Genomic DNA, 115,343 nt, shown 5'->3' on the forward strand with positions numbered 1-115,343 from the left:
TGTCGAGTCCAGGTCGCGGAGCCAAATTCAAGAACCCAGCTTAACCGCTGGGTTTTTTATTGCCTGCGGACTCTCACCAGGGACCATGTCCCAGGTTATTCGCTTCGCTCACCCCTCCGGGGCCGCGCTGAAGCGCGTTCAGCTGCGCTGTCGAGTCCAGGTCGCGGAGCCAAATTCAAGAACCCAGCCTAACCGCTGGTTTTTTTATTGCCTGCGCAACGCTTTTCGTAGGGTGCGCCATGCGCACCAACCTTTCCTCGCAACAATCATTGCCCCCTACAAACGCAAAAGGCCGGTCAAAAGACCGGCCCAGACAACGACACCGCCTGGCGTCAGTTAACACTCAACCTGTCACGGTTCTTCTCCAGCGTCGCCTCGCCGATACCTTTCACCTCCAACAACTCATCGACCGAGGCGAAATTACCGTGCTCCTCCCGATAAGCCACAATCGCCTGCGCCTTGGCCGCACCAATGCCCACCAACTCACTCTGCAGTGTTGCAGCATCGGCGGTATTGAGATTGACCATAGCAACCTGCGCCACCTGCATGGCAGCCGGTTTGGCGCGTTCGGTTTTTGGGGTTTCAGCTGCGGCAGCAGCCAGAGAGAAGGAAGCGAGAACTGCGAACAGAAGGGAAGATAGACTGACTTTCAGCATGGGAAACACTCCTTTGTTTATAAAAAACGAGGCAACCATGGCCTCGTTTTTTAAACTAGACGCTATCTCCCAGCTGTCAAATCAAAGCCTCAACGCTCCCGGTTTCGGAGATGAATCCAGTCCACGATCTCACCTTCCGGCACATAGCCATGCACCGTTTCGCGCAGCAGCATTCGCACGCGAGCGTAGTCATCCTCACTGACCGCCACCAACAACTCCTGCAAACGAGCCTTGAGCTCGTCCCAGGGCAGCATGTCCTCTTCTGCGCGCATGATCATCGGATGCTCGGTCGGCTTAACATCCTCGCCGATCAGCAACTCCTCGTAGAGCTTCTCACCCGGGCGCAAGCCGGTGAACTCGATACCGATATCGCCATGCGGACTATGCTCATCACGAACGGTCAGGCCCGACAGACGAATCATCTTTTCGGCCAGGTCGGCGATCTTGACCGGCTCGCCCATATCCAGCACGAACACATCACCCCCCTGCCCCAGCGAGCCCGCCTGAATGACGAGCTGCGCCGCCTCAGGGATCGTCATGAAATAGCGGGTGATGTTCGGATGCGTCACCGTCACCGGCCCACCCCGCTTGATCTGCTCCCTGAACAGCGGAATCACCGACCCGGAAGAGCCCAGCACATTGCCGAAACGCACCATGGTGAAACGGGTCTTGTTGACGTGATGAACGCCTGAATCATCAGCGAACAACACGGGCGCAGATTCACGACTCAGCGCCTGCAGCACCATCTCGGCCAGGCGTTTGGTGCTGCCCATGACATTGGTAGGCCGCACCGCCTTGTCGGTAGAAATCAAAACGAAATTGGCAACACCCGCCCTGATCGATGCCTGCGCCGCATTGAGCGTACCGACGAGGTTATTGAGCACGCCCTCGGCGACGTTATGCTCGACCATCGGCACATGCTTGTACGCAGCGGCGTGATAAACGGTATTCACCCGCCAGGTCTGCAGAATGTCGAACAACCGCTCGAAGTTACGGATAGACCCGAGAATCGGCACCAGCTTGATCGGCAGCGACTCCCTCGCGATTCGCTGCTGCAATTCGCCATGGATACTGTAGAGATTGAATTCGCTGTGCTCGAAAAGCAGCAAGGTCCGCGCGCCGCTCGCGAGAATCTGCCGACACAGCTCAGAGCCGATGGAACCACCAGCGCCGGTTACCAGGACCACCTGATTCTTGATGCAGCGTTCGAACAAATCTTGCCGAGGCGGTACGGCATCACGCCCGAGAAGGTCGGCGATATCGACTTCCTGAAGATCTTCGACCTTTACCCGCCCACTGGCAAGATCCATGAAGCCGGGAATGCTGCGTACATGGAGCGCGTAGGGCTCCAGCGCCTCGAGTATCTCTCGCCTGCGCGCGCGAGGAACCGAGGGCATTGCCAGCAAAACCTCTGTCACCCCCGTTTCATCGATCATCTGCTGAATATGCTTGGACGAGTAGACGCGCAGGCCCGCAATCGTGCGAGTGGCAATACCGGAATCATCATCAATGAATGCAGCCGGACGCATCGCCTTGCCCAAACGTAAAGCGGCTACCAGCTGATTACCCGCCGCCCCGGCTCCGTATATGGCAACCTTGGAAGTGCCGGATTCGATATCACGGCGGCGAGCAGTTGGCTCGAACCAATTCCCTACAAAGAACTGGCGCATGAACAAGCGCAAACCGCCCAACAGCAGCAGGCTCAGCCACCAATAATTAAAAACCATGGACCTTGGAACGAGGGCCGTCGGCCCGCGATACCAATACACCGCCAGAGACAGCACCAACGCAGACAGGGTCACCGCCTTGGCTATCGTTACAAGGGCATCATTACCCACGTAACGCATTACCGCACGATACATCCCCAGCCTGATGAAAATTGGAAGTGCAATAACAGGCGCCAGCAAAAACAGCCAGCCATGACCCGAAAAAGGTCTGGCAGCATCCCACTCCCCCATACGAACGGCAAATGACAGCCACAGCGCGAGCCAAATAAGCACTACGTCAACAGCCAGTTGAAGCGCCCGCTTTTGCCGACGAGACAAATGCAAAAGGCATTGGCGTAATAACTCTATTCGTCGACGAATCATCTCAACACCTCAATCCTTGGCAATCAGAGCCTGGCCAGGCTCGATAACTAAACCCGGCTCGATAACGACACCATATCCAGCACTGCAACCTGCCTGAAGCCAAGCAGCCGCGCCGACTGCGACTCCGCCGGCCAGACAGACACCTACACCAAGATGCGCATAGTCGCCCAAAGTCACATCATGGTCGGCCACCGCTCCCGCGTTAATGATCACCCCTTGTCCCAGCCGAGCCTCAGCGCCCACGACTGCCAGTGACATGATGGCTGAACCAGAGCCGATTGAAGCTGAAGCACTTACGCAAGCACGAGGGTGAACGACGCTGACCAACGGAAGGCCAGAGGCGGTAATCTTTTCTTGCCAGGCACGACGCAAGCCATTATTCCCAACTGCCGCAATAGCTCCGTCAGTCGCCCCTGCTTTTTCAGCCAAATGACTCAGGTCACCGACCACCGGCAGGCCACAAACAACCTTCAACTCAGGCCATCTGTCGTCGAGGAAAACTACTTGCTGCCACTCACCAGAAAGTAACGCAGCCTCCGCGACGGCCTTGCCGTGGCCACCCGCTCCAAGTACTAGCAATTTCCGTAACTGGCTCATCTACGCTCCAACTCGCCAGCACGAAACTTGATAGCCAGTGCTATCAGAGGCACATAAGCCAACAATAGTCCGAGCAAACCATCGCCGCCTTGCGCTACCCAAATAGCCACCGGCAACAGCCAGCAGAGATTGATCGCGGCGACCGCCAGAGTAACCGGCAAATGGCGACCGAACTGACGCGAAGCGTATTGATACGCATGGCTTCGATGAGCTTCATAAACCTTGTCTCCGCGCAGTAAACGCCGAAGTAGAGTAAAGGTCGCGTCCACCACGAAAACACCCAACAAGATCAGCCAACCCCAAAGCAAGGACTGATCGATCCACGCCGCCTGCAAGGAAAGAACGCCAAGCACGACACCTAGAAAGCCGCTACCCGCATCGCCCATGAAAATCCGCGCCGGTGGGAAATTCCAGTAAAGAAATCCCACCACAGCAAACGACAGCAGCAGCGGCAGCACTGCTGCCTCGGCATGCCCCTGGAGGGCATATAACAGAGCGCCTCCTACACAAACACAGATAGCTTCGATACTGGCAATGCCATCGATTCCATCCATGAAGTTGTAAAGGTTGAGTAACCAAACCAGATACAAAGAAGCCAGCACATAACCCAACCAACCAAAGTCGACTGAGTGGCCAAGTATTGCGACCGGCGGCAGCCCACCGAGCCAGAACAGTGCCCAAGCAGCAGCAGCGAAATGCCCGAGCAAGCGCCAGCGAGCGGCAATGTGCCCGTGGTCATCCAGGAATCCAAGCAATGCAATGGCCAAGCCGGAGCCCAGTAGCGAGTAGTAAATCTCAGTGGGGAGATCCAGACCTGCAGCGAATGCCACGCACAACCCCAGGAGGAAGGCCACAACAATGGCGACGCCTCCTCCACGAGGTGTTGGTTGACTATGCGAGCTACGCGCGTTGGGTATATCCATCAGGCTGCGGGCCAGCGCATAGCGTCGCAGCAACGCTGTCAGCCCCCAGGCCAAGACAGCAGTGACCACCATCAGAACCATAACTTTCATTTAGATATTTCTTTCAGATAATGCGCAGCAGTCTTGGCCAAAGCCTGATCAACGGTAAGTGGTGGAGTCCACCCCAGTCGTTCGCGCGTCTTGTCCATGCTGATCTGTAACGAACCACACAGACGCTGATTAAGCTGACGACGCCCCAGCAAGATCGCAGCCCGCTCAATCAACGCCTGCGGCACTGGCAAGAGCCACGCGGAGCGCCCAAGAGCGGCGCTCAGACGTCGCAGCAACTCGGTGGTAGAGAGATCCTCGCCGTCGCAGACCAGAAAACGCTGCCCGCTGGCCGCCGGATGGGTAAGGCACACCACCAGCAAGTCCACCAGGTTATCCAATGCAACCAGACTGCGGCGGTTGTCTATGGCACCGAACGGCAACGGCACACCCCGTTGCAGCCAGCGCATCATGCTCAAGAAGTTGGCCTTGACCCCAGGGCCATAGATCAAGGGCGGACGGACGATGACCACCTCCAGCCCTGTTTCATCAGCAAGAGCCAGCAACTCGTCCTCAGCCTCTCGTTTTGAGATGCCGTAAGGGTCCGTCGCATTCGAAACATCATCGGCCCTGTAAGCCTGCCCTGGGAGAGTCTGCTCACCGTTGACCTTGATCGAGCTGACGAAGACGAAACGCCGCACGCCCGCTGCCACAGCCTGATGCGCCAGGCGTAGCGTGCCCTCGACGTTGTCTCGACGAAACTCCGCCAGTGGATCGGCAGCCTGTTCATGCATCACGTGCACCCGCGCTGCACAGTGAATGACTGCATCGACGTCCGCGAGCGCCTGCGACCAGTCGGCCTCCGCCTCCAACGACGGAGCCAGGCAGTACTCCACCCCGACAAGTGGGGCAACCGGTGCATTGCGCTGGGCGCAGCGCAACCGATGCACGCCATCGGCCAGCAAGCGCGCCTGTACGCCACGGCCGACGAAGCCGCTGGCGCCAGTCAGCAGAACACGCATGTTCAGTCCTTGCGCCAGACGGTACGGTTCACGTAGTCGGTGTAACTGAGCACCACCCGCACCACTTGCAGCGACACTGGACCGCCGTCGTAGTCGGGTACCAGCGGAATCACCCGCTCGCCGGCACGGTGCTGGCTGGTGATGACCCTGACCGCAGCCAGCACCGAATCCTTCTTCAGCCCGCTCATGATCAGCGTGCCCTGGTCCATGCCCTCGGGCCGTTCATGGGCATTGCGCAGCGTTACCGCCGGCAGGTTGAGCAACGAGGCTTCCTCGGTGATGGTGCCGCTGTCGGAGAGCACGCAGAAGGCGTTCATCTGCAGCTTGATGTAATCGAGCAGACCGAATGGCTTGGAGAAGCGGATCAGTGGGTGATCCAGCGATTCGCCCAGCGCCTCCAGTCGCTTGCGAGTACGCGGATGGGTCGAGACAATCAGCGGGAAGCCATACTCGTCGGCCAGCGCTCGCAAGGTGGCAAGCAGATCGCGCAGGTTGTCCGGAGTGTCGACGTTCTCTTCACGGTGGGTGCTGACAATGAAGAACTTTCCGGCCTCGAGCCCCTCACGAGCCAGCACGTCGGAGGCCTCGATCTTCGGCCTGTAGTAATCCAGCACCTCATGCATGTGCGAGCCGGTCTTGATGATGGTCTCGGGGCGGATGCCCTCAGCGATCAAATAGCGACGGGCATGCTCGGTAAGCACCAGGTTGATGTCGGAGAGATGATCGAGCACCTTGCGGTTGAGCTCTTCCGGCACACGCTGATCAAAGCAGCGGTTGCCCGCCTCCATATGGAACACCGGAATCTTGCGGCGCTTCGCGGCGATCACCGCCAGGCACGTATTGGTGTCGCCATAGAGCAGCAACGCATCAGGCTTTTCCAGTTCGAACACGGCGTCCGCCTTGGCAATCACCTCGGCGATGGTCTGTGCGGCAGTCTCGCCGGCGGCACCGAGAAAGTGATCGGGCTTGCGGATCTCCAGATCGTCAAAGAACACCTGGTTGAGCTCGTAGTCGTAATTCTGCCCCGAGTGCACCAGCACGTGGTTGACCTGGCGGTCAATCTCGGCAATCACCCGGCTCATCTTGATCAGTTCCGGGCGGGTCCCGACCAGTGTCATGACCTTAAGCATCGAGCTGCTCCTTGATGTAATCGAGCTTGAGCAAGAGCTCCTTGATGCCGGGTACGTCCAGACGATGGGTATTGTGCGAGGTGTAGTCGTCCAGCTCGGAGATCCTCTCCTCACCCTCGACGAAGTACTTCTTGTAGTTCAGATCGCGGTTATCGGCCGGAATACGGTAGTAACGCCCCATATCCTCGGCCTTGGCCATTTCCTCGCGCGATACCAGCGACTCATAGAGCTTCTCGCCATGCCGAGTACCGATGACTCGCACCGGATTGTCATGACCGAAGAGTTCCTTGAGCGCCTGGGCCAAATCTCCGACGGTTGAGGCAGGTGCCTTTTGCACGAACAAATCGCCTTGTTCGCCATGCTCGAAGGCATGCAGCACCAGATCGACCGAATCCTCCAGCGACATCAGAAAACGGGTCATCTGCGGGTCGGTCACGGTCAGCGGCTCGCCGCTGCGCAGTTGGTCGATGAACAGAGGGATCACCGAGCCGCGCGAGGCCATCACGTTGCCGTAGCGCGTGGCACAGACCACGGTGCCGCCCTCGGGAATCATCCGCGACTTGGCGACCATCAGTTTCTCGGCCATGGCCTTTGAGATACCCATGGCGTTGATCGGGTACACCGCCTTGTCGGTCGAGAGCACCACGACGCGCTTTACGCCGCTGGCGATGGCGGCATTGAGCACATTCTCGGTACCGTTGACGTTGGTGCGCACTGCTTCCATCGGGTAGAACTCGCAGGAAGGCACCTGCTTGAGGGCCGCCGCGTGAAAGATGTAATCAACACCGACCATGGCCTGCTTCAGGCTGTCGTAGTCGCGAACATCACCGATGTAGAACTTGACCTTGTCATTGGCCAGGGCAATGCGCATGTCCTCCTGCTTCTTCTCGTCGCGGGAGAAGATGCGGATCTCACGCACATTGGTATCGAGGAAACGCCGCAACACCGTATGCCCAAAGGAACCGGTGCCACCGGTGATCATCAATACCTTGTCATCAAACATAAAACTTTCCAGGCCACGGGCGCAGGCTTGTGCATGCGCGACTATTTATAGTGTAGTAAGGCCCCACCCTACGGGAGCGGGGCTGATGCGAGGGAGACAATCGTCGCCCAACGCCCTTGTTACCGTTGCTCGTGCATCCGACGAATCAGCTCGGGCCAGGCCGGCGCTGCATAGCCGGTGGCATCTCGAAACCGTGCACCATCGAGCGAGCGGTCTATCACCAATGCATCATCTGGACGAATCTCGATCGCCTTGCCGTACTGCGCGGCCACCAAGCTGAGCAAACGGAACTTGTCGATCGGCTCCGCGGCGACATGATACAGACCATTGAGCTGCGGGTGCGCAATCACGAAATCCTTCATCACCCGCGCCAGCTCCACCGTTGGCAGGCCAGAAAAGATTGCCTTGGTGAAGCCCCTGACACTGTTCTGCTGTGAAAGAAACCAGTCCACCAACGCATGGTTCGAGCCCAGCTCATGGCCGATGATCGATGTGCGCAAGGTGATCGCATGCGCCTGCTCGTGTAGCTCGCCGATGTACTTGGACTTGCCGTAGAGGTCTTCCGCATCCGACAGGTCAGTCTCTCGGTACAACCCCTTGCGCCCGGAGAATACGCAGTCGGTACTGACATGGATCAGCCTCGCCCCACTCAGCTCGCATAGCCGCGCGAGGCGGTGCGGCAGCATGGCGTTAATCGGCAGTGCAGTGAGAGGGTCATTGGCATCGGCCAGCTGCTTGATCAGGCCGACGCAGTTGATCACCACGTCCGGCTTCACCCGGACCATGACGGAGGTCAACGCATCCTGGTCCAGCACATCAACGCCACAGAGCAAGCGCGCATGGCTGTTCTGCGGAAAGTGGCGCAGGGCCGCAGTACTGCGCAGCGTGCCCCAGGCCTGGTAAGCCGCATCGGCAGAAAAAACGCGAAAAACGGCATTGCCGAGCATACCGGTGACACCTAGGACCAGAACCTTCATATCATTCACAACCTTTTCTGGAAGGCGTTCCCGCCAAATACTTCACCAAGTTTTCGACCTGCAGCTCCATCTCAAAATTGGCATCAAAGTAAGCCTTGCCGGACTGGCCCATGGCAATACGCTCTGCGTCACCCATCTCTTTGATACGCTGAATGTTAGCTACCAGCGGCAACACCTGTTCGGCCGGCGAGGCGAGGCCTGCGCGCGCCTCGCAGACCACTCGAGCCCCCTCGCCATTCATGCAGGCGATGATCGGTCGGCCAGCGGCCAGGTAAGCCTGGATTTTACTGGGGATGGTCTGTGCAAAAGCCGGTTCGTTGTTCAGCGATACCAGCAGGGCCGAAGCACGCTCGAAGATCTGTGGCATCGCCTCCATTGGGAAACGTCCCGGCAGTAACAGATTATCCAGGCCGTGCGCCTGCTGCTGCGCCTTGAGCCAGGACAGGCGGCTACCGCTGCCCACCAGAACCAGACGAATATGCGGATCATCTCGCATATGAACCGCCGCCTGCACGATGGTTTCCAGCGCCTGTGCCGTCCCCAGGTTACCGGCGAAAACAACGCAGAAATATTTCTCGAGCAACTCAAGCAACTCGCTCGGCACGGGCACCACAGCCTTTGAACTGCTTATATCCATGGAGTTGGGGTAGTACTGAATCTTCGCACGGTCAGCGTAGTACGCCACCGGTTCGACGAAAGCCCGTGACTGCACGAGTAACGTGTCGCACTGATGGTAGATGCCGCGCACCATCCAGCCTACTGCGCGCAGCAGGTAAGGGTTTCGCACAAAGCCTGTGGCTGAGAGGCTCTCAGGCCAGAGGTCCTGCACCCACAGAGCCAGTTTCGCCCTCTTCAACCATTTGAGCAGAATCGCCGGGATCGCCTGGGTGATAGGTGATGGGGCGAACACCAGGATGGCGTCGAACTTGCGACCACGCAGCATCCAGGGCAGGCACAGCAGACCGCTGAATACAAAGGACAGGTAATTGAGGATCAGATTCTTCGCGCCCCCCTGACCACGCGGCCACAGCGGCACCCGCAGCACCTCGATACGCCCCAGGTAGCGTTCGCGCTGGGTACCCGCAGCACGGTAACCATCGAAGACCTTGCCGTCGGGATAGTTGGGTTTTCCGGTGGCCACTATCACCTCGTGGCCCTGCTCGTCGAGCGTACGCACGATGTCGTTGATGATGAAGCTTTCCGGCCAGAAGTACTGAGTAAGGACCAAGATTTTCATACATCAAACAAAGCCACTTTCTTCTCGTCCACTAAGCAGATTCTCAATAATTTCCAGGTAACTCTGCGCCCGTCCTTGGGCGCTAGAAAAGCCAGCAGCATGCTCCTGGGCCGCTAGCAGCCTCGCCGCACGGGTCTGTGAATCCAGCGCAAAATAGGCTGCAATAACACGAGCCATATCATTTACATCATGAGGATCAAAATAGCTGACAAGATCACCGCAAACATCCCGAATAAATTCTCGATCAGAAGCAAATACTGGCTTAGCCATCACCATGGCCTCAAGGGGGGTGGCGGAGAAGCACTCGACAAGACTTGGAAAAATAACCGCATCCACGTTCTGATAAAAAGATGGGCACTCCGAAACATCAAGCACTCCGACATTATTTATCTCAGATCTGAATAACTCAGAGCGGGCCTGCCACTCAGCATCACTAAAGGTTACGTAGAACTCGACATCCAATTGATAGCGCTCTCGAAGCGTTCGCCTGATATCAGGCAACCCTCCTAGATTTTTATGCATATAGTCTCGCCCTACATAACCTATGCGAAGTGCTGATGAGGCCGCTATCTCTCGCCGTAGCGGCGACCATTTAGTCGAGTCAAAATAAAGCGAGGAAATACAGTTCGACACCACATTGATCTTATGGCTAGCTGAAATTCCTTGCGAGACCAGTCCATTTTTAACATGTGTCGCCTCAACGATCAGTCGATCGGCGCGCCGAAAAAAAAGAGATTGCAGAAAATATTTAAAACGAAATTTGTAACGACTCAAGAAGGACGCGTTTAGGGCAGCCTCATTCTCTGGATAGATGATCCATGCCTGAGCAAAACCGACAACACTGCAAAACGGTTGAAATAAAAAGTAAGCTGGGCCAAATATTGTGAATACGAGATCATAACCGCTAAATTTCCCTTGCCACGAAGCCTTGATTGATGAAAGCCCGTAGGTATTAAAGACCTCATAGCTCGCAAAATAAGATGTATTGCAACCGACTCGGATGAGATTTCCATCAACCTCGTCCGAAACCAGTAGCGAAACATTCTGCGCTCGTTCCTCCATTCGAGAGAGTTCGTCAATAAAGGACGTCGCGACCTGAACTCCTCCGCCAACGTGAAGATTGCTAGCGTTCAATAGCCACTTCAAGCCCCCCCCAGACGACGTAAGACTTTCGGCACGTCGCAGAAAAGCTGAAAAATAGTCAGAGAATCGCTCTACCGTATGGGTATCACGTATCAACCTGCTCGCCTGTGTGCCATTGAATTGCTCAGCTTGCACGCGCGACAACGCGACCACCAACTGATTAGCAAGGGCCTCGGGATGTGCTGGGACGCGGTAGCCTATCTCGTCGGATACAATACGGTATGTTTCACCCACATCAGTTGCAATCACCAGCGCACCGCAAGATATAGCTTCCAGCAAAGATTGCGATGGATAATTTTCCTTCTCTTGCAAAGAAAGAAAAACTTTGGTTCTGGATAATATTTCAAATGGATTGGAAGCGTAACCAAACTCGAAATTCAATCCAGGAAGCGCCTGAATACGATCACGCACATAGCTGTGCATAGGCCCAGCCCCAAAGACACCGATCTTCGCAATAGCATCAGCACCATACCGCTTATGAAAAATTGCAAGAGCGTCAAAAAAAAGCTCAATCCCTTTACCAGAACACAAGCGGCTCATCAGAACGATATCAAAATCCTTGCGCACTGCGATTTGCGACTTCGAATAATCTGTAAAGGAACAGGGAGAAACCTCTATTGATGGCGCTCCATTAAAAAGCGCTCGGACATTGCTGGCTATCCCTTCCGACAGGCAGTCCAGCCTTGATGCAAAAAAAATACTACGTCTCCAAACAAACCAGCTGTATCGAGTAAAGCTCTCTCTCGTCGATCGTGTTGAATCCACAACAGATAACGAATACCCAACAGGTAACACCCTCCCTAGAAAGGAATGGACAAGAGAGAGATAGGATGGATCTACAGGATAATGCAAGTGCTTGCAGCCGCTGACTGAAACATACCACCAAAGCTGCATAACAAAGGCGATCTTGCTGAAGGCAGTCAACCGCCCCCAAAAACGAAAATCCTCAATGACCACGGTATTTTCATGATCAAAGAGAATGCCAACCTCCTCAAGCGCTCTCTTACCGTGCGCATTGATGATCAGCCGCTCCTGCCCTCCTTGATCCCGCATCCTCCTGACGGTTCTGACAAAACGCCGCTCAGCCCCACCCGGAGAACCATAAAAATTGATCACCAATGCCGACATACTACCTTCGCCTTTCTTCAGCATTTCTTGAAAACGGTGCGATAAACTTTCATGCAAAAATTCCAGAGGCCTATTTCGGAGCCAAAGGCAGCGTGGTGTTGTTCCCGACGAGACAAATAGTTTTCCAGCATAGATTCCGACCACCCCATCTTTTTTAGAAAATACTGGCGATCCTCAGTAAGCGCCCGCTCGGATGGATATGGAATATTTTCAAGATCCTGCAATGCTGCCTCTCGTGACATTTGTCCAGACATGATCAATGTTGAAAAGTGTACACGTCTTTTGTCCACCGAAAATTTTTCTGGCAAAATGTACCCTTGATAGAAGCGCGTAAAAATGGATTCATAATGCTTATAGGGATAAGGCTTATATCCGAAACCTACTTTTAATGCCTGCATTGCCACTGCTTTATCATAGGGCATCAGGTCCAGCATCGACTCCCATCGAATTCTCTTAAGATAGGTAAAATAGATGTATCCCAGCGTTCCAAGCAGCGGAAATGTCCTTATTCGTACGGACGCACGGCGCGCCAAACTTAAAATATTTTTACGATCATACTTAAACCAGTTCCAACCCGCAGGAATTGCCATCCCTTCGGAACTCTGATTACTACCAGACAGAATATGCCGCACATTGTATTTGGCCGCCATTCTATAATTGACAGCCAACATAGCGTTATCGTAAAGCAGCTCAACATCGATGACGTCACTATCAAAAAAGGCCTGCATCAGCGCCTTGTATTCATTCCATTCGATGACGTGAGTATAAAGATCGACATTGAGCTTTTTCACCAAATTGGCAATATTGTTCTGCGCCAACTCGGAGTTCCAGCCATTATCCATGTGCACGGCAAGTGGACGAAGGCCGAGTTCGACCGCTTTTACCAATACCCAGGAACTATCCACCCCCCCGGAAACACCAACAATGCAGTCGTACTTCTTGCCTGCACCATCCGATTTGACCTGCTCGACATATTTCGACAAGCGCTCAGCCCGCTCTGCATCATCAATATTTATGATATGACCTGAACGCTGCATAAACTCGGTGCAATAGTTGCATACACCCCTTGCGTCAAACGTAATGTCTGCAGCGCTGACATCCATTACACAACGGGTACAGACCTGATATTCCCTAGCCATAACTACCTCAAAGACCTCTCAATATCTGCATATTCCGGATATGTAATCAACACAGCCCGGTGCGTACCCTGCATAACGAAAAAACTACCGGCCGCAACCGCAGATGCTCCTGCTTCAATAGCCTGTGCAAAATCAGACAACTTGCCTGCGCCACCCAGTGCGATAAGTGGAACATCAACCGACTCGGCGGCCATATGTATGAGACGCAAGTCATACCCTGCTTGCACTCCATCACGATCCACCGCATTGAGCAGAACCTCCCCGGCCCCTGCAGCGACCAACCCGGTCAATGTTTCCAACCAATCGCGGGTTACTATTCGTCCTGTCGCCGATGACCATAGCCGATAACGACCCAACCAGTCGCGCTTTACGTCAATGGACACAACGACACTTTGACTCCCGAAACGCTCGGCAATATCTGTCACGAGCCTCGGATTGGTTAGTGCGGACGTCTGGAGAACAATTTTTTCAACCCCAGCTGAAAAGATTCGTCGCGCTTGATCTACCGATGCGATGCCGCCGCCATAGCCCAGCGGCATAAAGCATTCGCCAGCAACCCCTTCGATTAGCTCGTAGTCGGGCTCCCGCCCCTTCCGGGTAGCATCTATATCCAGAAGAACCAGTTCATCCACTTCTTTTTCATTGAAGATACGGATGGCATTGATCGGATCACCGATATATTTGTGCTTGCTGAACTTCTGGGTTTTTACAAGCCCCCCCTCACGCAACAACAGCGCGGGTATCACACGGTGCTTAAGCACATCACACCTCTAGAAAGTTTCGAAAGAGTTCCATACCAAATCTATGGCTCTTTTCCGGGTGGAACTGGAATCCCCAGATATTTTCACGACGGAAAGCTGCTACAAATGTCTCGCCGTAGTCGCATTCCAGAAGAACGTCCGCGGGGTCTGCGCACTCCACCCGATAGGAATGCACGAAGTAAAAACGACGCGGCGTATGGATGACCGGTAACAAGCCATCCTCACGCACCTGCCTCACCTCATTCCATCCCATATGCGGCACCTTGAGCTTGGGATCGTCAGGGCGGAATCGACGGACGCGCGCATCCACCCAACCCAACCCTGGCTCTTGACCCTCCTCACTGCCGCAAGCGAGCAATTGCATACCCAAGCAGATACCCATGATTGGCACCTTACGCCCAAACACTGCGCGCTCAAGTGGCGCAATCCACTCACCACAACGCAAACTGGACATACCATGATCGAATGCGCCAACGCCCGGCAAAATCAGCTTTCCTGCTGAGTCCAGTTCTTCCGGCGAGGTAATTATCTGCGCGTCGCCACCCTCGTGCCGAATCATATTGACAACCGAGGCAAGATTGCCGCAGCCGTAGTCGATCACGGAAACATTCTTTTGAGCCACATTTTGTACCGATCAGTTAGATCACATAGAACATAACCTGCCAATACCTCAGGGCTATCAGCAGGATAGCTAGGCGAAAACGCTCGCAAAGACCCGACAGCATACCGAACTTGCCGCACATCAAGAAACGACAGGAAGCTTTCTTAGCGTTGGTTACGCCAAGGCATGCTCAAGGTAATTTCGGTAGTTTTCACGCCACCCAGCAGCCCAGACGTCCTCCTCGACAACACTCGGACGGCCTATGGCCGGGTCTATAATCGCTTCTGCGAACTCTTGAGCATCATGGAAGCATGCAAATGGATGCACCGGGTAGCCGAAACGCGCCTTTGGCGTTTCCCACAGAAGTACCTTCGGTACCCATCCGATTGCCTCAAACAACCCGGTCGAAACCTCCCCCGCTACGGCATAGGCATCGCCGAAAGCCTCATATATATCGCGATTGCAGTCGATGACCACACCACCCACTCTGCCATCCGGGAATCGCTGCCGCACGAGCGCCCGCTCCAAAGGATGAGGCCTCAAGACAACCCTGTAGTGCTCCGGAAGCAACGAATCCAACTCCCGCGCCAAAGCAAGATAAAGCTGAAATTCGATGCCATCCCCTAGAATAAGAATGTCCTTTTTTTCTACAGATCCGTTGAAGGAATGCTTTTGCTCGCTGTAATGCGGGTGGCCAATGACCCATTTGCGGACCGGCGCATTAATCTGATCATTCCACCACCGGCCATAGCCGAGGAAATCATCTGGCAAATAGCTGCGGTAAAGCTCACTCTTACGCCACAAGGCCGCATAGCGATAAGCATCGTGGCCGCCAGACACCATACCGTGCTGCGGCTCGGCAACGCGGACTCCCATCTCATGAGCGATATGATTGAGCACGCCATGATCGCTATAGCAGCCCTCTTCAAGTAGAAGCAGACGAGGCTTGAATCTTTCCAGCATCTTACGATACGCAACTTGTGTCGCCGGCAAACGCGCAATCTTCCTGGCTGCTACCCCTACCAGCATTTGCATTTTCGATTCAGAAATATCCAACCCATGCAAATTTTTGGCTCTGCGACGAACATGCTCAAGAAGCTCGGACGCAAGCCTGAGATGCCTACCTCGCACTGATAGCCGGCCAGCGAGAAGCAGCGCCACTTGCCAAGGCGACCAATAAATTACGTTTTCATTCCAGCGGGGTTCGGGAAGATGCCAGCCCACCAACCCCTCAACTGTCATAGTGCCGCTAGGCGATGCGTCTGCCAGATAATCGGTAATTCGGTTGAACCAACGGCCTTGGCGCTGAAAATGGCCTCCACCGCTGGCAAATATCAAAACCTCGCCTCTCGTCCGGCCTCGGTGAATATTATGCAACAGCGTCTTGGGTAGCACTGTCAGTAACTGTCGATACGGTAACGATGGCAAGGGTGTTAATAATGAGGCGTGCTGATAGTAAAGATCAGAGATCAATTGCCGGAAGAACTGCGTTCGCACAAGCGGCCATAACAAATAACCGGTGCAAGCGCAGCGAAACTCCAGAAGAGCCGGATCATTCTCGATATCAAGTAAATCATCAAGACTTAGCAATTTCATCTCCAACAAAAAAGCACAAAGAACCCTAACAATTTATAATTTTTTTAAAGAAAAGAGAGAGAACCAAGGCAGCGGATAAACTCGGTAAGCGATATACCACGCCCCAACAAAGAAAAGAATCTGGACGAACAAATAGCTCCATGCAGCACCAAGCGTTCCCACCTCACCAACCAAAAAAACAGAAACTCCAACGTTCACAAAACCCACAATAATAGTTAGCCTGGACAGATACCCGGTCCGCTCAGAAAGAAAAATAAATCCAGCGACTACATAATACATACCTACAAATGCGTTACCAAATCCTATCAATCTAGCAACAGCCAGTGAGTCATCATACCCCTCCCCAACAAAAAACGGATAAATATATGGCAAAAGCACTACATAAATTACAGCTAAGCACAAAAATAAAACAAAAACCGCCACACACTGACGCGCAACCCTCAAACGAGAATATTCGTCCGCTGAGCGTAACTCTTCATACAGGTGTGGAACAAAAGCTTTTGAGAAAGCATCCGCCAAGACGCCGACAAGCATTCCTATTTGCGCCCCCACCGCATAAGCCCCAGTTGAAGCCGCCCCTAACATTGACATCAGAATAAACCTATCACTCATTGATAACATAATCCCCCCTAGAGAATGAGGGATCAACGGGATACCAAAGCGCAAGGAGGCCCTAACGTAATCAAGACTTAGTTTCCATGTAATCCTCTGCCCACGCTGCAGACTTATTAAAGCCAACACACCAAAAATAAAAACTGCCGTGGCGATACCTAAACCACGACCCTCCCACCCAAGACCTAACACTAGAATTAAATATAGTGAAAGACTCAAATTAAGCAGCGTTTGAGTTATCTGAAAAAAGCCATAGCGCAAAGCCTTCCCTTCCACCTGCCACATTACCAAGCGGATATTAATGATAGTCTGTGCAGCAGAACCCAGCACAGCCGCCAGCAGCCATGCCACGGGCAGGTTTACGCCGTTCGATAGTGGAGCGGAGAACAGCCACACAACAAGCAGAGCAAGAGATGTGCTTGCTGCCAGAACACTCAGACAAGTACCTACAAACCGTGGGTGATCAGTATCGATCGAAAAATAACGAACACTTACAGCGCCGTGCAAACTAAGGCCAGTAACCGCTGCCAAGGCGCTCATCAAGGTGGTAAACATCGCTACCACCCCATATTCAGCAGGGGAAAGAACCCGAGTCAAAACAGGCAGTAGAAAAAAAGGGATTGCGCTATTTATTACATTTGCCGAAGCATATGTAGCAACGGATCGAAATAATTTTTTGACTGCACTCATATTTTACCCAGCGTACTGGCAAAAACCAAAAGCAAAATTTTGACGAAGAAAAAGCCTCACTGGATAAAAAACACCACCTTAAGCCCTTGACATAACCCCTAAACAAGATAACTAGCACATCCAAAAATAAAAATCAGAAATTCCAAATTACATCACTGCATTTATCTTCATGTTGATTTATTAAGCTCAGCATCAATCCGCTCCAAATCTTCAATCACATCAATATCAATGGAACGACAGCGCGGCATACAATAAGCAACCGTGTCATTTGACATAAAACCACGAACCTGCGCGAACCACTGGACATCCGCAACATATATGGCCCCATTAAGGACATATACTGGCGGAAGTTCTTGTCGGCGTAAGTAGCCGTTATTTATAACAGGCACCATTGCCCCTTCCCCTTGCAAGGTATACATCCAGTATGGGCTTTCCTCAGCCTCACAAACACTGACACAGGCAGGTGCTTTTTTATCGATGCAGATTTTTATAGCAGAATCGATATCTTCGGCGCTACGCAACGGAGATGTCGGTTGCAGTAACACAATATAATCATAACCTGGGATACGCTGTAGGCAGTCTGCAACGACATCTGCACTACTCGCAGCATCACCAGAAAGCCGGGAATCTCGCTTGAATGGAACTTCGCATCCTAGCAAACGTGCAACTTGGCTAATCTCATCGTCATCGCTCGACAGCACAACTCTATCCAACAGCTTGGACTGTTTTGCGGCATCAATGGTCCAAGCAATAAGAGGCTTTCCGCCGACATCAATAATGTTCTTTCTTGGAATCCCTTTGGAACCGCCTCGGGCAGTTATAAGTCCCAGTATTTTTTTCCCCTGGTACATTCCTCAACCCCACTCTCGCTGAGCACGCTCGTACTCATCTATACGGCCAATATCCAGCCAATACTCACGCAGCGGATAAGCAGCAGCCTTATCACCTTCCTGCCTCAACAAATGGAACAAGCTTGGCATATCAAAGAAGGTATCAGCAGGAATACGGGGTAGCACCTCGCATGACAGCACGTAGATGCCGCCATTAACAAAAAATCGATGAACAGGTTTTTCCTGAATATCGGTAATTGTTACACCCTCGACGTTGACGACTCCGTAAGGCACCTGAAAGTCATATTCGCGCACAGCCATCGTAGCAGTAGCACGATGTTCTTCATGGAAATCAAGCATTGCAGAAAAATTGGCTTTGGTAATTAAGTCGCCATTCATTACAAATAGCGGAGCCGTTGGCTTTTCAGGCAAAAGGGACAACGCCCCCGCGGTTCCTAATCGCTCTCGCTCATGTAGATATTCAATCTGTGCTCCCCAGCGCTCACCGTTGCCAAAATACGCTTTGATCATTTCGGCCTTGTAATTGACCGAAATGAAAAAACGACGAAAACCCTGTTCTAAAAATCCCTCAAGAATGCTTTCAAGAATTGGCTTCCCACCCACCGTCAACAAGGGCTTGGGGCAATTATCTGTTAGAGGTCGCAAACGTTCCCCCAACCCCCCGGCCATCAGAACCACCCAGTTGTCACGAGGGACCACTCCTAAGAAGTCATCAATTGTTGCAAGACCGGCCAATCGTCCCTGTTCATCGATAAGAGGAAGATGGTGAAAGGCAAAACGTCGCATCATCGCTAATATTTCAGCACGCGGCGTTACCATCGATCCTGTTTTCGGCGTCGTATTCATGACCGGTGCAACAGGACCATCCAATTCCTTTCCATTGAGGATGGCGCGACGTACGTCTCCGTCAGTCAACAACCCAACGAGGCGCATATCCTCATCGGCTACCAAGGCCATTTGGGTGCCTGCGTTATCGATGCGCCGAATGGCTTCTCGCAGAGATACCTCAGGCGAAACCACTATGTCTTTCCAGTTCTTCATGATCTACTCACGCGGACGGCCGGGTTGCCCACCACGGTTACACCTGTTTCCACAGTGCGCACCACGACAGCTCCAGCCCCCACTACAGCATCCTTTTTCACCGTAACGCCCGGAAGCACAACGGCACCAGCACCTATAAACGCACCCGCTTCGATCCGGACATCGCCACATACGGTGGCGCCAGGCCCGATGAAGGCGTGCTCTCCAATCTCACAATCATGATCGATACGCGCGCCAGTGTTCACAATGACACCAGTAGCGAGACGGCAACCGGGCTGAATAATGACGCCGGCCATAACCTGTACCCCCTCGTCCATCGCAACCTGCGCAGCTATCACTGCCGACGGATGGATAAGCGAAATGAATCTGTATCCTCGCCCGACGAAATGGCGATGAACCCGTGCCCTTACCGATTGACCGGGAATCACACCGATACCATTGACTAGCAGAACCGTTTCACAGCCAAGGCGAAGAACATCCTCGTCGCCACCGAGCACCTCGACCCCCAGCCAACGACTACCTCGCACCAACTCAGGTGCAGATACGCCAGCTAGTGCATACACGCTCAACTCGATTACATCGAGCACTACGTGTGCATGCCCCCCCGCGCCGAGCAATACAACCGGGAGTGCGCTCACGCAGGATCACCAGCTTCGTGATCGCGCTCGGCCAACTTGCCGACTAGATCCCATGCGTGCATCGGCGAAACGCCGGAGCCGCAACGAGCGCTGGCCAGGTCCTGAGCCTGGATCTGCTGCCCTTTACCTACCGGGCGGGCGAACACTAGGTTCTGACGGGCAGCCTTGCGAGTATCCCATTCGCTGACTTGGGGCACTTTTGCCGCGAGGCCCATCATTTGTTCCACCAGTCGAATCTGATCGATCATTTCCTTGAGTTCATCCGGCGCCAACGATGCCGAATGATCTGGCCCTGGCAATGCACGATCCAAGGTAAAGTGCTTCTCCACGATGCAGGCATTGCGAGCCACTGCTGCGACGGAAGCCAAGGCGCCCTCTGTATGATCCGAATACCCCACCGGCAGCCCAAATGTGTTCTTCAGCACATCCATCGCTCGCAAATTGACCTCTACCGGCTGCGCTGGGTACTGCGAGGTGCAATGCAGCAAGGCTACTCGCTGCATCACCCGCTCTCGTGCCTCGGGGCGAACCCAATTGAGCCAAACCTCTTCGAGACTTTGGGGCGATGTATTGAATTCCAGGCCATGTGCCAGCACCGCTAGCGCCTGGTCAATTTCGCCAAGGGTCGCCATGCCGGTTGAGAGAATCATCGGACGCCCGCCCTGCGCGATATTCCACAACAGCGGGCCATTGGTTATTTCACCAGAAGGGATCTTGTAGACAGGAAGCTCGAGCTGATCAAGAAACGCGAGGCTTTCATGGTCGAAAGCGGTCGACAGGAAATCCAATCCCAACTCACGGGCGCGCGCCTGCAGCGGGTAATGCCAGGAGTGTGGCAACTCAAGTTTGAGCAGCATTTCCAGCTGGCTGTCCTCTTCACCCGTATTGCGCTTTTGATAAGCAGCCTTCGGGGCGCTGGAAGACGCTAATAGGCGAGCGTTGAAGGTTTGGAACTTGACGGCGTCGGCACCGGCCTGGGCTGCGGCATCGACCAACGCCATAGCCTTGTCATAGTCACCGTTATGGTTTACGCCTGCCTCGGCAATGATGTACACGCGGCCACGCTCGAAATAGTTCATTGCTCAAACCAGGTCATGAAAGGTTTTGGGAGTGGCGCCGCCAAACTGTTCCAGAACAGCCACGGTACGGGCAGATGCGCGCCCTTGCCCATAGGGGTTGGATACATGCCGGCAGCGTTCGGCGAAAACATCGTCAAGTGCGATCATTATTGCGTCACGGATCGAGTTGACTTGTGTCTTGCAATGCAATACGGATTCAGCCGCCAGACGCCCCTGCTGCCTGGCGCCAATGTTCACGCTCGGAATACCAAAAGCAGGAACCTCGATGATCCCGCTAGATGAGTTACCGACAACTACCGACGACAACGCCACGGCACTGAGGTAACGCTTGAAGCCCAGCGAAGGTATCGCCAGTACGCGCTTTGGATTAGCTACGGCATAGGATTCAAGGAGGGGAATGATCGCTCTGCCGCCATTGTCCGCGTTGGGATAAGTGAGAATGACCTGGTGTTGTGGAAATGAATCAAGCGCCGCCAGCAACTCCCGGAACTCAAGGGCAGAGTCGCTCTGCAAAGCAGTTTCCGGGTGATAGGTCACCACGAAGAATGGCTTGTCGAGGACGAAGTTGAGACTCTCGCCCAGCGCCTGGCGGCTCATACGGGGAGTACGCAGCATGTGATCCAGGCCAAATGCCCCAACATTGAACACCCTTTCGGGGGCCTCCCCCATCTGGATCACACGTTGGCGATAGGGCTCGGCAGCCACGAAGTGCAAATAGGACAGCTTGCTGATCGCGTGCCTGAAGGCATCGTCATAGGCGCCTTCGGTGATCTCTCCACCGTGCAGGTGCGCCACCGGAATGCGCATGACCGCCGCGACCTGCACGACGGCCAGCGCTTCAAAGCGGTCACCCAACACGACCAGCACATCCGGCGCCAGGCGCTCGAGCGCATCGGCGAAACCGAGCGTGCCAAGGCCCATGGACTTGGCCACTCCTACCGGTGTATCCGACGACAGCAGCATCTCGACCTTGGCATCGATATCGAAGCCATCGGCCACGATATCCTTCCAGGTTTCGCCAAACTCCGGCGACAAGTGCATACCGCTGACCAATACCTGCAGCTGCAAGGCAGCACTGGCCTGAATGTCCTTCATCAACCAGTACAACAGGCCATACTCGGCGCGAGTCGCCGTAAAGACCGCGACCTTTTGCGTCACGACAGATGCTCCGGCAGCACGCTACTCGGCAGGTTGACGATGCGATCGGCCAACCAGCGCGACTGCGCCAGCCCATCGTGTGGGCAATGGGCATACGCTGGCAGGTCGCACATCAGTTGCCAGATCGGCCGGGTCATCACATTGGCGGCGTTACTGGCCTGCAGCAGGCCATCACGCCGCTCACGGTCTGGGCAGATCACCGCATTGAGCCAGTAGTTCGAGCGACAGTGTTCAGGCTCCTGCACGAACATCAGCTCGCTGCCCTCCAGGTGCGCCGCGTAACGTGAGGCCAGCTCACGTTTAGAGACGATGAAGTGCTCCAATTGCTCGAGCTGGGCACACCCCAACGCGGCATTGAGGTTGGGCAGGCGATAGTTGAATCCAACTTCGTCATGCACATACTCGAACGGATGCGGACGCTTGGCCGTGGTCGTCAGGTGCTTGGCACGTGCACCCAGCGCTTCGTTGGTCAGGATCATGCCCCCGCCGCCGGTGGTGATGATCTTGTTGCCGTTGAAGCTCAGGGTACCCAACAGGCCGAACGAGCCGGTGTGCTTGCCGCGATAAAGGCTACCCAGGCTCTCTGCCGCATCTTCGACCAGTGGCAGATTCCATCGCTTGCATACGCGAACCAGACCGTCCAGATCAGCCGGGTGGCCAAAGGTGTGCATGGGCAGGCACGCGGCGATGCGGCGATCACCGTCCTTGCTTCGGCAGTTGCCATCCGCGTCGAGCCGGGCATGCGCTTGCAGCCAGGCCTCCAAAGCCGCTGGCGACATCCCCAGGGTGTGCCGATCGACATCGACGAACACCGGCTGTGCACCACAGTAGGCGATGGCATTGCAGGTGGCGACGAACGTCAGCGCCTGGGTGATGACCAGCTCATCGCGCTGTACGCCCGCCAGCAGCAGTGCCGCGTGCAAGGCCGCCGTCCCGTTGACAGTGGCCACCGCACGGGCAGCCCCCGTATACGCCGCAGCGTCCTTTTCAAAACGGTCGACGAAAGCACCCACACTGGAAACAAAGGTCGACGCGATGGTTTCCTGGACATAACCCGACTCCTGCCCCTTGAAAACCGGCGCATGCAGTGGGATGAAATCCTCGGTTCGGTACTGTTCGCGAACGAAGCGGACGAGGGCGTCAAACATGGTGATCACTCAGACGTTGTAGATATCGGCTTTGTATTTGCTCAGGTTGTCCGGGCGCACCATCCACTCGATGGTTTTCTCCAGACCTTCGCGAATACTGTAGGCCGGTTTAAAACCGGTCATGCCGTTGATCTTGCTGTTGTCACACCACAGGCGGAACACTTCCGACTTGCCCGGGCGCAAGCGCTGGTCGTCGATCAGGAATTCGACGTCGCTGCCCATGATGTCTTTGATCAGGTTCAGGGTGTCGCCAACCGATATCTCGAAGTTGGAGCCGATGTTGACGGTTTCGCCAATGGCTTGGTCGCATCGGGCCAGCTCGAGGAACCCACGGCAAGTATCGGCGACGTAGTTGAAGTCGCGGGTCGGGGACACATCGCCGAGCTTGATCTGCTTCGTGCCACTGGCGATCTGCGTGATGATGGTCGGAATCACCGCGCGCGCAGATTGCCGTGGGCCGTAGGTATTGAACGGCCGGGCAATGGTGACCGGCAGGTCGAAGGCATTGAAGAAGCTGATGGCCATCGCGTCAGCGCCGATTTTCGAGGCACTGTAGGGCGATTGCGCCTGCAGCGGGTGCTTCTCGTCGATCGGCACGTACTGAGCGGTGCCATACACCTCGCTGGTGGAGGTATGGATGACACGCTTGACCCCGTTTTCCTTGGCAGCCTGGCAGATGTTCAGGGTGCCCTTGACGTTGGTATCGACATAACTGTCGGGCGCAACGTAGGAATACGGAATGGCGATCAACGCGGCGAGGTGGAAGACCACATCGACATCGCGGGTGATGTGCTTGCAGAAGTGCGGATCGCGCACATCGCCGCTGACGACTTCGATCGCAGAACGACAGTCGACGTCTTCTAGCCAACCCCAGTTATTGAAGGAGTTGTATTGGGACAAGGCGCGGACCGAGTAGCCTTCACGCACCAGAAGTTCTGTGAGGTGGGAGCCGATAAAACCATCGGCGCCAGTAACTAATGCTTTCATGACGTTCCTATTTCGCTGATTCAGGCTTTCCAGATAGGCTTCTTGAGCGCCCAACCGCTGGAGGTCTGCTCCCACAGATGGGGTGTGCGGAATTCCTCGATCACTTCGAGGAAGCGATCCTGGGTGATCCCCATGTAATCCAGGCACTGCGGCTGGTAGATTTCCGGGAACTCGCCGTCGAAGCGCTTGATCAGGGCGATCGCCTCGTCGCGGGTAATGTCGCCGTTGCGGATTTCCTGGGCCGCGTCATACGTGGCACGACCGATACCGAACTTGGTATAGGTGGTGTAGTAATGCAGCCAGTCGATCATGTCGTCGAGGGAGCTGTATTTGCTGAAACTGCCCTCAGTGCGGAAGTCATTGGGCATGAAGTCCGTATTTTCCACCGAGAAATAATAGGTTTCCTGTGGGTGCCACTTGAGGTAGTAGCCCAGGTAGTGCACCTCGGTGCCAACCTTCTCGATCCGGTAGGGGTCGACCGGCAGATAGGCCTCGAGGTCTGCCAGGGTGAACTTGTACTCTTCCATCAGTTGCTGAGCGCTCACGCCGCCCAGGTACAGGTCCGCCATTTGGTTTTCTGCGGTGTAGTACTTCGGATCCCGGGTAGGCTTGTCATTATCCTGAATGGCATTGCCGTACTCGGCTTCGTTCTCACCGAAGATGACAAGCGGGATGTCCAGCAGTGCGGACATCTTAGGTGCCAGGTTCTTCTGACCGAGAATGAACGGCTGGAACGGGTGGCAGAGCTTCTCGAAGGCTAATCGCGTGAGGGTCCGATGGACCTTCTTGTTCTGATGGTAGGTGTAGTTGGCAAAGCCAGCGTTGATCCAAGCATCGAAATTGCGCCGACCGATATCAGTGTAGATGGCAGGCGGCCAGGTCACCAGGATAGGGTTCATGCCGTACTTATACTTGAGCACATGCGCGGCCATGACGCTGTCCTTGCCACCACTGCCCGGCACCACCACATCGTAGCGCCCGTCGGAACGACGGTGGCGATCGCACAGCGCCTTCAGTTCGCGCTCGCGATCCGACCAGTCGATACTTTTCTTTTTCTCCGCAAAATTGCAGGCATCACAAACACCATGCTCATCGAAGAAAATGGCTTTTTTGATTTCACCCGGCTTGTTCTTGAACTCGACCGTGGACGAAGGGCGCTGGTTGTTCATCGCGCACTTCTTGCAGAACTGGATATCCAATGGCAGGCCGTAGCGGCCGTAGAGTGCTTGATCAGTCATACCGGGCTCACAGCGACAGGTAATTTTGGAAAATCCGGATGCCGGCCTCGCGGCTCTTCTCCGGATGGAATTGCACACCGAACACATTATCGCGTTGTACTGCCGAGACGAATTGATGCCCGGCATATTCGGTCAGCGCAATGATATTGGTGTAGTTCTGTACTTCAAAGGTGTGCATGAAATACAAGGACTCGTCGCTGCCAAGGCCTTTGAGCAGAGGGGAATCACCTTGCACCGCGACGCGGTTGAACCCCATATGGGGCACGACGCCCTTGCATTGCATCGCGCGCACTTCACCTCGAATAAGGCCCAACCCCTGAGTTTCGCCATATTCGAAACCGACATCACAGAGGATCTGCATGCCCAGGCAGATGCCCAGCAGCGGACGACCGCCTGCAGCCCATTCACGTACCGCACCGGCCATGCCGGACGTGTTCAGCTCGGCCATACCGTCGGTAAAACTGCCCACGCCCGGCAAGACCAGCTTATCGACATTGACCAACTCATTCGGGGTCTTGATCACCCGTGGCTGCGCACCAGCCAACTCCAGAGCACGAACAATGCTGAAGGTATTACCTGCCGATCCGTAATCGACGACGCCTACACATTGGCTCACAGGGCCACCTCCACACCGTTTTCTTTCAGATGACGCTTGATCTGACCGATATCGGCCTGACCATAATGCAGCACCGATGCCACTGCGATCCCGCTGGGTCTGGCCTGTTTAGCGACATCCAGGATGTGGTCCAGGCTGCCTGCCCCGCTCGCCGCGACGACCGGGATACGCACGGCATCAACCACTGCACTGATCAACTCGACATCGAAGCCACGTCGACGACCATCGGTATCGACCGACTGGAGCAGAATCTCACCAACACCCCGCTCTTGCGCTTCCTTTACCCATTCCAGCAGGTCACGCCCCGAAGGGATGCGCCCGCAGTCGCTATAGCAAGTCCAGCCGCCCTGAGGTAACCGCTTGGCCTCCACGTTCAGCACGACCGACTGGCCACCGAACACACGTGCGGCGGCGTCGATGATCGCAGGCTCGCAGAGGGCACCGGTATTGATGACAACTTTGTCGGCGCCGTTATGGAACAGTCGGGTAAAGTCTTCGACCGTGCGCACACCGCCACCGACAGCAAAAGGCACCAGCAGGTTGCGAGCGGTTGCGGCAATTTGATCCAGCAGAATCTCGCGCCGGTAAAGGCTGGCCACGATATCCACGTAGAAGACTTCGTCAGCCCCTTGCTCGTAGTACGCGCGAGCCAATTCTTCGGGCAGACCGATCTTGCGCAATCCTTCGAAATGAACGGGTTTCACCACCTGAGGCGGCTTGACGTCCAGCTTTGCGATAACCCGCATACAGCACCTCAAACTTCCATAAATTATAAAAATCGAACCGTTCGCGCTGCATAGGCGGCGGCAATGGATCCGAACGATCGTTACCGACTGGCTGCCAGATGCGAAACGACCGTATTGACTTGGTCAGCGGTCAGATAAGGATGCATCGGCAAACTCATGACCCGGCTGGCGACAAGGTCACCAATGGGCAAGCGGGCCAGGTCATCGCTGACGGCCGGCTGGCGATTGAGCGGTATAGGGTAATGCACGGCGGTTGGCACACCCAAGGTTTTCAACGTTTCCTGCACCCGGTAGCGCTCTGCGACCTGGACAGTGTATTGCGCCCATGCACTGCTGTTATGCGCCTCGACGAAAGGGACAGCGATGCTAACCGCCTGCAACGCTTCGGCATACATGCCTGCCACACGCTGGCGCTGCGTCAACTCGGACTCGAACACCTCAAGTTTGGGCAACAGCACTGCCGCCTGCAGCGTATCCAGTCGGCTGTTCACTCCAACCCGCACATGGTGATAACGACGATCCTGGCCATGACGCGCGATCTGGCGCATTACTTTGGCCAACTCGTCATCGTTGGTGAAAATCGCTCCGCCATCGCCATAACAACCGAGAGGTTTGCTGGGGAAGAAACTGGTGCAGGCAATAGTGGTCAGGTTGCAGGAACGCTTGCCTTTGTAGGTAGCTCCGAAACTCTGCGCGGCATCCTCGATCACCGGGATACCGTATCTGGCAGCAATCGCATTGATCGCGTCGAAGTCCGCGCATTGACCATACAGCGAAACGGGAATGATCGCTTTGGTACGCGGCGTGATAGCGGCCTCGAGCAATTGCGGGTCGAGGTTGTAGGTGCGTGAATCGACGTCCACGTACACCGGCTTGGCCCCTAACAGGGCAACGGTCTCGGCAGTGGCGATGTAGGTGAAACCCGGGGTGATCACTTCATCGCCCGGACCGATGCCCAGCGCCATCTGCGCAATTTGCAACGCATCGGTGCCGTTGGCCACGCTGATGCAGTACTTGGCACCCACGAAGGCCGCCAGCCTCCCCTCCAACTCGGCCACTTCAGGGCCGAGAATGTACTGACCGTGGGCCAGCACCCTCTGGATGTTGGCATCGATCTTGTCTTTGATCAGAGCCTGCTGAGTCTTGAGGTCGATGAACTCGATCACTGGGCTTGCTCCTTGCTCAGGATATTGCCGCAGAGCACATAGCGCTCCCCGGAATGAATGCATGCTGCACTCCCCTCCCCGGTAAGCGGCAGATCCAGTTGCTCGCCATGCTCGCTCATCCAGCCTATATGACGGGCAGGAACACCTACCATCAGCGCATAGGCCGGAACGTCCCTGTTGACTACCGCACCTGCACCGATGAAGGCGAACTCGCCAATGGTGACGCCGCAGACGATGGTGCAGTTGGCCCCCAGTGTGGCGCCTTTCTTCACCAGTGTGTCACGGTATTCGCTCTTGCGTTCGATCAGCGATCGCGGGTTGTAGACGTTGGTGAATACCATGCTCGGGCCACAGAAGACGCCTTCCTCGAGCATGACGTTGTCATACACCGAGACGTTGTTCTGAATCTTGCAGTGATCGCCGATCAGCACCTTGTTGCCGACGAATACGTTCTGCCCCAGGGATACGCCTTTGCCGATCCGGGCGCCCGCGCATACGTGGACGAAATGCCAGACGCGCGAACCTTCGCCGATCTGTGCGCCCTCATCGACGATGGCGCTGGGATGCTGATAATGGCTCATAGGGTTCAACCCAGCAGGCGCGCAAGGAACGGGTGATCTTCACCGTTCTGAGCACGAGTAGCGGCCAGGGTGCGGATGGTCTCAACGGTTTCCACGCAGTGGCGAGCGTCCTCGATTCCATATCCATCGCCATTAAGAATGGCCTGGTAGCTGACAGTGTGCAGGTCAGTGAAGCCCTCGGAAAACTCGATCTCGACCCCATCACAGGTGATGGAGCGGTAAGTCGGTTTCTTGCCCTTTACCGCATCAGGCAGGTCGTTCGCATCGATGGAGAGGAACCAGCGAACGCGAGCATTCTCGTACTCCAGGTAGCCGGTAGCCTTGTAGTTATCGACGTAATGCACCACGTTGCGCTGCAGCGCGCCGAAGATGAAATGCAGCATGTCGAAGAAATGCACACCAATATTCGTGGCGACGCCAAAGGATTTGCGCGGATCGCCCTTCCAGCTCTCCATGTACCACTTGCCGCGACTGGTAATGTAGGTCAGCTCGACTTCGTGCTTGTGCGCTTTGTCGTCGGCGCTCACGCGCTTTTTCAGATCGATGATGGCTTGGTGATGCCTAAGCTGCAGAATGTTGTAGAGACGCTTGCCCGTTTCACGCTCTACCAGAGAAAGGTCATCGAGCAGTTCAGTGGTCGGCACCAGCGGCTTTTCACAGATGACGTCGCAACCTAGACGCAAGCCAGCCGTGATGTGCGGATGGTGCAGATAGTTCGGCGAGCAGATCGAGATGTAATCGAGGGTAGTCGACGGATCACGCTTTAGGCGCGAAGCATAATCATGGAACCGCTCGAACTCGGTGAAGAACTCGCTCTGCGGCGAGATGCTATCGATGATACCGACCGAGTCATTGATGTCATAAGCACAGACCAGCTGGTTACCGGTGTCCTTGATGGCGCGCATATGGCGTGGAGCGATATAGCCGGCAGCGCCGAGTAGAGCAAATCTTTTCATGTTTGTTTCTCGCGACGGAGGAGCAGGCCGGCATGCACAGCGCGCACGCCGACCTGCATACCAGAATCAGGCCTTGATGATGTTCGCGTGCGGAGTGCGATATTTGCCGCGAGTATCGACGATCAGCCGCGCCTGAGACCGGATTAGCTCGTAATCGAAGCGCTCATGATCGGTGGCCAAAACCACGGCGTCGAAGCTGGCGATGTTCTCGGCGGTCAGAGGCTCACTGCTCAGGTCGAAGTGATGCTCACGCATCTCCGGGAACGAAGGCACGTGCGGGTCGCTGTAGGCAACGATGCCGCCTTTGGCCTGAATGAGTTCCATGATTTCCACCGAGGGAGATTCACGCATATCGTCTACGTTCTTCTTGTAGGCAATACCCAACACCAGGACACGGCTGCCCTTGAGTGCCTGCCCACGATCATTCAATCCATCCATCAGCTTGCCGAGCACATACTCGGGCATGGCTTGGTTGACCTCGCCCGAAAGCTCGATAAAGCGGGTATGCAAGCCGTACTCACGCGCCTTCCAGGTCAGGTAGAACGGGTCGATCGGGATACAGTGCCCACCCAGGCCCGGTCCGGGATAGTACGGGGTGAATCCAAAGGGTTTGGTCGCAGCCGCATCGACCACCTCGAAGATATCGATACCCATGCGATCAGCGACCACTTTCATTTCATTGACCAAGCCGATATTCACCGCACGGTGAATGTTTTCCAGCAACTTGGTCATTTCTGCAGCTTTAGTTGAGCTAACCGGCACGACCTGGTCGATTGCCTGCTCATATAGGGCAATACCGACCTGCAGACAGGCAGGTGTATGACCACCAATTACCTTGGGGATGGTTCGGGTTTCGAAATCGGGGTTACCTGGGTCCTCGCGCTCTGGCGAATAAACCAGAAAAATACTCTCGCCGACCTTCAGGCCTGTCGACTCGACACGCGGCAGCAATTCTTCTTCAGTTGTGCCGGGATAAGTGGTGCTTTCCAACGAGACCACCTGCCCAGCACGGAGGTACGGTGTGATCGCGTCCGTCGTATTGATCACGAAACTCATGTCAGGCTCGCGATACTTGTTGAGTGGAGTCGGCACACAAAGAATCAATGCATCGCACTCACTGGCTCGGGCAAAGTCGCAGGTGGCCTCAAAACCGCTCGCACACGCCTTCGATATATGCTCACCGGCGATATGCTCGATGTAGCTCTGACCAGCATTGAGTTTGTCAACCTTGACAGTATTGATATCAATTCCAAGCACGCGAAAACCGATGGCGTTATAACGCAGCATCAACGGCAAGCCGACATAGCCGAGACCGACAATGCCTACCAATGCTTCCCGGCTTCTGAATTTATCGATATACGCCTGCAGCGAATCAGCCTTCACTATTACACTCCATCACAAACTTCACGAAATTACGATTTTTAGAGTCTTGTCAGCCGCGTCATAGCGCTGATGCAGAATCGATGCAAGCTGGTGCTTGGCTTCAAGCTCGCCATGCACGATACGAACCTCTGACGGCCAGTGCGTCACTCTGGTAACAAAGCTAGCCAGTCCTTTCTGATCTGCATGGGCAGAATAGCCGCCTATGGTATGCACCTGAGCCCGAATGTCATAGCGCTGCCCGTCAAATTCCACATAGCCACTACGTGGACCAAAGCGCTGCATCCGTCTCCCGGTGGCGCCATCCGCCTGATGGTCGATGAGCAGCACGTCCTGCTGCTCATCACCCAGCATGGCCTTGGGATAGTTGACGATGCGCCAACTGGGACACAGTCCGCTGCCGACGATAGCGATAGCCGGCTGAGCGGTTTGCGTTAAGGCGGTGATACACCGCTCGAGATACCACGCGACTTGTTTCTGGCCGCGACTAAAGCCGAGCCTGAAAGTATTATCGAGGACGATGAGCAGCGCCCTGACCGACGGCTCACTACTGAGAATTGGGCGTTTGCAACCGGCTGCGAGGAAGCAGGGTATGGGGCCAGCATGGTCGACATGAGCAGTGACTGCGACCAGCGCCTTTATACCGCCCAGAGAGAATTCGAGCGCAAGGCTGCCAGCGCCTGCCCGACCTGCAGGAGAGGTTCCCGCCCTTTGAAAAAGACCACGACCAATCGGCAGCGCATGCTCATCATCCATACGTAACGGATGGCATGAACCTGCCACGCCTGTTACGGCGTCGTGATGAGCAATGGAGGGGTACCGCACGAGTCAATCCCTTAACGCTGGCAAAAAATTAAAGGGACTCGGCCCAGTAGTGCGGAATACGATCGAGAACAGCGAAGTGCAAATACGTTCAACAAGCCATTAAAAGGCCACTAGCTTGAAAGCCCGCACATTTTGACGGTTTTTTTCTGTTTGGCAAGCACAACGAAATACTGGCGCCGTCAGGTCGACTCCTACCGCAAGAAAATCACTCGTCCTCATTGACCCGATCACGCAGCTCCTTGCCCGGTTTGAAATGCGGCACGAACTTGCCATCCAGGCGAACAGATTGGCCGGTTTTCGGGTTGCGCCCTACGCGCGGCGCGCGATAGTGCAGCGAGAAGCTGCCAAAGCCGCGAATCTCGATGCGATCCCCCGTGGCCAGTGCCTGGGACATTTGCTCCAGCATGGTCTTGATGGCCAACTCGACATCCTTGGAGGACAGCTGACCCTGATGAGTGACAATTCTTTCGATCAACTCCGACTTGGTCATGGTTTTCCCTTCTTTTTCAAGCGGCTAGAAGACTCGACGGTTCGGTTGTAGCACGCGGGTCAGCTTTTGAACAGCCTAAAAAACAAGGTGTTAGCGCAATCTGAGGACAGAACCGCGCCACACGACACGCAAGTGGCTTGCATCGGGACATAAAACGGCTTGCCGCCCCAGGATTGGCAAGCCCCCCCCTGGACAGCCGAACCAAAGCGCATCCGCGCACCCGGCGATCAACGACAGGCAAAAAGCTTCGCGAGCAGAGCTTTCTTCAACCAGCAGCGCACCGTGACGACCGAGCGTGCCGACTGCCGTGGGGATGCACTGCGTACCAGAGCCACACATCGCTTGGTGCGCGCGGCGCACCCTACGGAACACAGAAACGAAAAAGGGCGGCCCGAGGGCCGCCCTTTTTTGATGAATTACCCGAACTTAGTTCTGGTTTTCCATCTGGGCACGGATCAGATCACCAATGGTGGTCGGGCCGGTGCTTTCAACGTCTTGCTTGTTACGCAGTTCCTTCATCGCGTCCTTCTCGTCTTCAACGTCTTTCGACTTGACGGACAGGCTGATGACGCGGGACTTGCGGTCGACGCTGATGATCTTGGCTTCTACTTCGTCGCCTTCTTTCAGGACGTTGCGCGCGTCTTCAACGCGGTCACGGCTGATTTCGGAGGCTTTCAGGGTAGCTTCGATCTCGTTGCCCAGGTCGATGATGGCGCCCTTGGCGTCTACTTCTTTCACAACGCCACGGACGATGGTGCCCTTGTCGTTGATGGAGACGTAGTTGCTGAACGGATCGTCTTCCAGCTGCTTGATGCCCAGGGAGATGCGCTCGCGCTCCGGGTCAACCGACAGGATGACGGTTTCCAGCTCGTCGCCCTTCTTGAAGCGACGCACGGCTTCTTCGCCGGCTTCGTTCCAGGAGATGTCGGACAGGTGAACCAGGCCGTCGATGCCGCCGTCCAGACCAATGAAGATACCGAAATCGGTGATCGACTTGATGGTGCCGGAGATCTTGTCACCCTTGTTGAACTGGCCGGAGAAGTCTTCCCACGGATTGGTCTTGCACTGCTTGATACCCAGGGAGATACGACGACGCTCTTCGTCGATGTCCAGAACCATGACTTCCACTTCGTCGCCGACGTTGACGACTTTCGACGGGTGGATGTTCTTGTTGGTCCAGTCCATTTCGGAAACGTGTACCAGGCCTTCCACACCCTCTTCCAGCTCGGCGAAGCAGCCGTAGTCGGTGAGGTTGGTGACGCGGGCAACAACGCGGGTGTTTTCCGGGTAACGAGCCTTGATGGCAACCCATGGGTCTTCGCCCAGCTGCTTCAGGCCCAGGGATACGCGGTTACGCTCGCGATCGTACTTCAGAACCTTGACGTCGATCTCGTCGCCAACGTTGACGATCTCGGACGGGTGCTTGATGCGCTTCCAGGCCATGTCGGTGATGTGCAGCAGGCCGTCTACGCCGCCCAGGTCAACGAACGCACCGTAGTCGGTGAGGTTCTTGACGATACCTTTGACCTGCTGGCCTTCCTGCAGGGATTCCAGCAGAGCTTCGCGCTCGGCGCTGTTCTCGGCTTCCAGGACGCTGCGACGGGAAACGACAACGTTGTTGCGCTTCTGGTCCAGTTTGATGACCTTGAACTCGAGCTCTTTGCCTTCCAGGTGAGTGGTGTCACGCACCGGACGGACGTCAACCAGGGAACCCGGCAGGAACGCGCGGATGCCGTTGACGTCAACGGTGAAGCCGCCTTTGACCTTACCGTTGATAACGCCCTTGACCACTTCTTCAGCGTTGAACGCAGCTTCCAGAACCAGCCAGGACTCAGCGCGCTTGGCTTTCTCGCGGGACAGCTTGGTTTCACCGAAGCCATCTTCAACCGCGTCCAGCGCGACGTGGACTTCGTCACCGACCTTGATGGTCAGCTCGCCTTGTTCGTTGAAGAACTGGTCGAGCGGGATGACGCCCTCGGACTTCAGACCGGCGTGGACGGTAACCCAGTCACCGTCGATGTCGACCACGATACCGGTGATGATGGCGCCCGGTTGCATGTCGAGGGTTTTCAGGCTTTCTTCAAATAGTTCTGCAAAGCTTTCGCTCATGTTGATTCCTGTTGATCAAGGGCGGGGATTCGCCCAAACCACATTCCAGACCATGTGGGTTCGTTCATGTAAAAAGAGGCCTACGGGACAAGGACTGGTCTCCCGTATGCCTCCTTGCGAGTCCGTCAGCTTATAGCAGCTGCGACTCTCTACCCGGCAAGATCGCGATCAGCGACCTCGCTCAGAATTCGTTCAAGTACCTGCTCGATGGAAAGCTCGGTGGAATCCAGCACTATTGCATCGGCTGCCGGCTTGAGCGGAGCCACCGCGCGCTGGGTATCGCGCTCGTCGCGCGCCCGTATCTCGTCGAGAAGACTCGCGAGATTAACATCATCGCCCTTGGCCTTCAACTGCAAGTAACGGCGACGGGCACGTTCCTCGGCGCTGGCGGTCAGAAAGATCTTCAGCGGCGCGTCGGCGAACACCACGGTGCCCATGTCGCGGCCGTCGGCCACCAGGCCGGGCATTTCCTGAAACGCACGCTGACGCTGCAGCAGCGCCTCACGCACAGCAGGCAGCGAGGCGACCATGGACGCGCCCGCCCCTATCTGCTCGTTACGGATGGCGTCGGTCACCTCTTCGCCTTCGAGGATGATGCGCTTGTCGATGAACTGTACGTCCAGATGCGCAGCCAACTGCTTGAGCGACTCTTCATTGGTCAGATCGATGCCGTGGTTGCCAGCGGCAAAGGCCAGCAGGCGATAGAGCGCACCGGAGTCGAGCAGGTTCCAGCCCAACTGCTTGGCCAGCAGCGCGCACAGCGTGCCCTTGCCCGACCCGCTCGGCCCGTCGACGGTGATTACCGGGGCGCTCATGCGTTGCCCTCTACGGCCACATTGATACCGACTTCGGCCGCCAGAGCGAGGAAGTTGGGGAAGGAAGTCGAGACGTTGGCGCAGTCATGGATGCGGATCGGCGCACTGGCGCGCAGCGAAGCGACGCTGAAGGACATGGCAATGCGGTGATCGCCATGCGCCCAGACTTCGCCGCCGCCAATGGCGCCGCCTTCGATAATGATGCCGTCCGGGGTCGGCTCGGCCTTCACGCCCAGCGCGATCAGGCCATCGGCCATGACCTGGATGCGATCGGACTCTTTCACCCGCAGCTCTTCGGCGCCGCGCAACACGGTGCGACCTTCAGCACAGGCGGCGGCGACGAACAGCACCGGGAACTCATCGATGGCCAGCGGCACCAGGTCTTCCGGAATGTCGATGCCCTTGAGCCTGGCCGCACGCACACGAATGTCAGCCACTGGCTCGCCGCCGACTTCACGCTGATTTTCCAGGGTGATGTCGCCGCCCATCAGTTTGAGAATGTCGATCACACCAGTGCGCGTCGGGTTGATGCCGACGTGCTCGAGCACCAGTTCGGAGCCTTCGGCGATGCTGGCCGCGACCAGGAAGAAGGCCGCCGAGGAGATATCCGCCGGCACTTCGATACGCGTGGCGGTCAGCTTGTGGCCGGACTCGACACAGGCCGTGCTGCCGTCGACGCTGACCGGGTAGCCGAAGCCGCGCAGCATGCGCTCGGTGTGATCACGGGTCGGCGCCGGCTCGGTCACCGAGGTGCTACCGGCTGCGTACAGGCCGGCCAGCAGCAGGCAGGATTTGACCTGGGCGCTGGCCATCGGCATTTCGTAGGCCATGCCGGTCAGGCGTTGACCGCCCTTGATGATCAACGGCGGGCGACCTTCCGGGCCGGTCTCGATCACCGCACCCATTTCCCGCAGCGGCTTGGCCACGCGGTTCATCGGGCGCTTGGACAGCGAGGCATCACCGGTCAGGGTGGTGTCGAACGGCTGCGCGGCCAGCAGGCCGGAGAGCAGGCGCATGGAGGTGCCGGAGTTACCCATGTACAGCGGGCCAACCGGGGCTTTCAGACCATGCAGGCCGACGCCATGGATGGTCACGCGACCATGGTGCGGGCCTTCGATGACCACGCCCATGTCGCGGAATGCCTGCAGCGTGGCCAGGGCGTCTTCGCCCTCGAGGAAGCCTTCGACCTCGGTGGTACCTTCAGCCAGCGAACCCAGCATGATCGAGCGGTGCGAGATGGATTTGTCACCCGGTACGCGGATACGTCCAGCCAGCGAGCTACCAGGTTTTGCCAGGAAAATCAGATCGGTCGAGTGCATAGCGTCCACATAGGCCCTGCGGGCCAGAATTTTGCTGAAATGTTCGCGGGCCACGCGGGCGCGCGTGAACACGCCCAGCAGTTGATGCCCATCCCCGGCGTCGACCGCGTCGCGCAGGGCGTCGAGGTCGTCGCGAAACGTATCCAGTGTGCGCAGCACGGCCTCGCGGTTGGCGAGGAAGATATCGTGCCACATCACCGGATCACTGCCGGCGATCCGCGTGAAGTCACGGAAACCGCCAGCGGCATAGCGGAAAATTTCCAGGTTCTCGCTGCGTTTGGCCAGCGAGTCGACCAGGGTAAAGGCCAGCAGATGCGGCAGATGGCTGGTGGCGGCGAGTACCTGGTCATGATGCTCGACCTCCATCGCCTCGACATCCGCACCCAGCTCGCGCCACAGTCCTTCGACCAGCGCCAGAGCAGCCTCATCGCTGTACTCGCACGGAGTCAGGATGACCTTGTGGCGACGGAACAGCTCGGCGTTGGCCGCCTCTACCCCACTCTGCTCGGAGCCCGCAATGGGGTGACCGGGCACCAGGCGCACAGCCTTGCCGGAAAATGCCAGGCGCGCCGCACGCACGACATTACCCTTGGCGCTACCGACGTCGGTCAAGACGGCATTGCCGAGATCAATCCTGGCCAGTTGAGCCAGCAGCTTCTCCATGGCCAGGATAGGCACTGCCAGCTGGATGACATCAGCCCCCTGACAGGCGGCTGCGAGGTCGCTCTCGCAACGATCGACAACCCCCAGCTGGACCGCCAGACGACGCGATTCGGCGTCCAGATCGACCCCCACCACCTCCCGACACAGACCGCGTTCACGCAGCCCCTTGGCGAAGGAACCGCCGATCAGGCCGAGGCCGACCACCACCAGGCGGCCGATCTTAGGTGCGTTCGATTGCACTGCAGTGACAGTCACGCCGACAGCACCTTGGCCAGTGCGTCGAGGAAACGCGCGTTCTCTTTCGGCAGGCCGATGGAGACGCGCAGGAAATTCGGCATGCGGTAACCGGCCATCGGCCGCACGATCACCCCTTCACGCAGCAGCGCCTGGTTGATCGCGGCGGTGTCGCGAGCAAAATCGACGGCGATGAAATTGCCCTTGGAGGCAATCCAGCTCAGGCCCAGGGCACGCAAGCCCTCTTCCAGCTGCTGCATGCCGGCATCGTTCAGGCGACGGCTCTCGGCCAGGTAATCGACATCGGCCAGCGCGGCGCAGGCTGCGGCCAGCGCGAGGCTGTTGACGTTGAACGGCTGACGCACGCGGTTGAGCACATCGGCGATGGCCGGCGAGCTGATGGCGTAGCCGACACGCAGCGAAGCCAGGCCGTAGGCCTTGGAGAAGGTGCGCGAGACCAGCAGGTTCGGGTAACGCGCCAGGTAATCCAGGCCGTCCGGCAGTTCGTCGCCCTCGGCGTACTCGATATAGGCTTCGTCCAGCACCACCAGTACCGATTCCGGCACCTTGGCCAGGAAGGTTTCCAGTGCATCCGGGCCGAACCAGGTACCGGTCGGATTGTTGGGGTTGGCGATGAAGACCACGCGGGTGTTGTCGTCGATGGCCGCGAGCATCGCCTGCAGGTCGTGAGCGTAATCCTTGGCCGGCACGATCTTGCCCTGCGCACCGACTGCCTGGGTGGCGATGGGGTATACCGCGAAGGCGTAGTCGCTGAACACGGCGTTGAGGCCGGGCGCCAGGTAGGCACGGGCAACCAGTTCGAGGATGTCGTTGGAGCCATTGCCAAGGGTCACTTGCGCGGTGTCGACGCCGTAGCGAGCGGCCAGGGCAGTCTTGAGGCTGAAGCCGTTGCCATCCGGGTAGCGGGTCAGCTCGTCCAGTTCGGCACGAATCGCCGCCAGTACCTTGGCACTGGGGCCGAGCGGGTTCTCGTTACTGGCCAGCTTGACGATACCGAGCGGATCGAGCCCCAGCTCACGGGCCAATTCATCGACTGGCTTGCCGGGCACATAGGGGGACAGCTTTTGCACGCCTGGCTGGGCCAGGGCGATGAAATCACAGCTCATTTACAAACCTCTTCAATCCAATTGCTCGCGGAACGTCCCACCCTCACCCCTAGCCCCTCTCCCAAGGGGAGAGGGGAACCGGGCGGTGGCGGCTGCAAGACCGGGTTCCGCCAGTTGCATCCCTAACCAGAAACGCCAGCAATCCAACCTACTCACGCTGAAAGCCCAACCCTCACCCCTAGCCCCTCGGCTTTGGCCTCCTGCGTCGCCCTACCTCCTGCATCCATGCAGTCGTCTCCCAAGGGAGAGGGGAACCGGTTGGTGGCGGCTGCAAGACCGGGTTCCGCCAGTTGCATCCCTAACCAGAAACGCCAGCAATCCAACCTGCTCACGCTGAAAGCCCAACCCTCACCCCTAGCCCCTCTCCCAAGGGAGAGGGGAACCGTACAGAGGCGACCGCAATATCTGCATCCATGCTGCCCTCTCCCAAGGGAGAGGGGAACCGAGCGGTGGCGGCCGCCATATCTGTATTCCCTCAACTCGCCCAACGCCTGAGCCTACTTGGACCCGCCTTTACCACCCAACGATCAGAGAACGGATTTCACCCGCATGCAGCCAAGCCCGAGGCGACTGCGCGTCTGCTCCCCTCTCCCTCCGGGAGAGGGGTTGGGGGTGAGGGGGCTTTCAGCGATCAGAAGCAATCCGCTCACTAGCCACCCGATAAATCTCCTGCAACACAGCCTCGGTTTCTTTCAAGGCCTGATCGTTCCAAAAGCGCAGCACCATGATGCCTTCGCGCTCTAAATCCGATGTTCTTGCAGCGTCGTCCTCACCACCATGCTGCGAACCATCCAGCTCGACCGCCAATTTCGCCGCCTCACAGTAGAAGTCGAGGATATAAGGCGGCAACGGGTGCTGCCGGCGAAACTTCAAACCGCCCAGCCGCCCCGACCGCAGGCGATACCACAGACGCACCTCGACATCGGTTGCCGTCGCACGCAACTCCCGCGCACGCTGCTTATGCCATGCAGGAAGCGGTCTGTGCTTGGGTGGCATCCTTGCCCTCTCTTTAAATTGTGATAACCCCTACCCTCACCCCCAAGAGGGGAGACAAGCAAGGCCGCAATCTCTTCGCTACGAAGATCATACAGCTGCACACACTTGATCAAACCCCACCCTACATCTCCGCTCTTCCGTGGGAGAAGGAGGACAAGCAAAACGGCGCAGAGCTGAAATCTATGTCCAGGCTAACGATCGTACTGACTGCACGTGATTGATCAAACTTTCACCGTACACCTCCCCTCTCCCTCGGGAGAGGGGCCGGGGGTGAGGGGCTTTACCTCAGAGCACCGCCTTCGGATAAGAACCCAACACCTTCAGCGCCACGGCTTCCTGCGCGAGCTTTTCCAGCACATCCTTGATCAGCGGATCGCGGTGATGACCAACGAAATCGATGAAGAACACGTAGGTCCACTTGCCGCTGCGCGACGGACGGGTCTCGATGCGAGTCAGGTCGATGCCGTTGTTGTGGAACGGCACCAGCAATTCATGCAGCGCGCCTGGCTTGTTGCGCATGGAGACGATGATCGAGGTCTTGTCGTCGCCGGTCGGCGGCACTTCCTGGCTGCCGATGATGAGAAAGCGCGTGGAATTGTCCGGGCGATCCTCGATCTTCTCGGCCAGCTTGGTCAGGCCATACAGATTGGCCGCCATGTCGCCGGCGATGGCCGCGCTGTTCCACTCGCTCTTCACGCGCTTGGCCGCGTCGGCGTTGCTGGAAACCGCCACGCGCTCGACGTTCGGGTAGTGCGCGTCGAGCCACTTGCGGCACTGCGCCAGCGACTGGGCATGGGAGTAGATGCGGGTGATCTTGTCGGTCTTGGTGGTTTCACCCACCAGCAGGTGATGGTGAATGCGCAGCTCGACTTCGCCGCAGATGACCATGTCGTGCTCGAGAAAGCTGTCGAGGGTGTGGTTGATCGCGCCCTCGGTCGAATTCTCCACCGGCACCACGCCGAAGTTGACAGCGCCTGCAGCCACCTCGCGGAACACCTCGTCGATGGCCGCCATCGGCACGCTGATCACCGCGTGACCGAAATGCTTCATCGCCGCCGCCTGGCTGAAGGTGCCTTCAGGGCCGAGATAAGCGACTTTCAGCGGGTTTTCCAGCGCCAGGCAGGAGGACATGATTTCGCGGAACAAGCGCGCCATTTCCTCGTTGCCCAGCGGCCCTCTGTTGCGCTCCATCACGCGCTTGAGCACCTGAGCTTCGCGCTCGGGGCGATAGAAGACGGGCGACTCGCCCTCCTTCAATTCCTTCATCTTCACCCGCGCGACTTCTTCGGCGCAGCGTGCACGGTCGCTGATCAGCTCGAGAATACGTTCGTCGAGGTTATCGATGCGCACACGCAGCGCTTGCAGTTCCTGCTCCGAGATTACATCCGTCATCAGGCGTGCTCCTTCTCGAACTCGGCCATGTAGGCCACCAGCGCCTCGACTGCATCCATACCAACAGCGTTGTAGATCGAGGCACGCATGCCGCCGACCGAGCGATGCCCTTTCAGGTTGAGCAGGCCACGCGCATCGGCGCCGGCGAGGAAGGCCTTGTCCAGCTTCTCGTCAGCCAGGCGGAACGGCACGTTCATCCAGGAGCGCGCGTTATGGGCGATGGGGTTGCTGTAGAAGTCGCTGTCGTCGATGGCCTTGTACAGCAGGTCCTTCTTGGCGCGGTTGATGCGCTCCATGGCCTCGACGCCGCCCTGCTCCTTCAGCCACTGGAAGACCAGGCCGGACAGGTACCAGGAATAGGTCGCCGGGGTGTTGTACATCGAACCGTTATCGGCGGAGACCTTGTAATCGAGCATGGTCGGGCAGCTGGAACGGGCGCGACCGAGCAGATCTTCACGGACGATCACCACCACCAGGCCGCTCGGGCCGATGTTCTTCTGCGCGCCGGCGTAGATCAGGCCGAACTGCGACACATCCAGCGAGCGCGAGAGGATGTCCGAGGACATGTCCGCGACCAGCGGGATATCGCCGATCTGCGGCACCCAGTCGAACTGCAGGCCGCCGATGGTTTCGTTGCTGCAGTAATGCACGTAGGCGGCGTCTTTCGACAGCTGCCAGTCGTTCTGCCCGGGAATGGCGAAGTAATCATGCGCCTTGGCGCTGGCGGCGACGTTGATGGCACCGTAACGACGCGCCTCTTCGATGGCCTTCTTCGACCAGATGCCGGTTTCCACGTAGTCGGCCACGCCGTCTTCCGGCAGCAGGTTCAGCGGAATCTCGGCGAACTGCTGGCTGGCGCCGCCCTGCAGGAACAGCACCTTGTAGTCGTTGGGCACAGCGAGCAGATCACGCAGATCCTGCTCGGCCTGGCTGGCGATGGCCACGTACTCGTCGCTGCGATGGCTCATCTCCATCACCGAGAGACCCTTGCCTTGCCAGTCGAGCATCTCGGCCTGGGCGCGTTGCAGTACAGCGGTCGGCAGCGCGGCCGGGCCGGCGCAGAAGTTAAAAGCTCGCTTGCTCACGTCTGTCTCTCTCAGATTCACAGAACGCCACCACCAGGCGATGGCATGTCCACACTGTCACCGTGCTTGTGGGAGGCGCTTTGGCGGCGGCAGTCGCGGCCAAAGCCCCTCCCACCGAGCCCGACTTTATTCCTCGCTGCCTTCCTCGGCGTCGGCGACGGGTGCTTCGGCGCTGTCGGCGACTTCAGCGCCCTCTTCGCCTTCGACCAGTTCGTCCTCTTCCACCGGAGTCGGCTCCTGCACACGCTCCAGGCCAACCAGGGTCTCGTCCTTGGCCAGCTTGATCAGGGTCACACCCTGAGTGTTGCGGCCGGAGCTGGAGACTTCGTCGACACGGGTACGCACCAGGGTGCCCTGGTCGGAAATCAGCATGATTTCCTCGCCGTCCTGCACCTGGATGGCGCCAACCAGCTTGCCGTTACGCTCGCTGGTGACCATGCCGATCACGCCCTGACCACCACGACCGCGACGCGGGAACTTGCCCAGACCGGTACGCTTGCCAAAGCCGCGCTCGGACGCAGTGAGAATCTGCGCGCCGGACTCCGGAATCAGCATGGAGATCAGTTGCTGATCCTTGCCCAGGCGCATGCCGCGCACACCGCGAGCGGTACGACCCATGGTGCGCACCTTGCTCTCGGCGAAACGCAGCACCTTGCCGGCATCGGAGAACAGCATGACTTCCTTGGCGCCGTCGGTGATGGCGGCGGCGATCAGGGTGTCACCCTCCTCCAGCTTCAGGGCGATCAGGCCGGCGCTGCGCGGTCGGCTGAACTGCACCAGCGGGGTCTTCTTCACGGTGCCGAATGCGGTGGCCATGAAGATGAAGGCGCCAGTCGGCTCGGCAACCAGTTCCGGGGTTTCACCCTCGACTTCTTCGACCTCTTCGGCCTCCACCACTTCAACGGCTTCGCCTTCGATCACCACACCGTCGTCGTCCAGGTCTTCGTCGGCACCGGCGCTCTGCTGCAGCGCTTCGAGGTCGATCTGCAGCATCGCGGTGATGCGCTCGCCCTCATCCAGCGGCAACAGGTTGACCAGCGGGCGACCGCGCGCGGCGCGCGAGGCCTCGGGAATCTCGAAGGTACGCAACCAGTACACCTTGCCCTTGCTGGAGAACAGCAGCAGGGTCGCGTGACTGTTGGCGACCAGCAAGTGCTCGACGTAGTCCTCGTCCTTCACCCCTGTGGCCGACTTGCCCTTGCCACCACGACGCTGCGCCTCGTAGGCGGCCAGCGGCTGGCTCTTGGCGTAGCCACCGTGGGAGATGGTGACGACGCGCTCTTCTTCGGTGATCAGGTCGGCAATGGTCAGATCCAGACGCGAGGCGACGATCTCGGTGCGACGGGCATCGCCGAACTCGGCCTTGACCTTCTCCAGTTCCTCGCGGATGACTTCCATCAGGCGCTCGGGGCTGGTCAGGATGCGGATCAGCTCGCCGATCAGGCTGAGGATTTCCTGGTACTCGGCCAGCAGCTTCTCGTGCTCCAGGCCGGTCAGGCGGTGCAGGCGCAACTCGAGGATGGCCTGGGCCTGTTCCGGCGACAGGTAGTACTTGCCGTCACGCAGGCCGAACTGTGCATCCAGACCTTCCGGGCGGCAGGAGTCGGCACCGGCGCGCTCGACCATGGCCTCGACGGCGGACGATTCCCAGGCCGTGGCGATCAGGCGCTCCTTGGCCTCGGCCGGGGTCGGCGAGGCCTTGATCAGCTCGATCACCGGGTCGATGTTGGACAGGGCTACCGCCTGGCCTTCGAGGATGTGGCCACGCTCACGCGCCTTGCGCAACTCGTAGACGGTACGGCGGGTCACCACTTCGCGGCGGTGACGGACGAACACCTCGAGCATGTCCTTGAGGTTCATGATCTTCGGCTGACCGTCGACCAGCGCCACGACGTTGATGCCGAACACGCTCTGCATCTGGGTCTGGGCGTACAGGTTGTTCAGCACCACGTCCGGCACTTCGCCGCGACGCAGTTCGATCACCACGCGCATGCCGTCCTTGTCGGACTCGTCACGCAGCTCGGTGATGCCTTCGATCTTCTTCTCTTTGACCAGCTCGGCGATCTTCTCGATCAGACGCGCCTTGTTCAGCTGGTACGGCAGCTCGGTGACCACCAGCTGCTGGCGACCGCCGACCTTGTCGATGTCCTCGACCTCGACGCGGGCGCGGATGTAGATGCGCCCACGGCCAGTGCGATAGGCCTCGATGATGCCGGCACGACCGTTGATGATGCCAGCGGTGGGGAAATCGGGACCCGGGATGTACTGCATCAGGTCATCGACGGTCAGGTCGGCGTTGTCGATCAGCGCCAGGCAACCATCGATCACCTCGGAGAGGTTGTGCGGCGGGATGTTGGTGGCCATGCCCACGGCGATACCGCTGGAGCCGTTGACCAGCAGGTTCGGCACCTTGGTCGGCATGACCGCCGGGATCTGCTCGGTGCCATCGTAGTTGGGCACCCAGTCGACGGTTTCCTTGTCCAGGTCGGCCAGCAGCTCGTGCGCCAGCTTGGTCATGCGCACTTCGGTGTATCGCATGGCTGCGGCGTTGTCGCCGTCCACCGAACCGAAGTTGCCCTGGCCGTCGACCAGCAGGTAGCGCAGGGAGAAGTCCTGCGCCATACGCACGATGGTGTCGTACACCGCGGTGTCGCCGTGCGGGTGGTATTTACCGATCACGTCACCGACCACACGGGCGGATTTCTTGTAGGGCTTGTTCCAGTCGTTGCCCAGCTCGCTCATGGCGTAGAGCACACGACGGTGTACCGGCTTCAAGCCATCGCGCGCATCCGGCAGCGCACGCCCGACGATCACGCTCATCGCGTAGTCGAGGTAGGACTGTTTCAGCTCGTCTTCGATATTGACCGGGAGGATTTCTTTGGCCAGTTCGCCCATGAGAAGCCTGGTTCCTTTTTCTGGTGAAACTCCGCGTCATTCTTCCTGAACGCCATGGAGCTCGTCGCGATAGCCTCAAGCCATCAGCGACTCACGACAAATCAACGAGTTATGTCACGATTCGATGCAGTGAAGGTGGCTGCAGTCAGCCCCCTTGAAAACTGCCGGAGATTACCACAAAGCGCGCCACACACCTACCCCGCGAACCCTCATCGAGAACCGGAGCAGGCGCGACGAAAACAGGCGAAACGACCGGCCCGCAGGCGCTGCCGTGCGGCCAATGAAAGCAAACGCTTCGCCACGGGGGCGGGGCTCCTGCAATGAGCAAGCCGCTGCTCGATCAGCTCAGTGCAGACGCTTGCGACACATCAGCTGCGCCAGTTTGGCGCTGTCGGGACGCTCGATCACGCCTTTCTCGGTCACGATGTAGTCGACCAGATCAGCCGGCGTCACATCGAACACTGGATTGACGGCATGCACGTCAGCCGCCACCCGATGCCCCGCCACCTCCAGCAGCTCACGACCATCGCGCTCCTCGAGCACGATGTCTTCGCCGCTTTCCAGGCTCATGTCGATGCTCGAACTGGGCGCCACCACCATCAGGCGCACGCCGTGGTGCATGGCGTTGACCGCCAGCTGATAGGTGCCGATCTTGTTGGCCACATCCCCATTGGCGGTGATGCGATCGGCCCCGACGATGACCCAGGTAATGCCCTTGGTTTTCATCAGGTGAGCGGCAGCGGCATCGGCATTGAGGCAGACCGGCACGCCGTCGCCAGCCAATTCCCAGGCAGTCAATCGCGCACCCTGCAGCCAGGGGCGGGTTTCATCGACATAAACCTGCTCGACCAAACCCTCCAGATACGCCGCGCGGATCACCCCGAGCGCCGTACCAAAGCCGCCGGTCGCCAGCGCACCGGCATTGCAGTGCGTCAGCAGCACCTGCGGATTGCCCTGATGCTTGCGAATCAGCTCCATGCCCAACTGCGCCATGGTCAGGTTGGCCTCACGGTCGCTGAGATGAATGCCCACCGCCTCGGCCTCCAGCAGCGCCAGGATGTCGTCGCCATCCTTGAGTCGCGCCAGGCGCTCACGCATACGCTGCAGGGCCCAGGACAGGTTTACCGCAGTGGGGCGCGAGCGCTCGAGACAGGCAAAATCCGCCTCCAGCGCCTCACGCCAGTCACCACCCGCCTGCAGCCGAGCACGGGCACCCAGCACCAGGCCATAGGCAGCAGCAATGCCGATAGCCGGCGCGCCACGCACCACCATGTCGCGAATCGCGTCTGCCACTTCGGCGGCAGAATCGAAGCGCAACCAGGTCTGCCGATGCGGCAGCAGGCGCTGATCGAGCAGGTACAACGCACCATCGCGCCACTCGATTGCCTGAACCTTCTCCACCGCCAGCAATTGCTCGCGCATCGTGCACTCCATCTGTCACCGCCAAAAAGTCGCGGATTATACGCAGACCGACCGAGGCCAGCCGAACAATCCGGCACGGCCTCACGACTTCAAGCCAGGGGCGTTCATCTATACACTGGCGACCTTCCTTGCATCGATCAAGCCAGACGGACAATCCCCCATGCCCGAAGCCCCTCTCGACCTCCTGCTCCTGCCCTCCTGGCTGGTGCCCGTTGAGCCGGCCGGGGTGGTGCTACGCGACCATGGCCTGGGCATCCGCGACGGGCGCATCGCGCTGATCGCACCGCGCAGCGAAGCCCTGCGCCACCCGGCAACGGAGGTGCGAGAGCTGCCGCAATGCCTGCTCGCCCCCGGGCTGATCAACGCCCACGGCCACGCGGCGATGACGCTGCTGCGCGGCATCGCCGACGACCTGCCCCTGATGACCTGGCTGCACGAGCATATCTGGCCCGCCGAAGGTAAGTGGGTCGACGAGGATTTCGTCCGCGACGGCACCGATCTGGCCATCGCCGAACAGATCAAGGGCGGCATCAGCTGCTTCTCCGACATGTACTTCTACCCGCAGACCGCCGCCGAATGCGTACACGACGCCGGCGTGCGCGCACAGATCACCGTTCCCGTGCTGGACTTCCCGGTACCCGGCGCACTCAACGCGGCCGAAGCACTGCGTACGGGCCTGCAGCTGTTCGATGACCTCAAGCAGCACCCGCGCATCCGCATCGCGTTCGGGCCCCACGCGCCTTACACCGTCAGCGACGACAAGCTCGAGCAGATTCGCGTGCTGGCTGACGAGCTGGATGCCGGCATTCATATGCATGTGCACGAAACCGCGCAGGAAGTGGCCGAAGCCGTCAGCAAGCACGGTGAACGCCCACTGGCGCGCCTGGCTCGTCTCGGCCTGCTCGGCCCGCGCTTCCAGGCGGTGCACATGACGCAGATCGATGACGAGGACCTGGCGCTGCTGGTGGAGCACAACTGCAGCATCGTGCATTGCCCTGAATCCAACCTCAAACTGGCCAGCGGCTTCTGCCCGGTCGAGCGCCTGTGGCAGGCTGGCGTCAACGTCGCCATCGGTACCGATGGCGCCGCCAGCAACAACGACCTCGACCTGCTCGGCGAAACCCGTACCGCCGCGCTGCTGGCCAAGGCCGTCGCCGGCTCCGCCACTGCCCTGAACGCTCACAGTGCCTTGCGCATGGCCACCTTGAATGGCGCCCGCGCACTGGGACTGGAAACACAGACCGGCTCGCTGGAACCGGGCAAGCTCGCCGACGTGGTCGCCTTCGACCTTTCCGGCCTGGCCCAGCAACCGATCTACGACCCGGTATCGCAACTCATCTATGCCAGCGGCCGCGACTGCGTGAAGCATCTGTGGGTTGGCGGCAAGCAGTTGCTGGACGACGGCCGCCTGACCCGCATGGACGAAAGCGCGCTGATCGCCAAGGCCAGGGAATGGGGAGCCAGGATTGCCAAAAGGTAGCCCGGATGAAATCCGGGAAGAATGCAGCCGCCCCGGATTGCATCCGGGCTACGCTGACGAAACGACTGCGACAAACTGACATACATTGAACGAACCCGCGCCGCCCCACGCCCGTTCTTAAACTGGCAACATAGCGGCGATACGCTTTCCATGCTTTGAATAGAGATGCTTATGAGCAACGTCGACCGCGCCGAAATCGCCAAATTCGAGGCCCTGGCACACCGCTGGTGGGACCGCGAGAGCGAGTTCAAACCCCTGCACGACATCAACCCGCTGCGAGTCAACTGGATCGACGAACGCGTCGGCCTGGCTGGCAAGCGGGTACTGGACGTCGGTTGTGGCGGTGGCATCCTCAGTGAGGCCATGGCCCAGCGCGGCGCCACGGTGATGGGTATCGACATGGGCGAAGCGCCGCTGTCGGTCGCCCAGCTGCACCAGCTGGAGTCCGGCGTCGAAGTCGACTACCGGCAGATCACCGCCGAAGCGCTGGCCGAGGAGATGCCGGGCCAGTTCGACGTCGTCACCTGCCTGGAAATGCTCGAGCACGTGCCCGATCCCTCGTCGGTCATCCGTGCCTGCTACAGACTGGTCAAGCCCGGCGGCCAGGTGTTCTTCTCGACCATCAACCGCAACCCCAAGGCGTACCTGTTCGCCGTGATCGGCGCCGAGTACATCCTGCGCCTGCTGCCGCGTGGCACTCACGATTTCAAGAAATTCATCCGCCCCTCCGAACTGGGCGCCTGGAGCCGCGCAGCCGGGCTGGAGGTCAAGGACATCATCGGCCTGACCTACAACCCTCTGACCAAGCACTACAAGCTGGAAGCAGACGTCGACGTCAACTACATGATCCAGACGCTGCGCAAGGAGTAGGCCGCATGCGTTTGAAAGCAGTTCTTTTCGACATGGACGGCACCCTGCTCGACTCGGCGCCGGACTTCATCGCCATCACCCAGGCCATGCGCGCTGCTCGCGGTCTGCCACCACTGGCCGACAAGGCCATACGCGACCAGGTCTCCGGCGGCGCACGCGCCATGGTCGCCTGCGCTTTCGATGAAGATCCGGATTCGGCCGCCTTCGAAGCCCTGCGCCTGGAGTTCCTGGAACGCTACCAGCAACACTGCGCAGTCCTCACCCGCCCGTTCGAGGGCATCGAAGCCCTGCTCGACGATATCGAACAGGCGCGCCTGCTGTGGGGCGTCGCCACCAACAAACCGGTGCGTTACGCCGAGCCGATCATGCAAGGTCTGAATCTGGCCGAGCGTTCGGCCGTGCTGGTCTGCCCTGACCATGTTGAGCAAAGCAAGCCGGCGCCGGACATGCTGCTGCTCGCCTGCCAGCAGATGGGCGTCAAACCCGAGGAAGTGCTGTTCATCGGCGACGACGCACGGGATATCGAATCCGGCCGCGCCGCCGGCTGCCGCACGGCCGCAGTGACCTACGGCTATATCCACCCCGAGGACAACCCACGCAACTGGGGCGCCGACGTGGTCGTGGATCACCCCCAGGAACTGCGTGCGGTGCTCGATCGCGCCCTGTGCAGTTGCTGATCGCACAGGGCGGGTGAAACCCGCCACTCTCCACTCTGGCGGGTTGCACCCGCCCTACCAGTTCTTCGAAGGATCCTCACATGTTCGACTACACCGCCCGCCCAGACCTGCTCAAGGATCGCGTCATCCTGATCACCGGTGCCGGTCGCGGTATCGGCGCGGCCGCTGCCAAGAGCTTCGCCGCCCACGGCGCCACCGTGCTGCTGCTGGGCAAGACCGAAGCCAACCTGAGCCAGGTTTATGACGAAATCGAGGCTGCCGGTCACCCGCAGCCGGTGGTGATCCCCTTCAACCTGGAAACCGCCCTGCCGCACCAGTACGACGAACTGTCGGTGATGATCGAGAACGCGTTCGGCCGCCTCGATGGCCTGCTGCACAATGCCTCGATCCTCGGCCCGCGCACGCCGCTGGAGCAGCTGTCCGGCGACAACTTCATGCGCGTGATGCACGTCAACGTCAACGCCATGTTCATGCTCAGCAACACCCTGCTGCCGCTGCTCAAACTGTCGCAGGACGCCTCCGTCGCCTTCACCTCCAGCAGCGTCGGCCGCAAGGGCCGCGCCTACTGGGGCGCCTACGCGGTATCGAAATTCGCCACCGAGGGCCTGATGCAGGTCATGGCTGACGAACTGGACGGCATCGCCAACGTGCGCGCCAACAGCATCAATCCGGGGGCGACCCGTACCGCCATGCGCGCCCAGGCCTATCCTGGGGAAAACCCGGCGACCCGCCCACTGCCGGAAGAGATCATGCCGCTTTATCTGTACCTGATGGGCCCGGACAGCAAGGACGTCAACGGCCAGGCGTTCGACGCCCAGTGATTACACGCCATGGCCCGCTGCAAGCCGGCGGGCCATCGCCGACAAAAATCCGCCACCCATCTTGCCAAGCGGCAGCACATTGCCAGCATCACCGTCAGCCAACCGGCAACCGCTTGCCGATCAGCGCTTTTAGAAACACCTAAGTGACTGACTTCACAAGACTTTAAGCCAACTTGAACCACCTGGCACGAAATTCGCTCTAACCCTCTCGTCGCACCATCCGCGCCAGAGGTTCAGCTCCATGGTTCCCCCCAGCCAGTCCAACACCATCGATTTCGACGCCGCCAAGCTGCAGCGTCTCGGCTTTACCGGCAGTCGCAACCTGCCGCTCAAGCCCGCCGGCCTGATAGAGCTGCGCCACCAACTCAGTCTGCAACTGCAGACCAGCCTGGACGTGGAACGAATCCTCAGCCTGTTCTTTCGCGAAGTGCAGCGTCTGGTGCCGCTCGATGCACTGGCTTTCCAGCATCCTTCGCACGACCTGCGCCTCGAACTGGGCGAGCGCGCCCCCCACTCGGCCGGCTATCGCCTGAGCCATGAAGGGGAATACCTGGGCGAGCTGATTTTCCGCCGCAAGCAGCGCTTTGCCGAAGACGAACTGATCCAGCTGGAATCGCTGCTGGCGAGCCTGCTGTTCCCGCTGCGCAATGCCTTGCTCTACCGTACCGCGCTGCAAAGCGCGCTGCGCGACCCGCTGACCGATACCGGCAACCGCATCGCCATGGACCAGGTGCTGCAGCGCGAGGTGGATCTGGCCCGCCGCAACCTGCAACCGCTGTCGCTGCTGATGCTCGACATCGACCACTTCAAGAGCATCAACGACAACCATGGCCACACGCTTGGCGACGAAGTGCTGAAAGCGGTCGCGCAGACCCTGAAGAACCAGTTGCGCAATATCGATATGGTCTTTCGCTACGGCGGCGAGGAGTTTCTGGTGATTCTCTCCGGCACCAATCGCGAGGGCGCCGCACTGGTAGGCGAGCGCTTGCGCTTTGCGGTGATGGAGCTGCAATGCCTGGATGCCGGCCGCCCCATCGATGTGTCCATCAGCCTGGGCTGCTCCAGCCTGCTGCCGGGCGAGTCCGCCGAAAGCCTGCTGCGCCGCGCCGATAACGCGCTCTATGTGGCCAAACGCGAAGGCCGTAATCGCCTGTCCATGGCCGGCTGAGAGCCGGATGAAATCCGGGACACAGAATGAAAAAAGGGACTCCGCAGAGTCCCTTTTCCGTTTATCAGCGCTTGCGGCCGAAACCGGGGCGCTGACCATCGCCGGCGGGCGGACGCTTGCCGGGCGTTGCCGGGCGCGGCTTGCGTGCCGGACGCTCGGACAACTCGACGGCCGGACGCGGCTGACGTTTCTTCACATCGCTCGGGCGCTCCGCTACCGGCGTGCCGCGACCGCTTTCACGACGCTCGCCGCTGTCTTTGCGCGGGCCGCGCGGCGCGCGCTGCTCACCATCCTCACGGCGCGGCGCACGGCTCGGGCGAGCATTTTCTGCGCCTGCCTGGTCCTTCGCCGGGCGTAGCACACGCTTGCCACGCACCTCCACCGGCTTGGCCGACTTGCGCTGCAGGCGGTCGAGCTTCTCGCGGGTCTTTTCCTTCATCGCGGGCAGCGCCTGCGGGGTCAGGCCCACTTCGGCGCTGAGAATGTCCACTTCGCGCTGATCCATTTCACGCCAGCGGCCCATGGTCAACTCGGACGTGAGGAACACCGGACCGAAGCGCACGCGCTTCAGGCGGCTGACCACCAGGCCCTGGGACTCCCACAGACGACGCACCTCGCGGTTGCGCCCTTCCATCACCACGCAGTGATACCAGTGGTTGAAGCCCTCGCCGCCCGGCGCTTCCTTGATGTCGGTGAACTTGGCCGGACCATCTTCGAGCATTACGCCGTTCTTGAGGTTCTCCAGCATTTCCTCGGTCACTTCGCCCCGTACACGCACCGCGTATTCGCGATCCATCTGGTAGGACGGGTGCATCAGGCGGTTGGCCAGCTCACCGTCAGTGGTGAACAGCAACAGGCCGGTGGTGTTGATATCGAGGCGGCCGATGTTGATCCAGCGACCCTCTTTCGGACGCGGCAGGCGATCGAATACGGTGGGGCGGCCTTCCGGGTCGTCACGGGTGCAGATCTCGCCGTCCGGCTTGTTGTAGATCAGCACGCGGCGCACCGAACCGGTGATTTCTTCGCGCTTGAGCAAGCGGCCATCGAGAGCGATGGCGTCGTTGGCATCGACACGCTGCCCCAGGGTCGCGGCAGCGCCATTGACCTTGACCCGCCCCTCGGCGATCCAGGTCTCGATCTCGCGACGCGAAGCCAGCCCGAGGCGGGCCAGGACTTTCTGCAGTTTCTCGCCTGCAGGACGCGGTTGTTCGTGCTCAGTCATCTTGGGCACCTCCCGGTGTAGTAGTTGATGATCGAAGGGCGCGCATCATACGCGCTGTGGAGCCCATAGGGTAGACGATGCTGCGCTATTCACCTGGTAAAACCAGGAACACAGCACCGGATCGCAAAAGCCCCCCCTGGGCGAAGCTTTTGCGCACAAGCCTTGTACCGTCGATGTCCCCGCCATTCGCCGCGAGGCGCGGCTCCTGCACGGATGGGCGCTCAATACTTGCGCCGCCCGGTCGCCTCCAGCGCCAGCAAGCGCATGTCGGCCTCGGCCAGCAGCGCCAGGCGCTCAGTCTTGTCCAGGCGTTTCCAGCCTTTGATTTCCTCACGACTGCGGCCGCAGCCCAGGCAGATATCGCGCTCGAACTCACAAACCTTGATGCAGGGACTCTTGCTCATGACAGCACCTTGCGCAAATGGGATCGAATGCAGGCAAGGATAAAGACAACAGCCTCCCGGGCGGGATTGAGGAATTCCATGACCCCGATTTAAAGAGGCGAACCGCACAGCAGGTTCGTCCAGCTGAAGCATGAAAGCCGCAGGTCACGCGCTCCATTGCCCAAACAATCAGAACCGATAAGCCATGCCAACCGACAATGTCTGAGTCTTGAATTGCGCAGAGCTCTTCAGCGTATTGGCAAACACAGGAAAAGCAGGGTTGGTTACGGTGGCAGAGGTATCCACCTTGCCGTAGTCGGCATATAGATAATCCCCTCTGATCGACCAATTTTCGCTCAACGCGTACTCACCACCCAAGCCGACAACCCAGCCTAGCTTGGTCTCCTTGGTAGAATTGCGCCCCCTGGCACCTACACCCAGAAAATCGTCACTGAACGCTGCATCCAGTTCAATCCGGGCGACTGCAGCGCCGCCTGTCAGATACACCAGCCATCGCTCCTGCGCCCAGCCCAGGCGGGCACGCATCGTCGCCTGCCAATCAGCCTTCACGGACAACTCTTGCGTGAACGCCCCCGCAGAATTGGAGAGATAGACCGCACCAGAGGTGCGCGTTTCGTCAAAACCTAAGGTATTGGCACTGACTTCGAGCCCCAGATACAGCTTGCCGAACTGCCGTCCGAAACCACCGAACACCCCGCCGGAAAGACTCGACTGGGAAAGAGAGCCGTCCGCCTCTTCGATAATCTGCTGAGGATCTGGCGGAGTGAAGTAGGAGCCAGGGAAACCATCTGCGGTAGAAGCCTCGGTAGCCGCACGACTCTCCACCGCCCCCACGCTGCCACCCAGATAACTGCCAGACCAGTCGCGTGCTGCACTTGTTTGGGCCTGGGCGCAGGTCGCGAAGTTGATCAGCCCCAAAATACCCAAGGCCGCAGCAATGAATGTGCGCATGTTCATTTCCCTGTCATTGTTGTTGGATGCCGCCGGAATATGGATCGATTGCAAACAGCAGTCGTTATAGCAATCGAAACCACCGCGCAAAAAGTAATCCACCCCGCCCCACTCAATGCAACGATTCATCGCCGTCCAGGTCGGCCAGATCGTCTTCGACCGCCTGATCCTCTGCGGCCTCGACCAGACGCAGGTCATCGAAGTCGGTCTTGAGCCCCTGCTCCATGTCGTCCAGCTCGGCCAGCAGGCTGCGAAAGCTGGTTTCCTCGCGCGGCTCGGCGGCTTCGCCGTCTTGCTGCAGGGCCAGATCAGCGCGCGCCTGCAGGCCTGCCGGCACCTCGGCCTCATCATCCAGCGCCAGCTCGGGCTCCGGTTCCAACTCGCGCAAGGCAGCAAGCGGCGGCAGTTCGTCGAGGCTTTTCAGGTTGAAGTGATCGAGAAAGCCCTTGGTGGTGGCGAACATCGCCGGGCGCCCCGGCACGTCGCGATAGCCCACCACGCGAATCCACTCGCGCTCCAGCAGGGTCTTGGTGATGTTGCTGTTGACCGCCACGCCGCGCACGTCCTCGATCTCGCCACGGGTGATGGGCTGGCGATAGGCGATCAAGGCCAGGGTTTCCAGCAGTGCACGGGAATAACGCTGCGGGCGCTCCTCCCAGAGCCGACCGACCCAGGGCGCGAAGCGCTCGCGCACCTGCAACCGGTAGCCCGAAGCCACTTCCTTCAGTTCGAAGGCGCGACCCTCACAAGAGCGCGCCAGGATGCTCAGTGCATCGCGAAAGACACCGATTTCAGGTCGCTCGTGCTCCTCGAACAGCTCGCACAGACGCTCCAGGGACATGGGCTTGCCCAACGCCAGGAGCAGGCCTTCGAGCACAGTGGCAAGCTGATGCGGATCGGACAGCGTCATCGTCTGGCAAACCTGGAGCAATAAATGGAAAGGGCCGCATTGGACGCGGCCCTGCAGTCTAGCAAATGCCTAAAGCCACTTCAGGCCTGATTGATCTCATGCTCCTCGATGATTTCCGCAACCAGCACCTGATCCGGCCCATCGAGAAAATACTCCTCGGCCAGCGGCGCACGCAGGCGCATGAAAGCCGTCTCGCCGACCTGCATGGTGTGTCCGGGCGCCATCTGCGCACCACTCTGCAGCAGGTAGCTCATCACGTTGTCGAACAGTTCCGAGTAGCGCTCGCCCTCATGATGCCCTTCGGCCAGCACGGCTAGGTCGGGGATGCCGAATACGCCGCCGCCATAGGTGCGCATCCAGGTACCCTGGACACCCTCGACATCGTATTTGACGAAGCCACAGTAAAGCGCGGTCAGCGGCAGATTACGCAAAACCTCCAGACTCTCGCGCCGCAACCCCGGGTCATTGAAGATCGCCGCAGGCAAGGACGTTCTGCCACTTTCATTGAGCACGGCGATGGCGCCGAATTGCGCCAGTGCACCCGCCACTGCCGCCAGCACCACGTATTGCTCCAGCGGGTCGCTGTCGTGGCCGGCGTAATACAGCAGGATATGGCTGGCGTTCGCGCGCACTTCGTCTTTGAGTTCTTGCGAGTAATGCGCCGGAGCGACGCAGGCCTCGACCGACTCCGCAGGAAACGGCGCGTCGAAGCCCACCAGCCGAACCACATGAGCACCCCAGCCCGCCAGCGCGAAGAACGGCTCGACTTCACTGGATACCTCGCAACTTGCCTCGGCCATTTCCGGGTGATAGGCACGCAAGGCACTGCTCAGCCCATCCTGGGTCACCTGCAACGCAGCGGGGAACAGCACCTGCAGACTGACTCGCCCCTCGCACTCGGGATTGGCAACCAACCCAGTTAACTCTGCCGTGTTGTCGTCTCTGCGGCCGAAGAAACGCGAAAAAATACTCACCTGAAACTCCCTTTAACAAATGCTCCCAAAGACTGCTCGCCCTATTGTGGAGACGGTTGCGACTCCTCCACTTCCTGCTCGATGCGAGCCCGAACATGGATGGCGGCAAACGGCTCATTCTGCACCAGCTCGACCAGCGATTCCTTGATCAACTCGAGAATTGCCATAAAGGTCACCACCACGCCAAGCCGGCCTTCTTCAGCGGTGAACAACTCGACGAAAGGCACGAAGGCGCCGCCCTTGAGGCGCTCCAGCACCTCACTCATGCGCTCGCGGGTGGACAGCGCCTCGCGGGTGACCTGGTGGCTCTCGAACATGTCGGCGCGGCGCAGCACCTCGGCCATCGACAGCAATACCTCTTCCAGGCTGACGTCCGGCAGCAGCTTGCGCGCGCGGGCTTCGGGTGCATCCAGTTTCGCCACGGTCAGGTCGCGGCCGACGCGCGGCAGTTCGTCGATCCCCTCGGCAGCGGCCTTGAAGCGCTCGTACTCCTGCAGGCGGCGGATCAGCTCGGCGCGCGGATCGTCCTCTTCTTCCTCGGCCTCGGTCGAACGCGGCAGCAGCATGCGCGACTTGATCTCGGCGAGCATGGCGGCCATGACCAGGTATTCGGCGGCCAGCTCCAGGCGCACCGTATGCATGAGTTCGACATAGCCCATGTACTGTTTGGTGATCTCGGCAACGGGGATATCGAGGATGTCGATGTTCTGCTTGCGGATCAGATACAGCAACAGGTCCAGCGGCCCCTCGAACGCTTCGAGAAAGACCTCCAGCGCATCCGGGGGAATGTACAGGTCCAGCGGCAGCTCGGTGACCGCCTCACCGTAAACCAGGGCGAACGGCAGCTCCTGCTGGGCGCCGGCCTGGCTGTCCGGGACTGGTGCGGCGGGCTCACTCATCGACTGGCGCTCCTTCAACGATAATTCAGACCCATGGCCATGCGTACTTCGGCCAGGGTTTCACGCGCTTCGTCACGCGCCCGTTCGGCGCCTTCGGCGAGGATGCTGCGCACCAGGTCCGGGCTATCCTCATAGTCGACGGCCCGCTGCTGCAGGGGCGCCAGCTCGCTCTGCAGCGAGGAGCACAGCGCGCTCTTGCAGTCGAGGCAACCAATCGAGGCGCTGCGGCAGCCCTCGATCACCCAGTGCAACTGCTCGTCAGTGGAATACAGCTGGTGCAGCGGCCAGACCGGGCAACGTTGCGGCTCACCCGGATCGTCACGGTGCACCCGAGCTGGATCGGTGGGCATGCGCCGCAGTTTTTCCTCGAGCTCGGCATCGCTATCGCGCAGGAATATCGCGTTGCCACTGGACTTGGCCATCTTCTGCCCGTCCAGGCCAGGCACGCGCGAAAACTCGGCAAGAATCGGCTGCGGCTCGCTCAGGATCACCTTGCCGCCACCTTCCAGGTAGCCGTACAGGCGCTCCTGATCGCCCAGGGTGATGCTGCTCTGCTCCTTGAGCAAGGCCCGCGCCGTCTCCAGCGCTTGTGCGTCACCCTGCTCCTGATAGGCCTTGCGCAGGTTGCTGTAGAGCTTGCCGAGCTTCTTGCCCAGCTTGCCGACAGCAGCTTCGGCCTTGCGCTCGAAATCCGGCTCGCTGCCGTACAGGTGATTGAAGCGGCGCGCCACTTCACGGGCAAATTCGATGTGGGGGAGCTGATCGGCACCGACTGGCACCTGTCCCGCGCGGTACAGCAAAATATCTGCCGCCTGCAGCAAGGGGTAACCGAGAAAGCCGTAGGTGGAGAGGTCCTTGCCACTCTGATGCTCCTGCTGCTCCTTGTAGGACGGCACGCGCTCGAGCCAGCTGAGTGGGCAGATCATCGACAGCAGCAGATGCAGCTCGGCATGCTCCGGCACCTGCGACTGCACGAACAGCGTCGCGGAGCTGGGGCTTACGCCCGCAGCCAGCCAGTCCACGGCCATATCCATGACGTGCTGGGAAAGCTGGCCGGCATCGGCGTATTCGGTGGTCAGGGCATGCCAGTCGACGATGCAGAAGAAACAGTCGTACTCATGCTGCAACCTGACCCAGTTTTTCAGCACACCGTGGTAGTGCCCGAGATGAAGACGACCGCTCGGACGCATTCCTGACAGCACCCGACGTTCGGAGTCGTTGAGGCTCAAACCGTTCTATCCAAAATCCAGACAAGGCCACGGAGTATAGGGCAGCTGCCTCCACAACGGAAAAGGCGATGTCAGAGATCGTTGAACGGCGTCGGGTCGCCGCAACCGACGCGCAGAACTTCCGGGCTATCGTCAGCAAGATTGACCACGGTGGAGGCTTCCAGCCCGCCAAAACCACCGTCGATGATCAGATCGACATGGTGCTCGAGAATCCGGCGCATTTCGTAAGGGTCGGACATCGGCAGCTCGTCGCCCGGCATGATCAGGCTGACGCTCATCAGCGGCTCGCCCAATTGCTCCAGCAACGCCAGGGCGATCGGGTGGCTGGGTACGCGGATGCCGATGGTACGGCGCTTGGGGTGCAGCAACATGCGCGGCACTTCGCGGGTGGCGTTGAGGATGAAGGTGTAAGGACCCGGGGTGTGATTCTTCAACAGGCGGAAGGCCGCAGTGTCGACCTTGGCGAACAGCCCGATCTGCGAGAGATCGCGGCAGACCAGGGTGAAGTTGTGCTTGTCGTCGAGCTGACGCAGGCGACGAATGCGCTCTACGGCATTCTTGTCACCGATCATGCAGCCCAGCGCGTAGGAGGAATCGGTCGGATAGACCACCACGCCACCACCGCGAATGATTTCCACAGCCTGTTTTATCAGGCGTGCCTGTGGGTTTTCCGGGTGAACCTGGAAAAATTGACTCACACTTGCTCCCAGCTCATGAAGTGACAGCGGATGGCTGTGCATGTTCGAAGCGCTCCCAGAGCGCAGTCAGGTCATCAGGCAACGGGCGATACATGCCCAACTCGGACCAGTCGCCAGGCGCGTGGAAATCACTGCCGACACTGGCCATCAAGCCGAACTCGCGCGCCAGAATCGCCAGACCTCCGACTTGTTCGGCGGGCTGCATGCCATTGACCACTTCCAGAGCATGACCGCCGGCCGCCGCGAAATCGGCCACCAGGCGTCGACGCTTACTGCGAGTAAAGTCGTACTGCCACGGATGCGCCAGGCTGATCCAGGCTCTGGCCGAACGCAGGGTGGCGATGGTTTCTTCAAGCATAGGCCAGTGCTGCTTGACGTCACCCAACTTTCCCGAGCCCAGCCACTTGCGAAACGCCTCGGCGCGATCACGCACATGACCGGCGCGCACGAGAAATTCGGCGAAATGCGGCCGGGCCGGCGCATTGCCGCTATCGCCCAGTTGCTGCTGAACGGCCCGCGCGCCCTCCAGAGCGCCCGGCATACCTTTGGCCGCGAGGCGTCGGTCGATCTCTTCTGCGCGCTGCCAGCGCCCATGGTGCAAGGCATCGATGGCGGCACACAGCGCCGGCGCCTCGCGCTCGAAGGCATAGCCCAGGACGTGGATGGTCGCCCCACCCCAGGTGCAGGACAGCTCGATGCCATTGATCAGCTGCATATCCAGAGCCGCCGCTGCGCGGCGCGCTTCATCGAGCCCTTCCAGCGTGTCATGATCGGTCAACGCCAGCAGACGCACGCCCCGCTCATGCGCCCGGGCCACCAGTACGGCGGGGGCCAGGGCGCCATCGGAGGCGGTGCTGTGGCAATGCAGATCGACAATCATGGCGGCGCTTTCGTTGAGATTGATGTTTGTTATTATGCCCCACATCCGCGCCAAGGCTGTTACCGCGTGGCGCAAATGCGTTATCCCTCCCCGCTTCGACCCCAAATAAGGACTGAGATGCTCTACGCCATCATCGCCACCGACGTCGAAAACTCCCTGGAAAATCGTCTGGCCACCCGCCCCGCTCACCTCGCTCGTCTGGAGCAGTTGAAGCAGGAAGGTCGCCTGCTGCTGGCCGGCCCGCACCCGGCCATCGACAGCAATGATCCAGGCCCGGCGGGCTTCAGCGGCAGCCTGGTGGTTGCCGAGTTCGACTCCCTGGAAGCTGCCCGGCAATGGGCCGACGCCGATCCGTACCGCACAGCCGGCGTGTATGCCAACGTGTTGGTCAAACCTTTCAAGAAAGTCCTGCCCTGACGAAGTGCCACCCACGCTGCTTTCGCACACAAGGAATCGCGATGCGCCCGATCCCGCTGTCCCTGCTGGTCACCGTGATGCTGACCTGTGCTTCGGCGCAGGCAGAAGAACAACCCGCTCAGCCGTCTGTCCCGGCAGCCACGCTCGACAGCCAGGTGCTGGAACAGCGCCTGGCGCAAAGCGAGCAACTGCGCAACGAGCAGGAAGCGAGCAGCGCCGTGCAACTGCAACGCCTGCGCCAGGAAAATCAGCGTCTGCGCTTGCAGCTCAAGGAGAGCCAGGCGCAGGCTCAACCCCGATTGCTCAGCGAGCAACAGACCTGGTTCGCCCTGGGCGCCGCCCTGAGCCTGATCTCGATGCTATTCGGCGTCCTGTTGCGTGGCTCTCGCAAGACCCGCCGCGAGTGGATCAACTGAGCCATGAACCGCCTGCTGCTGATCGATGACGATCAGGAACTCTGCGAACTGCTTACCCGCTGGCTGACCCAGGAAGGTTTTCAGGTCACCGCTTGCCACGAAGCCGGCGGCGCCCGTCAGGCACTTGCCGCACAGACGCCTGATGCGGTGGTGCTGGATGTCATGCTGCCAGACGGCAGCGGCCTGGAGTTGCTCAAGCAATTGCGTGGCGAGTACCCGGACCTCCCGGTACTGATGCTCTCTGCCCGTGGCGAACCGCTGGATCGCATCCTCGGCCTGGAGCTGGGCGCCGATGACTACCTGGCCAAGCCCTGTGACCCTCGCGAGCTGACCGCACGCCTGCGCGCCGTCCTGCGCCGCACCGTGCCGGCACCGGCCAGCAGCCAGCTGGAGCTCGGCGATCTCAGCTTCAGCCCCAATCGCGGGGTGGTCAGCATTGGCGAACATGATGTTCCTCTGACGCTTTCCGAAAGCCGCCTGCTCGAAGCCCTGCTGCGCCAACCCGGCGAGCCGGTGGACAAACAGGCATTGGCGCAACTCGCCCTGGGCCGCAAACTGACCCTGTATGACCGTAGCCTGGACATGCACGTCAGCAACCTGCGCAAGAAGATCGGCCCGCACCCGGATGGCCGGCCACGCATTCTCGCCCTGCGCAGCCGTGGCTATTACTACGCGCAGTGAGTGCTCCCTGGCGTAGCGTAAACAACCCGCAACATCGCCTTTACCCAAGCTTTACCCACAGCTGACTGCCCTTGACCTTGACCGCCGCATACTGAGCCCATCCGGTCGTTACCGGTTTCAAGACAAGGAGAATCACCATGCGCAAGACCCTTACCGCCCTGCTGCTCGCTGCCACCCTGCCGACCCTGGCCTTCGCCATGCCCATGCAAGACGGTGGCCCTCGCCACCATGATCGCGACCATGGCATGTTCAAGGAGCTGAACCTGAGCAAGGAACAGCGCCAGGAGTTTCGCAAGCTGATGGGCGAGCAGATGAAGACCCATCGCGACATCACCAAGCGCTACCTGGACAAGCTGCCGGAAGCCGAAAAGCAGGCCATGAAGAAGGAACTGGACAAGGCCCGCGCCGACCAGCACAAGGCCCTGCGTGACCTGCTCAACCCCGAGCAGCAGAAAGCCTTCGACGAGCACCAGAAGAAAATGGAAGCTCGCCGCGCGGAAATGGCCGAATTCAAGGCCTGGAAGGCCGAGAAGGACAGCAAAGGCAACTGATCGACTCCCCCTAGACCCGCCGCCGCGCTCCCTGAGCCCGGCGGCTTTTGCATGAGGAATCACCGTGCGTTCACTGTTCTGGCGCATTCTGGCGACCTTCTGGCTGGGCATCGCTCTGGTGGCCGCGCTGTCGCTGCTGCTTGGCCGCGCCCTGAATCAGGACGCCTGGATTCTGAGCCTGCACCCGGGCCTTGATGATCTCGATGGCCAGTGGGTCAAGCGCTATGAACAGCAAGGGCCAGCAGCCGCCCAGGATTTTCTCGAACAGCGCAAGCGCAAGTACCGTATCGACACCCAGGTGCTTGGCGAGAGCGGCCAGCAACTGGTCAAAGGCACCTTTCCGTCCCGTGCTGCCGCCTTCGAGGCGCGTCACGGCGACGACCGGCGACTGCCCTGGCGGCGCCTGACCGCCGAATACACCAGCCCGCAAAGCGGCGAAAGCTACCTGTTCATCTACCGTATTCCACACCCGGAGCTGGCTGCCTGGCACCGTGGCAGCCTGTTCTGGCCACTGAGCGCCATCGCCATCGCCCTGGTGGTGCTGACATTGTTCAGCCTGATGCTGACACTGTCGATCACCCGCCCGCTGGATCGCCTGCGCGGTGCCGTACATGATCTCGGCCAGACCGCCTACCAACAGAACAGCCTGGCTCGTCTGGCCACGCGCCGCGACGAGTTGGGCCTGCTGGCCAAGGACTTCAACCGCATGGGCGAGCGACTGCAAGGCTTGATCGGCAGCCAGCGCCAGCTGCTGCGCGATGTTTCCCACGAACTGCGCTCGCCCCTGGCGCGCCTGCGTATTGCACTGGCGCTGGCGGAGCGTGCCGATGCGGCGGAACGAGAAAGGCTCTGGCCTCGTCTGAGTCAGGAGTGTGATCGACTGGAAGCACTGATCAGCGAAATTCTTGCCCTGGCCCGCCTGGACGCGGACCCGGGTGCCGCGCAGCCCGTCGATCTGGCCGCCCTGCTCGGCAACCTGCAGGAAGACGCTCGCCTGACCGCCCCGCAACAACAGCTGCAGATCGATCTCGACCCTCGCGCACGCCTGCAAGGCTGGCCAGGCATGCTCGAGCGCGCGCTGGACAACCTGCTACGCAATGCCTTGCGCTTCAGCCCAGCGGATCAACCTGTGCTCATCAGCGTGCAAAGCCAGGGGCACAGCGTAACGTTGAGCGTGCGCGACCACGGTCCCGGGGTCGCCAGCGAATACCTGGGGCAACTGGGTAAACCCTTCTTCCGCGCACCGGGCCAGAATGGCTCCGGCCATGGCCTCGGCCTGGCCATCGCACGCCGGGCGGCGCAGCGTCACGGTGGTGAACTGCTGCTGAACAACCACCCGGAAGGGGGCTTCATCGCCACGCTCAGCCTGCCGGCAAAACAGCAGGCAAGCTGAATCGACGCGCGATCAGCCCTCCCAGGCGCTGACGAAGTCTTCGACTATGACCTCTGGCGCTCGCCGCAGCTCACGCTCCGGTGTGCCCAGGTACAGATAGGCGATGATCTGCTCGTCCGCCGCCAGGCCCAGGCCTTTGGCGACATGGGCATCGTAGGCCATGTCGCCGGTACGCCAGACGGCACCGATACCCTGAGCATGGGCGGCCAGCAGCATGCCGTGCGCGGCACAGCCGGCTGCGATCACCTGCTCGGAGGCGGGCACCTTGGGGTGAGCCTGAACCCGGGCGATCACCACCACCAGCAATGGCGCGCGCAGCGGCATGCCACGTGCCTTGTTCAGCGCCTCCGGCGCAGCCTGCGCATCGGCGACCTGCAAGGCCTCGGCGAACAGCTCGCCCATGCGCTCACGCGCCTGCCCCTCTACCGTCAGAAAACGCCACGGCCGTAGCTGACCATGGTCAGGCGCACGCAGGGCCGCGCGAAACAGCATCTCGCGCTGCGTCGCATCCGGAGCTGGTTCGACCAGGCGAGGCACGGAAACACGGTTGAGTAGAGCGTCGAGGGCATCCATCGGCCACCTCCAAAAACAAAGATGGCGCATTCTCAATGCTGCAAGCTGCAAGCTGCAAGCTGACCAATGCACGGAGCGGATGTCAGAAGCCCGTCAAGCCGTAGCCCGGATGCAATCCGGGATTGCCGGCCCCGGATTGCATCCGGGCTACGCGCTGGCTTGCAGCCAGTTGCTCTCAGGCGACGCGATCAGGCGATATCACCGGTTGCACTGGCGGAGTCAGCGGCGGCAGGCCGTAGGCCTTGCGCGCATCGTCGCAACGCGGGTTGTGCTCACCGTTCGCCCATGAGGCTTCGAACTCGCGGCAGCTACTCGAACGTTGTTCGTACAGGGTGCAACGCACACCACAGCCGACGTCGCCCAGCAGTTGCGTGCAACGTGCCGGTTTGCTCTCCGTGCCACGCATGGCGACGTAGTGAGGGCTGATCTGGATGACCTGTTCGTCCGGAACGCTACCGCCCGCAGACTGGCACTCGCCCCAGAAGAAGGACACACGAAAAAACGCGCAGCAGGCGCCGCACGTAAGGCAGGGATTAGCTTCGGACATTTGAGGAGAACTCGGAAACCGACGGACGTCGGCAACTGGCGGCTATTCTATGCTCGGCCATGCACTTGTAAAGCCCCCCACCGTGGCGGTTTACAGCCGCCCGTCCACAGGTAGAATGGCGCATTTTCCAACCCGCCAGAGCCCCCTACATGGCCTTGCCGACGCTGCGCATCATCGGTTTCATCATCGGCATATTCCTGATTACCCTGGCGATCAGCATGGCCATCCCCATGCTGACCCTGCTGATCTTCGAGCTGCCTGAAGATCTCAATGCCTTTCTCTGGTCCAGTCTGATCACCCTGATCGCCGGGCTCGCACTGGTGATTCCCGGCCGTCCGCAGAACGCTCAGTTACGCCCGCGTGACATGTACCTGCTCACCACCGGGAGCTGGACCATGGTTTGCAGCTTTGCCGCGCTGCCCATGATGCTGATCGCGCATATCAGCTACACCGACGCCGTTTTCGAAACCATGTCCGGCATCACCACTACGGGTTCCACCGTACTGACCGGGCTGGATGACATGTCGCCCGGCATTCTGATCTGGCGTTCGATGCTGCAATGGCTGGGCGGCATCGGCTTCATCGGCATGGCCGTGGCCATTTTGCCGCTGCTGCGCGTGGGTGGCATGCGCCTGTTCCAGACCGAATCCTCGGACTGGGGCGAAAAGGTCATGCCGCGCTCGCACATGGCCGCCAAGTACCTGCTGCTGGTCTACCTGGCACTCACCGGGTTCGGCTTCCTGGCCTACTGGGTCGCCGGCATGTCGCCTTTCGACGCCATCAACCACGCGATGACCTCGATTTCCACCGGCGGTTACTCCACCTCGGATTCCTCTCTGGCCAACTGGCAGCAGCCGGCCGTGCACTGGACGGCCGTCGTGCTGATGTTGCTCGGCGGCATGCCTTTCATGCTCTATGTCGCCTTCGTTCGCGGCAATCGCCAGGCGCTGTTCAAGGACCATCAGGTTCGCGGCTTCATCGGTTTTCTACTGCTGACCTGGCTGGTATTCGGCACCTGGCTGTGGATCAACTCGGACCATGCCTGGCTCGACGCCGTTCGCATCGTCGCGGTGAACGTCACGTCGGTGGTCACCACCACCGGCTTCGCCCTCGGCGACTACAGCACCTGGGGCAGTTTCGCCGTGCTGCTGTTCTTCTACCTGACCTTCGTCGGCGGCTGTTCCGGCTCGACATCGGGCGGCCTGAAGATCTTCCGCTTCCAGGTTGCCTATGTGCTGCTCAAGGCCAACCTGATGCAGCTGGTGCACCCGCGCGCGGTGATCAAGCAGCAGTACAACAACCACAACCTGGATGAAGAGATCGTCCGCTCGCTGATCACCTTCTCCTTCTTCTTCACCATCACCATCGGCGTGCTGGCCCTGGCCCTGACCCTGGTCGGCCTGGATTGGGTCACCGCGCTGACCGGCGCGGCTACTGCGGTGTGCAACGTCGGTCCGGGGCTTGGCCCGATCATCGGCCCGGCCGGCAACTTCGCCAGTCTGCCGGATTCGGCCAAATGGCTACTCAGTGCCGGCATGCTGCTCGGCCGCCTGGAAATTCTGACCGTACTGGTGCTGGTCACCCGCAGCTTCTGGAAACACTGACCAATGCCCCTAGCCAGCCTGCGCATCCTCGCCTTCATCAACGGCATCTTCCTCGTCACCCTGGCGCTGAGCATGCTGGTGCCGGTGATCACCCTGCTGATCTTCGAGCAGCCGCAAGGCATCAATGCCTTTCTCTGGTCGAGCCTGATCACCGCCCTCACCGGCATCGCCATGATCGCTCAGGGCAGGCCGCAGCAAACGCAACTGCGCCCACGCGACATGTACATGCTGACGGTGTCGAGCTGGGTGATGGTATCGATCTTCGCCGCCTTGCCATTCATCTTCGCCGAACGGGCGAGCATCACCGACGCATATTTCGAAAGCATGTCCGGTATCACCGCGACCGGCGCCACCGTATTCAGCGGCCTCGACGACATGTCTCCCGGTACGCTGATCTGGCGCTCGCTGCTGCACTGGCTGGGCGGCATCGGCTTCATCGGCATGGCCGTGGCGATCCTGCCGATCCTGCGCATCGGGGGCATGCGCCTGTTCCAGACCGAGTCGTCGGATCGCTCGGAGAAGGTCATGCCACGCTCGCACATGGTCGCCAAATACATGGTGCTGGCCTATGTCGGCCTCAGCACACTCGCGGTGCTGGCGTTCTGGTGGGCCGGCATGGGCCTGTTCGATGCGATCAACCACGCCATGTCGGCGATCGCCACCGGCGGTTTCTCCACATCCGACTCCTCCCTGGGCAAATGGCAGGAACCGGCGATTCACTGGGTCGCTATCATCGTGATGGTGCTCGGCAGCCTGCCCTTCGTGCTCTATGTCAGCACCCTGCGCGGCAACTACCGCGCACTGTTTCGCGACGCGCAGGTGCGCGGCTTCCTGGTGCTGCTGGTGGGCAGCTGGTTCGTGCTGGCTGGCTGGAAATGGCTCACCACCGACCTGTACTGGCTCGATGCGCTGCGCCTGGTGGCGGTGAACATCACCTCGATCATGACCACCACCGGCTTTGCCGTGGGCGATTACCACCTGTGGGGCCCGTTCGCCAGCATGATGTTCTTCTACCTGGGTTTCGTCGGCGGCTGCTCCGGCTCCACCGCCGGCGGCCTGAAGATCTTCCGCTTCCAGGTCGCCTACATCCTGCTCAAGGCCAACCTCAGACAGCTCATTCACCCGCGAGCAGTGATCAAGCAGCAGTACAACCGCCACCGGCTGGATGAAGACATCGTTCGTTCGATCCTGGCCTTCGCCTTCTTCTACACCATCACCATCGCCACCCTGGCGCTGGCGGTGGCGATGTGCGGAGTGGACTGGATCACCGCCCTGACCGGCGCTGCGGCAATGGTTTCAGGCGTTGGCCCGGGCATGGGCGAGATGGTCGGCCCGGCCGGCAACTACGCCACCATTCCCGACCTGGCCAAGTGGCTGCTGAGCTTCGGCATGCTGCTCGGGCGCCTGGAAATCCTGACCGTGCTGGTGCTGCTGTTCCCGGCCTTCTGGCGCCATTGAGCGCCCCCTACCCAGCTCAGTTGGCCAGCCCACGGCGGCTGCGATACTCGCCAGGCGTTTCACCGAACCAGCGGCGAAACGCCCTGAAGAAGTTGCTCGGATCGGCAAAGCCCAGCAGATAGGCAACTTCCAGCAAGGTCAGGTCGACCTGACCGAGATACTGCTCGGCCAGCTCACGGCGGGTGTCGTCGAGCAACTGCTGGTAGCTGGTGCCCTCCTCCTGCAGACGCCGCTGCAGGGTACGCTGCGACAGGTGCAGCGTTTGCGCCACCACCTCACGCCGTGGTTCGCCCTGGGGCAACAGGCGACACAGCACCTGACGTGCCTGATGGGTGACACGGCTGCTGCAGAAACGCGCCAGGTATTCGCCGGCAAAACGGTCATGCAGCTGCGCCAGCGCTTCATTGGCACTGGGCAATGGTGTCTCCAGATCGGCACGCTCGAAGATCAACCCATAGTGCTCGGCATTGAACTTCAGCGGCGCCTGGAACACCTGCTGGTAGGGCGTCAGATCGACAGGTGGCGGGCCTTGCAGACGAATCTCGCGCGGGCGAATGGGCTTGCTGGTCATCCAGCGGCAAAACGCCAGACAGTACGCCAGCGAGGCCTCGGCGCTCTGCCGGGCCGGCGGCAGGCGGTCGCCATGAATGGCCAGCGTCAGCGCATAGCCGTCGGGTTGCGGCATGAAATTCAGGTCCGCACCTTCACCGATGATGCGCTGATAGCGCACCAGACGAGTGAAGCCATCACGCAGGTTGCGGCTGGACATCAGCGCGTAGCCCACGACATGGAAGGACGCCGGGCGCACCACCTGCGCCATGTTCAGGCCGATCGCCGGGTTGCCCGACAGCGCCACGGCGCGCTGCCACAGACGGGTCATGCCGTCCTGCGGGAAGCGCGCATCCGGGTCGTTCAACGCGGCGTAATCCATGCCCAGCTCGGCGAACAGGCGGGTGCAGTCGACGCCGCCCAGCTCCAGCGCCTGCACGATGGCCAAGGCCCAGTTGGAGGATGTGGTTCTTTCGCTCATCGTCTTGTTCTTGTGATCAATCAGCAAGGCCAGGGTTGGCGGCGCAAGGATACTAGACTGGCACCTTAAGTCAGTGGCCCACGGAGACAGCGCATTTACACTGACCGTGACAATAACAGGAGGTGCGCCATGACCGCCCAGACCACCGAACGCTACCAGAGCTTCGCCGAGTTCTACCCCTATTACCTGCAGGAACACAGCAACCCCGTGTGCCGCCGTCTGCACTATGCCGGCAGTCTGCTGGTGCTGGCGATCCTCGCCTACGCCCTGCTCACCCAGCAATGGCTCTGGCTGCTGGCCATGCCACTGGCCGGTTATGGCTTCGCCTGGGTCGGCCATTTCGTCTTCGAAAAGAATCGACCGGCCACCTTCGACTATCCGCTGTACAGCCTGATGGGCGATTGGGTGATGCTCAAGGATGCCTTTACCGGCCGTATCCGTTTCTGACGAAACGAATGTACGCCCCTCTGAAGAACAACAAGAACGAGAACGCCCATGAACAGCCGCGCCCGCTTTACCCACATGCAAGACGGCCAGGCCGAGGACTGGGCCATCATCGCCCGGGATTTCGCCGCCTACGCCGCTCAGTTGCCTGCCCGCATCCTCGACCACCTGCGCCTGCTCGACGGCGATTTCGGTGGGTTTCCGGTGGACCGCCTGACCCACTCGCTGCAAACCGCCACCCGTGCCTATCACGACGGCCGCGACGAGGAGTACGTGATCTGCGCGCTGCTGCATGACATCGGCGATACCCTCGGCAGCTACAACCACCCGGACATCGCCGCAGCCATCCTCAAGCCCTTCGTCAGTGCCGAGAACCACTGGATGGTGGAGAAGCACGGCATCTTCCAGGGCTATTACTTCTTCCATCACCTGGGCATGGATCGCCATCTGCGCGAGCAATTCAAGGATCACCCCCAGTACCAGGCGACCATCGAGTTCTGCGCCAGGTACGATGCGGCGGCCTTCGACCCGGACTATGAAAGCCTGCCACTGAGCTTCTTCGAGCCCATGTTGCAGCGCGTGTTCGCCCGGCCGAAGAACTCCATCTATCTGGCTGCAATGGACAAGACCAGCACCTGACCGCCGGCCACTGTTGCGCCACCGTTCGGCGGCCATGCTTGGCTGGCCGCCACCCCCTTGGTTATGATCCCCGCCCAGCGAGCCTCTGGCTCAGGTCTTGCAGACCAGCCAGGCGTCCAGCAGAGACGCCAGAAATCCAGCAGGGACAGTTCCAACAGATGAAGCCAGCAATCACCAGCCGTGCCAACGGGCTACCGACGCCGCCGTTGCGTGAATACTATTCGCGCGTACTGGCCTATATCGCCACGGCCGCCAGCATCGCCGCCGGCACCTATGTCGGGCACTTCGCCTACGACATCCTGTGGATGGTGCCCTACGCCCTGCTCTACCCTCATCTGGCGCACAATCTCAGCCGCCGCTTCAAGCGCGACTATCCGCAGCAGACCGACCTCGCCCTGCTGTTCTTCGACGCCCTGCACGCCGGTGCATCCTGCGTGCTGCTGGGTTTCTCCGCCGTCCCCAGCCTGATGTTCCTGCTGATTCTGTGTTTCAGTGCACTGGTCGTCGGCGGCATGCGCTATCTCGGCCTGGCGCTGCTGGTGGCCGCCAGCGGCATGGCGCTGTGCGCTGCGCTGGTGGGGGTTCATCCCAATACCGACACGCCGACCCTGGTGGCGCTGGTCAGCATCCTCTTCACCACCCTGTACATCTGCATCACCGCCTATTTCGTCAACCAGCAGGGCCTGCGCCTGGCCCAGGTACGCAGCGAGATCAAGCGTGAGCAGGAAAAGGCCGCACGCCTGGCGCGCAACCTGGCCAAGTACCTGTCGCCACAGGTCTGGGAATCGATCTTTACCGGCAAGAAGAGCGTGCGCCTGGAGACTCAGCGCAAGAAGCTCACGGTTTTCTTCTCCGACATCAAGGGCTTCACCGAGCTGTCGGAAGAACTGGAAGCCGAAGCCCTGACCGACCTGCTCAACACCTACCTCAACGAAATGTCGAAGATCACCCTGAAATACGGCGGCACCATCGACAAGTTCATCGGTGACTGCGTCATGGTGTTCTTCGGCGACCCGAGCAGCAACGGCGCCAAGAAGGATGCGGTCGCGGCGGTGTCCATGGCCATCGCCATGCGCAAGCACATGAAGGTGCTACGCCAGCAATGGCGCGCGCAGGGCATCACCAAACCGCTGGAAATCCGCATGGGCCTCAATACCGGCTACTGCACGGTGGGCAACTTTGGCGCCGACACGCGCATGGACTACACCATCATCGGCCGCGACGTGAACCTTGCCAGCCGCCTGGAAAGCGCCGCCGAATCCGGCGAGATCCTGATTTCCCACGAGACTTATTCACTGGTCAAGGACGTGATCATGTGCCGCGACAAGGGCCAGATCGCCGTCAAGGGCTTCACCCGCCCGGTGCAGATCTACCAGGTGGTGGACTTCCGCCGCGACCTGGGCGCTACCTCCAGCTACGTCGAGCACGAACTGCCGGGCTTCTCCATGTACCTGGACACCAACGGCATTCAGAACTTCGACAAGGAGCGGGTGATTCAGGCGCTCAACCAGGCGGCGGAAAAGCTGCGCGACAAGGTCATTCTCTGAAGCGAACGACCTGAGGGCGATTCGCGGCTGAAGCCGCTCCTACGATACGCCCTTGTGGGAGCGGCTTCAGCCGCGATAAAAGCCGACTACAACGCGGTATCCGGCAACGCCTCAGCCAGCACCGGCTCACCATCGATCAGCGCCTGCAGCGCCAGGAATTCCAGCGCCGAAGCGCGCCAGGACTGTGCTGCCGCCAGCTCTGCGCAACGCCGCCGATCCAGCTCCAGTGCAGCCAGGCAGGCAGCACGCAGATCCTCGTCCATCACCCCGCTCTGCCCTTGCGACAGCACATCCAGCGGCCCGGCCACGGGAAACGCAGCCACCGGCGTACCGCAAGCCAGCGCTTCCAGCATCACCAGCCCATAGGTATCGGTACGCGAGGGGAAAACCAGCACCGAGGCATCCTGATAGGCCTCGGCCAACGCCTGGCCATGGCGATAACCGAGAAAGTGCACCTGCGGATACTGCTGTTGCAACGCCTCACGCTGCGGGCCGTCGCCGACCACGCGCTTCTCTCCCGGTAAATCCAGATCGAGGAATGCCTGCAGGTTCTTTTCCGGGGCGATGCGTCCGACGTAGAGAAACACCGGTCGCACCGGACGAGCGCGCGTCTCGTCCGGCCGGAACAATCGGGTATCCACCCCTTTACGCCACAGTTGCAGCCGTTGCAGAGCCCAGCTGGCGAACTCCTCGCGCAGGCGCTCGGTGGTCACCAGCACGGCCTGACTGGGGCGATGGAAGGCACGCAGAAAGGCATAGCCCCAACGCGGCGCAATCCACGGCCAGCGGGCGCTGACGTACTCGGGAAAGCGCGTATGGATGGCCGTGGAAAACGCCAGCCCACGCTTGACCAGCCAGCGCCGCGCCGCCCAACCCAGCGGCCCCTCGGTCGCGAGGTGCACGCAGTCCGGACGAAAGTCGCGAATCGCCGCACCGACACGCCACAGGTCCCACACCAGCGGAATCTCCGGGTATGTCGGACAGGGCACGGCGCGAAAATCGGCGGGCGACAGCAGTTTGACCTGATGGCCCAACCCACGCAGTTCGCCGACCAGCGCGGCCAGGCTGGTGACCACGCCATTGACCTGTGGCGCCCAGGCGTCGGAGACGATGAGTATCCTCATGCGCCGGTCTCGAGGGCGACGACCGGCTCCTCGCTGGCCAGCTGCGCCTCGGCCAGACGATAGAGTTCGATCTGCCCGTCCCAGTGCTCGATCAGCGCCGTGCAGGATTCCACCCAGTCGCCGCAGTTCATGTACTCCACGCCGCTCACCTGGCGAATCTCGGCATGGTGGATATGGCCGCAGACCACGCCCTGCAGGCCACGCTTGACGCACTCGTGAGCGATGGCCTCCTCGAAGTCGCTGATGAAATTCACCGCCGTCTTGACCTTGTGCTTGAGGTAAGCCGACAGCGACCAGTAACCGTATCCCCAGCGGCTGCGCCAGTGGTTGAGCCAGCGATTGAGGGTCAGGGTGAACTCGTAGGCCGAGTCACCGAGAAAGGCCAGCCAGCGGTGATAACGGGTGATCACATCGAACTGGTCGCCATGGATCACCAGCAATTGCCGGCCATCGGCCGTGACGTGCACGGCCTCATCCACCAGTTGGATATTGCCCAGCAGCAGGCTGGAGTAACGGCGCAGGAATTCGTCATGGTTGCCGGTGACGTAGATGACCTCGGTACCGCGCTTGCTCATGGTCAGCAGGCGACGGATCACGTTGGTGTGCGCCTGCGGCCAGTAGATGCCACCGCGCAGTTTCCAGCCATCGATGATGTCGCCCACCAGGTAGATGCGGTCAGCCTGATAGCGCTTGAGAAAGGCTGCCAGGTGTTCGGCCTGGCAGTCGCGTGTGCCGAGGTGCACGTCGGAGATCCACAGGGTACGGACACGTTGCTTGCGGCTGGGCTTGGCGAGCTGAGCGCTGGTCATGGGCGACCTCCGGCTGGGTTTAGACGAGCTTGAGGGGTCGCGGTGAAAAGCTTGTGACAGGAAAAAGACCGTTCGATGACGCAGCATCACCTCGGCCCAGGCGTTACACTCCGGCGGTTGCCGAGGAAACCGCCATGCTCCCGATCCTGTCCCTGCGTCATTACAGCCACGAAGTGCTCAGCCATAGCCACGACCACGCGCAACTGGTGTTCGGCCTGGCTGGCGAGCTGCAATTCGAAGTGGCTGGCCAGGGCAGCCAGGTGCTGCGCCACCACCTGGCCGTGGTGCCGGCCGCAGCCCGCCATACCTGCGGCAGCCCACGCGGCAGTCAGTGCCTGGTGCTGGACCTGCCGGCCAACGATTGGCTGGAACGCCAGCTCGGCCACCATGCGAACGATATCCAGCGCCTGCTGGACAAGCCCAATGCCCTGCAACTCGATGCTTCGCAGGGCCAGCTCCTCAACTGGCTGGCCAGCAGCCCGATCAATGACCCGATCATCGCAGGTCAGGGTGCGGCCTTGCTGCTCGGCAGCCTGGCCTGCAGCCGCCAGCATGCCGAAGCGCCCGGCTTGCCCATGGCTGCCCTGGATCGCTACATCGAGCAGCACGCGGCGCATCCGCTGCAGGTGGCGGACCTGGCGCGCCTGGCTGGCCTGTCGGTGGCGCGCTTTCACGCCCGCTTTCTCACCGAGACCGGGCGCACGCCCATGGAACACATTCGCCAACGGCGCCTGCACCTGGCCGAGCAACTGCTGCGTGGCAGCGACCTGGCCGTTGGCGAAATCGCGGCCCGCGTCGGCTACAACTCGCAAAGCGCATTCACCGCCGCCCTCTCCCGCCACCTGGGCATGACCCCAAGGCAATTGCGCCGCACGCGCTAGCCAGCACACGAGCCGCAGGCTGTGCCATGCGCACCGCCAGTCAGCACTGCCCGCCCCCATCCTCGATAGCCTGGCGACAAAACTCATCACTCCCGCGACAGACAGCTGCCGTCTGCGCCGCCTAGACTGCGCCGCATCATCGAGGAGTACCCCATGCAAACCATCGAATGGCAGGATTTCGAGAACGTGGAGCTGCGCGTCGGCACCATTCGCAGCGCTCGCCCCAATGAAAAGGCCGTGAAGCCGGCGTACGTGCTGGCAGTGGATCTTGGCGAACTGGGCATCAAGACCTCCAGCGCGCAGATCACCGCGCACTACAGCTGTGACGAGCTGATTGGTCGGCAGGTGCTGTGCGTGTGCAACTTCGCCCCCAAACGCATCGCCGGCGTACGCTCGGACGTGCTGGTGACCGGTGTCCATGACGGCGAAAACCGCGTTGTCCTGGCCGGTTTCGACCAGCCTTTGCCCAACGGTGCGCGCCTGGCATGACGGAACGTAACGCCCTGCTGGCGATTCACCTGGGTGCACTGCTGTTCGGCCTGTCGGGCATCTTCGGCAAACTGGCGGCAACCACACCGAACATGATCGCAGGCGGCCGCGCGCTATTTGCCGTGATCGCCTTGAGCCTGGCTGCGCTGCTCTGGCGCAGTCGCAACGCGATTCGCCCGAGCCTGCGGCAGATGGCCCTGCTGGCACTCGGTGGTCTGCTGCTGGGCACGCACTGGGTCACCTTCTTCGAAGCGGTGAAGGTCTCCGGTGTGGCCATCGCCACCCTGGGTTTCGCCAGCTTCCCGGCCTTCACCGTACTGCTGGAGGGGCTGCTGTTTCGCGAACGCACCCGTCCCAGCGAGTTCGCCATGGTCGGCGTGGTGTGCGTGGGGCTGATCCTGGTCACGCCGCAGTTCAGCCTGAACAGTGATGCCACGGTCGGCTTGCTGTGGGCGGTGCTGTCGGGCTTTCTGTTCGCCCTGCTGTCGCTGCTCAATCGCGCCAGCACCCGTGGCCTCGACCCGGTAAAGGCCGCGCTGTACCAGAACATCACCGTACTGCTGTGCTTTCTGCCGCTGGCCTGGCCGCTGCTGCCCAGCGTGCGCCCGGTGGACTGGCTGTGGCTGGCCATGCTCGGCATCTTCTGCACGGGCCTGGCGCACAGCCTGTTCGTTGCCAGCCTGCGCGTGCTCAAGGCACGCACCACGGCGGTGATCTTCGCCCTGGAACCGGTCTACGGGATTCTGTTCGCCTGGTGGCTGTTCAGCGAAGAGCCGACGCTACGCATGCTGGCCGGAGGCGTGCTGATCGTCAGCGCCATCTTCGTTTCAGCGCGCATGGCGCGTTGAAGCGAGCGGTGCGCACGGCGCACCCTACCGGTCGTTGTGGCCCAGGTCGCGGGTTGGATCGATCAGATCGCGCACCCGTTGCTTGAGCACCCTGGCCTCGGGGAAGCCACCATCGGCCTTGCGTTCCCAGATCTGCTGACCGTCGCAGAGGATGCGAAACACGCCGCCCGTGCCCGGCTCCAGGCTGACCCGGCCCAGTTCGTCGGCAAAGGTGCTGAGCAGTTCCTGAGCCAGCCAGGCGGCGCGCAGCAGCCACTGACACTGGGTGCAATAGGTGATGACGATTTCAGGCTTCTGATCGGGCATGGCAGCGGCTCTACTGTGGGGCTTGATGCCTATAATAACGGCCTTTGTCTCTGCTCCTGCCGGAATCCATCATGCGCCGCCTGCTGTTTTCGCTGCTTTGCCTGTTCGCCCTGTCCAGCCTGCCCGTCATCGCCGCCGAACGTGTCGGCCTGGTGCTGTCGGGCGGCGCCGCTCGCGGCCTGGCACACATTGGTGTGCTCAAGGCGCTGGAAGAACAAGGCATTCGCATCGACGCCATCGCCGGTACCAGCATGGGCGCCATCGTCGGCGGCCTCTATGCCGCCGGCTATTCGGTGGCTGAGCTCGAGCGCCTGGCGCTGGAGCTGGACTGGCAACAGGCGCTGTCCGACTCACCGCCACGCGAGGACATTCCCTTTCGCCGCAAGCAGGACGACCGCGACTTTCTGATCAAGCAGAAACTCAGCTTCCGTGACGACGGCAGCCTGGGCCTGCCGCTGGGCGTGATCCAGGGCCAGAACCTGGCGCTGCTGCTGGAGAGTCTGCTGGTACACCGCAGTGCCACCCGTGACTTCGATCATCTGCCGATCCCCTATCGCGCCGTGGCCACCGATGTGGTCACGGGTGAGCAGGTGATCATGGGCAGCGGCCACCTGCCGCAGGTGATGCGCGCCAGCATGTCGATCCCGGCGGTGTTCGCCCCGGTGGAAGTCGACGGCCGTCTGCTGGTCGACGGCGGCATGGTCAACAACGTGCCAATCGACGTCGCGCGGCAGATGGACGTCGATCACGTCATCGTCGTCGACCTGGGCATGCCACTGAAACCGGCCAAGGAGCTGCTCACCGTGGTCGACGTGATGAACCAGTCGATCAACCTGATGATGCGCAAGAACTCCGAGGCCCAACTCGAAACGCTGGGGGCAGACGACGTATTGATCCTGCCCCCTCTGGCCGGTTTTGGCGTCGCCGACTTCAATCGTGGCGAACAGATGATGGACGCCGGTTACCGTGCCACGCAGATTCAGGCAGAGCGCCTGGCCCGCTTGCGTACCAGCAGCGCCGGCAACCCGTCGCTGGCCATGGCGCGCTCGCGCGAACAGCGCACACCGGTGATTCGCGAGATCCAGGTGGAAAACGACTCGAAAGTCGGCGATGCGGTGATTCGCCGGCACATTCGCCAACCGCTCGGCGAGCCGCTGGACATGGATCGCCTGCAGAAAGACATGGGCACGCTGTACGGCCTGGACTACTTCGAGCGCGTGCAGTACCGCGTGGAGCCGCTGGACGAACGAGGTAGCGCGCTGGTGATCGATGCCCGTGGCAAGCGCACCGGGACCGACTACCTGCGCCTGGGGCTCAATCTGTCCGACGACATGCGTGGCGACAGCGCTTTCAACATCGGCGCCAGCTACCGCGTCAACGGCATCAACGAGCTCGGCGCCGAATGGCTGACACGCCTGCAGCTGGGTGATCGTCAGGAGCTCTACAGCGAGTTCTATCAGCCGCTGGACGCCGGCTCGCGTTACTTCGTCGCGCCCTACCTGTTCGGTGAGGCGCAGAACGTCGAAGCGATCCTGGACAACGACCCCATCGCCGAATACCGCCTGGAGCGTTACGGCTATGGCCTCAACCTCGGCCGGCAGATTGCCAACAACGGCGAGATTCGTTTCGGCGTTGCTCAGGCCTGGGGCGAAGCGGATGTCCGCGTCGGCGAGCGCGATCTGCCCAGCTTCAGTTTCAGCGAGGGTTACTACGAACTGCTGTACTCCTTCGACACCCTGGACAACCTCGACTTCCCGCGCACCGGCGAGGACATCGGCCTGATGCTGCGCAAGTACGACCGGGGCCTGGGCTCGGACGAGCAATATCGACAATGGCAGCTGAAGCTGGACAAAGCCTACAGCCATGGCCCCAACACCTGGCTGTTCGGTGGTCGCTACGGACGCACCCTGGATGAGGCGCAAGTGGTCACCTCGGGCTTCATTCTCGGCGGCGCCCAGGAGCTGTCGGGTTTTCGCCAGGACTCGCTGAGCGGTCAGAACATGGCGCTGGCGCGGATGATCTACTACCGAAGGATGACACCAACCTCGATGTTGCCGCTGAACTTCCCGCTGTACCTGGGCCTGTCGCTGGAGCGCGGCCGCGCCTGGAACAACGACAACGCCTTCGACAGCGGCTACATCAACGCCGCCAGCATCTTCCTCGGTCTGGATACGCCGCTGGGGCCGCTGAACTTCAGTTACGGCTTCAACGACGAGCGGGAAAAAGCGCTGTACCTGAACCTGGGCAAGAGCTTCTGAAACGACGAGGCCGCGCATGTGCGCGGCCTCGTCACATGACGGCGGGGGTCGATCAGGCGATTTCTGCCAGCAACTGGCGTGCGGCCTTCTTCTGCTCGTCGTCACCGCGATCGATCACCTCGTTGAGGATGTCGCAGGCGCTGGCGATATCACCCTGCTTGATGTACGCCAGGGCCTGGTTGAGCTGGGCCATGTGCTCCGGGTTGCCCGCCAGGTGGGCGATGTCGCCCTGCAGCGCGGCAGTGGCGTCGGCATCGCCGGCGAAAGCGTCGAGGAAGTTGTCATCCAACCCTGGCGCGTCATCGCTCAGCACCATTTCCATCTCACCGAAGGCGCTCAACTGTTCGTCTTCATGATGCAGCTCGAACACCTCGGGCAGCTCCTGCAGGTTGCTGGCGAACGACGCATCGAACTCCGGTTCCGCAACAGCCTTGGGTCTGGCCTTGGCGGCAGCCGGAAACGGGCTGACCAGATCCCAGTCGGCATCCAGCGACAGATCATCGAGATTGAGCTGAAAATCAGGTTCGGTCGCAGGCGCTGCCTCAGGCTGCAGCGCAGCAACAGGCTCGAGCGGTGCCTGCTGAGTCACCCGCAGATCAGGATGACGCGCCTTCAGCGCATCGATGCGTGCGGCGTCGAACGCTTCGGCACGCAGCACCGCTTCCTCGCGCGCGAAGCCCGCTCCATCGCCCAGCAGTGCCAGCACTTCCAATAGGCGGAAGCGCAGATCGCTGCGCTGCGGGTCCAGAGCCAGCGCCTTGCTCAGCTCACCCCGCGCCTCACTGACACGGCCGTAGGCGATGTAGACATTGGCGGCCTCGAGCGGGTCGACCGGCCCTTGAGCGCGCGCCGGAGTTGGCGCCGGTACAGCCTTGGCCACCGCAGCTGCGCCAACGGGAGCGGCAACCGCCGCGAGTTGTGGACGGGGCGGTTGCTGAGTCGGCTGCGCCTTGGGCTGTACCTGCACCACCGGCCTGGTTTTCTCGCCACGCCGCCGCACGGCCCAGAAAAGCGCACCGAGCAATAACAGAAGCCCGATACCACCGGCCAACAATGTCGACCACCAACCGCGCTCCGCTGCCGCGGGCTCCTCGACACTCACCGGCGCGGTGGAATTGGGCTGAGTAACCGACTCGGCCGGCGTACGGGCAGCCAGCTCAGCCAACTGAGCGTCCTTCTGCGCCAATTGCTCCTGCAACTGCTGCAGTTGCAATTGCAGTTGCGCCAAGCCTTGTTGCAGCTGCAGATTTTCCGCCGCCTGATTGGCCAGCTCCAGATCGACCTGACGCTGCTTCTCGGCCAGCAGCTCCAGGCTTTCGCTTTGCTGCGGTGCAGGCTCGAGGGCAGCCAGAGGCGCGCTCACGGGCCCTTCGGCTGTGTTTTCAGCGAGCGCAGGTGCGGCCTCGGCAGCAGCCGGGGCAGCAGTCGGCTGGGCAGCCCCCGCACGCGCCGCATCAGGCAGCAGCAGGTCGGCGCCAGCCTGTAGACGACCTGGATCGCCGCCAGCAAAGGCATTCGGGTTGAGGGCAACAATGCCCTCCATCAGCACCTGCTGAGGCAGCGTGCTGCCCTGCTCACGCAGACGCGCAGCGATGGACCAGAGGCTGTCGCCACGGCTGACCTGATGACGGTGCCCTGCAGATGCACTCGGCGGCGTGACCGTGCCGACCGACGAAACCGGTGCTGCGACGCGAGTGGAAGGTTGCGCAAGGGCTGCTGCGCTTGGCGCAGCCACAGCTGAGTAAGCCGAAGAGCCGGGAGGGTCCAGCAGCACGGTGTATTCACGCAGCAACTGCCCGTTGGGACGCGCCACCTCGACGATGAAGTTCAGGTAGGGCTCGCGCACCGGGCGACTCGACACCACGCGGATCACGCTGCGTGACCCCTGCAGAAGCGGCGTGAAACGCAGATCATTGAGAAAGTAGAAGCGCTCGACACCCGAACGGCTGAACACTTCGGCCGGTGCCAGACCGACACGCAGGTCCTGCGCGCCCAGATCGCCCACTTCCAGCAGCTCGATTTCGGCCTCGAAAGGCTGATTCAGCGCCGAATGCAGCGTGATTTCACCCAAACCGAGCGCCGGTGCCATTCCCGAATAGAGAGCGGACCCCGACGCCAAACCCAACATCAACTGACGCACCCGAGCCATGTGACCTCCAGGGTTATCCGGCTCGAACGCCCCCTCCTCGACTTCCTGTCTGAGCTCCCTTGGCCGGGAGGCTGGCGCCCTTGATAATTCCGAGAACGGCTGACAAGGTCCTTGTCGAGGCCGTCTCGAATTGCATTATGGCTACTAATTCACAAAGTAGCGGCTTGGACGCCAGTTTGCCGACGAAAGCACAGTGCCATCAAGGTAAATCAGTCAAAAATTAGGCACAGAAAAAATCCGATCAAAAATTGATCGGATTTTTGACAGTACAGACAGACTCACTTCATCAGGTTGCCGAGCACCCGAGCGTGCACCTGCTGACAGCGACGCAGATCATCCTCGTCGATGCCGGCGAAAACTTCATGGCGCAGTTGGGTGGAAATCGCTTCGATCTTCTCGATCAAAGGCTGCGCATTGGGCTGCAGTGCAATCTTCTTGGCACGGCGGTCTTCGGGTACCGCCACGCGAATGACCAGCCCCTGGCTTTCGAGACTGTCGAGCAGGCGCGCCAGCGTCGGCCCTTCCACGCCGATGCTTTGCGCCAATTCGCGCTGGGTCGGCATTTCACTGAAGCGCGCCAGATGCAGCAGCACCAGCCAGCGAGCCTGGGACAGGCCCAGCCCAACCAGGCGCCTATCGAGTTCGGAACGCCAGGCACGGGACAGCTGGGCAACCTGCATGGCAAAGCGATGTTGATCGGGGTAAGACATGGGCAAGCGGACTCATACAAAGGTCAAAAACTAATTATTAGCCAGCTAGCCATAACCCGATGCGCAGGGCAAGCGCAGATTGCGTCACGAGCATTGCAGAATGCGACCGACTCGCAGCCCCGGCTCCAGCTCAGGCCGCTACCAAGGGACGCTTACACCTCGAACTCGGCCTGCAGAGCGGCGCGCACGCAGTAAAGCACCGCCTCGTCGACCCGCCCGGCGAACAGCGGGGCGATCTCGCTGACTGTCGGCAACTCGCCTTCGCCATCGAGAAAGGCCTCCTGAATCTCGCCCAGCAGTTCCTCGGGAAGGTCCAGCGCCTGCTCCAGGCTCAGTTGCTGCTGGGCGATGGCCTCGGCCAGCAGGCTGTAGACGTTCTTCTCGGTACACCCCAACTGGCCGGCGATTTGCGTCGGGGTCATACCGGCGCGGGCCAGGCTGACCAGCTCGTGACGCAGATCGGCCACCGGTGCCGGCGCGTCATCCGCAGCGCTACCGTTGAGCACTTCCAGGAAGGCCTGGCCGTAGCGCTCCAGCTTGCGCGCGCCAACGCCACTGACCTCGGCCATGTCGCTCAGCGAGCTGGGCTGGCTGCGCAGCATCTCCAGCAGCGTGGCATCGGGGAAGATCACGTACGGCGGTACGCTGTGCTCCTCGGCCAGCTTGCGACGCAGGCTGCGCAGCGCCTCCCACATTTCCCGCTCATGGCCACGCACCAGCTGGCTGGCGGCGCTGCTGGAGGCCTTGGCCGCCTGCGCCGGCTTGGGCTCACGGCGCAGTTGCAGGCTGACCTCACCACGCAGCAGCGGCCGGCAGGTCTCACTCAGGCGCAGACCGCCGAAACCGTCCAGATCGACATCGGCCAGGCCGCGGGCGACCAACTGGCGGAACAATGTGCGCCATTCGACCTCGGAAAAGCCCTTGCCCACGCCGAACACCGCCAGGTGCTGATGACCAGCGGCGCGAATCTTCTCGTTGTCACGGCCCAGCAGAATGTCCACCAGATGGCCGACGCCATAGCGCTGGCCACTGCGGTAGACGGCCGACAACGCCTGGCGCGCCGGCTCGGTGGCATCCCAGGTCTCGACGCCATCGGTGCAGTTGTCGCAGTGACCGCAAGGGTTGGGCAGTTCTTCATCGAAGTAGGCCAGCAGCGCCTGACGGCGGCAGCGTGTCTCCTCGCACAGGGCGAGCATGGCATCGAGCTTGTGCTGTTCGATGCGCTTGTGCCGCTCATCGCCGTCGGAATTGTTGAGCATCTGCTTGAGGAAGATCACATCCTGCAGGCCGTAGGCCATCCAGGCATCGGCCGGCAAGCCGTCACGGCCGGCGCGACCGGTTTCCTGGTAGTAGGCCTCCAGCGACTTGGGCAGATCCAGGTGACAGACGAAGCGCACGTTGGGCTTGTCGATGCCCATGCCGAACGCGATGGTCGCCACCATGATCAGGCCTTCCTCATTGAGAAAGCGCTTCTGATTGAAGGCACGCAATTCGTTGGGCAAGCCGGCGTGATAGGGCAAGGCCGGGAAGCCCTGACCGCTGAGAAAATCGGCGACCTCCTCGACCTTCTTGCGCGACAGGCAGTAGACGATGCCGGCATCGCCCTTGCGCGCGGCGAGAAAGCCGAGCAGTTGCTTGCGCGGCTGATCCTTGGGCTGGATGCGGTAGAAGATGTTCGGCCGATCGAAGCTCGACAGAAAGCGCTCGGCGTTGTCAAGATGCAGGCGCTGGACGATTTCCTCGCGGGTACGTTTGTCCGCGGTAGCGGTCAGGGCGATGCGCGGCACATCGGGAAAGAGCTCGGCAAGCTGACCGAGCTGCAGGTACTCGGGCCGGAAATCATGGCCCCACTGCGATACGCAGTGCGCCTCGTCGATGGCGAACAGGGCGATATCCAGGCCCTGCAGGAAGCTCAGCATGCGCGGCTGCACCAGGCGCTCGGGCGCCAGGTAGAGCATCTTGATCTGCCCGCGACGGATACGGTCGGCGATCTCGCGCTGCTCGTCAGGACTCAGCGTGGAATTCAGCGCCACGGCTGCCACACCCAGCTCGTCCAGGGTCGCCACCTGATCATCCATCAAGGCGATCAGCGGTGAGACCACCACCGCCAGGCCCTCGCGCATCAGTGCCGGCACCTGGAAACACAGCGACTTGCCACCACCGGTAGGCATCAACACCAGGGCATCGCCGCCGCCGGCCACGCGCTCGATGATCGCGGCCTGGTTGCCGCGAAAGGCGTCGTAGCCGAAAACGTCTTTGAGAATGCGCATGGCGTGGTCGAGCATGAAGGCCTCCGAATCTGGCCGCGCATTATGCCGCAGGATCGCAGGCAACAGGGCACCTACCCGTCCGAAGCTGCCGAATCAGCGTTAGCAGAGCGCCCGTGCTGGTCGCAGAGGCGGCGGTGAACTAGAATCCATCCTCGTTTATCCCCTAAGCCTCAAGGTAACCCCACGATGTCCTTCGCTGAGCAACTGTCCCGCCTGCAAGCCTTTCTCGATGCCGATGAGCTGCACGAAGAGGCGTTGGACTACGTGGCCGCCCATGGCTACCTGACCGCCCTGGCGATCTGCCCGGATCAGGTACCGGAGCGTGAGTGGATCGATGCGCTGTTCGCCGAGACGCCGAACTACCGCAGCGACGCCGAACGCGAAGAGATCGAAAGCACGCTGGTCCACCTCAAAGCCCATATCGCCCGCCAGCTGGCTGGCGAGGAAGAGCCCGAGCTGCCGTGCGACCTCGACCTCGGTGACGAGCCGGATGACTCCGACCTGCGCGGCTGGTGCATCGGTTTCATGGAGGGTGTGTTCCTGCGTGAAGCCGTGTGGTTCGAGGGTGCCGAAGACGAAGTCAGCGAATTGCTGCTGCCGATCATGGTCGGCTCGGGTCTGTTCGACGAACAGGCCGAGTTTGCCGAGATCGCCCGCGACCGCGACCTGGTGGACAGCATGATCGACCAGATTCCCGAACTGCTTACCGCCCTCTTCCTGCTGTGCCAGGCTCCGGAAGAAAAACCCGCGCTGCTCAAGCCCCGCCACTGACCGTACCCGCCGGGGCACTGCCCCGGCCGCCGCCAAGACCCGCACATGCCGCGTGACATCCAGCCAAGCCGCCATCGCAGTGTCCGCTACCTGCTGCTGACCATCGGCTGGCTGAGCGTGGCACTCGGGGTCATCGGCATCTTTCTGCCGGTGCTGCCGACCACGCCGTTCCTGCTCCTGGCGGCGGCCTGTTTCGTGCGCAGCTCACGGCGCTTTTACCTCTGGCTGGTCACCCACCCGCGCCTGGGCCCATGGATTCGCGACTACCTGGAGGGCCAGGGCATCCCGCTCAAGGGCAAGGTCTACGCCCTGGTGCTGATGTGGGCCAGCATCAGCTTCTCCTGCTATCTGGTGCCCATGCCCTGGGCGCGCGCCTTCATGCTCGGCAGTGCGGTGCTGGTCAGCCTGTATATCCTCAAGCAGAAGACCCTGCCCAATCCCTGAGCGCTCTGCGTAGCCCGGATGCAATCCCCCAGCGCCAGCCCCCCGGATTGCATCCGGGCTACGGGAGCCCGTCACCTCCTCGACAACCTTTTGACACTGCTTTCTCGTTCCAGCGAAGCGGCCGGCAAAAAGCCGACACCTCGCCTAGACTCTGCCAATCGAGCCTGGAGACGACGACCCCATGCGACGGCTGCGCGTTCAGGGATGGCGGTGTCGGCTGCTGATCCTGTGGATCGGCGGCGCGCTGCTGGCCGCGCTGGCAGTTGCCGATTGGGACTTCGCCGTGATCGTGAAGAACGCGGAAAACCGCTACGGCAGCCTCGGCCCTGCACGCAAACGCATTCTCGACTGGGAAGAATCGATCAAGAGCAGCACCAGCCTGAACGAGGCGGACAAGCTCAACGAGGTCAATCGCTTCTTCAACCGCACCATCCGCTTCGTCGATGACAGTCAGCTCTGGCGCGAGAACGACTACTGGGCAACCCCCGTGGAAATGCTGGTCAAGGGCGCAGGCGATTGCGAGGACTACTCCATCGCCAAGTACTTCACCCTGCGTCGCCTCGGCATCCCCAGCGAGAAGCTGCGCATCACCTACGTCAAGGCACTGAACTACAACCAGGCGCACATGGTACTGACCTACTACGCCAGCCCCACTGCCGAGCCCCTGGTGCTGGACAACCTGATCAACGACATCCGCCCTGCCTCACAGCGCAAGGACCTGCTGCCGGTGTACGCCTTCAACGCCGAAGGCCTCTATCTCGCAGGCTCCAACACGCGCAAGAGCGACACCAAGAAGCTCTCTCGCTGGCAGGACATCCTGAAAAAAATGCGCGCGGAGGGCTTCGCCATCGGCGAAGGCTAGGAGGAAAGAGGAATGTCCCTACTCAAGCAGCTGTTTCTCGCCATCTGCCTGTTTCTGGTGGTGGCCTTCACCGGCAGTTTCATCGCCGGCGTGGAGAGCTCGCGCGAACAGTTGATCAGCCAGCTGCGCTCGCACGCCCAGGACGCCGCCACGGCGCTGGGGCTGTCGATGACCCCGCACGTGGACGACCCGGCGATGATCGAGCTGATGGTCAGCTCGATCTTCGACAGCGGCTACTTCGCCAGCATCCGCGTGGTGCGCATTGCCGACGACGGCGTGATCGTCGAGCGCAGCACCGAGATCAGACCTGAAAACCTGCCCGGCTGGTTCGTCGATCTGGTCGATCTGCAGCCCCAGGGCGGCGATGCGCTGATCATGCGCGGCTGGGAGCAGGCCGCCAGAGTGGAGGTGCTCAGCCATCCGCAGTTCGCCCTGGCCAAGCTGTGGGACAGCGCCCTCGGCAGCCTGTTCTGGCTGCTGCTGTGTGGCCTGGTCAGTGCCGTGCTCGGTGGCTGGCTGCTGCGCACCCAGCTGCGGCCGCTGGACAACATGGTGCAGCAGGCGCAAGCCATCAGCCGCCGCGAGTTCCTCACCCTGCCGCGCGTGCCACGCACGCCGGAGCTCAAGCGTGTGGTGCTGGCAATGAACCAGATGGTCGACAAGCTCAAGACCCTGTTCGCCGAAGAAGCCGCGCGCAGCGAGAAACTGCGCGGCGAGGCCTATCAGGACAGCCTCACCGGCCTGGCCAACCGCCGCCAGTTCGACATACGCCTGAGCAACCAGTTGGTGATCAACGAGCAGAATCCGGATGGCTACCTGCTGCTGCTGCGCCTCAACGATCTGGGCGGGCTAAACCAGCGCCTCGGCGGCCAGCGTACCGACGCGCTGATCGCCGCATTGGGCGATCAACTCAAACAACTGCTGGCGTTACCGGAGCGCAGCCAATGGCTGGCATCGCGCAACCGCGGTGGCGAGTTCACACTGCTGGCGCCCGGCCTCAATGGCGAAGACGCAGAGCGCCTGGCCAGCGAGCTCAGCGAGGCCCTGAACAGCCTGAAGCAGACCGGTGCCAGTGACTGCGATCCCGTTGCCCACATCGGCATTGCCGCCTTTCGCCCCGGCGAACGGAGCGAAGCCGTGCTGAGCCGCGCGGATCAGGCGCTGGCTCAGGCACAGAGCAACACGGACAGGTGCTGGGAACGCCTCGACGACTTCACCGCCCGCACCACTCAGGGCCTGCACGACTGGCGCAGCTGGCTCGACGATGCGCTGACCCAGGGCAAATTGCAGCTGTATTTCCAGCCTGTCGCCGAATGCGCTAAGGGCACGCTCATGCAGCACAAGGTGCTGGCGCGCCTGCTCGATCCGGCTGGCGAAGCCATCACGGCCGGGCGCTTCCTGCCCTGGATCGAGCGCCTGGGCTGGGCTGCGCGCTTCGATCTGGCGATGCTCGAACATAGCCTGGCGCACCTGACACAACATCCTCGCCCGCTGGCGCTGAGCCTGTCTGCCGCGACCCTGCGCAATGAACAGGACAAAGCGCGCCTGCTCGATGTACTGAACCGTCATGAGGACGTCGCACACCTGATGACGCTGGAAATCGACGAACGCCACCTGCCGCCGCCCGCCGAGCTGGAAGCGCTGAGCCAGGCGATTCGTGAGGCGGGTTTCAACCTGGGCCTGCAGCATTTCGGTGGGCGCTTCAGCCTGATCGGCAATCTCACCCACCTGGGCCTGGCCTACCTGAAGATCGATGGCACCTACATCCGCGCCATCGACCAGGAGGGCGACAAGCGGCTGTTCATCGAAGCGATCTTCCGCGCCACCAACAGCATCGACCTGCCGCTGATCGCCGAGATGGTGGAAACCGAAGAAGAACTCGCCGTGCTGACCGAACTGGGCATCCACGGCGCCATGGGTCGTCTGATCGGCGCACCGGCGCCCTGGGGCAACCAATAATGGCGTGGTGCTAAACCAGATCGTGCTCGTCGTCACCAAGCAGGCCGCTGAGGCCCTCGATCTCGGCACGGGCGATGGCACGCTGGTCGAGCTTCTGTCGCGCGGCCTCGGGCAGGTCGGTGTAGCGGATAACACCTCGTTCGACCAGCACGCTGACCACGTCTTCCAGTACGCGCACCAGCTCCAGGTCAGACTGTTTCAGGCTGTCCAGGCGCGCCTTGACCTCTTCCTTGGCCTCGAGCCAGCTGTGTAGCTCCTCGCTCTCGACAGCCAGGTTCTCCGTCATACCCTCGAAGGGCTCATGTTCGACTCGCAACAAACGCCCGGCCGCGTCGCGCTGTACATAGACCATCGCTGCCTCCAGCAAACGCCATAAAAAAGCCCGCTACTCGGAACGGGTAGCGGGCTTACTCTAGTTGAGTGCTCCAACTAAGGAAACTCTGACAAGCATTTCCCTTTGCCCGAGAGACCGCCAGCGCAGCGCTGACGGCCTCCCGCGCAGCTCAGGCGACCAACTGCTGGCTGGTCAACATGTCATCGATTATGTCAGCAGCATTGCCCATACCGCCGCCAAGCAAGGTGTTCTCCAGGGTGATGGTCTGATCGATGGTGGAGGTGTCAGCCACGTTGCCGGAGCTGGAAACACTGATCACTGTATTGGTGGCCGTGAAGCTGAAGCTCAGATAGTCATCCAGCACATTGGCGTCGCCGGAGTCGCTCACACCCACCAACAGATCGGACAGATCCAGCTTGTCGCCCAGGCCGAAGTCCTTCACGACATCGTGGTAGTTGCCGTCTCGGTCGCCAGCATTCCAGACAAAGGTGTCCTTGCCGCTGCCGCCGAACAGCACGTCATTGCCGGTGCCGCCGATCAGGGTGTCATCGCCGCCCTGGCCGAACAGCCAGTCGTTGCCGGCGCCGCCCTCGAGTACATCGTCGCCACCGACACCATCGACCGAAGCGCCCAGTTTTTCCGCATTGGCGCGAACGAAGCTCATGATCTGCGCCTGAGTCGGGGCCACCCCGGAATTGAGCGCCGTCAGGTGATCGACCAGCACCTGATAACCCGGCGCCTTGCTGGCGTCTACCCACAGGGTATTGAGCGAGTCACCGAACAGGTAGTCGTCACTTGCACCGGCTACCAGGTGGTCATCGCCCAGGCTGGCGTAGCCACCATCGGTGACGCTGCCAGGGTCGAGTACCGCGAAAAGCTGGCTCGGCGTGGTCACGATCTGCGGCTCGCCTACCGCACCGTCAACGGTGTTACCACCAAAGGACAACGAGCCTTTTCCTATCTCGTCAGTATTATCGAAGAAACGCAGCACATTGCTGTTGACCCCGGTACCGATGCCGATGGCATGCACCTCGGCGCGATCCATCAACGTCGTCGCATCATCCAGAGCCCGGTTGACGTCGCGGTAGTTCACCGTGCTGCCGCTGTTGCCGTTGTCATTGTTATAAGTGGTCGGGTCGCCATCGGTCAGGAAGTAGGCGAGGTTGTTGTAGTCGTTGGCCTCCACCCCATCGAACCAGGCATTGGCCTGCTTCATCGCCGCCTCGTAGTTGGTGGCCCCGGAAGCAGTCAGCGCCATCAGCACGTTGTTAGGCGCTGCCAGGGCCGTCTGGATCTGCGTCAGGGTACCGCTGAGCAACAGGCTGGAGCTGGACGAGAAGGAGATCAGCGCGATGTTGATCTGCCCCGTGTGAGTGCCCAGCTTGCCGACAAAGGCATTGACCGCATCCTTGAGCAACCCCAGCCGGCTGCTGTATCCCCCCGGGCCATCCGGATTGTCCGCCATGCTGCCGGAACGATCGAGGATCAAGGCAATGTTGTAATTCTCCGCCGGCTTGACCACCGGAGGCTTGGCACCACCCAGATCGCCAACCAGCACGTCATTGCCGAAGGTCCCTTCGATAGCCCCTTTGCCATCGTCGTACTGACTGGGCACATGATGGGGCACACTGGAGTTCGGTGTGTCGTCGGCGTTGCTGCCGACCACCAGCACCGACTGGTCGCCGCGGATGCAGATATCCAGATCGGCCGTAGCGTGGTCGCCATCGCCATCGCTCACCACGTAGGTGAAGCTCTGCGTCAGTTGCCCACTGGGGCCGAAGTTCAGGTTGCCTTGTGCGGAGAAGTCGAACTGCCCGATATCGTCGCCATCCAGATGAATCTTCAGCGTCCCGGTTGCGGTGGTGAGCGTCAGCTCAGCGGTCGCGGCATCGAAGCCCCAGGCGACAGGACCAGCCCCGCTCACCTCGATGCCGTCGCCGGCTTCATTGAGGCTGAAAGTCTGGCCATCGACGCTGACTGATTCGATACGCCCCAGACCGTCGGCGCCCAGGCTGTCGTTGACCAGAACGTCACCAGAGACGCTGCCGCCCAGGTCGGCCAGGTCCAGCAGAGTTGCGGACAGGCTGTCAGGCTCGCTGCTGATCACCGAACCATCACTGGCGATCTGCCCCATGAAAGAACCCGTGAAACTGACACCCACGGAGTGCGCGGTAAAGCTATTGGTGGCGCTGTTGTTATCAACATCGACGTTGCCGATGAAGTTCGTCCAGTTGTTGGCGATCCAGGTGGTCAGCGTCGCGCCCTGCGCTCCGACGGTAGGCTCACCATCGGAAATGAAGTACAGCTTGTGCTGCTGCGCCGGATCGGCACCCGGAGCGCTGACGTCGTTGGTGATCTGAGTCTTGGCCACGCTCAGGGCCTGCTCGTAGTTGGTGAAACCACTGACGGCAAGACCCTCGACCGCCGTGAGCAGAGCCGTGTAACCCGGATCACCCACTGAACTGAAGGTGAAGTCGCCGATTTCCGCAGCGCCCGAGTTGAAGGTGATCAGGTTGACGTGTACCGGGGCAGAGAGACCGGCATAACCCTGGGCCAGGTCGATCACCGCTTGCTTGAGGGATTCCAGCTTGGGACCGGCCATGCTTAACGAGACGTCCAGTACCAGGGTCAGGTTCACCAGCGGTGGCGCGGCCTGGACGATGCAGTCGGGCTTGTCGCTGGCGGCAATGGGCACGTCATCCTGCACGTCGACCACCAGCGTCCCTGCCGGGAAGCCGGCGGGTAGCGGATCGCCGTCGCCATCGGTCGCCTGCAGCATCTTGGAGAAATCGATGGGCTGCCCTGCCGTACCCAGGGTCTCGTTATCGTCGCCATCACCCAGCGGATGGTCCAGCGGACCTTTGAGCTCGAAGCGATAACTGCCGTCAGCACCCACCTCGAAGCTGAATACCGGATAGCCTTCGACACCCGCCACCTCACCGATCAGGGTGGAACTGACCAGTTGCTCGCCATCCCATTCGTACTCGACCCGGTAGCTCAGCTCGACGCCACCGGAGCTGAGCTGCTGCGTCAGCATCGAAGTCACATCGCCGGTCAGGCTGAAGTTCCCCGGCCCATCGGCGCCGAAATCGACCAGCGCATGCAGCGTGCCGGCACTGCCTTCGGCCACCAGTGTCTGGCCGGCCTCGGGATTGCCGAGATAGGGCGCGCTGAGCTGATCCTCGTGTACCAGGTGGTCGAGGGTTGGCGCGCAATTCTCGTCCACGGTCTGATACTGCGGCCTCGTCGCCTCGATCACCGCCGGCCCACCGAAGGCGCTGTTGCCACCAACCAGGTAGTTGCCCAGGCCTAGATCTACTGGCTTGATGACGTCACCATCGCCATCGTAGAACTGGGTGCCGGCCTTGATGTAATAGGCCTCGACGGTGCCGCCATAGGCCTGCTCGACCCAGGCGACGTAACCTTGCGGGTGGCTCGGATCCTTGATGTCACTCCCGCCGGGGTATTCGATCTTGACCGCCTTGGTGCCGTCGCCGGTGTCGACCAGGAACAGCACATGGGAAATGCCATGATCGATGTTCTTGGGATCGCAGCCACAGTCCTTCTCGGCCAGGGTTGGCACGTCGTCCTGCACGTTGATGACGAACAGACCGCCAGCCCCCTGCGGTATCTGCAGCGGGTCGCCATCGCCATCGGTGATCGCCAGCAACTGGGTGAAGTCGATGCCAAAGGCACCGTCCGACGACCAGAGCTCGTTGTCGTCACCATTTTTCAGCGGATGGTCGATTGGCCCCTGCAGTTCGAAGCTGAAGTCGCCGTTGGCCTTCACCACCAGTTCAAATACCGGATAACCGCCTGCAACCGTGGCCGTCGCAGTAAGCGTGGTGCTGACCAGATTGCCGTCGTCATCGAGTTCCTGGGTGACCTGATAGTCGAGCGGCTCACCGCCGGACGTCAGTCCCTGAGCGTTCAACAACTCGGCGGCGCTACCCTCCTCCACCAGGCTGAAATCACCGGGCCCATCGGCGCCGAAGGCCACCAGTGAGAGCAAACTGGCCGCGCCCGTCGCAGTGCTGATCATCAGCGTCTGGCCAGGACCATCCGGGTTGCCCTGATGGGGATCGGTCAGCTTGTCCTCGTGTACCGTGCCGCCTACGGGTGCAGGCGTCTTGACCGTCCAGGTGGCCTGGATGTTGACGTCGTTGTAGTCGTTGTCACCGCCGACGTTGATATCCTCCCAGTTCTGATTGCCCGCTGCGCCGTTGTCCAGCACATGCTGTTTATCGCCCGGGTTGAGCGCCGGGTCGCTGAACACGACGTTGGCACCGCCCGCACCGGAGAGCGGGGTAGCTCCTACGAACGCCTGCCACTGGCCATCGACCGGCGCGAAGGACACCTCAGTGCCGTCAGCAATGTTATTCGCTGCACCATCGGGGATGATGAAGAAGCCGACCTGGCTGGGGTCGAGCCCCATCAGGACCACCGAGTCACCGTCAGTCAGGTCAGTGGTATCGGCCCAGATGACCTTGCCGCTGAGCGGCGTGCCATCCTCACCTTTGATGTAGTAGCCATAGCTGTTGACGTAGGAGGCGTCACCGCCCTTGTAGGTCAGGGTCAGGCAGTAGTCCGGCTCGCTGACCACCAACTCAGGCACATCGTCTTCGATATTGATGACGAACAGGCCAGTGGTACCCTCCGGCTGCTGCAGCGGGTCACCGTCACCATCGGTGGCGGTGAACAGCTGAGTGAAGTCAATACCGAATACGCCATCGGAAGACCACAGTTCACCGTCGTTGTCGCTCTGCTCGGGGTGGTCTATCGGTCCCTGCAGCTCGAAGTGGAAGCTGCCATCGGCATTCACCCTCAGCTCGAAAACAGGGTAATTGCCCAGGCTGTCGGCGGAAACCGCTGTCAATGTGGTGCTGACCAATTTGCCGTCGACACGGGTTTCAACCACCTCATACACCAGGTTGTCTCCGCCCGAGGTCAACCCCTGAGCGTCAAGTAACGCAGCAGCGTCGCCGCTGTTGACCAACCCGAATGCACCGGGGCCATCCGCGCCGAAAGAGACCAGCGAAGCCAATGTTCCGGCACCACCCTCAGTGCTGACTACCAGTGTTTGAGTGCCGCCATCCGGGTTGCCGGCGTTCGGGCTGGTCAAAAGGTCTTCGTGCACCGTACCGCCGAGCGCAAGCTGCTGCGGATCGACAGGCTTCAAGGTCGGCACATCATCCTCGACGTCGATGACGAAGCTGGCGCTGGCAAAACCATCGGCAATCGGATCACCATCGCCATCGGTGGCTACCAGCACACCAGAGAAATCCAGCTCCAGGCTGTTGTCACCAAGGGTTTCGGAGTCGATACCGTCCTCCTCCTCGTGGTCCAACGCGCCCTTGAGTGTAAACAGGTAGCTGCCATCGCTATTCACCTCGAGGCGGAAGACCTCGCTGCCACCTTCACCAGCCGTAGCGGTGAGCGTGGTGCCATCCGTAGACACGACGTAAAACAGCGCAACACCACCGGAGCTCAAGGCAAGTGTCTGCAGTCCAGACAGCGCACCGGGCTCCTGACTCAGGTGGAAACCACCACGACCATCGGCGCCGAAGTTGACCAGTACATCCAATGCGCCGATATCACCTTCAACCGTGCGGGTCTGCTCAGGCTCGCTACCGGGCTCGGCATTGCCATTACCCAAGGCATCTTCGTGCACCAGCCCACTGACCACCGGCTGTTGCGGATTGGGCTGGGCCGGCAACGGCACGTCATCCTGAATCTTGATGACGAACAGGCCTTTCGCGCCTTCAGGCAGCTGTAGCGGGTCGCCGTCGCCATCAGTAGCGGTGAACAGGTGAGTGAAGTCGAGGCCGATGCCGCCTTCGCTCGACCATAGCTCGTTATCGTCGCCATCATCGCTCGGATGATCGATGGGTCCTTGCAACTCGAAGCTGAAACTGCCATCGGCGTTGATTATCAGGGTGAATACCGGGTAGCCGCCAACTTCTGCGACAGCCGTCGCGGTTAATGTGCTAATCGGGTTGCCGTCAGGGTCCGTGGTCGTGCTGATGCTGTAGAGCATCGGCTCACCGCCAGAAGTCAGGCCCTGGGCACCCAGTACCTCTGCCACCGTTTCACTGCCTACCAGGCCGAATGCTCCCGGGCCGTCAGCCCCGAAGGACACCAGCGCCATCAAACTACCAGCGCCACCCTCCGTACTGATCAGCAGGCGCTGACCTGCTTCAGGGTTACCTGGATAAGGTGTGTCCAATTGGTCTTCATGCACGGTGCCGCCGACGGGCGCCTTGGTGGTCCATGCCACCTGGATGTTCACATCGTTGTAGTCGTTGTCGCTGTTGCCGTCGTTGACGTCTTCCCAGTTCTGGTTGCCCGGTGCGGCGTTGTCCTCGACATGGGATTTGCCAGCGGGGTTCAGCGCAGGGTTGTCGAACAATACATCAGCACCACCGGCCCCATTGATTTCTGTATCGCCGATGAAGGCTTGCCACTGCCCCTCCACGATCTGAAAGGTTACCTCGGTATTGCTGGCAGCGCCGTTCAAGCCCCCATTGGGAATGATGAAGAAACCAACCTCACTCGGGTCGAGCCCGTGAAGGGTGATCGAGTCGCCCTCTGTCAAGCCGCTGGTGTCGCCCCAGATGATCTGACCGCTGATTGGCTCACCATCCGGACCTTTGATGTAATAGCCATAGCTGTTGAGGTATGACGCATCACCGCCCTGATAGGTGATGGTCAGGCAGTGTTGGCAACCATCTTCCACCAACACCGGTACGTCGTCTTCCACGTCGATCACGAAACTGCCAGGGTTGAAGCTACCTGGTACTGCGTCGCCGTCGTAGTCGGTGGCGATCAGCAGCTTGGAGAAGTCCAACGCGAGGTCCTTGTCGCCCAACAGTTCGCTGTCATCTCCGTCCTTGCGTGGATGATCGATCGGCCCCGACAAGGTGAATACATACCCACCATCGCTGGTCACGACCAAGGTGAATACCGGCACGCCACCCGCAGTCGCTGTCAGTGTGCTCGTGCTGCCATCTTCCGAGACCGCAACTGAATAGACCAACGGTTCGGTAGCCGAGGTCAGGGCCAACGCCTGCAAGTCAGTCAGCGCCTCAGGGTCGGTACTCAGCTGGAAGCCCCCGCGCCCATCAGCCCCGAAGTTGACCAGCACATCCAGCGCCCCCGGATCACCCATGAGCTGATGGGTTTGCGCGGGCAGGTTGCCGGGTTCGGCGTTACCGATACTGACCAGGGCATCCTCATGCACCAGGCCTCCGACGACCGGAGGCTCACCTTCGCTTTCGACCAGTTCGGGACTGTCATCGTCCACCATGATGCTCAGGTTGCCGGTCGCAGGGGTGCCGTTGCCGTCCGTAATGCTGTAGGTGAAGGTAAGGAAGAGGTCGTTCTCGTCGCGGCCTCCGGGCAGCGGCGGCTCGTGATCCAGTGCGGCCAGCAGTTCAAATGTGTAAGTACCGGCCAACAGGTCGGTGACTTCGAGCCTGAAGACCTCCTGATCACCAGCGAAAGCCATCAACGTCAGTCCATCCAGACTCACCTCGTAGCTAAGCGGTACGCCCCCCGAAGTCATCCCCAACCCAGACAGCCCTGCCGTACTCCAGGTGAATCCACCCGGGCCGTCAGGACCAAAGCTGTAGCCCAGAATACCGAATACCGAAGCAGCCTCACCGGGAAGATCATTGGGTCCGCCGGCGATGCCGCCTGACAAACCCTCCTCGTCGACTGCATTGATAGCCTCGCCCCCGCTAGGGGCACCGTCGACTTCGAGGACCTCGGGCACCACCACCTCATCAGGATCGACAAGCGGCTCGCCATCGGGGAATTCGGGACCGGTGCTGAGCCCTTCGGTAGGGAAACCTATCACGGGGTCGAGTGCGCCGCCGACCTCGCCGAGCAGCACGAAGGAGTGGCCGCCACCGACGCCGCCTGCACCACCACCACCACCACCACCACCCGCACCCGGGCCGGCGGCGGTGGCTTCACCCTCGAGGGTCGGGTCGACGCCGGCCTCGATCGCCGCCTGCAGTCGCTCGACGTCGGTCAGGTCGCTGTCGCTGGGAGCGGGGGGCGGCGCATCGGCCGTCGGAGTCTGCGCGTCGGGACTGGCGGCAAGCATCTGCGCGTCGAGCGTCATGCTGCTGTCGCGCCCCAGCGTCAGTTGCTGGCCGTTGCTCATGGCAATGGCCACCGCGCCGGAGGCGCCGGTTACCAGTTGCTCGCCCGCGTAGACCCGGTCTCCTTCACTGATCGGCCGGCGCGATCCGTCGCTCGCTACCGCGAACACTTCGCCGACAACCTGACTGACGACACCAATAAGAGTAGCCATGATTCCATCCTCACTACGGCTGCCGACCACCGCCGACACGTACCTACCGAAAGGGTCAGAACACCTTTTCGAAGCCGAGGAGAAACCCCAGACAGCTGATTGAAATGGAACGGCGCAAAATCCCAAAAACGCTACTGACAAAAAAATGTCACTACAACCTGCGTCGAACTACTCCATCAGATGAATCCCCGCCCTTTGATGCCTGACAACCCATTTCAGCTGCGTAACCCACGGAAAATGAGGGTTTGCGCAGCTCACAGGTCTAAACAATGTGCTGCTTTTCGCAGAGTTCATAAGATTTTTTCTGAATATGGGTTGTGAAAAAAACATCTTAGGTTCTCCAAAAGTTGTTCTTAGCTCTGATGTTACAAGCCTGAAACGGTTTTACAGGCAAAAACGCCATTTTTATGGCGACAGGATAAGAACTTCAGTCAGGAGAAACGCCAATGCGCACCTTGACCCCGCTATGGAGCGCCATGCTTTTGGCGACTGTTTGCAGCCAGGCGCAAGCCATGAATCTCTCGGAAGCGATTCAAAGCACGCTGGACAATCACCCGGAGATCCACGCAGCCGCCAATAGTCGACTCTCATCGGATGAGGACGTGAAATTCGCGAAAGGGGGATATCTCCCCACAGTCGACCTGTTGGTCGGCTACGGTCGCGAGCAGACGGACAGCCCCAGTACCCGCGCACTGGGCGATCACAACAAGGAGACACTCAACTACCGTGATGCCGAACTTCGACTGAGACAGATGCTCTTCGACGGCTTCAACACGCCCAATGAAGTGGCGCGCACCGAGGCCGTGGTGAACTCACGAGCCTATCGCCTGCTCGGCACCTCCGAAAGCCTGGCCCTGCGCACCGTCGAGGTGTACCTCGATGTGCTGATGCGTCGCGAGATGGTCACCCTGGCCCGCAACAACCTGCAGGCGCACCAGCGCATCAACGATCAGATCGGTTTGCGCAGCCGCCAGGGCGTTGGCAGCACTGCCGACCTGGACCAGTCCGAAGCGCGTCTGGCACTGGCGCAGAACAACCTCTACACCGAAGAGGTCAACCTGGCCGATGCCGAAGCCAACTTCTTCAGCGCCGTGGGCCGCCTGCCGGATCAGTTGGAAAGCCCGGCTTCGATCAAAGGCGGCATGCCCGCCGACCTGCTCGCCGCGCGGCAGACCGTGATGGACAACAACCCGTTCCTGAAATCAGCGCAGGCTGACGTCCACGCCGCCGAGAAGCAGTACGAGGTCGCCAAGTCGCCCTTCTACCCGCGCTTCGATCTGGAGCTGGCGACCTCGGCCGATGACAACGTGCAGGGCGATGAGGGTCACTACAACAGCTGGCGAGCGGCGGTGGTGATGAACTACAACCTGTTCAACGGCATGCGCGACAAGGCCCGGCTGCAGTCGGCTGCGCACCAGATCAACGAGTCGATGGACGTCCGCAACAACGCGCTGCGCGTGCTCAACGAGAACCTCTCGCTGGCCTGGAACGCCATGGAGAACGCGCGTCTGCAAACCCCCAAGGCACGTGATTACGCGGACTACACCTCGCGGGTTCGCGAAGCCTATCAGCAGCAGTTCAGCCTGGGTCAACGCACCTTGCTCGACCTGCTCGACAGCGAAAACGAGCTGTTCACCGCCAACCGCCGTTACACCGAAGTGCGCTACGGCGAAGAGTTCTCGATGTACCGCGTCGTTGCGGCAATGGGTGATCTGCTGCGCCAGCAACAGGTCGTGGTCCCTGCAGAAGCTGTAGCCCTCACTGAAGTGAAGAGCGAGGCGCGTTTGCCGGATATGAAGTAGTACCGGTTGAGGAGTAGTAGAAATTGACCACCATGGAACTGCCAGGGGCGGCCAGTGACCCGCGACTCAGCCACGACGATCCGCTGCTCGATGGCTTGCTGATCCTCTGCCGACTACACGGCTGCTCGGCCAGCCGTGGCACCCTCAGTGCCGGCCTGCCCATGCCGGAGCAACGCATGAGCCCCGACCTGCTGCCGCGTGCTGCGGCACGGGCCGGGTTGCAGGGGCGTCTGCTGCAGCGCGACCTTGCCAGCATTTCCGCCCTCAACCTGCCCGTCCTGCTGCTGCTCAAGGACGGGCGCTGTGCGGTTCTGCGCCAGTGGGGGCCGAAGCAGCAGGCGCAGATCCTGCCCTGCGAGACCGATGGCGGCGAACAATGGGTCAGCCGTGAACAACTGGCCGCCGAGTACAGCGGCCGAGCCTTTTTCGCCCGCCCGCGACATCAGCTGGAAGAGGCCCGCACACCGCTGGTGCCACGCATCGAGGCCTGGTTCCGCGACACCCTCAAGCTGTCGCGCTGGCTCTACACCGATGCCGTCCTGGCCAGCCTGCTGATCAACCTGCTGGGCCTGATGGTGCCGCTGTTCGTGATGCAGACCTACGACCGCGTGGTGCCCAACCAGGCGACCGCGACGCTCTGGGTGTTGGCCATTGGTCTGTTTATCGGCACCGGCTTCGAACTGCTGCTCAAGGTGCTGCGCGCACACCTGCTGGATACCGCAGGCAAGAAGACCGATGTGGTGCTGTCGGCCACCCTGTTCGAGCGCATCACCGGCATGTCGATGAAGGCGCGACCGGCGACTGTGGGCGGCTTCGCGCAAAGCATCCATGACTTCCAGGGACTGCGCGATTTTCTCACTGCGGTCACGCTGACCAGCCTGATCGACCTGCCTTTCTCCCTATTGATGCTGCTGGTGATCGGGCTGATCGGCGGGCCACTGGTATTCATCCCGCTGCTGGCCTTCCCGATCACCGCGTTGTTCGCCTACCTCATCCAGATTCGCCTGCGCGATACCGTGCAGAAGAGTCTGCAGCTCGGCGCGCAACGCCAGGCGCTGCTGATCGAGACCCTCGGCGGTCTGGAGACGCTCAAGGCCTGTGGTGCCGAAAGCGAGCGCCAGCACCAGTGGGAACAAACCCATGGCGCCCTCACCCGTCTGGACGGCCATGCAAAATTCCTCGCCTCGCTGGCCACCAATGGCACCCTGTTCCTGCAGCAGTTCGCCGGCATGGCCACCATCGTCGCCGGGGTCTATCTGATCATCGCCGGCAACCTCAGCGTCGGTGCCCTGGTGGCCTGCTACATGCTCGGCAGCCGCATCCTCGCCCCACTGGGACAGATCGCCGGGCTGATCACCCGCTACCAGCAGGCGCGCCTGACCATGACCAGCACCGATGCCCTGATGGCCCTGCCGCAGGAGCGTCAGGACAAGCAGCGGCCGCTGGATCGCACCCAGCTCAAGGGCGCCCTGGAAATCCGGCAAATCAGCTTCACCTACCCCGAGCAGAGCGCACCGGCGCTGACCAACGTCAGCCTGCGCCTGGGCGCTGGCGAGCGCCTCGGCATCATCGGTCGCAGCGGCTCGGGCAAGAGCACTCTGGCGCGGCTACTGATGGCCTTCTACAGTGCCGACGAAGGGCAGATCCTGCTCGACAACCTCGACCTGCGTCAGCTCGACGTCGCCGACCTGCGCCACCAGATCGGCTACGTCGCCCACGATCTGCCACTGCTGGCCGGCAGCCTGCGCGACAACCTGACCCTCGGCGCCCGTTACATCAGCGACGCGCGCATGCTCGAAGTCGCCGAGCTGACCGGCGTGGTGGACCTGGCGCGCCAGCATCCGCAGGGTTTCGAACGCCCGGTGGGCGAACGCGGCCAGTTGCTCTCCGGTGGCCAGCGCCAGGCCGTGTTGCTGGCCCGCGCACTGTTGCTCGACCCGCCGATCCTGGTGCTCGACGAACCCACCAGCGCCATGGACAACACCAGCGAAGACCTGCTGCGCCAGCGCCTGCACAAGTGGGTGCAGGGCAAGACGCTGATCCTCATCACCCATCGCGCCTCCATGCTCAGCCTGGTGGATCGCCTGGCCGTGCTGGACAACGGCCATGTGGTGGCGGACGGGCCGAAGGAAGCGGTGATCGAAGCCTTGCGCAAGGGCCGCGTCGGCCCGGCCAGCCTGTAGGAGCGACGAGCGATGCAAGCGACCCAGAGCCTCGGCAACTACTTCAGCAGCCTGCGCGAGAAACGTCAGGACACCGAGTTCATGCCGGAAGTCGAAGGTGCCATCCTGGAGGACTCGCCCTGGCTCAGCCGCGCCACGATCTGGGTGGTCAGCGCCTGCCTGCTGGCAGCGCTGGTCTGGGCGAATTTCGCCGTGCTGGAAGAGGTCACCACCGGCGAAGGCAAAGCCATCCCGTCGAGCAAGGTGCAGGTGATCCAGAACCTGGAGGGCGGCATCGTCAGTGAGATCTTCGTGCGTGAAGGCCAGGTGGTGGACAAGGGCGATACCCTGCTGCGGCTGGATGACACGCGTTTTCTCTCCAATCGCGGGGAAACCGAAGCGGATCGGCTGGCGCTCATCGCCCGTCTCGAACGGCTGAGCGCAGAGGCCGAAGGGCGCGAACCGCAGCTGCCCGAGGAAATCACCCGCGACGCGCCACAGCTGGCCGAAGACCAATTGGCCCTGTACCGCTCGCGCCAGCAACGTCTGCGCAGCGAACAACGCACCTTGGGCGAGCAACTGCGGCAGAAGGAGCAGGAACTTGCCGAATTTCGCTCCAAGGCCCAGCAATATCGCTCCAGCCTCGGCCTTTTGCAGCAGGAGCTGAACATGTCGCAGCCGCTGGTGGCCTCGGGCGCCATCTCCGAGGTCGAAGTATTGCGCCTGCGCCGCAGCGTGGTGGAAGTGCGCGGCTCACTGGAGGCTACCAACCTGGCCATCCCGCGCGCCGAAGCGGCGATGAGCGAGATCAGGAGCAAGATGGAGGAGTCCGAGCTGGCATTTCGCGCCGAGGCCTTCAAGGAGCTCAACGAATTACGCACCGAACTGAAGAAGATCACCGCCACCAGCGTTGCCATCCAGGACAAGGTGACCCGTACCACCGTCACCTCGCCAGTGCGTGGGGTGATCAAGCAGCTCAAGGTCAACACCATCGGCGGCGTGGTGCAGCCGGGCAGCGACATGCTGGAGATCGTGCCGCTGGACGACAGCCTGCTGATCGAGGCCAAGGTCCGCCCGCAGGACGTGGCCTTCCTGCATCCGGGCCAGAAAGCCATGGTCAAGTTCACTGCCTACGACTACACCATCTACGGCGGACTCAAGGCCAACCTCGAACTGATCAGCGCCGACACCATCACCGACGAGGAAGGCAACAGCTTCTACCTGATCCAGGTGCGCACCGACAAAAGCCACCTCGGTAGCGAGGAACAGCCACTGCTGATCATCCCCGGCATGGTCGCCACGGTGGACATCATCACCGGCGAGAAGAGCGTACTGGCCTACCTGCTCAAGCCCGTGCTCAAGGCCCGTTCGGAAGCCATGCGCGAGCGTTGAATACGTGCCATGCCCGTTGCGTGGCCCGGATGAAGTCCGGGACGGGTTGTCGAGACGCAGAACCGCCCCGGATTGCATCCGGGCTACAAGGCCGAAGCGATACCCTAGGGTGCGCCGTGCGCACCGCCCTAGCGCTGGTGATTGCGGATGAACACCTCTTCCCCCATCGCCGCAATCTGGCCTTCGATCAACGCATCGAAGGGCCGCAGCAATGCATCGAACCCCTGCGGCGCCTCCAGCACATCCAGCGCGGCAACGATCGCTTCGATGGTCGACAGCGCCCCTTCTGCGGGCGCCTTGCGCAGGCGATAGCGCGACGGCGCAGCAGCACTCAGGCTGACTCGCGGCAATGCCGCCAGCGACGGATTGAGGTGCAACAGCTTGCGCGCCTTGCGCCAGGTGCCGTCGGGCACCACCAACAGCAGCGCTTTGTCGCTGGGCGCGTAGCCTGTCAGGGCGACAGCCTCTTCACCTGGAAACAGCAGGCAGGCTCGATAATCAGGCTGCGCGAGCAGTTGCGGCAGATCAGCGAATACCTCACCGACGCGCAACTCGGCATTGCGCAGCCCAAGCGCAGCCAGACGAGCGGTATTGAGGGCATGGCCGACTTCGCTCGGGTGCTGCAGGATGAGCACACGAGTACGACTCTCGAGGTCGGGAATCAGCGGACAGAGGCAATGGCCAAGCGGGCGCTGGCAGCGTGAGCAGGTCGGACGAGGCATGCCGCGCAGTGTGCCAGAACGCCTCGAACTCGCGTAGCCCGGATGCCATCCGGGATCATTCCACGGATTGCATCCGGCTCCAGGGTCAACGGTTGAAGCGCTCCGCCAGGCTGTGCAGGTAATCGGCCATTTCCTCCAGCTCGCGGCTGATGGCCGCGCCCTGATGCGCCTGCCCGGCGCTGTGGTCGGATAGCTGGGCGATGCGAGTGATCTGCCGGCTGATGTCCTCGGCCACGTGGCTCTGCTCTTCGGAAGCCGCCGCCATCTGCTGGCTCATGCTGGTGATGCGCGTCACTGCCGAGCTGATGCCCTCCAGTGCATCGCGTACCGACTCCACGCTCTGCACGCTGCCACGGGAAATGTCCTCGCCCTTGCCCGCCGTGACCACCGCACGCTCGGCCCCTGCACGCAAGTCGGCGATGATCTGGTGAATCTGCTCGGTGGACTGGCGCGTACGCGAAGCCAGCGAGCGCACTTCATCGGCCACTACCGCGAAACCGCGGCCCTGCTCCCCTGCCCGCGCGGCCTCGATGGCGGCGTTGAGTGCCAGCAGGTTGGTCTGCTCGGCAATCGAGGTGATCACGTCGGCCACACTGCCGATGGACTGCGTGGAGTTGGCCAGCTCGTTGACCGCCTGGCCAATATCGTTGACCGCCTTGGCCATCTGGCGCATGGAATCGAGGCTACCTACAGCCAGATCGCGCCCCTCACGTGCCAGGCGATCAGCCTCTTCGGCAGCATGCGAGGTGTTTTGCACGTTGTGCGCCACTTCCTGAATGGTCGCCGCCATCTGGTTGATGGCCGTGGCCGATTGATCGGTCTCGGCACGCTGTTGATCGAGCATCTGTGCGCTGGATTGCGACAACTCGGCGGACTGCGTGGCGCGCTTCTTGACGTTCTCACCAGCATCTTCCAGCCGCGTCAACGCCGTCTGCAGTCGCGCCTCCTCACTGATCATCGCCATATCCAGCAACGCCTGGGCGCCACGATTGTCGCTGTAGGTCAGCGCCACCAGGCCGCTGGTAAAGGCCTTCGGATGCTCGGCCAGCGTGCGGCGGATCAACTGCCGGGTCCGGTAAAGCTGGTAGGAACCCAGCGCGAACAGCGTCAGCAGGATAAAAGCCATCAGCGGCCAGCCAGAAACCACCCAGTGCGCCGCGACGATCAGCAGCGACGCGGCGATCAGCGGCCAGGAACGCACCACATCGTAGGTCCAGTATTCCAGCTTCGGCACCGGTGATTTGCCAGCCCGCAGCCGGGCATAGAGCGCTTCGGCACGACGCTTCTGGGCCTCGGTTGGCAGTGAGCGTACCGACTCGTAGCCCGAAACCCGGCCGTTCTCGTAGACGGGCGTGACGTAAGCACTGACCCAGTAGAAATCGCCATTCTTCGAACGATTCTTGACGATGCCCATCCAGGGTTTGCCCTGCTTGATGGTGTCCCACATATGGCCGAACACCGCCGGCGGCATGTCCGGATGGCGCACCAGGTTGTGCGGCTGGCCGACCAGTTCCTCGCGGGTGAAGCCGCTGATCTCGACGAAGGCGTCGTTGCAGTAGGTGATCTTGCTGTTGAGGTCGGTGGTGGAAATCAGGCGTTCATCAGCGGGGAAGGTTCTTTCCCGCTGGGTCACGGGCAGGTTCTGGCGCATCGAGGCTTCCCTGTTCGAATTGAGGTTGGTACAGACGTATGGATAAGTACTAGCACAGCCTAATAACCGCGCCAGTTGTAGGCTCTAGGCCTTTGGGAGGAGAAAGACGACCCTGTTTCAGATTTGATTCAGTTGCGTCTTGAGCAAGTCGCGAAAGGTCTGAATCAGCGGCTCGCGAGTGCGCCCCCGGCGCAGGATCAGCGAGAACGGTGCCTGGTAGCCAAATACCGCTGGCAGCAATACCCGCAGCTTGCCGTGATCCGCCCAGGGCTGGGCGTAGTGCTCCGGCAAATAGCCGATGTAGGCGCCGGAGAGCACCAGTATCAGCTGCGCCTCCATCGACTCCACGGTAGCCGCGCTGTGCTTGAAACCATGACGGGCCAGTTCGGCCTGGCTCCAGTAGCCACGACCGACCATGCGCTGCTGGGTGATCAGCTCCTCGGGGATCCGCCTCTGCTCGAACAACGCATGCCGCTCGCTGCAATACAGCCAGTGCTGCTCGCGGTACAGCGGCTGGTAGACCAGCCCGTTCATGCGCGTGGAAAAGGCGCCGATGGCCAGATCCAGGCGGTTGTCCAGCACCGCCAGCTGCAGCTCATAAGGGCTCATCACCGACAGGTGCAGGTGCACGCCCGGGTGCTCCTGGCTGTAGGCGCCGATCACCTCGGCCAGCGGCAGGGCCGGATCGCTGACTGTGGAGTCCAGCACGCCGAGGTTGAGCGTGCCGCGCAACTCGCCCTTGAGCGCCGCCGAGTAACGCTCGAAACCCTCCAGCTCGCCGAGCAGGCGCAAGGTTTCCTGGTGAAACAACTCGCCCTTGCTGGTCAGGCTGAAGCCGCCACGGCCGCGATGGCAGAGCACGATGCCGAGCTGACTCTCCAATTGGCTCATGTAGGTACTGATGGCCGACGTGGAAAGATTGAGCTCCTGCTGCGCAGCGGCGAAGCCCTGATGACGCACCACGGCGACGAAGATCTTCAGCAGTTTCAGATCGGGTAAAGCGAGGGACATGGCGGCGCACGGCAGATTAACGGAGCGCCAGTGTAGCGCCCTGCCCTGGCCTGGCACATCCAGCAAATGTAGCCCGGATGAAATCCGGGACAACAGCCAGCCTATTTCCCCGGATTGCATCCGGGCTACAAGACTACACCGCCCTGCTCTAGGCACAGACCGGCGAAACAACAGGTGCGCGCGGCGCACCCTACGGGCCGATCGCGTCGTCGCCCGGATGAAATCCGGGGCCGCGCACGGCGTCTCGATAGTTCAGTAATCACTGAACTAAGTATTTGTTCGATGCGATTTAACCCGTTCCTGGGCTGAGCCAACAATGCAGCCATAACCAGGCGCCGGCTCGAACCGCACGCCACCGGGCGCCACACCACGCCCCTTGCCAATCTGCCGCTGACCTTCGCCCTCTCCAGGAGACGGCCATGCGACTGGAAATCTTCCGCACCCTCTGGGGTTATCGCGGCAGTTGGCAGCAAGCGCTCGACGAAGCGCTCGGTGCCGGCTTCGACGGTATCGAAGCGCGCATCCCCGAGACCGCCGCGCAGCGCGCCATCAATGCCCGTCTGCTGCGCGAGCAGAACGTCCCCTATATCGCCACCCTGTTCACCTCCACGCCGGTTCTGCCGCGCCAGAGCGATAGCCCGCAGGTGCACCTCGAAGACCTGCGCATGAAGCTCGACTGGGCCGCTGAGCTGAGCCCACGCTTGGTCAACGTACTGCCCGGCAATGATCGCTGGGCGCTGAGCGAACAGGTCGATTTCTTCGGTCGCGCCGCCGAATTGGCCTTGGCCTGCGGCCTTCACCTCTGTTTCGAAATTCATCGCGGCCGTTCCCTGTACAGCCCCTGGGTCACGCTGGACGTGATCCGTCAGGTCCCCGAACTGCGCTTCACCAGCGACATCAGCCATTGGCTGGTGACTTGCGAACGCCTGCTCGACGACCCCGCCGACGACCTGTCCGCCTTCATCGAGCGGGTCGACCACATCCAGGCCCGCGTCGGCTACGACCAGGGCCCGCAGGTGCCGCACCCCGGCGCACCGGAGTACGCCGACGTGCTGGCCTTCCACCAGCGCCACTGGGAGAGCATCTGGAGCAGCCAGGAAAAGCGCGGCCTGCAGAGCACCACCCTGACCCCCGAATTCGGCCCCGACGGCTACCTGCACCACCTGCCCTTCACCGACGTGCCGGTGGCCGACCTGTGGCAGCTCAACCAGTGGATGGCGCGCTGCGAGCGCCAGCACTTCCACCGTTTCACCAGTCGCTGAGGAACCGTGATGAACAGCAATGCCAAGCATTTCACCGAAATCCCCGTGGTCGACATCGCCGGCCTGTTCAGCCACGACCCGGCCGCACGCCTGGCCGTGGCCGAAGAACTGGGCCGCGCCGCCCGTGAGGTGGGCTTTCTCTATATCAGTGGCCATGGCATCGAGCAGATGCTGATCGACGGCCTGCACCGCGCCGCCGAGGACTACTTTGCGCAATCGCTGGACGCCAAGATGCGCCATTACATCGGCACTTCGGCCAGCCACAAGGGCTTCGTACCCGAGGGTGAGGAGCGCTACAGCGCCGGCAAGCCGGATCACAAGGAAGCCTTCGACATCGGCTTCGAGGTGCCCGCCGACAACCCGCTGGTACTGGCCGGCACGCCGCTGCTGGGGCCCAACGACTGGCCCAGCCTGCCCGCGTTCAAGGAATCGGTGCAGGCCTACTACGCGCGCATCTTCCAGCTCGGCCGCACGCTGTTCCGTGGCTTCGCCCTGGCCCTCGGCCTGCCGGAAAACACCTTCGACGAGATGGCCAGGTTCCCGCCGTCGAAGCTGCGCCTGATCCACTACCCCTTCGACGGCGATGCCCATGATGCACCCGGCATCGGTGCCCATACCGACTACGAGTGCTTCACCATCCTGCTCGCCGACCGCCCGGGGCTGGAGGTAATGAACGACCTCGGCCAGTGGATCGACGCACCGCCGCGCGACGGTACCTTCGTCGTCAATATCGGCGACATGCTCGAGGTGATGAGCGCCGGCACCTTCGTCGCCACCTCGCACCGCGTGCGCAAGGTAAGCCAGGAGCGCTACTCCTTCCCGTTCTTCTATGCCTGCGACTACCACACGCAGATCCGCCCGCTGCCGCAGTTCGAGGCCGCCGGCCAGTGCTACGAAACCATCAGCATCGGCGAGCACATGTGGAGCCAGGCGCTGCAGACCTACCAATACCTGAAGAAGCGCGTCGAGGACGGTCAGTTGCAGCTGCCCGAACGCGCCCGCGCACCGTCCAGCTTCGGCCACCTGAAGCACCAGCCGAGCGCGCTGTGACTTTCCCCTCTGCCAACACAGGGGCTCCTCTAAAAACGTAGGCGAGGCAGTCAGTGCAAGGCGAAAACAGGCGAAAAACGACCGGGGTCGCGCTCGACTTTACGAGCTGTAAATGAGCATTTTGACTGGGCTCGCACGCGAGGCTGTTTTCAACGCAGCACTGACAACGCAGATAGTTTTTAGAGGTACCCGAAAAAACCTGATCCGGAGATAAGCAAATGACAACCCGTACCCCACTGCGCACCACCGCCCTGGCTATGGCCTGCACCCTCGCCGGCCTGTTCACCAGCGCCCACGCCGCCGAAACACCCAAGACCATCGCCAGCGGCGAACTGAAGGTGGGCATGGAAATTACCTACCCACCGTTCGAATACTACGAAGGCGACCAGGTGAAAGGCTTCGACCCGGAAGTTTCGGCGGCTCTGGCCAAGCGGCTAGGGCTGAGCGCCAGCTTCAGCGACATCACCTTTCCCAACCTGATCCTCGGCCTCGACGCTGGCCGCTTCGACACCATCATCTCCGGCATGTACATCCTCCCCGAACGCCTGGAGAAAGCCGACGCCATTCCCTACGCCAAGACCGGCGCAGCGATCATGGTGCGCAGCGACGCCACGAACAAACCCGCCACCCCCGAAGAGCTGTGCGGCCTGACCGTCGGCCTGCAACAGGGCACCTCGTGGATTCCGGCACTGCAGAAGGTTTCCGACGGCTACTGCAAGGAACAGGGCGCCGGCGCCATCACCATCAACCAGTACCCGACCACCTCGGAAACCTCCCAGGCGCTGCTCTCCGGCCATATCCAGGCGCACCTGGAAATCGACGCCGCCTCGCTGCTGATCGTCGAAAAATCCCGGGGCCGCATCGCCATCAGCTCCAAGAATTCGATCTACCCGCAGGTGTTGGGCATCTATGTGAAGAAGGGCAATGCCCAACTGCTCGACGCCCTGAAAGCCGCGCTGGACGACTTCAAGGCCAGCGGCGAATACGCCGAACTGCTGAAGAAATACAACCTGGAAGAAGCCTAAAAAACAGCTACAGGCCGCAGGCTGGAGCTGTCCACCTGCGGCCTGAAGCCCTCGGAGATAACGCATGCCGTTCGAATGGAGCTATTTCTTCTCCCTGTTTTCCATGCCGGCCTTCTGGGCCGCATGCTGGACGGTGGTGAAACTCAGCAGCCTGGCCTGGCTGCTCGGCCTGGTGCTCGGTTTCGGCCTGGCCAGTGCCAAGCAGGCCACCAGCCGTTGGCTCAGCGCACCGGCCGCGATCTACGTCTGGTTCTTCCGCAGCGTGCCGCTGTTGGTGCTGCTGATCTTCGTCTACAACCTGCCGCAGCTCATCCCGGCCAGCGGCAAGGTGCTGTCCAACCCGTTCTACGCCGGCCTGTTCGCCCTGGTGCTGACCGAGGCGGCGTACATGGCGGAAATCCACCGTGGCGGTCTGCTTTCGGTGGCCAAAGGGCAGCGCGAGGCCGCCCGGGCCCTGGGTATTGGCCGGCTCGGCACGCAGCGGCTGATCGTCATGCCACAGGCCTTTCGCATCGCCCTGCCGACGCTGACCAACGAGTACGTGACCATCGTCAAGCTGACCTCGCTCGTCTCGGTGATCTCCCTCAGCGAGTTGCTGCTGGTCGGCCAGCGCCTTTACGCGCAGAACTTCCTGGTACTGGAAACCCTCGGCGCCGTCGCCGTGTACTACGTGCTGATCGTCAGCCTGTTCGGCTGGGGCCTGCAGTACCTGGAGCGCCATCTCGACCTTGGCCGGCGTAAGCCCGGCACCCTTGCCGACGCCCAGCTGGCCAAACTGCGCAGTGGCCTGCCGCAGGTGGCGGCCGGCAACGCCCGGGTTCGCGAGCCTGGCACGCCGGCGGCGCTGTACCTGAGCAACATCCACAAGCACTACGGCGATCACCATGTGCTCAGGGGCATCGACCTCAGCGTGCAGCCTGGCGAGGTGATTTCCATCATCGGCCCGTCCGGCTCCGGCAAGACCTCGCTGATTCGTACCGTCAACGGTCTGGAAAGTATCGACGAAGGCGAGATCGTGCTGTTCGGCGAGAGTTTCATCCAGGCCGGCGACCGCCCCGAGAACCGCCGCCAGCGCGACGGCGTGCGGCGCATCGGCATGGTGTTCCAGAGTTTCAACCTGTTCCCGCACCGCACCATTCTTGACAACGTGCTGCTCGCGCCGCGCTATCACGGTCTGGGTGATACCGCCGAACTGCGCCGGCAAGCCCTGGCGCTGCTCAACAAGGTCGGGCTGCTGGCCCACGCGGACAAGTATCCGCACCAGCTCTCCGGCGGCCAGCAACAGCGCGTGGCCATCGCCCGCGCGCTGGCGATGCAGCCGGACATCATGCTGTTCGACGAGCCCACTTCGGCGCTTGACCCGGAGCTGGTGGGCGACGTGCTCGCGGTGATCCGCGACCTGGCCCGCGAAGGCATGACCATGCTGATCGTCACCCACGAGATGGACTTCGCCCTGTCGATCTCCGACCGCGTGCTGTTCATGGAAGACGGCCATGTCCAGCTCGACGCCTCGCCCGACGCCATCCGCACCGGCGACCACCAACGCGTACGCCGCTTCATCGGCCTGGAGAACGCATGAACGATATCGCCACCCTGCGCCGCGACCTGGCTGCGGCCTACCGCCTGGCTGCCCTGTTCGGCTGGGACGACACCCTCTATACGCACTTTTCCGTGCGCCTGCCGGGCGACGGCGAGCCGCGCTTCCTGATCAACCCCTTCGGCCTGTTCTTCGAGGAAGTGCGCGCCAGCGACCTGATCGTGGTGGACATGCACGGCAAGGTGGTCGAAGGCAACGCCGCCTACAACGTCGCCGGTTTCACCATCCACAGCGCCGTGCACATGGCCCGCGACGACGCCCACTGCGTGATCCACACCCATACCCTGGCCGGCATGGCGGTGGCGGCGCAGGACGCCGGCCTGCTGCAGCTCAACCAGATCAGCACCGAGTTTCACCAGCGCCTGGGCTACCACGCCTATGAAGGCGTGGCGCTCGACCTGGACGAACGTGCGCGTATCCAGGCCTCGCTGGGCGACAACATCGCCCTGCTGCTGCGCCATCACGGCCTGCTCAGCGTCGGCGCCAGCGTGGCCGACGCCTTCTACGTCATGTATTACCTGAACCGCGCTTGCGAGATCCAGCTCGCCGCCACCGGCGGTGGCCAGGCCTGCAGCGAGATTCCGGCGCACCTGTCGCAGCATGCCTGCGAGCAGCTGCAGGGCGCGCAATGGCAGCGCCAACTGCTGTGGCAGGCCTGGCTGCGCAAGCTAGATCGTCTCGACCCCAGCTACCAGCAGTAGGGTGCGCTGTGCGCATCTGGATCATCTGCGCCGCCAGTCAACGCAGCTGGCACGGGGCTTACAGCTTTACTTCAAACAATTCTGAAGTAAGTTTTTGCCCCAGCCGATTTTTCCCAGCGCCTGGCCGGTCAAGACTCTGGCCACAACCAGAACGAGCCTGAGGCCCACCCATGGACAAGACCTTCCACCAGCCCCTGGGCGGCAATGAAATGCCCCGCTTCGGCGGCATCGCCACCATGATGCGCCTGCCGCATATCCAGAGCCCCGAGGAAAAACGCCAGCTCGACGCCGCCTTCGTCGGCGTGCCGCTGGACATCGGCACCTCGCTGCGCTCCGGCACCCGCTTCGGCCCGCGCGAGATCCGCGCCCAGTCGGTGATGATCCGCCCGTACAACATGGCCACCGGTGCCGCCCCCTTCGACTCGCTGAACGTGGCCGATATCGGCGACGTGGCGATCAACACCTTCAACCTGCTCGACGCCGTGCGCATCATCGAAGAGGCCTACGACGAGATCGCCTCCTTCGGCATCAAGCCGCTGACCCTGGGTGGCGACCACACCATCACCCTGCCGATCCTGCGTGCCCTGCACAAGAAGTACGGCAAGATCGGCCTGGTCCATATCGACGCCCACGCCGACGTCAACGACCATATGTTCGGTGAGAAGATCGCCCACGGCACCACCTTCCGTCGCGCCCAGGAAGAAGGCCTGCTCGACAGCCAGCGTGTGGTGCAGATCGGCCTGCGCGCCCAGGGCTACACCGCCGAGGACTTCAACTGGAGCCGCAAGCAGGGCTTCCGCGTGGTGCAGGCCGAAGAATGCTGGCACAAGTCGCTGGAGCCGCTGATGGCCGAAGTGCGCGAGCAGGTCGGTGGCGGCCCGGTGTACCTGTCGTTCGACATCGACGGCATCGACCCGGCCTGGGCACCCGGCACCGGCACCCCGGAAATCGGCGGTCTGACCACCATCCAGGCCATCGAGATCATCCGTGGTTGCCAGGGCCTGGACCTGATAGGTGGTGACCTGGTCGAGGTCTCGCCGCCCTACGACACCACCGGCAACACCTCGTTGCTCGGCGCCAACCTGCTGTACGAAATGCTCTGCGTGCTTCCGGGGGTTCAGCGTCGCTGACCGCCGGCTTTTACTGCTCCGCCCGGGCGCCCCGCGAGGCGCCCGGTATATCCCTACAACAACAATCAGGGTGCCCAGATGAATCGCGAAGAAGCCATGCCGCTGCTGGATGACCAGCCGCCGGCCGATACCTCCTGCAGCCTGCGCCAGTTACTGATCTTCCTGATCCCCTCGTTGCTCGGCGTGCTGCTGTTTCTCACTCCCATCGTTTACGAAGAAAAGGTCACCATCGGCCTCGGCGTCATGGCCGATGCACTCAAGGCTGCCGTCAGCGATCAGTTGCCCGCCATCGCCACCGGACTGCTGATCGTCTCGGCAGTGCTGGGCCTGTTCGGCAGTCTGCTCAAGCCACGCTGGCTCACCGAGCGTCGCGCGCTGAACGAGCTGTTCGTGCTGCCGCCGCTGTGGCTCGCCCTGCGCGTGCTCGGCGGGCTGTTCGCGGCCATGACGTTCTGGCAGTTCGGCCCGCAATGGGTGTGGAACGCCAATACCGGCGGGGTGGTATTGAAAGACCTGGCGCCGGTATTGATCACCTTCTTCCTGGTCGCCGGTCTGATCCTGCCGCTGCTGACCGACTACGGCCTGATGGAGTTCATCGGCACCATCGTGCGCAATGTGTTTCGCAAGATCTTCGGCCTGCCCGGACGCTCGGCCATCGACGCCATCGCCAGTTGGCTCGGCTCCGGCACCGTCGGCGTGCTGATCACCGCCCAGCAGTACCACAAGGGTTTCTACAGCGCGCGGGAAGCGGCGGTGATCGCCACCAACTTTTCCATCGCCTCGATTGCCTTCAGCCTGCTGATCACCAGCTTCATGAAGCTCGACCATCTGTTCGTGCCCTTCTACCTGACCGTGGTGGTCGCCGGTCTGGCCGCCGCCATCATCACCCCGCGCATTCCACCCCTGTCCTGGAAGAAGGACGAGTACGTCGCCGGGGTCGGCAAGCAGATCAAGGAAGATGTGCCGGCCGGTACCTCGCTGCTGCGCTGGGGCCTGACCCAGGCGGTGCAGCGCGCCAACGCCAATCCCTCGCCGGCACAAATGGTGAAGATCGGCGTGCACAACGTGGTCGATATCTGGCTGGGCCTGCTGCCGCTGGTAATGGCCATTGGCACGGTTTCCTTGGCCATCGCCGAATTCACCCCGATCTTCAACTGGCTGTCCGCGCCCATCGTGCCGCTGCTCGAACTGCTGCAACTGCCGGAAGCCGCCAAGGCAGCGCCAGCGATGCTGGTGGGCTTCGCCGACATGTTCCTGCCGGCAGTGCTGGGCAAAGGCATCGAGAGCGAGCTGACGCGTTTCGTGGTGGCCTGCGTGTCGCTGACTCAGCTGATCTACATGTCCGAGGTCGGCGTGCTGATCATCAAGGCCAAGCTGCCGCTGAATCTGCTGGAGCTGTTCGTCATCTTCATCATCCGCACCCTGATCACCCTGCCGATCATCGCGCTGATGGCGCACTGGATCGTTGGCTAATCCATTCCCTCCCCTCTCCCCCCGGGAGAGGGGGCGGGGATGAAGGTCTCCCGTCCCACACAGGATCCATGACATGACCACCTGCGGCGAATTTCTCGTCAAACAACTGGAAGCCTGGGGCGTCGACACCGTGTTCGGCATCCCCGGCGTGCACACCGTCGAGCTCTATCGTGGCCTGCCATCGAGCAGCATCCGCCACGTCACCCCGCGTCACGAACAGGGCGCCGGTTTCATGGCCGACGGTTATGCCCGCGTCTCGGGCAAGCCGGGTGTGTGCTTCATCATCACCGGCCCGGGGATGACCAACATCCTCACCGCCATGGGCCAGGCCTACGCCGACTCGATCCCGATGCTGGTGATTTCCAGCGTCAACGAACGCGCGCGCCTGGGGCTCGGCAAGGGCTATCTGCACGAGCTGCCCAACCAGCGGGCGATGACCGCCGGCGTCAGCGCCTTCAGCCATACGCTGATGAGCGTCGAGGAACTGCCTGGCGTGCTGGCCCGCGCCTTCGCCGTGTTCGAAGGCGAGCGGCCACGCCCGGTGCATATCGAGCTGCCGCTGGACATCATCACTGCCGACGCCACGCACATGACCCTGGCGCCACGGCCGACGGTGCGCCGCCCGGCGCCCAACCGCACGTTGATCCGAGAGGCCGCCGGCCTGCTCAGACAAGCCGAGCGCCCTCTTCTGCTGCTCGGTGGCGGTTGCGTATCCGCCGAGGCTGAAGCCCGCGCTTTGGCCGCTGCACTGGATATGCCGACCGCGCTGACCATCAACGCCAAGGGCCTGCTGCCGCCGGGTCATCCGCTGCTGCTGGGCAGCAACCAGTCGCTGCGCCCGGTACGCGATCTGGCGCTGGAGGCCGACGTGGTGCTGGCCATCGGCACCGAGCTGGGCGAGACCGACTACGACGTGGTATTCGATGGCGACTTCCGCCTGCCCGGCCGACTGATCCGCATCGACATCGATGCCCAGCAACTGCAGCGAAACTTCACCCCACACCTGGCTATCCAGGGCGATGCCCGCGTGGCCATGCGCATGCTGCTGGCCGAGTTCGACCCGCGCGAAGCCAACGCAGACAGCCCTGGCGCCCGGCGTACCGCAGCCGTGCAGGCGCGCCTGAACGAGGACTTCAGCGGCTGGGCGCATTACCGCCAGCTGTTCGACTGCATCCTCGATGCCCTGCCCGACGCCCGCTTCGTCGGCGACTCGACGCAGACGGTGTACAGCGGCAACCATCTGGTCGAACTGGACGGCGCGCGGCGCTGGTTCAACGCCTCCACCGGCTACGGCACCCTCGGCTACGGCCTGCCGGCGGCCATCGGTGCCAAGCTGGCCGAGCCGGCGCGGCCGGTGATCAGCCTGATGGGTGACGGCGGTATCCAGTTCACCATTGCCGAGCTGGCCAGCGCCGTGGAAGCGCGGGTCGGCATCATCGTGCTGTTGTGGAACAACGCCGGCTATGGCGAGATCAAGCGCTACATGCAGCGCCGCGACATCGAGCCGATCGGCGTCGATATCTACACCCCGGATCTCGTCGCCATCGCCCGTGGTTTCGGCTGCGCCGCCGAACGGGCGCGCGATCATGCGCATCTGACCGAGCTGCTGCGTAGCGCCCCCGAAGATCGCCCTTTGATTATCGAGGTGCAGGAGGCCGCGCCCTTTCATCCCTGACTGCATTGATCGCGGCTAAAGCCCCTCCTACAGAAAGCGGATGACCGTGTAGGAGGGCCTTCAGCTTCGTAGGGTGGATGACGCTTCACCCATCCACCAACTGCAATGGTGGATGAAAAAGGCGTCATCCACCCTACCCGACTGCACCAACCCGCCGCCCAACCTGCACTCGGGCGACGGGCATAACCACAAGATTCAGCTGTACCACTGACTGCCGCCCACCCATACCAATAATCAAGCATCGGGGAGTCGTTCCATGTTCAAGAATCTCAGCCAGCACTTCGGCCAGGACGGCCTGGCCCCAACCGACAAGGCGCATCGCAGCCTCGGTCTCGGTGGCACCATCGCCCTGTGGCTGGGCGCCAACGTGGTGGTCACCACCATCCTCACCGGCATGCTGCTGGTGCCGGATCTGAAATTCACCCAGGCCATGCTCATCGTCCTGATCGGTTCGGGCATCGGTATTCTGCCGCTGGTACTGGTCGGTCTGATGGGCCAACGTTCGGGCCTGACCACCATGGTGCTGGCACGCGGCAGCTACGGCGTGCACGGCGCCAAGCTGCCGTCGCTGGTCAATTTGCTGACCCTGCTGGCCTGGAGCTGGATCCAGGCGCTGCTGGCCGGCATGAGCCTGAACTACGCGGTGGAGCACCTGACCGGCTACTCCAATCTGCCGCTATTCACCATCCTCTGCGAAACCCTGGTGCTGCTGATCGCCCTGCGCGGTCACCTGAGTATCGAGCGAGTCGAACGCTGGGCCGCCATCGGCATGCTCCTGCTGGCGGGCGCGGTGTTCTACGTGATGGGGCAGAAATTCGAGTTCGGAAGCCTGCTGGCCATGCCCACCGAACCGCGCAACGAGATCACCCCCGGCATCGCCTTCGATATCGTCATCGCCACCGCGTTTTCCTGGATTCCTCTGGCCGCCGACTACAACCGCAACTGCCGCAGCCAGGGCGTGGCGGGGGTCGGCACCTGGGTCGGCTATGTCGCGGCAACGCTGCTGGCCATGGGCCTGGGCGCCACGGTGTCGGGCTTCTCGGTATTGACCGGTATGGAGCAGACCTATGATCCAGCGGTATTGCTGGCCGGTTTCGGCTTCGGTCTGCCGGCGGCCATCGTGGTGTTCCTCTCGGTGATGACCACCAATGTGATGTGTGTGTACAGCGCGTCGCTGTCGTACCTGAACATCAGCCCGAAAACCCCATTCTGGAAGCCGGCACTGTGCATCGGCGTGCTGTCGATCCTCGGCTCGCAGATCCCCGGCATCCTCGACAACTTCCAGAGCTTTTTGCTGGTGATCGGCAGCGTGTTCATCCCGGCCTTTGCGGTGCTGATCGCCGACTACTTCCTGATCCACAAGGGCGACTACGCGGTAGATGAG

97 protein-coding genes and 2 pseudogenes (1 of these 99 running past the window's edge) are annotated in these 115,343 nt (G+C 61.1%); 35 read left to right on the forward strand and 64 right to left on the reverse strand.

The window, feature by feature from the left end; all coding sequences use genetic code 11:
• Window positions 1-332: 332 nt before the first annotated feature.
• The 40 genes from ACN0X6_RS18690 to mtnA all read right to left on the reverse strand — a co-directional run bounded on the left by ACN0X6_RS18690 (window position 333) and on the right by mtnA (window position 46,289).
• Complete coding sequence (locus tag ACN0X6_RS18690; RefSeq protein WP_417706236.1) at window positions 333-656, reverse strand: ComEA family DNA-binding protein; 324 nt, start codon at window positions 654-656, stop codon at window positions 333-335.
• Between the two features lie 89 nt (window positions 657-745).
• Window positions 746-2,746, reverse strand: a complete 2,001-nt coding sequence (locus ACN0X6_RS18695; protein ID WP_417706238.1) for a polysaccharide biosynthesis protein — start codon at window positions 2,744-2,746, stop codon at window positions 746-748.
• A gap of 9 nt (window positions 2,747-2,755) precedes the next feature.
• Window positions 2,756-3,343, reverse strand: coding sequence for an acetyltransferase (locus tag ACN0X6_RS18700; protein ID WP_417706240.1), 588 nt, complete (start codon window positions 3,341-3,343; stop codon window positions 2,756-2,758).
• Window positions 3,340-4,356 carry an MraY family glycosyltransferase gene (locus ACN0X6_RS18705; RefSeq protein WP_417706242.1) on the reverse strand — a complete coding sequence of 339 codons (1,017 nt, stop codon included), beginning with the start codon at window positions 4,354-4,356 and terminating at the stop codon, window positions 3,340-3,342. Before ACN0X6_RS18705 ends, ACN0X6_RS18700 begins: the two co-directional genes overlap by 4 nt.
• The gene (locus tag ACN0X6_RS18710; protein WP_417706244.1) at window positions 4,353-5,315 is read right to left on the reverse strand and encodes a UDP-glucose 4-epimerase family protein; all 963 of its coding nucleotides are present in this window, start codon (window positions 5,313-5,315) and stop codon (window positions 4,353-4,355) included. Before ACN0X6_RS18710 ends, ACN0X6_RS18705 begins: the two co-directional genes overlap by 4 nt.
• Before the next feature lie 2 nt (window positions 5,316-5,317).
• Window positions 5,318-6,445, reverse strand: a complete 1,128-nt coding sequence (gene wecB, locus ACN0X6_RS18715; RefSeq protein WP_417706246.1) for a non-hydrolyzing UDP-N-acetylglucosamine 2-epimerase — start codon at window positions 6,443-6,445, stop codon at window positions 5,318-5,320.
• Window positions 6,438-7,448 (reverse strand): polysaccharide biosynthesis protein, encoded by a 1,011-nt coding sequence (locus ACN0X6_RS18720; protein WP_417706248.1) that lies wholly within the window; start codon window positions 7,446-7,448, stop codon window positions 6,438-6,440. The genes wecB and ACN0X6_RS18720 overlap by 8 nt, the downstream gene beginning before the upstream one ends.
• Window positions 7,449-7,567: 119 nt before the next feature.
• Window positions 7,568-8,425 (reverse strand): dTDP-4-dehydrorhamnose reductase family protein, encoded by an 858-nt coding sequence (locus tag ACN0X6_RS18725; RefSeq protein ID WP_417706250.1) that lies wholly within the window; start codon window positions 8,423-8,425, stop codon window positions 7,568-7,570.
• Between the two features lies 1 nt (window position 8,426).
• Complete coding sequence (locus ACN0X6_RS18730) at window positions 8,427-9,662, reverse strand: glycosyltransferase family 4 protein (RefSeq protein ID WP_417706252.1); 1,236 nt, start codon at window positions 9,660-9,662, stop codon at window positions 8,427-8,429.
• Between the two features lie 3 nt (window positions 9,663-9,665).
• Window positions 9,666-11,957, reverse strand: a complete 2,292-nt coding sequence (locus tag ACN0X6_RS18735; protein WP_417706254.1) for a glycosyltransferase — start codon at window positions 11,955-11,957, stop codon at window positions 9,666-9,668.
• Window positions 11,951-13,072: an N-acetyl sugar amidotransferase gene (locus ACN0X6_RS18740; RefSeq protein ID WP_417706256.1), complete on the reverse strand. Its 1,122-nt coding sequence runs from the start codon at window positions 13,070-13,072 to the stop codon at window positions 11,951-11,953. The genes ACN0X6_RS18735 and ACN0X6_RS18740 overlap by 7 nt, the downstream gene beginning before the upstream one ends.
• A gap of 2 nt (window positions 13,073-13,074) precedes the next feature.
• A complete protein-coding gene (locus ACN0X6_RS18745) occupies window positions 13,075-13,833 on the reverse strand; it encodes an AglZ/HisF2 family acetamidino modification protein (RefSeq protein ID WP_417706258.1) in 759 nt (252 codons plus the stop codon).
• 1 nt (window position 13,834) lies between these two features.
• Complete coding sequence (gene hisH / locus ACN0X6_RS18750; RefSeq protein WP_417706260.1) at window positions 13,835-14,434, reverse strand: imidazole glycerol phosphate synthase subunit HisH; 600 nt, start codon at window positions 14,432-14,434, stop codon at window positions 13,835-13,837.
• Between the two features lie 174 nt (window positions 14,435-14,608).
• The gene (locus tag ACN0X6_RS18755) at window positions 14,609-16,030 is read right to left on the reverse strand and encodes a hypothetical protein (RefSeq protein WP_417706262.1); all 1,422 of its coding nucleotides are present in this window, start codon (window positions 16,028-16,030) and stop codon (window positions 14,609-14,611) included.
• 33 nt (window positions 16,031-16,063) lie between these two features.
• On the reverse strand, window positions 16,064-17,332 hold the full coding sequence (locus ACN0X6_RS18760; protein WP_417706264.1) for a lipopolysaccharide biosynthesis protein: 1,269 nt from the start codon (window positions 17,330-17,332) through the stop codon (window positions 16,064-16,066).
• Window positions 17,333-17,499: 167 nt separating this feature from the next.
• Window positions 17,500-18,183: a cytidylyltransferase domain-containing protein gene (locus ACN0X6_RS18765; protein WP_417706266.1), complete on the reverse strand. Its 684-nt coding sequence runs from the start codon at window positions 18,181-18,183 to the stop codon at window positions 17,500-17,502.
• A 3-nt stretch (window positions 18,184-18,186) separates the two neighbouring features.
• A complete protein-coding gene (locus ACN0X6_RS18770) occupies window positions 18,187-19,224 on the reverse strand; it encodes a nucleotidyltransferase family protein (RefSeq protein ID WP_417706268.1) in 1,038 nt (345 codons plus the stop codon).
• Window positions 19,221-19,862, reverse strand: coding sequence for a NeuD/PglB/VioB family sugar acetyltransferase (locus ACN0X6_RS18775; RefSeq protein ID WP_417706270.1), 642 nt, complete (start codon window positions 19,860-19,862; stop codon window positions 19,221-19,223). The genes ACN0X6_RS18770 and ACN0X6_RS18775 overlap by 4 nt, the downstream gene beginning before the upstream one ends.
• On the reverse strand, window positions 19,859-20,941 hold the full coding sequence (gene neuB, locus ACN0X6_RS18780) for an N-acetylneuraminate synthase (RefSeq protein WP_417706272.1): 1,083 nt from the start codon (window positions 20,939-20,941) through the stop codon (window positions 19,859-19,861). Before neuB ends, ACN0X6_RS18775 begins: the two co-directional genes overlap by 4 nt.
• A 3-nt stretch (window positions 20,942-20,944) precedes the next feature.
• Window positions 20,945-22,099 (reverse strand): UDP-N-acetylglucosamine 2-epimerase, encoded by a 1,155-nt coding sequence (gene neuC / locus ACN0X6_RS18785; protein ID WP_417706274.1) that lies wholly within the window; start codon window positions 22,097-22,099, stop codon window positions 20,945-20,947.
• Window positions 22,096-23,247 (reverse strand): LegC family aminotransferase, encoded by a 1,152-nt coding sequence (locus tag ACN0X6_RS18790; RefSeq protein ID WP_417706276.1) that lies wholly within the window; start codon window positions 23,245-23,247, stop codon window positions 22,096-22,098. Before ACN0X6_RS18790 ends, neuC begins: the two co-directional genes overlap by 4 nt.
• A gap of 9 nt (window positions 23,248-23,256) precedes the next feature.
• Window positions 23,257-24,234 carry an NAD-dependent 4,6-dehydratase LegB gene (locus ACN0X6_RS18795; RefSeq protein WP_036986685.1) on the reverse strand — a complete coding sequence of 326 codons (978 nt, stop codon included), beginning with the start codon at window positions 24,232-24,234 and terminating at the stop codon, window positions 23,257-23,259.
• 20 nt (window positions 24,235-24,254) lie between these two features.
• Window positions 24,255-25,472, reverse strand: a complete 1,218-nt coding sequence (locus ACN0X6_RS18800; RefSeq protein WP_417706278.1) for an N-acetyl sugar amidotransferase — start codon at window positions 25,470-25,472, stop codon at window positions 24,255-24,257.
• Window positions 25,473-25,479: 7 nt separating this feature from the next.
• The gene (gene hisH, locus ACN0X6_RS18805) at window positions 25,480-26,088 is read right to left on the reverse strand and encodes an imidazole glycerol phosphate synthase subunit HisH (protein WP_417706280.1); all 609 of its coding nucleotides are present in this window, start codon (window positions 26,086-26,088) and stop codon (window positions 25,480-25,482) included.
• Window positions 26,085-26,834, reverse strand: a complete 750-nt coding sequence (gene hisF / locus ACN0X6_RS18810) for an imidazole glycerol phosphate synthase subunit HisF (protein WP_417706282.1) — start codon at window positions 26,832-26,834, stop codon at window positions 26,085-26,087. Before hisF ends, hisH (ACN0X6_RS18805) begins: the two co-directional genes overlap by 4 nt.
• Window positions 26,835-26,914: 80 nt before the next feature.
• Window positions 26,915-28,000 carry a DegT/DnrJ/EryC1/StrS family aminotransferase gene (locus ACN0X6_RS18815; RefSeq protein WP_417706283.1) on the reverse strand — a complete coding sequence of 362 codons (1,086 nt, stop codon included), beginning with the start codon at window positions 27,998-28,000 and terminating at the stop codon, window positions 26,915-26,917.
• Window positions 27,997-28,581, reverse strand: a complete 585-nt coding sequence (wbpD, locus tag ACN0X6_RS18820) for a UDP-2-acetamido-3-amino-2,3-dideoxy-D-glucuronate N-acetyltransferase (protein WP_417706284.1) — start codon at window positions 28,579-28,581, stop codon at window positions 27,997-27,999. Before wbpD ends, ACN0X6_RS18815 begins: the two co-directional genes overlap by 4 nt.
• Window positions 28,582-28,586: 5 nt before the next feature.
• Window positions 28,587-29,537 (reverse strand): Gfo/Idh/MocA family protein, encoded by a 951-nt coding sequence (locus tag ACN0X6_RS18825; protein ID WP_417706285.1) that lies wholly within the window; start codon window positions 29,535-29,537, stop codon window positions 28,587-28,589.
• A 66-nt stretch (window positions 29,538-29,603) separates the two neighbouring features.
• Complete coding sequence (wbpA, locus tag ACN0X6_RS18830; protein WP_417706393.1) at window positions 29,604-30,905, reverse strand: UDP-N-acetyl-D-glucosamine 6-dehydrogenase; 1,302 nt, start codon at window positions 30,903-30,905, stop codon at window positions 29,604-29,606.
• Between the two features lie 36 nt (window positions 30,906-30,941).
• Window positions 30,942-31,742 carry an MBL fold metallo-hydrolase RNA specificity domain-containing protein gene (locus ACN0X6_RS18835; protein ID WP_417706287.1) on the reverse strand — a complete coding sequence of 267 codons (801 nt, stop codon included), beginning with the start codon at window positions 31,740-31,742 and terminating at the stop codon, window positions 30,942-30,944.
• A gap of 205 nt (window positions 31,743-31,947) precedes the next feature.
• Window positions 31,948-32,232, reverse strand: a complete 285-nt coding sequence (ihfB, locus tag ACN0X6_RS18840; protein WP_003243558.1) for an integration host factor subunit beta — start codon at window positions 32,230-32,232, stop codon at window positions 31,948-31,950.
• A gap of 426 nt (window positions 32,233-32,658) precedes the next feature.
• Window positions 32,659-34,341: a 30S ribosomal protein S1 gene (gene rpsA, locus ACN0X6_RS18845; RefSeq protein WP_017677358.1), complete on the reverse strand. Its 1,683-nt coding sequence runs from the start codon at window positions 34,339-34,341 to the stop codon at window positions 32,659-32,661.
• Window positions 34,342-34,490: 149 nt separating this feature from the next.
• Window positions 34,491-35,156 (reverse strand): (d)CMP kinase, encoded by a 666-nt coding sequence (gene cmk, locus ACN0X6_RS18850; protein WP_079783982.1) that lies wholly within the window; start codon window positions 35,154-35,156, stop codon window positions 34,491-34,493.
• A complete protein-coding gene (locus ACN0X6_RS18855; protein ID WP_417706289.1) occupies window positions 35,153-37,393 on the reverse strand; it encodes a bifunctional prephenate dehydrogenase/3-phosphoshikimate 1-carboxyvinyltransferase in 2,241 nt (746 codons plus the stop codon). The genes cmk and ACN0X6_RS18855 overlap by 4 nt, the downstream gene beginning before the upstream one ends.
• On the reverse strand, window positions 37,390-38,499 hold the full coding sequence (gene hisC / locus ACN0X6_RS18860) for a histidinol-phosphate transaminase (protein ID WP_417706291.1): 1,110 nt from the start codon (window positions 38,497-38,499) through the stop codon (window positions 37,390-37,392). The genes ACN0X6_RS18855 and hisC overlap by 4 nt, the downstream gene beginning before the upstream one ends.
• Window positions 38,500-39,123: 624 nt before the next feature.
• Window positions 39,124-39,495: an endonuclease domain-containing protein gene (locus ACN0X6_RS18865; RefSeq protein WP_417706293.1), complete on the reverse strand. Its 372-nt coding sequence runs from the start codon at window positions 39,493-39,495 to the stop codon at window positions 39,124-39,126.
• Window positions 39,496-39,780: 285 nt separating this feature from the next.
• On the reverse strand, window positions 39,781-40,887 hold the full coding sequence (pheA, locus tag ACN0X6_RS18870) for a prephenate dehydratase (protein WP_178094176.1): 1,107 nt from the start codon (window positions 40,885-40,887) through the stop codon (window positions 39,781-39,783).
• Window positions 40,887-41,972, reverse strand: coding sequence for a 3-phosphoserine/phosphohydroxythreonine transaminase (serC, locus tag ACN0X6_RS18875; RefSeq protein WP_417706295.1), 1,086 nt, complete (start codon window positions 41,970-41,972; stop codon window positions 40,887-40,889). Before serC ends, pheA begins: the two co-directional genes overlap by 1 nt.
• A gap of 126 nt (window positions 41,973-42,098) precedes the next feature.
• Window positions 42,099-44,867: a DNA gyrase subunit A gene (gene gyrA / locus ACN0X6_RS18880; protein ID WP_417706297.1), complete on the reverse strand. Its 2,769-nt coding sequence runs from the start codon at window positions 44,865-44,867 to the stop codon at window positions 42,099-42,101.
• 345 nt (window positions 44,868-45,212) lie between these two features.
• A complete protein-coding gene (gene mtnA / locus ACN0X6_RS18885; RefSeq protein WP_417706299.1) occupies window positions 45,213-46,289 on the reverse strand; it encodes an S-methyl-5-thioribose-1-phosphate isomerase in 1,077 nt (358 codons plus the stop codon).
• Between the two features lie 160 nt (window positions 46,290-46,449).
• On the opposite strand from mtnA, the gene ACN0X6_RS18890 reads away from it, so the two are divergent.
• From ACN0X6_RS18890 to ACN0X6_RS18910, 5 genes are all read left to right on the forward strand, one after another.
• Window positions 46,450-47,769, forward strand: coding sequence for a TRZ/ATZ family hydrolase (locus ACN0X6_RS18890; RefSeq protein ID WP_417706301.1), 1,320 nt, complete (start codon window positions 46,450-46,452; stop codon window positions 47,767-47,769).
• Between the two features lie 171 nt (window positions 47,770-47,940).
• The gene (gene ubiG, locus ACN0X6_RS18895) at window positions 47,941-48,639 is read left to right on the forward strand and encodes a bifunctional 2-polyprenyl-6-hydroxyphenol methylase/3-demethylubiquinol 3-O-methyltransferase UbiG (protein ID WP_417706302.1); all 699 of its coding nucleotides are present in this window, start codon (window positions 47,941-47,943) and stop codon (window positions 48,637-48,639) included.
• A 5-nt stretch (window positions 48,640-48,644) separates the two neighbouring features.
• On the forward strand, window positions 48,645-49,316 hold the full coding sequence (gene mupP / locus ACN0X6_RS18900; RefSeq protein ID WP_125835443.1) for an N-acetylmuramic acid 6-phosphate phosphatase MupP: 672 nt from the start codon (window positions 48,645-48,647) through the stop codon (window positions 49,314-49,316).
• Window positions 49,317-49,396: 80 nt separating this feature from the next.
• On the forward strand, window positions 49,397-50,137 hold the full coding sequence (locus ACN0X6_RS18905; protein WP_417706304.1) for a YciK family oxidoreductase: 741 nt from the start codon (window positions 49,397-49,399) through the stop codon (window positions 50,135-50,137).
• Between the two features lie 241 nt (window positions 50,138-50,378).
• The gene (locus ACN0X6_RS18910; RefSeq protein WP_417706306.1) at window positions 50,379-51,305 is read left to right on the forward strand and encodes a GGDEF domain-containing protein; all 927 of its coding nucleotides are present in this window, start codon (window positions 50,379-50,381) and stop codon (window positions 51,303-51,305) included.
• 64 nt (window positions 51,306-51,369) lie between these two features.
• Here ACN0X6_RS18910 and rluB read toward each other — a convergent pair whose 3' ends face one another.
• From rluB to ACN0X6_RS18955, 9 genes are all read right to left on the reverse strand, one after another.
• Window positions 51,370-52,527 (reverse strand): 23S rRNA pseudouridine(2605) synthase RluB, encoded by a 1,158-nt coding sequence (rluB, locus tag ACN0X6_RS18915; RefSeq protein WP_417706308.1) that lies wholly within the window; start codon window positions 52,525-52,527, stop codon window positions 51,370-51,372.
• Between the two features lie 221 nt (window positions 52,528-52,748).
• Window positions 52,749-52,931, reverse strand: a complete 183-nt coding sequence (locus ACN0X6_RS18920) for a DUF1289 domain-containing protein (RefSeq protein ID WP_417706310.1) — start codon at window positions 52,929-52,931, stop codon at window positions 52,749-52,751.
• Window positions 52,932-53,099: 168 nt separating this feature from the next.
• On the reverse strand, window positions 53,100-54,011 hold the full coding sequence (locus ACN0X6_RS18925) for an outer membrane protein (RefSeq protein WP_417706312.1): 912 nt from the start codon (window positions 54,009-54,011) through the stop codon (window positions 53,100-53,102).
• Window positions 53,995-54,792, reverse strand: coding sequence for an SMC-Scp complex subunit ScpB (gene scpB / locus ACN0X6_RS18930; protein ID WP_417706314.1), 798 nt, complete (start codon window positions 54,790-54,792; stop codon window positions 53,995-53,997). Before scpB ends, ACN0X6_RS18925 begins: the two co-directional genes overlap by 17 nt.
• 80 nt (window positions 54,793-54,872) lie before the next feature.
• Window positions 54,873-55,766, reverse strand: a complete 894-nt coding sequence (locus tag ACN0X6_RS18935; RefSeq protein WP_417706316.1) for a DUF4261 domain-containing protein — start codon at window positions 55,764-55,766, stop codon at window positions 54,873-54,875.
• Between the two features lie 41 nt (window positions 55,767-55,807).
• Window positions 55,808-56,539: a segregation and condensation protein A gene (locus tag ACN0X6_RS18940; protein WP_417706395.1), complete on the reverse strand. Its 732-nt coding sequence runs from the start codon at window positions 56,537-56,539 to the stop codon at window positions 55,808-55,810.
• Window positions 56,540-56,679: 140 nt separating this feature from the next.
• Window positions 56,680-57,894, reverse strand: coding sequence for a tryptophan--tRNA ligase (locus ACN0X6_RS18945; protein ID WP_417706318.1), 1,215 nt, complete (start codon window positions 57,892-57,894; stop codon window positions 56,680-56,682).
• Window positions 57,895-57,965: 71 nt separating this feature from the next.
• Entirely contained in the window at window positions 57,966-58,592 is a 627-nt protein-coding gene (locus ACN0X6_RS18950; protein WP_417706320.1) for an L-threonylcarbamoyladenylate synthase, read from the reverse strand.
• Window positions 58,593-58,605: 13 nt separating this feature from the next.
• Window positions 58,606-59,472 (reverse strand): PHP domain-containing protein, encoded by an 867-nt coding sequence (locus ACN0X6_RS18955; RefSeq protein ID WP_417706322.1) that lies wholly within the window; start codon window positions 59,470-59,472, stop codon window positions 58,606-58,608.
• 117 nt (window positions 59,473-59,589) lie between these two features.
• Between ACN0X6_RS18955 and ACN0X6_RS18960 the strand changes: the two genes are divergently transcribed.
• From ACN0X6_RS18960 to ACN0X6_RS18980, 5 genes are all read left to right on the forward strand, one after another.
• The gene (locus ACN0X6_RS18960) at window positions 59,590-59,889 is read left to right on the forward strand and encodes a YciI family protein (protein ID WP_417706324.1); all 300 of its coding nucleotides are present in this window, start codon (window positions 59,590-59,592) and stop codon (window positions 59,887-59,889) included.
• Window positions 59,890-59,930: 41 nt separating this feature from the next.
• On the forward strand, window positions 59,931-60,305 hold the full coding sequence (locus ACN0X6_RS18965; protein ID WP_417706326.1) for a translation initiation factor 2 (IF-2, GTPase): 375 nt from the start codon (window positions 59,931-59,933) through the stop codon (window positions 60,303-60,305).
• 3 nt (window positions 60,306-60,308) lie between these two features.
• Window positions 60,309-60,986: a response regulator transcription factor gene (locus tag ACN0X6_RS18970; protein WP_417706328.1), complete on the forward strand. Its 678-nt coding sequence runs from the start codon at window positions 60,309-60,311 to the stop codon at window positions 60,984-60,986.
• Between the two features lie 137 nt (window positions 60,987-61,123).
• Complete coding sequence (locus ACN0X6_RS18975; protein WP_417706330.1) at window positions 61,124-61,537, forward strand: Spy/CpxP family protein refolding chaperone; 414 nt, start codon at window positions 61,124-61,126, stop codon at window positions 61,535-61,537.
• A 64-nt stretch (window positions 61,538-61,601) separates the two neighbouring features.
• Window positions 61,602-62,930, forward strand: a complete 1,329-nt coding sequence (locus ACN0X6_RS18980; RefSeq protein WP_417706332.1) for a sensor histidine kinase — start codon at window positions 61,602-61,604, stop codon at window positions 62,928-62,930.
• 12 nt (window positions 62,931-62,942) lie between these two features.
• Here the strand turns inward: ACN0X6_RS18980 and ACN0X6_RS18985 are convergent, their stop codons facing one another.
• Together ACN0X6_RS18985 and ACN0X6_RS18990 are read right to left on the reverse strand one after the other, a co-directional pair.
• Window positions 62,943-63,503, reverse strand: coding sequence for a nitroreductase family protein (locus tag ACN0X6_RS18985; RefSeq protein WP_417706334.1), 561 nt, complete (start codon window positions 63,501-63,503; stop codon window positions 62,943-62,945).
• Window positions 63,504-63,678: 175 nt separating this feature from the next.
• Entirely contained in the window at window positions 63,679-64,050 is a 372-nt protein-coding gene (locus ACN0X6_RS18990) for a YkgJ family cysteine cluster protein (RefSeq protein ID WP_417706336.1), read from the reverse strand.
• 149 nt (window positions 64,051-64,199) lie between these two features.
• Between ACN0X6_RS18990 and ACN0X6_RS18995 the strand changes: the two genes are divergently transcribed.
• Window positions 64,200-65,654, forward strand: a complete 1,455-nt coding sequence (locus tag ACN0X6_RS18995; protein WP_417706338.1) for a TrkH family potassium uptake protein — start codon at window positions 64,200-64,202, stop codon at window positions 65,652-65,654.
• A 3-nt stretch (window positions 65,655-65,657) separates the two neighbouring features.
• Complete coding sequence (locus tag ACN0X6_RS19000) at window positions 65,658-67,112, forward strand: TrkH family potassium uptake protein (protein ID WP_192982373.1); 1,455 nt, start codon at window positions 65,658-65,660, stop codon at window positions 67,110-67,112.
• Window positions 67,113-67,128: 16 nt separating this feature from the next.
• On the opposite strand, the gene ACN0X6_RS19005 is transcribed toward ACN0X6_RS19000, so the two are convergent.
• Window positions 67,129-68,142 carry an AraC family transcriptional regulator gene (locus ACN0X6_RS19005; protein WP_417706341.1) on the reverse strand — a complete coding sequence of 338 codons (1,014 nt, stop codon included), beginning with the start codon at window positions 68,140-68,142 and terminating at the stop codon, window positions 67,129-67,131.
• A gap of 129 nt (window positions 68,143-68,271) precedes the next feature.
• On the opposite strand from ACN0X6_RS19005, the gene ACN0X6_RS19010 reads away from it, so the two are divergent.
• From ACN0X6_RS19010 to ACN0X6_RS19020, 3 genes are all read left to right on the forward strand, one after another.
• Complete coding sequence (locus ACN0X6_RS19010; protein WP_160016751.1) at window positions 68,272-68,589, forward strand: Mpo1-like protein; 318 nt, start codon at window positions 68,272-68,274, stop codon at window positions 68,587-68,589.
• Between the two features lie 48 nt (window positions 68,590-68,637).
• The gene (locus ACN0X6_RS19015; protein WP_417706343.1) at window positions 68,638-69,225 is read left to right on the forward strand and encodes an HD domain-containing protein; all 588 of its coding nucleotides are present in this window, start codon (window positions 68,638-68,640) and stop codon (window positions 69,223-69,225) included.
• Between the two features lie 158 nt (window positions 69,226-69,383).
• Entirely contained in the window at window positions 69,384-70,772 is a 1,389-nt protein-coding gene (locus tag ACN0X6_RS19020) for an adenylate/guanylate cyclase domain-containing protein (protein ID WP_417706346.1), read from the forward strand.
• Between the two features lie 86 nt (window positions 70,773-70,858).
• On the opposite strand, the gene ACN0X6_RS19025 is transcribed toward ACN0X6_RS19020, so the two are convergent.
• Both ACN0X6_RS19025 and ACN0X6_RS19030 read right to left on the reverse strand, forming a co-directional pair.
• Window positions 70,859-71,896, reverse strand: coding sequence for a glycosyltransferase family 4 protein (locus ACN0X6_RS19025; protein WP_417706348.1), 1,038 nt, complete (start codon window positions 71,894-71,896; stop codon window positions 70,859-70,861).
• Window positions 71,893-72,705, reverse strand: a complete 813-nt coding sequence (locus ACN0X6_RS19030) for a UDP-2,3-diacylglucosamine diphosphatase (protein ID WP_417706350.1) — start codon at window positions 72,703-72,705, stop codon at window positions 71,893-71,895. Before ACN0X6_RS19030 ends, ACN0X6_RS19025 begins: the two co-directional genes overlap by 4 nt.
• Window positions 72,706-72,839: 134 nt before the next feature.
• On the opposite strand from ACN0X6_RS19030, the gene ACN0X6_RS19035 reads away from it, so the two are divergent.
• The 3 genes from ACN0X6_RS19035 to ACN0X6_RS19045 all read left to right on the forward strand — a co-directional run bounded on the left by ACN0X6_RS19035 (window position 72,840) and on the right by ACN0X6_RS19045 (window position 74,923).
• Window positions 72,840-73,586 (forward strand): AraC family transcriptional regulator, encoded by a 747-nt coding sequence (locus ACN0X6_RS19035; protein ID WP_417706352.1) that lies wholly within the window; start codon window positions 72,840-72,842, stop codon window positions 73,584-73,586.
• 153 nt (window positions 73,587-73,739) lie between these two features.
• Window positions 73,740-74,075 carry a tRNA-binding protein gene (locus ACN0X6_RS19040; RefSeq protein WP_417706354.1) on the forward strand — a complete coding sequence of 112 codons (336 nt, stop codon included), beginning with the start codon at window positions 73,740-73,742 and terminating at the stop codon, window positions 74,073-74,075.
• Complete coding sequence (locus ACN0X6_RS19045; RefSeq protein ID WP_417706356.1) at window positions 74,072-74,923, forward strand: DMT family transporter; 852 nt, start codon at window positions 74,072-74,074, stop codon at window positions 74,921-74,923. The genes ACN0X6_RS19040 and ACN0X6_RS19045 overlap by 4 nt, the downstream gene beginning before the upstream one ends.
• 24 nt (window positions 74,924-74,947) lie before the next feature.
• Here ACN0X6_RS19045 and ACN0X6_RS19050 read toward each other — a convergent pair whose 3' ends face one another.
• A complete protein-coding gene (locus tag ACN0X6_RS19050) occupies window positions 74,948-75,229 on the reverse strand; it encodes a SelT/SelW/SelH family protein (protein WP_417706358.1) in 282 nt (93 codons plus the stop codon).
• Window positions 75,230-75,300: 71 nt separating this feature from the next.
• On the opposite strand from ACN0X6_RS19050, the gene ACN0X6_RS19055 reads away from it, so the two are divergent.
• The gene (locus ACN0X6_RS19055; protein ID WP_417706360.1) at window positions 75,301-77,487 is read left to right on the forward strand and encodes a patatin-like phospholipase family protein; all 2,187 of its coding nucleotides are present in this window, start codon (window positions 75,301-75,303) and stop codon (window positions 77,485-77,487) included.
• 52 nt (window positions 77,488-77,539) lie between these two features.
• Here the strand turns inward: ACN0X6_RS19055 and ACN0X6_RS19060 are convergent, their stop codons facing one another.
• The 3 genes from ACN0X6_RS19060 to recQ all read right to left on the reverse strand — a co-directional run bounded on the left by ACN0X6_RS19060 (window position 77,540) and on the right by recQ (window position 82,631).
• Window positions 77,540-79,576, reverse strand: coding sequence for a FimV/HubP family polar landmark protein (locus ACN0X6_RS19060; protein WP_417706397.1), 2,037 nt, complete (start codon window positions 79,574-79,576; stop codon window positions 77,540-77,542).
• A gap of 338 nt (window positions 79,577-79,914) precedes the next feature.
• On the reverse strand, window positions 79,915-80,346 hold the full coding sequence (locus ACN0X6_RS19065) for a MarR family transcriptional regulator (RefSeq protein WP_074675023.1): 432 nt from the start codon (window positions 80,344-80,346) through the stop codon (window positions 79,915-79,917).
• A gap of 152 nt (window positions 80,347-80,498) precedes the next feature.
• On the reverse strand, window positions 80,499-82,631 hold the full coding sequence (gene recQ / locus ACN0X6_RS19070; protein WP_417706362.1) for a DNA helicase RecQ: 2,133 nt from the start codon (window positions 82,629-82,631) through the stop codon (window positions 80,499-80,501).
• 171 nt (window positions 82,632-82,802) lie between these two features.
• Between recQ and ACN0X6_RS19075 the strand changes: the two genes are divergently transcribed.
• The 4 genes from ACN0X6_RS19075 (at window position 82,803) to lapD (ending at window position 86,652) form a co-directional block, all read left to right on the forward strand.
• Window positions 82,803-83,387 (forward strand): UPF0149 family protein, encoded by a 585-nt coding sequence (locus tag ACN0X6_RS19075; protein WP_417706364.1) that lies wholly within the window; start codon window positions 82,803-82,805, stop codon window positions 83,385-83,387.
• Window positions 83,388-83,432: 45 nt separating this feature from the next.
• Complete coding sequence (locus ACN0X6_RS19080; RefSeq protein ID WP_160016763.1) at window positions 83,433-83,831, forward strand: YbaN family protein; 399 nt, start codon at window positions 83,433-83,435, stop codon at window positions 83,829-83,831.
• 181 nt (window positions 83,832-84,012) lie between these two features.
• On the forward strand, window positions 84,013-84,693 hold the full coding sequence (gene lapG / locus ACN0X6_RS19085) for a cysteine protease LapG (RefSeq protein ID WP_417706366.1): 681 nt from the start codon (window positions 84,013-84,015) through the stop codon (window positions 84,691-84,693).
• 12 nt (window positions 84,694-84,705) lie between these two features.
• Entirely contained in the window at window positions 84,706-86,652 is a 1,947-nt protein-coding gene (gene lapD / locus ACN0X6_RS19090) for a cyclic di-GMP receptor LapD (protein WP_417706368.1), read from the forward strand.
• Window positions 86,653-86,662: 10 nt separating this feature from the next.
• Here lapD and ACN0X6_RS19095 read toward each other — a convergent pair whose 3' ends face one another.
• Window positions 86,663-87,004 (reverse strand): tryptophan synthase subunit beta, encoded by a 342-nt coding sequence (locus tag ACN0X6_RS19095; RefSeq protein WP_079784014.1) that lies wholly within the window; start codon window positions 87,002-87,004, stop codon window positions 86,663-86,665.
• Between the two features lie 151 nt (window positions 87,005-87,155).
• The gene (locus ACN0X6_RS19100; protein WP_417706369.1) at window positions 87,156-95,306 is read right to left on the reverse strand and encodes a retention module-containing protein; all 8,151 of its coding nucleotides are present in this window, start codon (window positions 95,304-95,306) and stop codon (window positions 87,156-87,158) included.
• Window positions 95,307-95,752: 446 nt separating this feature from the next.
• On the opposite strand from ACN0X6_RS19100, the gene ACN0X6_RS19105 reads away from it, so the two are divergent.
• Genes ACN0X6_RS19105 through ACN0X6_RS19115 form a run of 3 tightly spaced genes read left to right on the forward strand, consistent with a single transcriptional unit; the run spans window position 95,753 to window position 100,662 of the window.
• Window positions 95,753-97,108, forward strand: a complete 1,356-nt coding sequence (locus ACN0X6_RS19105; RefSeq protein ID WP_417706370.1) for a TolC family outer membrane protein — start codon at window positions 95,753-95,755, stop codon at window positions 97,106-97,108.
• Window positions 97,109-97,140: 32 nt separating this feature from the next.
• Window positions 97,141-99,291, forward strand: a complete 2,151-nt coding sequence (locus ACN0X6_RS19110; RefSeq protein ID WP_417706399.1) for a type I secretion system permease/ATPase — start codon at window positions 97,141-97,143, stop codon at window positions 99,289-99,291.
• Window positions 99,292-99,303: 12 nt separating this feature from the next.
• Window positions 99,304-100,662, forward strand: a complete 1,359-nt coding sequence (locus ACN0X6_RS19115) for an HlyD family type I secretion periplasmic adaptor subunit (RefSeq protein WP_417706371.1) — start codon at window positions 99,304-99,306, stop codon at window positions 100,660-100,662.
• Between the two features lie 128 nt (window positions 100,663-100,790).
• Here the strand turns inward: ACN0X6_RS19115 and ACN0X6_RS19120 are convergent, their stop codons facing one another.
• The 4 genes and pseudogenes from ACN0X6_RS19120 to ACN0X6_RS19135 form a co-directional block, all read right to left on the reverse strand.
• The gene (locus tag ACN0X6_RS19120) at window positions 100,791-101,384 is read right to left on the reverse strand and encodes a tRNA-uridine aminocarboxypropyltransferase (protein ID WP_417706373.1); all 594 of its coding nucleotides are present in this window, start codon (window positions 101,382-101,384) and stop codon (window positions 100,791-100,793) included.
• A gap of 85 nt (window positions 101,385-101,469) precedes the next feature.
• Window positions 101,470-102,444, reverse strand: a pseudogene (locus tag ACN0X6_RS19125) (methyl-accepting chemotaxis protein); the annotation flags it as partial.
• A 309-nt stretch (window positions 102,445-102,753) separates the two neighbouring features.
• Window positions 102,754-103,035, reverse strand: a pseudogene (locus tag ACN0X6_RS19130) (PAS domain-containing protein); the annotation flags it as partial.
• Between the two features lie 117 nt (window positions 103,036-103,152).
• Window positions 103,153-104,046, reverse strand: coding sequence for a LysR family transcriptional regulator (locus ACN0X6_RS19135; protein ID WP_417706375.1), 894 nt, complete (start codon window positions 104,044-104,046; stop codon window positions 103,153-103,155).
• Window positions 104,047-104,465: 419 nt separating this feature from the next.
• Between ACN0X6_RS19135 and ACN0X6_RS19140 the strand changes: the two genes are divergently transcribed.
• The 9 genes from ACN0X6_RS19140 to ACN0X6_RS19180 all read left to right on the forward strand — a co-directional run.
• Entirely contained in the window at window positions 104,466-105,308 is an 843-nt protein-coding gene (locus ACN0X6_RS19140) for a sugar phosphate isomerase/epimerase family protein (RefSeq protein ID WP_417706377.1), read from the forward strand.
• Window positions 105,309-105,317: 9 nt separating this feature from the next.
• Window positions 105,318-106,358, forward strand: a complete 1,041-nt coding sequence (locus ACN0X6_RS19145; protein ID WP_417706379.1) for an isopenicillin N synthase family dioxygenase — start codon at window positions 105,318-105,320, stop codon at window positions 106,356-106,358.
• Window positions 106,359-106,576: 218 nt separating this feature from the next.
• On the forward strand, window positions 106,577-107,383 hold the full coding sequence (locus ACN0X6_RS19150; protein ID WP_417706381.1) for an ABC transporter substrate-binding protein: 807 nt from the start codon (window positions 106,577-106,579) through the stop codon (window positions 107,381-107,383).
• 64 nt (window positions 107,384-107,447) lie between these two features.
• Complete coding sequence (locus ACN0X6_RS19155; protein ID WP_417706383.1) at window positions 107,448-108,962, forward strand: amino acid ABC transporter permease/ATP-binding protein; 1,515 nt, start codon at window positions 107,448-107,450, stop codon at window positions 108,960-108,962.
• The gene (locus ACN0X6_RS19160; RefSeq protein ID WP_417706385.1) at window positions 108,959-109,681 is read left to right on the forward strand and encodes a class II aldolase/adducin family protein; all 723 of its coding nucleotides are present in this window, start codon (window positions 108,959-108,961) and stop codon (window positions 109,679-109,681) included. The genes ACN0X6_RS19155 and ACN0X6_RS19160 overlap by 4 nt, the downstream gene beginning before the upstream one ends.
• 170 nt (window positions 109,682-109,851) lie before the next feature.
• Window positions 109,852-110,811 carry an agmatinase gene (gene speB, locus ACN0X6_RS19165; RefSeq protein WP_417706387.1) on the forward strand — a complete coding sequence of 320 codons (960 nt, stop codon included), beginning with the start codon at window positions 109,852-109,854 and terminating at the stop codon, window positions 110,809-110,811.
• A 78-nt stretch (window positions 110,812-110,889) separates the two neighbouring features.
• Window positions 110,890-112,284 carry a YjiH family protein gene (locus tag ACN0X6_RS19170; protein ID WP_417706389.1) on the forward strand — a complete coding sequence of 465 codons (1,395 nt, stop codon included), beginning with the start codon at window positions 110,890-110,892 and terminating at the stop codon, window positions 112,282-112,284.
• 73 nt (window positions 112,285-112,357) lie between these two features.
• On the forward strand, window positions 112,358-113,959 hold the full coding sequence (locus tag ACN0X6_RS19175; RefSeq protein WP_417706390.1) for a 5-guanidino-2-oxopentanoate decarboxylase: 1,602 nt from the start codon (window positions 112,358-112,360) through the stop codon (window positions 113,957-113,959).
• Window positions 113,960-114,215: 256 nt separating this feature from the next.
• Window positions 114,216-115,343: the 5' portion of a purine-cytosine permease family protein gene (locus tag ACN0X6_RS19180; protein WP_417706392.1), read on the forward strand. The gene runs 213 nt beyond the window's last position; the window shows 1,128 of its 1,341 coding nt (coding positions 1-1,128); the start codon lies at window positions 114,216-114,218; its stop codon lies beyond the right edge, outside the window.

The organism is Pseudomonas sp., assembly GCF_048269965.1.
Classification (GTDB): Bacteria; Pseudomonadota; Gammaproteobacteria; order Pseudomonadales; family Pseudomonadaceae; genus Aquipseudomonas.

What these genes read in the sequence shown, in the direction of transcription:
- ACN0X6_RS18690 (WP_417706236.1), bottom strand. Translation starts at nt 656, where the DNA reads ATGCTGAAAGTCAGTCTATCTTCCCTTCTGTTCGCAGTTCTCGCTTCC.
- ACN0X6_RS18695 (WP_417706238.1), bottom strand. Translation starts at nt 2,746, where the DNA reads ATGATTCGTCGACGAATAGAGTTATTACGCCAATGCCTTTTGCATTTG.
- ACN0X6_RS18700 (WP_417706240.1), bottom strand. Translation starts at nt 3,343, where the DNA reads ATGAGCCAGTTACGGAAATTGCTAGTACTTGGAGCGGGTGGCCACGGC.
- ACN0X6_RS18705 (WP_417706242.1), bottom strand. Translation starts at nt 4,356, where the DNA reads ATGAAAGTTATGGTTCTGATGGTGGTCACTGCTGTCTTGGCCTGGGGG.
- ACN0X6_RS18710 (WP_417706244.1), bottom strand. Translation starts at nt 5,315, where the DNA reads ATGCGTGTTCTGCTGACTGGCGCCAGCGGCTTCGTCGGCCGTGGCGTA.
- wecB (WP_417706246.1), bottom strand. Translation starts at nt 6,445, where the DNA reads ATGCTTAAGGTCATGACACTGGTCGGGACCCGCCCGGAACTGATCAAG.
- ACN0X6_RS18720 (WP_417706248.1), bottom strand. Translation starts at nt 7,448, where the DNA reads ATGTTTGATGACAAGGTATTGATGATCACCGGTGGCACCGGTTCCTTT.
- ACN0X6_RS18725 (WP_417706250.1), bottom strand. Translation starts at nt 8,425, where the DNA reads ATGAAGGTTCTGGTCCTAGGTGTCACCGGTATGCTCGGCAATGCCGTT.
- ACN0X6_RS18730 (WP_417706252.1), bottom strand. Translation starts at nt 9,662, where the DNA reads ATGAAAATCTTGGTCCTTACTCAGTACTTCTGGCCGGAAAGCTTCATC.
- ACN0X6_RS18735 (WP_417706254.1), bottom strand. Translation starts at nt 11,957, where the DNA reads ATGCTGAAGAAAGGCGAAGGTAGTATGTCGGCATTGGTGATCAATTTT.
- ACN0X6_RS18740 (WP_417706256.1), bottom strand. Translation starts at nt 13,072, where the DNA reads ATGGCTAGGGAATATCAGGTCTGTACCCGTTGTGTAATGGATGTCAGC.
- ACN0X6_RS18755 (WP_417706262.1), bottom strand. Translation starts at nt 16,030, where the DNA reads ATGAAATTGCTAAGTCTTGATGATTTACTTGATATCGAGAATGATCCG.
- ACN0X6_RS18760 (WP_417706264.1), bottom strand. Translation starts at nt 17,332, where the DNA reads ATGAGTGCAGTCAAAAAATTATTTCGATCCGTTGCTACATATGCTTCG.
- ACN0X6_RS18765 (WP_417706266.1), bottom strand. Translation starts at nt 18,183, where the DNA reads ATGTACCAGGGGAAAAAAATACTGGGACTTATAACTGCCCGAGGCGGT.
- ACN0X6_RS18770 (WP_417706268.1), bottom strand. Translation starts at nt 19,224, where the DNA reads ATGAAGAACTGGAAAGACATAGTGGTTTCGCCTGAGGTATCTCTGCGA.
- neuB (WP_417706272.1), bottom strand. Translation starts at nt 20,941, where the DNA reads ATGAACTATTTCGAGCGTGGCCGCGTGTACATCATTGCCGAGGCAGGC.
- ACN0X6_RS18790 (WP_417706276.1), bottom strand. Translation starts at nt 23,247, where the DNA reads ATGTTTGACGCCCTCGTCCGCTTCGTTCGCGAACAGTACCGAACCGAG.
- ACN0X6_RS18795 (WP_036986685.1), bottom strand. Translation starts at nt 24,234, where the DNA reads ATGAAAGCATTAGTTACTGGCGCCGATGGTTTTATCGGCTCCCACCTC.
- ACN0X6_RS18800 (WP_417706278.1), bottom strand. Translation starts at nt 25,472, where the DNA reads ATGACTGATCAAGCACTCTACGGCCGCTACGGCCTGCCATTGGATATC.
- hisF (WP_417706282.1), bottom strand. Translation starts at nt 26,834, where the DNA reads ATGCGGGTTATCGCAAAGCTGGACGTCAAGCCGCCTCAGGTGGTGAAA.
- wbpD (WP_417706284.1), bottom strand. Translation starts at nt 28,581, where the DNA reads ATGAGCCATTATCAGCATCCCAGCGCCATCGTCGATGAGGGCGCACAG.
- ACN0X6_RS18825 (WP_417706285.1), bottom strand. Translation starts at nt 29,537, where the DNA reads ATGAAAAGATTTGCTCTACTCGGCGCTGCCGGCTATATCGCTCCACGC.
- ihfB (WP_003243558.1), bottom strand. Translation starts at nt 32,232, where the DNA reads ATGACCAAGTCGGAGTTGATCGAAAGAATTGTCACTCATCAGGGTCAG.
- rpsA (WP_017677358.1), bottom strand. Translation starts at nt 34,341, where the DNA reads ATGAGCGAAAGCTTTGCAGAACTATTTGAAGAAAGCCTGAAAACCCTC.
- cmk (WP_079783982.1), bottom strand. Translation starts at nt 35,156, where the DNA reads ATGAGCGCCCCGGTAATCACCGTCGACGGGCCGAGCGGGTCGGGCAAG.
- hisC (WP_417706291.1), bottom strand. Translation starts at nt 38,499, where the DNA reads ATGAGCTGTGATTTCATCGCCCTGGCCCAGCCAGGCGTGCAAAAGCTG.
- ACN0X6_RS18865 (WP_417706293.1), bottom strand. Translation starts at nt 39,495, where the DNA reads ATGCCACCCAAGCACAGACCGCTTCCTGCATGGCATAAGCAGCGTGCG.
- pheA (WP_178094176.1), bottom strand. Translation starts at nt 40,887, where the DNA reads ATGACGGATGTAATCTCGGAGCAGGAACTGCAAGCGCTGCGTGTGCGC.
- gyrA (WP_417706297.1), bottom strand. Translation starts at nt 44,867, where the DNA reads ATGGGCGAACTGGCCAAAGAAATCCTCCCGGTCAATATCGAAGACGAG.
- mtnA (WP_417706299.1), bottom strand. Translation starts at nt 46,289, where the DNA reads ATGCGCGAGCAATTGCTGGCGGTGGAGAAGGTTCAGGCAATCGAGTGG.
- ACN0X6_RS18890 (WP_417706301.1), top strand. Translation starts at nt 46,450, where the DNA reads ATGCCCGAAGCCCCTCTCGACCTCCTGCTCCTGCCCTCCTGGCTGGTG.
- ubiG (WP_417706302.1), top strand. Translation starts at nt 47,941, where the DNA reads ATGAGCAACGTCGACCGCGCCGAAATCGCCAAATTCGAGGCCCTGGCA.
- mupP (WP_125835443.1), top strand. Translation starts at nt 48,645, where the DNA reads ATGCGTTTGAAAGCAGTTCTTTTCGACATGGACGGCACCCTGCTCGAC.
- ACN0X6_RS18905 (WP_417706304.1), top strand. Translation starts at nt 49,397, where the DNA reads ATGTTCGACTACACCGCCCGCCCAGACCTGCTCAAGGATCGCGTCATC.
- ACN0X6_RS18910 (WP_417706306.1), top strand. Translation starts at nt 50,379, where the DNA reads ATGGTTCCCCCCAGCCAGTCCAACACCATCGATTTCGACGCCGCCAAG.
- rluB (WP_417706308.1), bottom strand. Translation starts at nt 52,527, where the DNA reads ATGACTGAGCACGAACAACCGCGTCCTGCAGGCGAGAAACTGCAGAAA.
- ACN0X6_RS18920 (WP_417706310.1), bottom strand. Translation starts at nt 52,931, where the DNA reads ATGAGCAAGAGTCCCTGCATCAAGGTTTGTGAGTTCGAGCGCGATATC.
- ACN0X6_RS18925 (WP_417706312.1), bottom strand. Translation starts at nt 54,011, where the DNA reads ATGAATCGTTGCATTGAGTGGGGCGGGGTGGATTACTTTTTGCGCGGT.
- scpB (WP_417706314.1), bottom strand. Translation starts at nt 54,792, where the DNA reads ATGACGCTGTCCGATCCGCATCAGCTTGCCACTGTGCTCGAAGGCCTG.
- ACN0X6_RS18955 (WP_417706322.1), bottom strand. Translation starts at nt 59,472, where the DNA reads ATGATTGTCGATCTGCATTGCCACAGCACCGCCTCCGATGGCGCCCTG.
- ACN0X6_RS18960 (WP_417706324.1), top strand. Translation starts at nt 59,590, where the DNA reads ATGCTCTACGCCATCATCGCCACCGACGTCGAAAACTCCCTGGAAAAT.
- ACN0X6_RS18965 (WP_417706326.1), top strand. Translation starts at nt 59,931, where the DNA reads ATGCGCCCGATCCCGCTGTCCCTGCTGGTCACCGTGATGCTGACCTGT.
- ACN0X6_RS18970 (WP_417706328.1), top strand. Translation starts at nt 60,309, where the DNA reads ATGAACCGCCTGCTGCTGATCGATGACGATCAGGAACTCTGCGAACTG.
- ACN0X6_RS18975 (WP_417706330.1), top strand. Translation starts at nt 61,124, where the DNA reads ATGCGCAAGACCCTTACCGCCCTGCTGCTCGCTGCCACCCTGCCGACC.
- ACN0X6_RS18985 (WP_417706334.1), bottom strand. Translation starts at nt 63,503, where the DNA reads ATGGATGCCCTCGACGCTCTACTCAACCGTGTTTCCGTGCCTCGCCTG.
- ACN0X6_RS18990 (WP_417706336.1), bottom strand. Translation starts at nt 64,050, where the DNA reads ATGTCCGAAGCTAATCCCTGCCTTACGTGCGGCGCCTGCTGCGCGTTT.
- ACN0X6_RS18995 (WP_417706338.1), top strand. Translation starts at nt 64,200, where the DNA reads ATGGCCTTGCCGACGCTGCGCATCATCGGTTTCATCATCGGCATATTC.
- ACN0X6_RS19000 (WP_192982373.1), top strand. Translation starts at nt 65,658, where the DNA reads ATGCCCCTAGCCAGCCTGCGCATCCTCGCCTTCATCAACGGCATCTTC.
- ACN0X6_RS19005 (WP_417706341.1), bottom strand. Translation starts at nt 68,142, where the DNA reads ATGAGCGAAAGAACCACATCCTCCAACTGGGCCTTGGCCATCGTGCAG.
- ACN0X6_RS19010 (WP_160016751.1), top strand. Translation starts at nt 68,272, where the DNA reads ATGACCGCCCAGACCACCGAACGCTACCAGAGCTTCGCCGAGTTCTAC.
- ACN0X6_RS19015 (WP_417706343.1), top strand. Translation starts at nt 68,638, where the DNA reads ATGAACAGCCGCGCCCGCTTTACCCACATGCAAGACGGCCAGGCCGAG.
- ACN0X6_RS19020 (WP_417706346.1), top strand. Translation starts at nt 69,384, where the DNA reads ATGAAGCCAGCAATCACCAGCCGTGCCAACGGGCTACCGACGCCGCCG.
- ACN0X6_RS19025 (WP_417706348.1), bottom strand. Translation starts at nt 71,896, where the DNA reads ATGAGGATACTCATCGTCTCCGACGCCTGGGCGCCACAGGTCAATGGC.
- ACN0X6_RS19030 (WP_417706350.1), bottom strand. Translation starts at nt 72,705, where the DNA reads ATGACCAGCGCTCAGCTCGCCAAGCCCAGCCGCAAGCAACGTGTCCGT.
- ACN0X6_RS19035 (WP_417706352.1), top strand. Translation starts at nt 72,840, where the DNA reads ATGCTCCCGATCCTGTCCCTGCGTCATTACAGCCACGAAGTGCTCAGC.
- ACN0X6_RS19040 (WP_417706354.1), top strand. Translation starts at nt 73,740, where the DNA reads ATGCAAACCATCGAATGGCAGGATTTCGAGAACGTGGAGCTGCGCGTC.
- ACN0X6_RS19045 (WP_417706356.1), top strand. Translation starts at nt 74,072, where the DNA reads ATGACGGAACGTAACGCCCTGCTGGCGATTCACCTGGGTGCACTGCTG.
- ACN0X6_RS19050 (WP_417706358.1), bottom strand. Translation starts at nt 75,229, where the DNA reads ATGCCCGATCAGAAGCCTGAAATCGTCATCACCTATTGCACCCAGTGT.
- ACN0X6_RS19055 (WP_417706360.1), top strand. Translation starts at nt 75,301, where the DNA reads ATGCGCCGCCTGCTGTTTTCGCTGCTTTGCCTGTTCGCCCTGTCCAGC.
- ACN0X6_RS19060 (WP_417706397.1), bottom strand. Translation starts at nt 79,576, where the DNA reads ATGGCACCGGCGCTCGGTTTGGGTGAAATCACGCTGCATTCGGCGCTG.
- ACN0X6_RS19065 (WP_074675023.1), bottom strand. Translation starts at nt 80,346, where the DNA reads ATGTCTTACCCCGATCAACATCGCTTTGCCATGCAGGTTGCCCAGCTG.
- recQ (WP_417706362.1), bottom strand. Translation starts at nt 82,631, where the DNA reads ATGCTCGACCACGCCATGCGCATTCTCAAAGACGTTTTCGGCTACGAC.
- ACN0X6_RS19075 (WP_417706364.1), top strand. Translation starts at nt 82,803, where the DNA reads ATGTCCTTCGCTGAGCAACTGTCCCGCCTGCAAGCCTTTCTCGATGCC.
- ACN0X6_RS19080 (WP_160016763.1), top strand. Translation starts at nt 83,433, where the DNA reads ATGCCGCGTGACATCCAGCCAAGCCGCCATCGCAGTGTCCGCTACCTG.
- lapG (WP_417706366.1), top strand. Translation starts at nt 84,013, where the DNA reads ATGCGACGGCTGCGCGTTCAGGGATGGCGGTGTCGGCTGCTGATCCTG.
- lapD (WP_417706368.1), top strand. Translation starts at nt 84,706, where the DNA reads ATGTCCCTACTCAAGCAGCTGTTTCTCGCCATCTGCCTGTTTCTGGTG.
- ACN0X6_RS19095 (WP_079784014.1), bottom strand. Translation starts at nt 87,004, where the DNA reads ATGGTCTATGTACAGCGCGACGCGGCCGGGCGTTTGTTGCGAGTCGAA.
- ACN0X6_RS19100 (WP_417706369.1), bottom strand. Translation starts at nt 95,306, where the DNA reads ATGGCTACTCTTATTGGTGTCGTCAGTCAGGTTGTCGGCGAAGTGTTC.
- ACN0X6_RS19105 (WP_417706370.1), top strand. Translation starts at nt 95,753, where the DNA reads ATGCGCACCTTGACCCCGCTATGGAGCGCCATGCTTTTGGCGACTGTT.
- ACN0X6_RS19110 (WP_417706399.1), top strand. Translation starts at nt 97,141, where the DNA reads ATGGAACTGCCAGGGGCGGCCAGTGACCCGCGACTCAGCCACGACGAT.
- ACN0X6_RS19115 (WP_417706371.1), top strand. Translation starts at nt 99,304, where the DNA reads ATGCAAGCGACCCAGAGCCTCGGCAACTACTTCAGCAGCCTGCGCGAG.
- ACN0X6_RS19120 (WP_417706373.1), bottom strand. Translation starts at nt 101,384, where the DNA reads ATGCCTCGTCCGACCTGCTCACGCTGCCAGCGCCCGCTTGGCCATTGC.
- ACN0X6_RS19135 (WP_417706375.1), bottom strand. Translation starts at nt 104,046, where the DNA reads ATGTCCCTCGCTTTACCCGATCTGAAACTGCTGAAGATCTTCGTCGCC.
- ACN0X6_RS19140 (WP_417706377.1), top strand. Translation starts at nt 104,466, where the DNA reads ATGCGACTGGAAATCTTCCGCACCCTCTGGGGTTATCGCGGCAGTTGG.
- ACN0X6_RS19145 (WP_417706379.1), top strand. Translation starts at nt 105,318, where the DNA reads ATGAACAGCAATGCCAAGCATTTCACCGAAATCCCCGTGGTCGACATC.
- ACN0X6_RS19150 (WP_417706381.1), top strand. Translation starts at nt 106,577, where the DNA reads ATGACAACCCGTACCCCACTGCGCACCACCGCCCTGGCTATGGCCTGC.
- ACN0X6_RS19155 (WP_417706383.1), top strand. Translation starts at nt 107,448, where the DNA reads ATGCCGTTCGAATGGAGCTATTTCTTCTCCCTGTTTTCCATGCCGGCC.
- ACN0X6_RS19160 (WP_417706385.1), top strand. Translation starts at nt 108,959, where the DNA reads ATGAACGATATCGCCACCCTGCGCCGCGACCTGGCTGCGGCCTACCGC.
- speB (WP_417706387.1), top strand. Translation starts at nt 109,852, where the DNA reads ATGGACAAGACCTTCCACCAGCCCCTGGGCGGCAATGAAATGCCCCGC.
- ACN0X6_RS19170 (WP_417706389.1), top strand. Translation starts at nt 110,890, where the DNA reads ATGAATCGCGAAGAAGCCATGCCGCTGCTGGATGACCAGCCGCCGGCC.
- ACN0X6_RS19175 (WP_417706390.1), top strand. Translation starts at nt 112,358, where the DNA reads ATGACCACCTGCGGCGAATTTCTCGTCAAACAACTGGAAGCCTGGGGC.